Annotated in this window: 96 protein-coding genes (2 of these 96 running past the window's edge); 26 read left to right on the top strand and 70 right to left on the bottom strand. The window is 48.3% G+C overall.

Annotated elements, in window-relative coordinates; genetic code table 11:
* A protein-coding gene (locus tag RBK99_RS07175) for an amidohydrolase family protein (RefSeq protein WP_317503951.1) crosses the window boundary here: on the bottom strand, positions 1-1,246 show its 5' end (the start). 1,931 nt of this gene lie to the left of the window's left edge; the window shows 1,246 of its 3,177 coding nt (coding positions 1-1,246); its start codon is at positions 1,244-1,246; its stop codon lies off the left edge, out of view.
* Positions 1,247-1,365: 119 nt separating this feature from the next.
* Between RBK99_RS07175 and RBK99_RS07170 the strand changes: the two genes are divergently transcribed.
* The 3 genes from RBK99_RS07170 to RBK99_RS07160 are packed head-to-tail and all read left to right on the top strand — an operon-like array spanning position 1,366 to position 3,962.
* Entirely contained in the window at positions 1,366-2,763 is a 1,398-nt protein-coding gene (locus RBK99_RS07170) for a GAF domain-containing sensor histidine kinase (RefSeq protein ID WP_317503950.1), read from the top strand.
* Between the two features lie 8 nt (positions 2,764-2,771).
* Positions 2,772-3,227, top strand: a complete 456-nt coding sequence (locus RBK99_RS07165) for a tellurite resistance TerB family protein (RefSeq protein WP_317503949.1) — start codon at positions 2,772-2,774, stop codon at positions 3,225-3,227.
* Positions 3,228-3,962, top strand: coding sequence for a transporter substrate-binding domain-containing protein (locus tag RBK99_RS07160; protein WP_317503948.1), 735 nt, complete (start codon positions 3,228-3,230; stop codon positions 3,960-3,962). It begins immediately after the preceding gene.
* Between the two features lie 16 nt (positions 3,963-3,978).
* Here RBK99_RS07160 and RBK99_RS07155 read toward each other — a convergent pair whose 3' ends face one another.
* The 3 genes from RBK99_RS07155 to azu form a co-directional block, all read right to left on the bottom strand.
* Entirely contained in the window at positions 3,979-7,083 is a 3,105-nt protein-coding gene (locus tag RBK99_RS07155) for an efflux RND transporter permease subunit (protein WP_317503947.1), read from the bottom strand.
* Positions 7,083-8,126: an efflux RND transporter periplasmic adaptor subunit gene (locus tag RBK99_RS07150; protein WP_317503946.1), complete on the bottom strand. Its 1,044-nt coding sequence runs from the start codon at positions 8,124-8,126 to the stop codon at positions 7,083-7,085. The genes RBK99_RS07155 and RBK99_RS07150 overlap by 1 nt, the downstream gene beginning before the upstream one ends.
* Positions 8,127-8,214: 88 nt before the next feature.
* Entirely contained in the window at positions 8,215-8,664 is a 450-nt protein-coding gene (gene azu, locus RBK99_RS07145) for an azurin (protein ID WP_317503945.1), read from the bottom strand.
* Positions 8,665-8,748: 84 nt separating this feature from the next.
* On the opposite strand from azu, the gene RBK99_RS07140 reads away from it, so the two are divergent.
* A complete protein-coding gene (locus RBK99_RS07140) occupies positions 8,749-9,900 on the top strand; it encodes a trans-sulfuration enzyme family protein (protein WP_317503944.1) in 1,152 nt (383 codons plus the stop codon).
* Here the strand turns inward: RBK99_RS07140 and RBK99_RS07135 are convergent.
* The 4 genes from RBK99_RS07135 to RBK99_RS07120 all read right to left on the bottom strand — a co-directional run bounded on the left by RBK99_RS07135 (position 9,897) and on the right by RBK99_RS07120 (position 15,644).
* Positions 9,897-11,585, bottom strand: coding sequence for an NAD-dependent malic enzyme (locus RBK99_RS07135; protein ID WP_317503943.1), 1,689 nt, complete (start codon positions 11,583-11,585; stop codon positions 9,897-9,899). The two genes, RBK99_RS07140 and RBK99_RS07135, sit on opposite strands and share 4 nt — an antisense overlap.
* 416 nt (positions 11,586-12,001) lie before the next feature.
* Entirely contained in the window at positions 12,002-12,748 is a 747-nt protein-coding gene (gene murI / locus RBK99_RS07130) for a glutamate racemase (protein WP_317503942.1), read from the bottom strand.
* Positions 12,749-12,754: 6 nt separating this feature from the next.
* A complete protein-coding gene (locus RBK99_RS07125) occupies positions 12,755-15,019 on the bottom strand; it encodes a heavy metal translocating P-type ATPase (protein ID WP_317503941.1) in 2,265 nt (754 codons plus the stop codon).
* The gene (locus tag RBK99_RS07120; protein WP_317503940.1) at positions 15,012-15,644 is read right to left on the bottom strand and encodes a DUF998 domain-containing protein; all 633 of its coding nucleotides are present in this window, start codon (positions 15,642-15,644) and stop codon (positions 15,012-15,014) included. Before RBK99_RS07120 ends, RBK99_RS07125 begins: the two co-directional genes overlap by 8 nt.
* Positions 15,645-15,709: 65 nt before the next feature.
* Here RBK99_RS07120 and RBK99_RS07115 point away from each other — a divergent pair, with 65 nt between their 5' ends.
* Positions 15,710-16,462, top strand: a complete 753-nt coding sequence (locus RBK99_RS07115; RefSeq protein WP_317503939.1) for a 3',5'-cyclic-nucleotide phosphodiesterase — start codon at positions 15,710-15,712, stop codon at positions 16,460-16,462.
* A gap of 29 nt (positions 16,463-16,491) precedes the next feature.
* On the opposite strand, the gene purL is transcribed toward RBK99_RS07115, so the two are convergent.
* The 3 genes from purL to RBK99_RS07100 form a co-directional block, all read right to left on the bottom strand.
* On the bottom strand, positions 16,492-20,379 hold the full coding sequence (purL, locus tag RBK99_RS07110) for a phosphoribosylformylglycinamidine synthase (protein WP_317503938.1): 3,888 nt from the start codon (positions 20,377-20,379) through the stop codon (positions 16,492-16,494).
* Positions 20,380-20,477: 98 nt separating this feature from the next.
* On the bottom strand, positions 20,478-20,615 hold the full coding sequence (locus tag RBK99_RS07105; RefSeq protein WP_317503937.1) for a hypothetical protein: 138 nt from the start codon (positions 20,613-20,615) through the stop codon (positions 20,478-20,480).
* 70 nt (positions 20,616-20,685) lie between these two features.
* The gene (locus RBK99_RS07100) at positions 20,686-21,138 is read right to left on the bottom strand and encodes an RDD family protein (RefSeq protein WP_317503936.1); all 453 of its coding nucleotides are present in this window, start codon (positions 21,136-21,138) and stop codon (positions 20,686-20,688) included.
* A gap of 133 nt (positions 21,139-21,271) precedes the next feature.
* Here RBK99_RS07100 and rfaH point away from each other — a divergent pair, with 133 nt between their 5' ends.
* Positions 21,272-21,769, top strand: a complete 498-nt coding sequence (gene rfaH, locus RBK99_RS07095; RefSeq protein WP_317503935.1) for a transcription/translation regulatory transformer protein RfaH — start codon at positions 21,272-21,274, stop codon at positions 21,767-21,769.
* Positions 21,770-21,782: 13 nt separating this feature from the next.
* Here the strand turns inward: rfaH and RBK99_RS07090 are convergent, their stop codons facing one another.
* The 3 genes from RBK99_RS07090 to RBK99_RS07080 are packed head-to-tail and all read right to left on the bottom strand — an operon-like array spanning position 21,783 to position 27,058.
* Complete coding sequence (locus tag RBK99_RS07090; protein ID WP_317503934.1) at positions 21,783-24,359, bottom strand: zinc-dependent metalloprotease family protein; 2,577 nt, start codon at positions 24,357-24,359, stop codon at positions 21,783-21,785.
* A gap of 34 nt (positions 24,360-24,393) precedes the next feature.
* Complete coding sequence (gene mltF / locus RBK99_RS07085; RefSeq protein ID WP_317503933.1) at positions 24,394-25,761, bottom strand: membrane-bound lytic murein transglycosylase MltF; 1,368 nt, start codon at positions 25,759-25,761, stop codon at positions 24,394-24,396.
* Between the two features lies 1 nt (position 25,762).
* Positions 25,763-27,058: an amidohydrolase gene (locus tag RBK99_RS07080; RefSeq protein WP_317503932.1), complete on the bottom strand. Its 1,296-nt coding sequence runs from the start codon at positions 27,056-27,058 to the stop codon at positions 25,763-25,765.
* A gap of 69 nt (positions 27,059-27,127) precedes the next feature.
* Here RBK99_RS07080 and tadA point away from each other — a divergent pair, with 69 nt between their 5' ends.
* Complete coding sequence (gene tadA, locus RBK99_RS07075; RefSeq protein WP_317503931.1) at positions 27,128-27,601, top strand: tRNA adenosine(34) deaminase TadA; 474 nt, start codon at positions 27,128-27,130, stop codon at positions 27,599-27,601.
* Here tadA and RBK99_RS07070 read toward each other — a convergent pair.
* The 3 genes from RBK99_RS07070 to RBK99_RS07060 all read right to left on the bottom strand — a co-directional run bounded on the left by RBK99_RS07070 (position 27,594) and on the right by RBK99_RS07060 (position 35,554).
* Complete coding sequence (locus RBK99_RS07070; RefSeq protein ID WP_317503930.1) at positions 27,594-28,982, bottom strand: Na+/H+ antiporter NhaC family protein; 1,389 nt, start codon at positions 28,980-28,982, stop codon at positions 27,594-27,596. The genes tadA and RBK99_RS07070 overlap by 8 nt on opposite strands.
* A 94-nt stretch (positions 28,983-29,076) precedes the next feature.
* Positions 29,077-32,226 (bottom strand): TonB-dependent receptor, encoded by a 3,150-nt coding sequence (locus RBK99_RS07065; protein WP_317503929.1) that lies wholly within the window; start codon positions 32,224-32,226, stop codon positions 29,077-29,079.
* Positions 32,227-32,350: 124 nt separating this feature from the next.
* On the bottom strand, positions 32,351-35,554 hold the full coding sequence (locus tag RBK99_RS07060; protein WP_317503928.1) for a TonB-dependent receptor: 3,204 nt from the start codon (positions 35,552-35,554) through the stop codon (positions 32,351-32,353).
* A 451-nt stretch (positions 35,555-36,005) separates the two neighbouring features.
* Between RBK99_RS07060 and RBK99_RS07055 the strand changes: the two genes are divergently transcribed.
* Positions 36,006-37,169, top strand: coding sequence for an endonuclease/exonuclease/phosphatase family protein (locus tag RBK99_RS07055; protein WP_317503927.1), 1,164 nt, complete (start codon positions 36,006-36,008; stop codon positions 37,167-37,169).
* Positions 37,170-37,268: 99 nt separating this feature from the next.
* Complete coding sequence (locus RBK99_RS07050) at positions 37,269-37,793, top strand: hypothetical protein (protein ID WP_317503926.1); 525 nt, start codon at positions 37,269-37,271, stop codon at positions 37,791-37,793.
* A gap of 157 nt (positions 37,794-37,950) precedes the next feature.
* On the opposite strand, the gene guaA is transcribed toward RBK99_RS07050, so the two are convergent.
* The 3 genes from guaA to RBK99_RS07035 form a co-directional block, all read right to left on the bottom strand.
* On the bottom strand, positions 37,951-39,528 hold the full coding sequence (guaA, locus tag RBK99_RS07045) for a glutamine-hydrolyzing GMP synthase (RefSeq protein WP_317503925.1): 1,578 nt from the start codon (positions 39,526-39,528) through the stop codon (positions 37,951-37,953).
* 11 nt (positions 39,529-39,539) lie between these two features.
* The gene (gene guaB / locus RBK99_RS07040; RefSeq protein WP_317503924.1) at positions 39,540-41,009 is read right to left on the bottom strand and encodes an IMP dehydrogenase; all 1,470 of its coding nucleotides are present in this window, start codon (positions 41,007-41,009) and stop codon (positions 39,540-39,542) included.
* A 131-nt stretch (positions 41,010-41,140) separates the two neighbouring features.
* Positions 41,141-41,494: a hypothetical protein gene (locus RBK99_RS07035; RefSeq protein ID WP_317503923.1), complete on the bottom strand. Its 354-nt coding sequence runs from the start codon at positions 41,492-41,494 to the stop codon at positions 41,141-41,143.
* Between the two features lie 242 nt (positions 41,495-41,736).
* On the opposite strand from RBK99_RS07035, the gene RBK99_RS07030 reads away from it, so the two are divergent.
* The 3 genes from RBK99_RS07030 (at position 41,737) to RBK99_RS07020 (ending at position 45,209) form a co-directional block, all read left to right on the top strand.
* Entirely contained in the window at positions 41,737-42,006 is a 270-nt protein-coding gene (locus RBK99_RS07030) for a helix-turn-helix domain-containing protein (RefSeq protein ID WP_317503922.1), read from the top strand.
* A complete protein-coding gene (locus RBK99_RS07025; protein WP_317503921.1) occupies positions 42,007-43,317 on the top strand; it encodes a HipA domain-containing protein in 1,311 nt (436 codons plus the stop codon).
* 161 nt (positions 43,318-43,478) lie between these two features.
* Entirely contained in the window at positions 43,479-45,209 is a 1,731-nt protein-coding gene (locus RBK99_RS07020; RefSeq protein ID WP_317503920.1) for a DUF5666 domain-containing protein, read from the top strand.
* A 46-nt stretch (positions 45,210-45,255) separates the two neighbouring features.
* Here RBK99_RS07020 and cysQ read toward each other — a convergent pair whose 3' ends face one another.
* The 32 genes from cysQ to RBK99_RS06860 all read right to left on the bottom strand — a co-directional run bounded on the left by cysQ (position 45,256) and on the right by RBK99_RS06860 (position 85,883).
* Positions 45,256-45,990 (bottom strand): 3'(2'),5'-bisphosphate nucleotidase CysQ, encoded by a 735-nt coding sequence (gene cysQ, locus RBK99_RS07015; RefSeq protein ID WP_317503919.1) that lies wholly within the window; start codon positions 45,988-45,990, stop codon positions 45,256-45,258.
* Positions 45,983-46,582 (bottom strand): adenylyl-sulfate kinase, encoded by a 600-nt coding sequence (gene cysC / locus RBK99_RS07010; protein ID WP_317503918.1) that lies wholly within the window; start codon positions 46,580-46,582, stop codon positions 45,983-45,985. Before cysC ends, cysQ begins: the two co-directional genes overlap by 8 nt.
* Positions 46,583-46,668: 86 nt before the next feature.
* Positions 46,669-48,654 carry a tetratricopeptide repeat-containing sulfotransferase family protein gene (locus RBK99_RS07005; RefSeq protein ID WP_317503917.1) on the bottom strand — a complete coding sequence of 662 codons (1,986 nt, stop codon included), beginning with the start codon at positions 48,652-48,654 and terminating at the stop codon, positions 46,669-46,671.
* Positions 48,655-48,723: 69 nt separating this feature from the next.
* Positions 48,724-51,165, bottom strand: a complete 2,442-nt coding sequence (locus RBK99_RS07000; RefSeq protein WP_317503916.1) for a TonB-dependent receptor — start codon at positions 51,163-51,165, stop codon at positions 48,724-48,726.
* Between the two features lie 177 nt (positions 51,166-51,342).
* Positions 51,343-51,828, bottom strand: coding sequence for a S8 family serine peptidase (locus RBK99_RS06995; protein ID WP_317503915.1), 486 nt, complete (start codon positions 51,826-51,828; stop codon positions 51,343-51,345).
* A gap of 14 nt (positions 51,829-51,842) precedes the next feature.
* Positions 51,843-54,032 carry a S8 family serine peptidase gene (locus RBK99_RS06990; protein WP_317503914.1) on the bottom strand — a complete coding sequence of 730 codons (2,190 nt, stop codon included), beginning with the start codon at positions 54,030-54,032 and terminating at the stop codon, positions 51,843-51,845.
* Positions 54,033-54,185: 153 nt separating this feature from the next.
* Positions 54,186-55,604, bottom strand: coding sequence for a sulfate adenylyltransferase subunit CysN (gene cysN / locus RBK99_RS06985; RefSeq protein WP_317503913.1), 1,419 nt, complete (start codon positions 55,602-55,604; stop codon positions 54,186-54,188).
* Entirely contained in the window at positions 55,604-56,515 is a 912-nt protein-coding gene (gene cysD, locus RBK99_RS06980) for a sulfate adenylyltransferase subunit CysD (protein ID WP_317503993.1), read from the bottom strand. Before cysD ends, cysN begins: the two co-directional genes overlap by 1 nt.
* Complete coding sequence (gene pgi, locus RBK99_RS06975) at positions 56,508-57,986, bottom strand: glucose-6-phosphate isomerase (RefSeq protein ID WP_317503992.1); 1,479 nt, start codon at positions 57,984-57,986, stop codon at positions 56,508-56,510. Before pgi ends, cysD begins: the two co-directional genes overlap by 8 nt.
* A 16-nt stretch (positions 57,987-58,002) precedes the next feature.
* Positions 58,003-59,907: a nucleoside-diphosphate sugar epimerase/dehydratase gene (locus RBK99_RS06970; RefSeq protein ID WP_317503991.1), complete on the bottom strand. Its 1,905-nt coding sequence runs from the start codon at positions 59,905-59,907 to the stop codon at positions 58,003-58,005.
* A 64-nt stretch (positions 59,908-59,971) separates the two neighbouring features.
* Positions 59,972-62,854: a YjbH domain-containing protein gene (locus tag RBK99_RS06965; RefSeq protein ID WP_317503912.1), complete on the bottom strand. Its 2,883-nt coding sequence runs from the start codon at positions 62,852-62,854 to the stop codon at positions 59,972-59,974.
* Positions 62,851-63,570: a YjbF family lipoprotein gene (locus RBK99_RS06960; RefSeq protein ID WP_317503911.1), complete on the bottom strand. Its 720-nt coding sequence runs from the start codon at positions 63,568-63,570 to the stop codon at positions 62,851-62,853. Before RBK99_RS06960 ends, RBK99_RS06965 begins: the two co-directional genes overlap by 4 nt.
* Before the next feature lie 149 nt (positions 63,571-63,719).
* Positions 63,720-64,013, bottom strand: coding sequence for a hypothetical protein (locus RBK99_RS06955; RefSeq protein ID WP_317503910.1), 294 nt, complete (start codon positions 64,011-64,013; stop codon positions 63,720-63,722).
* Positions 64,014-64,140: 127 nt separating this feature from the next.
* Positions 64,141-66,777, bottom strand: a complete 2,637-nt coding sequence (locus RBK99_RS06950; protein WP_317503909.1) for an SLBB domain-containing protein — start codon at positions 66,775-66,777, stop codon at positions 64,141-64,143.
* A 190-nt stretch (positions 66,778-66,967) separates the two neighbouring features.
* Positions 66,968-68,800: a glutamine--fructose-6-phosphate transaminase (isomerizing) gene (gene glmS, locus RBK99_RS06945; protein ID WP_317503908.1), complete on the bottom strand. Its 1,833-nt coding sequence runs from the start codon at positions 68,798-68,800 to the stop codon at positions 66,968-66,970.
* A 38-nt stretch (positions 68,801-68,838) separates the two neighbouring features.
* The gene (locus RBK99_RS06940) at positions 68,839-69,387 is read right to left on the bottom strand and encodes a sugar transferase (RefSeq protein ID WP_317503907.1); all 549 of its coding nucleotides are present in this window, start codon (positions 69,385-69,387) and stop codon (positions 68,839-68,841) included.
* A 42-nt stretch (positions 69,388-69,429) separates the two neighbouring features.
* Positions 69,430-70,371 (bottom strand): UDP-glucose 4-epimerase family protein, encoded by a 942-nt coding sequence (locus tag RBK99_RS06935; protein WP_317503906.1) that lies wholly within the window; start codon positions 70,369-70,371, stop codon positions 69,430-69,432.
* 55 nt (positions 70,372-70,426) lie between these two features.
* Positions 70,427-71,653, bottom strand: coding sequence for a glycosyltransferase family 4 protein (locus tag RBK99_RS06930; RefSeq protein ID WP_317503905.1), 1,227 nt, complete (start codon positions 71,651-71,653; stop codon positions 70,427-70,429).
* On the bottom strand, positions 71,650-72,723 hold the full coding sequence (wecB, locus tag RBK99_RS06925; RefSeq protein ID WP_317503904.1) for a non-hydrolyzing UDP-N-acetylglucosamine 2-epimerase: 1,074 nt from the start codon (positions 72,721-72,723) through the stop codon (positions 71,650-71,652). Before wecB ends, RBK99_RS06930 begins: the two co-directional genes overlap by 4 nt.
* The gene (locus tag RBK99_RS06920) at positions 72,723-73,829 is read right to left on the bottom strand and encodes a glycosyltransferase (protein ID WP_317503903.1); all 1,107 of its coding nucleotides are present in this window, start codon (positions 73,827-73,829) and stop codon (positions 72,723-72,725) included. Before RBK99_RS06920 ends, wecB begins: the two co-directional genes overlap by 1 nt.
* On the bottom strand, positions 73,826-74,920 hold the full coding sequence (locus RBK99_RS06915) for a glycosyltransferase (RefSeq protein ID WP_317503902.1): 1,095 nt from the start codon (positions 74,918-74,920) through the stop codon (positions 73,826-73,828). Before RBK99_RS06915 ends, RBK99_RS06920 begins: the two co-directional genes overlap by 4 nt.
* A complete protein-coding gene (locus tag RBK99_RS06910) occupies positions 74,917-76,155 on the bottom strand; it encodes an O-antigen ligase family protein (protein WP_317503901.1) in 1,239 nt (412 codons plus the stop codon). Before RBK99_RS06910 ends, RBK99_RS06915 begins: the two co-directional genes overlap by 4 nt.
* A gap of 71 nt (positions 76,156-76,226) precedes the next feature.
* The gene (locus RBK99_RS06905; protein ID WP_317503900.1) at positions 76,227-77,525 is read right to left on the bottom strand and encodes a flippase; all 1,299 of its coding nucleotides are present in this window, start codon (positions 77,523-77,525) and stop codon (positions 76,227-76,229) included.
* Positions 77,522-78,709, bottom strand: a complete 1,188-nt coding sequence (locus RBK99_RS06900; RefSeq protein WP_317503899.1) for a glycosyltransferase — start codon at positions 78,707-78,709, stop codon at positions 77,522-77,524. The genes RBK99_RS06905 and RBK99_RS06900 overlap by 4 nt, the downstream gene beginning before the upstream one ends.
* A gap of 5 nt (positions 78,710-78,714) precedes the next feature.
* A complete protein-coding gene (locus RBK99_RS06895) occupies positions 78,715-79,797 on the bottom strand; it encodes a DegT/DnrJ/EryC1/StrS family aminotransferase (protein ID WP_317503898.1) in 1,083 nt (360 codons plus the stop codon).
* A gap of 5 nt (positions 79,798-79,802) precedes the next feature.
* Positions 79,803-80,381, bottom strand: coding sequence for a UDP-2-acetamido-3-amino-2,3-dideoxy-D-glucuronate N-acetyltransferase (gene wbpD, locus RBK99_RS06890; RefSeq protein ID WP_317503897.1), 579 nt, complete (start codon positions 80,379-80,381; stop codon positions 79,803-79,805).
* A gap of 32 nt (positions 80,382-80,413) precedes the next feature.
* Positions 80,414-81,385: a Gfo/Idh/MocA family oxidoreductase gene (locus RBK99_RS06885; RefSeq protein ID WP_317503896.1), complete on the bottom strand. Its 972-nt coding sequence runs from the start codon at positions 81,383-81,385 to the stop codon at positions 80,414-80,416.
* On the bottom strand, positions 81,385-82,698 hold the full coding sequence (locus RBK99_RS06880; RefSeq protein ID WP_317503895.1) for a nucleotide sugar dehydrogenase: 1,314 nt from the start codon (positions 82,696-82,698) through the stop codon (positions 81,385-81,387). Before RBK99_RS06880 ends, RBK99_RS06885 begins: the two co-directional genes overlap by 1 nt.
* A 50-nt stretch (positions 82,699-82,748) precedes the next feature.
* Positions 82,749-83,732, bottom strand: a complete 984-nt coding sequence (locus tag RBK99_RS06875) for a Wzz/FepE/Etk N-terminal domain-containing protein (RefSeq protein WP_317503894.1) — start codon at positions 83,730-83,732, stop codon at positions 82,749-82,751.
* Positions 83,733-84,000: 268 nt separating this feature from the next.
* The gene (locus tag RBK99_RS06870) at positions 84,001-85,266 is read right to left on the bottom strand and encodes a type II toxin-antitoxin system HipA family toxin (protein ID WP_317503893.1); all 1,266 of its coding nucleotides are present in this window, start codon (positions 85,264-85,266) and stop codon (positions 84,001-84,003) included.
* Positions 85,253-85,597 (bottom strand): helix-turn-helix transcriptional regulator, encoded by a 345-nt coding sequence (locus RBK99_RS06865; protein WP_317503892.1) that lies wholly within the window; start codon positions 85,595-85,597, stop codon positions 85,253-85,255. The genes RBK99_RS06870 and RBK99_RS06865 overlap by 14 nt, the downstream gene beginning before the upstream one ends.
* A 79-nt stretch (positions 85,598-85,676) precedes the next feature.
* The gene (locus tag RBK99_RS06860) at positions 85,677-85,883 is read right to left on the bottom strand and encodes a Fic family protein (RefSeq protein ID WP_317503891.1); all 207 of its coding nucleotides are present in this window, start codon (positions 85,881-85,883) and stop codon (positions 85,677-85,679) included.
* Here RBK99_RS06860 and RBK99_RS13525 point away from each other — a divergent pair.
* Positions 85,801-86,106 (top strand): ImmA/IrrE family metallo-endopeptidase, encoded by a 306-nt coding sequence (locus tag RBK99_RS13525; RefSeq protein ID WP_411161972.1) that lies wholly within the window; start codon positions 85,801-85,803, stop codon positions 86,104-86,106. The two genes, RBK99_RS06860 and RBK99_RS13525, sit on opposite strands and share 83 nt — an antisense overlap.
* Before the next feature lie 103 nt (positions 86,107-86,209).
* On the opposite strand, the gene RBK99_RS06855 is transcribed toward RBK99_RS13525, so the two are convergent.
* The 3 genes from RBK99_RS06855 to abiEi all read right to left on the bottom strand — a co-directional run bounded on the left by RBK99_RS06855 (position 86,210) and on the right by abiEi (position 88,841).
* Entirely contained in the window at positions 86,210-87,697 is a 1,488-nt protein-coding gene (locus tag RBK99_RS06855; protein ID WP_317503890.1) for a Fic family protein, read from the bottom strand.
* 203 nt (positions 87,698-87,900) lie between these two features.
* On the bottom strand, positions 87,901-88,260 hold the full coding sequence (locus RBK99_RS06850; RefSeq protein WP_317503889.1) for a nucleotidyl transferase AbiEii/AbiGii toxin family protein: 360 nt from the start codon (positions 88,258-88,260) through the stop codon (positions 87,901-87,903).
* A gap of 5 nt (positions 88,261-88,265) precedes the next feature.
* A complete protein-coding gene (abiEi, locus tag RBK99_RS06845; RefSeq protein WP_317503888.1) occupies positions 88,266-88,841 on the bottom strand; it encodes a type IV toxin-antitoxin system AbiEi family antitoxin in 576 nt (191 codons plus the stop codon).
* Positions 88,842-89,129: 288 nt separating this feature from the next.
* Between abiEi and RBK99_RS06840 the strand changes: the two genes are divergently transcribed.
* Entirely contained in the window at positions 89,130-90,521 is a 1,392-nt protein-coding gene (locus RBK99_RS06840; protein WP_317503887.1) for an MBL fold metallo-hydrolase RNA specificity domain-containing protein, read from the top strand.
* Positions 90,522-90,568: 47 nt separating this feature from the next.
* On the opposite strand, the gene RBK99_RS06835 is transcribed toward RBK99_RS06840, so the two are convergent.
* The 3 genes from RBK99_RS06835 to ung all read right to left on the bottom strand — a co-directional run bounded on the left by RBK99_RS06835 (position 90,569) and on the right by ung (position 93,051).
* Entirely contained in the window at positions 90,569-91,849 is a 1,281-nt protein-coding gene (locus tag RBK99_RS06835; protein ID WP_317503886.1) for a HipA domain-containing protein, read from the bottom strand.
* Positions 91,842-92,111, bottom strand: coding sequence for a helix-turn-helix domain-containing protein (locus RBK99_RS06830; protein ID WP_317503885.1), 270 nt, complete (start codon positions 92,109-92,111; stop codon positions 91,842-91,844). Before RBK99_RS06830 ends, RBK99_RS06835 begins: the two co-directional genes overlap by 8 nt.
* A 289-nt stretch (positions 92,112-92,400) precedes the next feature.
* Positions 92,401-93,051, bottom strand: coding sequence for a uracil-DNA glycosylase (ung, locus tag RBK99_RS06825; RefSeq protein ID WP_317503884.1), 651 nt, complete (start codon positions 93,049-93,051; stop codon positions 92,401-92,403).
* Between the two features lie 80 nt (positions 93,052-93,131).
* Between ung and RBK99_RS06820 the strand changes: the two genes are divergently transcribed.
* Positions 93,132-93,926, top strand: a complete 795-nt coding sequence (locus RBK99_RS06820) for a glycosyltransferase family 2 protein (RefSeq protein WP_317503883.1) — start codon at positions 93,132-93,134, stop codon at positions 93,924-93,926.
* Positions 93,904-94,668 carry a glycosyltransferase family 25 protein gene (locus RBK99_RS06815; RefSeq protein ID WP_317503882.1) on the top strand — a complete coding sequence of 255 codons (765 nt, stop codon included), beginning with the start codon at positions 93,904-93,906 and terminating at the stop codon, positions 94,666-94,668. The genes RBK99_RS06820 and RBK99_RS06815 overlap by 23 nt, the downstream gene beginning before the upstream one ends.
* A gap of 1 nt (position 94,669) precedes the next feature.
* Here RBK99_RS06815 and RBK99_RS06810 read toward each other — a convergent pair whose 3' ends face one another.
* The 4 genes from RBK99_RS06810 to RBK99_RS06795 form a co-directional block, all read right to left on the bottom strand.
* Positions 94,670-96,703 carry a S9 family peptidase gene (locus tag RBK99_RS06810; protein WP_317503881.1) on the bottom strand — a complete coding sequence of 678 codons (2,034 nt, stop codon included), beginning with the start codon at positions 96,701-96,703 and terminating at the stop codon, positions 94,670-94,672.
* Positions 96,704-96,779: 76 nt separating this feature from the next.
* The gene (locus RBK99_RS06805) at positions 96,780-98,624 is read right to left on the bottom strand and encodes a DUF1302 domain-containing protein (RefSeq protein WP_317503880.1); all 1,845 of its coding nucleotides are present in this window, start codon (positions 98,622-98,624) and stop codon (positions 96,780-96,782) included.
* 191 nt (positions 98,625-98,815) lie between these two features.
* Positions 98,816-99,745: an electron transfer flavoprotein subunit alpha/FixB family protein gene (locus RBK99_RS06800; RefSeq protein ID WP_317503879.1), complete on the bottom strand. Its 930-nt coding sequence runs from the start codon at positions 99,743-99,745 to the stop codon at positions 98,816-98,818.
* On the bottom strand, positions 99,742-100,491 hold the full coding sequence (locus RBK99_RS06795; protein WP_317503878.1) for an electron transfer flavoprotein subunit beta/FixA family protein: 750 nt from the start codon (positions 100,489-100,491) through the stop codon (positions 99,742-99,744). The genes RBK99_RS06800 and RBK99_RS06795 overlap by 4 nt, the downstream gene beginning before the upstream one ends.
* Positions 100,492-100,615: 124 nt before the next feature.
* Here RBK99_RS06795 and RBK99_RS06790 point away from each other — a divergent pair, with 124 nt between their 5' ends.
* Positions 100,616-100,984, top strand: a complete 369-nt coding sequence (locus tag RBK99_RS06790) for a SufE family protein (RefSeq protein WP_317503877.1) — start codon at positions 100,616-100,618, stop codon at positions 100,982-100,984.
* Here RBK99_RS06790 and tcdA read toward each other — a convergent pair.
* Genes tcdA through RBK99_RS06775 form a run of 3 tightly spaced genes read right to left on the bottom strand, consistent with a single transcriptional unit; the run spans position 100,961 to position 103,180 of the window.
* Positions 100,961-101,743, bottom strand: a complete 783-nt coding sequence (gene tcdA / locus RBK99_RS06785) for a tRNA cyclic N6-threonylcarbamoyladenosine(37) synthase TcdA (protein ID WP_317503876.1) — start codon at positions 101,741-101,743, stop codon at positions 100,961-100,963. The two genes, RBK99_RS06790 and tcdA, sit on opposite strands and share 24 nt — an antisense overlap.
* On the bottom strand, positions 101,736-102,155 hold the full coding sequence (locus RBK99_RS06780) for a PAS domain-containing protein (protein ID WP_317503875.1): 420 nt from the start codon (positions 102,153-102,155) through the stop codon (positions 101,736-101,738). The genes tcdA and RBK99_RS06780 overlap by 8 nt, the downstream gene beginning before the upstream one ends.
* Entirely contained in the window at positions 102,152-103,180 is a 1,029-nt protein-coding gene (locus tag RBK99_RS06775; RefSeq protein WP_317503874.1) for a response regulator, read from the bottom strand. The genes RBK99_RS06780 and RBK99_RS06775 overlap by 4 nt, the downstream gene beginning before the upstream one ends.
* A 191-nt stretch (positions 103,181-103,371) precedes the next feature.
* On the opposite strand from RBK99_RS06775, the gene RBK99_RS06770 reads away from it, so the two are divergent.
* The 3 genes from RBK99_RS06770 to RBK99_RS06760 all read left to right on the top strand — a co-directional run bounded on the left by RBK99_RS06770 (position 103,372) and on the right by RBK99_RS06760 (position 105,887).
* A complete protein-coding gene (locus RBK99_RS06770; RefSeq protein WP_317503873.1) occupies positions 103,372-104,703 on the top strand; it encodes a HipA domain-containing protein in 1,332 nt (443 codons plus the stop codon).
* The gene (locus RBK99_RS06765) at positions 104,696-104,974 is read left to right on the top strand and encodes a helix-turn-helix transcriptional regulator (RefSeq protein WP_317503872.1); all 279 of its coding nucleotides are present in this window, start codon (positions 104,696-104,698) and stop codon (positions 104,972-104,974) included. The genes RBK99_RS06770 and RBK99_RS06765 overlap by 8 nt, the downstream gene beginning before the upstream one ends.
* 61 nt (positions 104,975-105,035) lie before the next feature.
* A complete protein-coding gene (locus RBK99_RS06760) occupies positions 105,036-105,887 on the top strand; it encodes a thymidylate synthase (RefSeq protein WP_317503871.1) in 852 nt (283 codons plus the stop codon).
* A gap of 216 nt (positions 105,888-106,103) precedes the next feature.
* Here RBK99_RS06760 and lgt read toward each other — a convergent pair whose 3' ends face one another.
* The 4 genes from lgt to rppH are packed head-to-tail and all read right to left on the bottom strand — an operon-like array spanning position 106,104 to position 110,501.
* On the bottom strand, positions 106,104-106,895 hold the full coding sequence (lgt, locus tag RBK99_RS06755; RefSeq protein WP_317503870.1) for a prolipoprotein diacylglyceryl transferase: 792 nt from the start codon (positions 106,893-106,895) through the stop codon (positions 106,104-106,106).
* Between the two features lie 23 nt (positions 106,896-106,918).
* Positions 106,919-107,710 carry a sulfite exporter TauE/SafE family protein gene (locus RBK99_RS06750; protein ID WP_317503869.1) on the bottom strand — a complete coding sequence of 264 codons (792 nt, stop codon included), beginning with the start codon at positions 107,708-107,710 and terminating at the stop codon, positions 106,919-106,921.
* A 2-nt stretch (positions 107,711-107,712) separates the two neighbouring features.
* The gene (ptsP, locus tag RBK99_RS06745; RefSeq protein ID WP_317503990.1) at positions 107,713-109,983 is read right to left on the bottom strand and encodes a phosphoenolpyruvate--protein phosphotransferase; all 2,271 of its coding nucleotides are present in this window, start codon (positions 109,981-109,983) and stop codon (positions 107,713-107,715) included.
* A 5-nt stretch (positions 109,984-109,988) separates the two neighbouring features.
* Positions 109,989-110,501 (bottom strand): RNA pyrophosphohydrolase, encoded by a 513-nt coding sequence (rppH, locus tag RBK99_RS06740; protein WP_317503868.1) that lies wholly within the window; start codon positions 110,499-110,501, stop codon positions 109,989-109,991.
* Between the two features lie 94 nt (positions 110,502-110,595).
* Here rppH and mutH point away from each other — a divergent pair, with 94 nt between their 5' ends.
* The gene (mutH, locus tag RBK99_RS06735; protein WP_317503867.1) at positions 110,596-111,270 is read left to right on the top strand and encodes a DNA mismatch repair endonuclease MutH; all 675 of its coding nucleotides are present in this window, start codon (positions 110,596-110,598) and stop codon (positions 111,268-111,270) included.
* A gap of 20 nt (positions 111,271-111,290) precedes the next feature.
* Positions 111,291-111,962, top strand: a complete 672-nt coding sequence (locus tag RBK99_RS06730; protein WP_317503866.1) for a DUF2982 domain-containing protein — start codon at positions 111,291-111,293, stop codon at positions 111,960-111,962.
* 13 nt (positions 111,963-111,975) lie between these two features.
* Here RBK99_RS06730 and RBK99_RS06725 read toward each other — a convergent pair whose 3' ends face one another.
* On the bottom strand, positions 111,976-112,710 hold the full coding sequence (locus RBK99_RS06725; protein ID WP_317503865.1) for an EAL domain-containing protein: 735 nt from the start codon (positions 112,708-112,710) through the stop codon (positions 111,976-111,978).
* A gap of 169 nt (positions 112,711-112,879) precedes the next feature.
* On the opposite strand from RBK99_RS06725, the gene RBK99_RS06720 reads away from it, so the two are divergent.
* The 4 genes in view from RBK99_RS06720 to RBK99_RS06705 are tightly spaced (at most 1 nt apart) and all read left to right on the top strand, a layout consistent with a single transcriptional unit that may run on beyond the window.
* Positions 112,880-113,302 (top strand): ATP-dependent zinc protease family protein, encoded by a 423-nt coding sequence (locus tag RBK99_RS06720; RefSeq protein WP_317503864.1) that lies wholly within the window; start codon positions 112,880-112,882, stop codon positions 113,300-113,302.
* Positions 113,299-114,204, top strand: a complete 906-nt coding sequence (rimK, locus tag RBK99_RS06715) for a 30S ribosomal protein S6--L-glutamate ligase (RefSeq protein WP_317503863.1) — start codon at positions 113,299-113,301, stop codon at positions 114,202-114,204. Before RBK99_RS06720 ends, rimK begins: the two co-directional genes overlap by 4 nt.
* Before the next feature lies 1 nt (position 114,205).
* Positions 114,206-115,228: a succinylglutamate desuccinylase/aspartoacylase family protein gene (locus RBK99_RS06710; protein ID WP_317503862.1), complete on the top strand. Its 1,023-nt coding sequence runs from the start codon at positions 114,206-114,208 to the stop codon at positions 115,226-115,228.
* Positions 115,218-115,343, top strand: partial view of an Hpt domain-containing protein gene (locus tag RBK99_RS06705; RefSeq protein WP_317503861.1) — the beginning only. Its footprint extends 231 nt past the window's final position; 126 of the gene's 357 nt are visible here — the first part of the coding sequence; its start codon is at positions 115,218-115,220; the stop codon falls past the right edge of the window. Before RBK99_RS06710 ends, RBK99_RS06705 begins: the two co-directional genes overlap by 11 nt.

Below are 115,343 nucleotides of genomic sequence, written 5' to 3'. Positions count from 1 at the left end.
ACACCAGCTTTTCGCCGTCACGGGAGTATTGCGGGTACAGTTCAAAGTCATCGCTTTGGGTTAACCGCTTTGGCTCACCTTCCGGTAACCCGCGCTGGTAAAGGTTCCCCAGGGCTTCATAAATGACCTGGTTGCCTTTAGGCGACACCTGCGCCATACGCAGCATTTTGACGTTGAATTCATCTTTATCCACGTCTTGTTTAAAGCGCAACGCTTCCTGAATTTTTTTCTCGGTTTCCACTTTAAACGGGATAATACGGGCGTTACCGTTTTCAATGTTCAGCTTCTGAATATGACCACCAGCCCAGAACACCAACTGGCTGGAATCCGGTGTCCAGTCCATAGTGGGATACACACCGTGAATCGCCCAGGTTTCCTGCATGTCGCGTTCCATCTGCCCGTAAACTCGCTTGTGTTCACCCGTTTTCAAGTCCAGCAGATAAAGCACGCTGCTAAAGTCTTCTCGTTTAATATACGCCAGGTAACGTCCATCGGGTGACGGAGTTGGCCGAATGGCACCACCGGCACCAGCAATTAAGGTTTCTATTTCTCCGGTTTGACGCTCAAACCGCTTAATTTCATAGATGCCTTCCATCGAATCTTTGCTGTAGTGGAAGGTTTTTCCTTTGGTGTCATCCTGCGAGAAATAAATGTACTTCCCGTCGGGAGAAAATGCCGGCTCGCCCAAATCTTTCTGGTCATTGGGACGCTCAGTCAGCTGGATCCCTGAACCACCTGAACGGTGGTACATCCAGACTTCACCAGCGCCCAGAGAGCGGCTGGCCGTGAAATGTTTCCGGGCCACAAGAAATTCACCGTCCGGGCTCCATGCCGGGCTGTTCAGCAAACGGAAGGTTTCTTCAGTAACGGCCCGGACATTGCTGCCGTCGGCATCCATCACCCAAATGTTGTCGCCACCCCCCTGATCAGACGTAAACGCAATGTAGCGACCATCGGGCGAATACACCGGCTGCATGTGCCAGGCAATACCACCTATTAGTTTTTCGGCTTCGCCACCAGCAAAAGGCATACGATAAATATCACCCAGCAAATCAAACACAATGTATTCGCCATTGGGGCTGACATCCACATTCATCCAGGTACCGGAGTTGACCGAGATATCAACGGTTTTAAATTCGCCGGGCGGGTTCGACACATCCCAGCCGTTGGTTTGTTCTTGTGCCATGCTCAGCGGCGCAAAGCTCAACAGCGATGCCAACGCCAAGGTCAGTGTTGTTTTTTTCATGGTATTGCCTCATTAAAAATGTTCTCTCTTTGTAGGCAGTTAAGATCCAAATGTCCAGTCTCTAACGTTAAATGGAGAGTTATGCTCGGTTAATGGACTTTGGAGGTCAGTAGGTTATAGTGAGCAAATATTCAGATGACGGATTGGGTATGAACGACGCCTTAGAAAATATCCTTCTCGACGTATCACGGTCGCCGGACATTGATGGCGGTGATTTAGAAAAAGCGTCAGAGCTCATTCTTACCTCAGCTCTAAAAGGACTCGATATTACACGAGTCAGTATCTGGTTATTGCAACCCGACAAACTCAGCATGACCGCGGCCAAGCTTATTGATGAAAAAAACCACGAAGCGGAAATTCCCGTGCTGCGTAAATCCGAATTACCCTCCTATTTCAGCTTTTTAGAAACCGAACGCACCATTATTGCCAATGATGCCCGTAACCACCCGGCCACGGTAGAGCTCAGTAATGGCTATTTAGAAGAAACCGGCGTGTATGGAATGCTTGATGTTCCCTTACGCCATAAAGGTGAAATGATAGGCGTTCTGTGCTGTGAAAGCCGAAAGGCCTCACGGCGTTGGACATCGAACGAAGTCGCTTTCGTCGGCATGCTTGCAGACATTTATGGTCGAGCTGTCAGTGCGGCAGAGCGTGAGCGCTTTGAAGTCTTATTGGTCAGGCAAAATGAGCAACTGGAAAGTATGGTCGAGGAGCGCACAGAATCTCTGACCAAAGCGCTGGATAACTTTAAACAAGCGCAGGAACGCCTCATTGAAACAGAGAAAATGGCCGCGCTGGGCAAACTGGTTGCGGGAGTTGCTCACGAAGTGAATACTCCGCTAGGGGTTTCGGTAACCGCCGTGACACATTGCGAACACCGCTTAAAAAAGCTGGATCAAGCTTTTAGTGACGGATCTATTTCTCGCAAGCAGCTGCAAACTTTTATTAGTAACAGTTTCGAAGCTTACCAATTACTGAGCAGCAACCTTGAGCGCGCCGCGACACTCATCCAAAACTTCAAGAAAACCGCCGTGGATCAGTCCAGCTTTGAATTGGTCGTGTGTGAACTCAATAACTATTTGCACGCACTGGTCTTAAGCCTTAAACCTATGGTAAAAAAGAAAAGTGTCTCAATAAAGATAGACTGCGACGACACTATTGTTTTGCGCACTTATCAAGGTGCTCTGGCTCAAATTGTGACCAATCTGGTCAGTAATACTAACGACCACGCCTTTGCAGAAGCGGACGAAAACCATCAAATCCATATTCAAACCGAACAGGAAGATAATGGTGTCCGTTTCTATTTTCGCGACAACGGCAAAGGCATGGCGAGCGATACCATAAAAAATATCTTTGAACCGTTTTTCACTACGTCGCGTCAAACCGGAGGGTCTGGATTGGGCTTATCCATTGTCTATAATTTGGTCACAAGGAAACTCAAAGGAGAAATTTCTGTCCAATCGACGCCAGGTCAAGGCACAGAGTTTTCCTTTTTCTTACCCGATTTACCCAAATAGGATGTTGTATGCTCAAAGCTCTACAGAACTTTTTTCAGCAAAATACAAACACAGAACAAGCCGCGTTACACCAAGTCGAAGGTCTATCAAACGAGGCTTTTCTGTCGCTGGTTCTAATGACCGAAATCAGTTTAGCCGATGGACAATTGTCGCAAGAAGAGCGCGAGCACTTATTGCATGAGCTCGAGCACGAATATTCTCTAACAGGGCCTAAAGCGGATCAGGCAATTGATGAATCGGTTCAGGCAGTAAAAGAAGCGTCTTCCCTGCATGATTTTACCGCACAGTTAAAAGCATTAAGATACGAGCAACGCGTTGAATTATTGGAAACTTTGTGGGTTGTTGCCTACGCTGACAATACACTCGACCCGCATGAGGAAAGTATGCTGAGGAAAATGGCTGATCTACTTTACATTAGTCACGCGGACTACATTCGCGCCAAATTAAGCGTTATGGATTCTTAAATGCGGCTGGGGCCAAGCGTTCTCACTGTCGCATTATTGAGTGCAGCGCTGCCTGCCCACAGCCATGCAGAGGAAGTTGGCATGGCAACGGGCTACCCACCGTTTCAATTCAACCAAGATGGTGAACCGGTTGGCTTCGATCTGGATGTCACACGGGCTATTTTCAACTACTTGCAAAAAGACTTGAGCCTTCATCAGTACGACTGGGACAATGTTGTCAGCCTGCTCCGCTACGGTGAACTCGATGTGGCCATTGGGATGGAATCCACAGCCTTCCGACAGGCCTATTTCGATTTTAGCCAAGCTTACTATCACCGCATTGCGACGTTATTCGTTTTAGATCAAGACAGCAGCCCCAGTGCAGTGCGGCAGCTGGTTGGGAAGCGCATTAGCGGTGACAGACATTCAGTGCTTGAACAGCATCTAAAAGAGCTGGGGTTGAGTAACGCAATACGAATTGAGCAGGCTGACTCGAAAAATGCAGCAATGGCTCAGTTAGCCGCTGGAGAAGTGGAAGCCGTTATCATGCCGGAAACCGTCGGCCGGTATTTAGCGAATGAAATGAATTTACCCATTCGAATTTTATGGCAGCCTGACATTAAGGTCCCCGTCAGTTTTGCCGTAAAGTCGGGCGACTCCGAGCTTATCAGGCAGATAAACGGTGCGTTAGAACATCTTGAAGCAACCGGGCAGCTCGATGAGATACGCCAGCGCTGGAGCATCCAGCACTGGTAATAACCTCGCTCTGACTTTACTGTCCTTTTTCTCTTGCCGCTTCCATTTCATCTTCCAGCCGAGCCGCTTCATCGGCACGAGGCTTGGTAAAGCGCGCCAGCCAAAGGTAAAGCACCGGCGTTAAATACAGCGTAAAGATCGTTGCTAAACCTAAACCACCGAACACCACCCAACCAATAGCATTTCGGGCTTCAGCCCCGGCACCGCTGGATAAAATTAACGGTAAACCGCCTAATATGGTCGAGACCAGCGTCATCATAATAGGACGTAAACGGATCAACGAGGCTTCTTCAATCGCTTTACGTACCCCATAACCTCTGTCGCGTAACTGGTCAGCAAACTCAACCAACAGCACCGAGTTCTTCGCTAGCAACCCTATGAGCATCACCAAACCAATTTGCGAATAAATATTCAATGACGTTCCCGTCAGAAATAACGCATAAATAGCGGCAGCAATACCAAAGGGCACCGTCAACATAACCACAAAGGCACTGTTAACCGACTCGAACTGAGCTGCGAGTACAAGGAAAACAATCAAGAAGGCCAATATGTAGGTCATCGCTATTTCCTGCGATGTATCCTCAAAGGTTGCCGCTTCACCAAGGAACACCAGTCCCATACTGTCAGGGAGATTGTTTTCAGCAATGGTTCTAAGTTGGTTAACGGCCTCAGACATCGGTAAGCCTTCGGGCAAATCAACGTCTATTTCAATGGCCCGGCGCTGAGCGTGGCGTTCCAATTCTGCAGAGACCCCTTCTTCAACAATTTTCGATACACTGGAAATAGGCACCATCTCGCCGTTACTGGAGGGCACATACAAGTTCTGCATGTCTAAAGGTGACTCTATCGCCTTATTTCTGGTTTGCAATATCACCGGAATCTGCTGATCACCCACGTTTAAATCAGCCACGTCGTCACCGTTGACAGCCACCCTCAATGTCGCTGCAATGTCCGACAAAGAAACCCCAAGTTCAGAAGCACGCAGCCGATCAATTTTGACTCTCAGCTGAGGCTGAGTGGGTTGATACGAAATATTCGGATTACCCAGTTGAGGCATTTGTTGCTCAATGGCCGCCGTGAACTTTCTGGCCGCTTCATATATATCAGTGTAACTCTCGCCGGTTACGGCCATCTCAAGGCCGCCACCCTGCCCTCTCAGGTCCAGGCTATTCTCACCAAACGCACGACCCGGGGCGCCGGGCACCTTACTCAGAGGTTCGCGTAGTGAGTTTATAATCTCTTGCTGACTTCTTTCTCGTTCTTCCCAAGGCACTAGCGTCGCACTGATGAAAGCAATATTTAAATCCCATTGCCCCACGACGGTGTATAAGGATTCAATATCGCCTTTTTTCTTTTCTTCCAGCAGAATTTCTTCCAGCTTACGCGCTTGTCGGTCCATGAAGTTTAACCCGACACCATCAGGGCCCCGGGCAAATACCTGGACGCTTCCCCGATCTTCATCCGGTAATAACTCACTGCTGACAGTTTTATAGGTCATAACAGCACCGCCAGCCGCCAGTAGAGAGAAAACGCCAATAACCCAGCTAAAGTTCAATGCCAAATGAAGGGTTTTCGCATACCAGCCTTTAAACGCATGGCCTATGCCGCCGAAAATATTCTTCTTGCCCGCCGATTTTGGCAAACGGGCGGTAAAAGCCGGCACTATCGATAAGGCGACAAACGAAGAGATAATAACGGCTGCGGCCAGCACGCCACCAAATTCGCGGAACAATCGCCCCGCAGTAGAAGGTAAAAACGCAATAGGTACAAACACTGCAGCAAGCACCGCCGTGGTTGCCACCACCGCAAAGAACACTTCACGGGTACCAAGTACCGCAGCAGCCCGACTCCCAAGGCCTAAACTTCGGCGGCGCTGAATGTTTTCGGTCACTACAATAGCATCATCAACAATCAAACCGGTTGCGAGCACTAAGGCTAATAAGGTCAGAATATTGATAGAAAAACCCATCAGCCAAATAGCTGATAAGGCACCGAATAATGCCACCGGTATTGAAAATGCAGGAATAATGGTTGCCCGGAAAGAGCCAATGAAGACCCATAAGGTTGCTATAACCAGAGTAATGGTAATGGCTAACGTCGTGACTACTTCCGCTACCGACTTGCGAATGAACTGGGCGTCGTCGTTGGTCACAACCATGGTCATGTCGGGAAAACGCTGTTTCAGGCGATCCAGTACCGCCAACGCCTGATCCGATATCTCTATCGTATTGGAGCCGGCCTGACGAATCACTCCCAGACCAACCACGGGCTTACCATCCAGCCGCACAAAACTACTGGCATCCGCAGGTGAAAAATACGCCTGCGCAACATCGCCAATGCGAGTTGAGCCCTCAATAATAATGTTTTCAATTTGTTCTTCATTAACGGCCGTTGCATCGGCACGCACGATCAAACGCTGGTCGGTCGAACGCAATGCGCCCGCCGGAACATCAAAGGGCGCCTGCTGCAAGGCCTCTCTTACGTCCGTCACAGACAGACCAAAACTATTCAGTTTCAGCGGGTCTAACGCCACCTTCATAACCCGTTCCCGGGCCCCGTTTAACCTGACGTCGGCAACGCCATTAATCGATAAAAACTCCGGTGCTAAATCGGTTTCTAACCGGCGGGTCAGTTCTGACAAGCCCAAGGTGTCGCTACTAACCGCAATGTCCAGTACCGTACTGGCATCGTCATCTGCTTTAACGACGTTTATCTGTTCAACATCTTCAGGAAGTTCCCGCCTTATTTGGTTAACCGACTCACGAACTTCACTGGCAACCACATCAATATCAACACCCGGTCTGAATTCAACCACAATACGTGCTGAGTTTTCTTCGCTTTGCGAGCGAATGGATTTTACCCCGGAAACCTGGGCAGCAGCCCCTTCCAGAATACTGGTAACTTCTGCATCAACCGTTTCCGGTGCGCCTCCCGGTAATACCGCTCTTATCGTCACCACCGGGCGGTCAACGTCCGGCAACTCACGAACCTCGACGCCCATCAGGGCGGCAATGCCGGAAATAGCAATGAGTATATTAAGAACAACAATCAGTACCGGACGGCGGATAGATAACGACGGCAGGTCGTTTGCTTCAGTGGAAGGAGGCTGATGTTCCGACATTACTCACTCACTCCCTGCGCATCCAGACGACTGCGGTCAAAGGTGACTTTCTGACCATCCCGCAGGCTTTGAACACCTTCGACAATCAACAGGTCATCGCGTTGAATATCACCGGAAACCAAAACGCGCCCGGCCAAACGCTGCTCAATCTGGACACTGACACGCTCCGCAGTGCCCGCCTCCGATAGCCAAATATACGGGGTGTTCGGTCCCCATGAAAGCGCCGATTCCGGCACCGAAACAAACTCTTCGCCTTTCACCTCAAGGGCCGTTCGAAAGCTTGCTCCGGGTAAAAACTCATCATTACTGTTGTCAATTTTTGCCCGCGCACGATACAACCGCGTGGTCGGGTTAATTCTGGAATCCAGTTCCACAATTTCGGCCATCACCGGTGGTCCCGAGTAACGCCAGGGTTCCACAGCAATAGTGGCTCCTTCGTTAGCCAATGACACTGCCGCTTCAGGAATACGGAAGTCGATTAACAGCGATGAGCGGTCATCGAGCGTCGCAATGGCGGTTTGCTCGGTAATACGATCACCGACTTCAACATCAGTGATACCAATAATGCCTTTAAAAGGAGCGCGTACGAAGCGATCTTCCAGATTAATCCGCGCACTTTCCAGCTGCACACGGGCCAAATCTCTTAATAAAATGGCGTTGTCCAGCTGAGACTGTGGTATCGCGCCCTGATCCCGGCTTTCCTTCAGCCGCTCAACGGTGCGCTCCGCGTCTCTTAAATTAATTTTTGCCTGTTCTACCGCCACTCGTTGGCGACGGGCATCCAGTTCAACCAGTACTTCATCTTTTTCCACTAAGTCGCCGGGTTCGAAGTTTATCGACACAACACGGTCACCCACCGCCGGATACAGCGTCACTGAACGGACAGCCTCAGCCGTACCGACCGCTTCAATCCGATTCCGTTCGCGTTCAAAAGTGACCGGTTCGACAATCACTAGTGTTTCCCGCGGTTCAGGTTGCTGCGCATAGCTAATACTGCTGTGCAGGGACAACCCCAGACAAAAAGCGATGAGTAAAGACTTCATAATGGTCAATTAATGCTCCAAAAAAACTGCAGCCAATGAGGCTGCAGTTTCAAACAAATGATGAATCATTTAAGTAGTGGTTAATTACCTACTCTTTGATTACAAAGTTACCTTGCATAATGGCCGAGTGACCTGGAAAGGTGCAGTAGAATTTATAATCTGTATCCGCACTCATGCCCTCTGTAGAGAAGGTCACTGAGGTTTTTTCGCCACCACCAATGACGTCGGTGGCTGCAATCACAGTATCCGTCTCTGGAACATATTCATTTTCCATGCCCGCAGACATTCCCTTTTGCACAATAGATTGCATATCACTGGCTTTACTTAGTACCCAGTTATGCCCCATCACTTTTTCACCCAGCTTACCTGAGTGAGTCAGTGTGACGGTGACTTCCTCACAACTGGCTGGTACTGACATTTCCTTTTTATCAAACCTCATGCTGTCATTACCAGTTATCATCAGCTCGCATTCGTTAGCTTGTGCAGCGTTTGCGACAAACAACATAGAGCCCAACAGGGCTGAAATTACGTAACGCATTGCAATACCTCTTCAGTTAGTATGAAATGACTTCCTTTCTTATACGTGATATCTCGCATTGAGATTACTTTAACGAGAATTTATATGACGAAATCTCCTTTTTCGCCGCAATCACTCCTTGCTCAAGGTGGCAGCCACTCTGACAACGAGAATGGCGTAATTATCCCTCCAGTATACACATCAACTACTTACCTTCGCGATGAAGACAATCAATATCGCAGCGGTCGAGTGTATTCGAGAGCTGACAACCCCACCTACCGACCTGCTGAAAAATTATTGGCGGAACTTGAGAACGCCGTTGATGCGCGCTTATTCGCCTCCGGCATGGCAGCTGCCACAGCGGTGTTTCAGGCGTTGAAGCCCGGTGACTCAGTTATCGCACCCAACATTATGTACTGGGCTTTGCGCAAATGGCTGCAGACGTTTGGCGTCGATAGCGGACTGGATATTCGTTTTGTGGATACCGCCGACTTGGATCAATTGCGCAGCGCAATTGCCGAAAAGCCCCCCACACTTATTTGGCTGGAAACCCCGGGAAATCCTCTGTGGACCGTTACCGACATTGAGGCCGTAGCCCAAATGGCGAAAGACTGTAATGCCCTGCTCGCAGTCGACTCAACGGTAGCCACCCCTTTGCTGACAAAGCCTTTGGATTTGGGTGCCGATATTGTCATGCATTCGGCCACTAAATACCTCAACGGTCATTCCGATGTCATTTCCGGCGCCCTGGCGGCCCGTGAAGACAACGCCTTCTGGCAACGGCTGGTCGCTATTCGCGCGCAGTCGGGTGCTGTGCCGGGGCCGCAAGACGCAGCGCAGCTCCTGCGAGGTATGAGGACCCTGTTCCTGCGTGTAAGAGAAAGCTGTCAAAGCGCACTCTACATTGCTGAACAGTTAGAACAACACCCGCAGATTATTGAAGTGCTGTATCCAGGCCTGAAAAGCTTTGCCGGTCACCCGGTGGCGCAAAAACAAATGCACGGCGGTTTCGGCGGTATGTTGTCAATTCGCTTAGCCGGTGGCGAAAAAGCGGCCATTGCCGTTGCTGCGAAAACACAGCTCTGGCACCGCGCAACATCATTGGGTGGGGTAGAAAGTTTGATTGAGCATCGCGCCAGCATTGAAGGTCCGGATACACCGGTACCACTCGACTTGCTGCGTTTATCGGTAGGCATTGAAAACGCCGATGACCTGCTGGCAGACTTACAGCAAGCCATCGACTTAGCTCACGCTTAAATGCTCACGCGTTTGTAGAAACGGTACTCTGGCTTCCAGAAATTGTTGTCGATGCGCTCGCGTAGCGTGTCGTCATCAATTTCCAGTGCCAGCCCTTCTTGCTGCGCTACTTTACCCACGGCAAAGGCAATGTCTTTGCTCAACTGAGTTAAGTCGTTGAAAGCAGGTAGTAAATCCTCACCTTTACCATTCGCACTAGGCGAAGCCGCCGCCAGCGTTTTACTGGCGACACGCAGCATTTCATCACTCACTCGTTGCGACTTAACCGATAAGACGCCCAAACCAATACCGGGGAAAATATAGCTGTTGTTGCATTGCGCGACTGAGTAAACTTCCCCATTGTATTCAACCTGACCAAAGGGACTTCCGGTAGCCACAATCGCTTGACCTTCACTCCACTTAAGCACATCCGCCGGGTGCGCTTCCACGTGTTTTGAAGGATTACTTAATGGGAAAATAATTGGGCGTTCGACATTTTTCGCCATAGTCGAAATCACCTGTTCCGTGAACAGTCCGGCTTTACCGGACACACCAATGAGAATATCCGGTTCAGCGCAATGCATCACATCCAGCAGCGACGGATAATCACCACTGTATTCCCAGCCAGCTAAATCCGCCGTGTTCTGCGCCAGTGCCTGTTGGAAATCACGCAAGCCATCCATGGTGTCCATTACCAAACCAAAGCGGTCTACCATGAAAATCTGCTTTTTCGCCTGTTCTTCGGTTAAGCCCTCGGCCGTCATCTGAATCATCACCTGCTCGGCAATACCACAACCCGCCGAGCCCGCACCAACAAACACCACTTTTTGCTCGCTGAGCTTTTTACCTTTCTGGCGACACGCTGCCAACAACGTGCCCACCGTTACCGAGGCCGTGCCCTGAATATCATCGTTAAAGCAGCAGACTTCATCACGATAACGGCGTAACAATGGCATCGCATTGGGCTGCGCAAAGTCCTCAAACTGCAGCATCACACCTGGCCAGCGCCGCGTTACCGCTTTAATGAATTTATCCAGAAATTCGTCGTACTCGTCCTGATCAATACGCTTATGCCGCGCGCCCATATACATCGGGTCGTTCAACAGTTTTTCGTTATTCGTACCCACATCCAGCATCACCGGCAACGTATAGGCCGGACTGATACCACCACAGGCGGTGTAAAGAGACAACTTACCAATAGGAATGCCCATACCGCCAATGCCCTGGTCACCTAAGCCCAGAATGCGCTCACCGTCAGTCACCACAATCACTTTGACTTTTTGCTTAGTGGCATTGCGCAGAATATCGTCTATCTGGTCTCGTTCAGAGTAGGAAATAAACAGGCCGCGCGAACTGCGGTAAATGTCAGAGAACTTCTCGCAGGCATCCCCCACCGTCGGGGTGTAAATAATCGGCATCATCTCTTCCAGATGATCCGTTAACAGACGGTAGAACAAGGTTTCGTTGTTGTCCTGAATAGCACGCAGGTAAATGTGCTTATTAATCGGCGTCTCAAAGCTTTTGTACTGCATATACGCCCGCTCCGCCTGCTCTTCAATGCTCTCATAGCGAGGTGGCAACAAACCGGTCAGGTTAAACGCGGCACGCTCTTCCCGACTGAAGGCACTGCCCTTGTTCAGTAGTGGGGTTTCCAACAAATTAGGGCCAGAATACGGAATATAAAGCGGACGCTGCGTCTGCGGCATAAGTACAAACTCCTGAAAGCCAAAGTAGTACCTAGTTTAACGTAGCCTGACATTCATGTCAGGAGAGATATCGAGGAAACGGCTGTTAAGTCGCATGTTTCGCTGGAGCGTTAAGGGGCTTTATGCCAGAGACGCTGCAAGTTCATCCATGAACGCTTGGCGAAGGCCATCCATGGCCTTCGACACTCTGGCATAAAGCCCCTCAACACTCATAACGCTTACATGCAACTTAACAACCGCTTATCGAACTCGGAACCTAAAAGCTAATTTAGCTCGCCGGATGAGTGCACCGACGGTTAATAAGGCTCTTACGGAGGTGTGCAGCGCCATGGATGGCGCTGCTCAAGCCCTACAGGGACGTACTTGCGGGCGGCCTCCGTAAGAGCCTTAGTAACCTCAGCACTCGTTCGGTGACGCTACAATTTCAGGCCCCAGCGGGTGGCGGTGCGTTTGACGGCGTCGACGTTTTCGGTGGCGATGATGTGCAGCGGTGTGGTGTCAAACTGAGCGCTAAGATCCAGGTGTTGTTTTAACCAGGCCAGCATGGCTTCGCCGGAGTGGATAGTTTTTGCACCGTTGAAATAGGCGGAAATGCTCTCGGCAATAAGCGGAAAATGCGTACAACCGAGTAATACCACATCCGGTTTTTCCAGCTGGCTAAAATAATGCTTAAAGGTTTCCTGCAGTATGGGGCCGTCGTAGAGCTCTTCTTCGACAATCGGCACGAACAGTGGCGTTGGCATGGCGTCCACTTTGTTGTAGCCCAGTGCGTGAATCTGCTGCTGGTAGGCACCGGAATTAATAGTGGAACGGGTGGCTATCACCAACACTCGTGCACTGCTATCAATACCCTGCAACTGTTGCAGAGCCATCACACCGGGTTCTAACACGCCGTACACCGGCTTATTGGAGAACTTCTGCATTTGCTCCAGGGCCGTCACGCTCACCGTGTTGCAGGCCACCACCAGACAGTCTACATCGGCGCCGTTAAAAAACTCCACGGCCTCCAGCGCGTAGCGGGTAACCGTGTTGCTGTCCTTGCTGCCGTATGGCACCCGCGCCGTGTCGCCGTAATACAGCAGATCACTAAAGCAACCACTTTGCTGCAACGAGCGCGCTACGGTCAGGCCACCCACGCCACTATCAAAAACTCCGACTTTCATGTCTGTTTAGTCCTTTCCAACTGACGTTTCTAAATTCACGGTTTTCAGGCGGAGCGCGTTGGTTATCACAAACACACTCGACAGGGCCATGGCACCGGCCGCCAACATCGGTGACAACAAAATACCAAAGAACGGATACAACACACCGGCAGCCACCGGTATCAGCGCGGTATTATAGGCAAACGCCCAGAATAGGTTCTGCCGAATGTTACGCATGGTCGCTTCCGACAGCGCAAAGGCCTGCTGCACTACGGTAAGGTTATCGGACATTAACACCACATCGGCCGATTCTATTGCCACATCAGTACCAGTGCCAATCGCAAACCCTACATCGGCGGAGGCTAATGCCGGCGCATCATTAATACCGTCACCCACAAATATCACCTGACCCCATTCTTTTTTCAGGCGTTTCACGGCGTCCACTTTGCCATCAGGTTTGACGTTCGCCACCACTTCATCAATACCCAGCTCTTTGGCAATGCGTTTTGCAGTAGATTCCGCGTCGCCGGTGACCATCGCGGTTTTTAAACCGTCGGCGTGCAAGCGCTTAATCAATTCTTTGGCGCTCGATTTTATCGGATCATCCTGAGTGAATACTGCTGCTAACTTGCCGTCTATAGCGACATAAATGGGCGTGCGCCCGCTTTCCGACCATTCTTTTGCCGCACCGGGTTCGTTCTCAAGACTGACGTCCTGATCCCGCATCAGTTCGCTGGTACCAATATACAGCGTTTTACCGTCAACTTTCCCAGTAGCCCCCAGGCCTGATATAGCTTCAAAAGTATCCGGTTCAGAAACCTTCAAGTCCTGCTCTTTGGCGTAATTGACCAGCGCTTCGGCTGTCGGGTGTTCCGACTTAGCCTCGACCGACGCCGCCAGACCCAGAACCACGCTGTCCTCAAAATCTTCCACGGTTAGCCAGTCAGTAATGGTCGGTTTGCCTTCGGTCAGGGTACCGGTTTTATCAAAGATAACGCCTTTGGATTGCTGTAATGCCTGCAAGGCACTGCCCTGACGGAACAGAACGCCCATTTCTGCACCGCGACCGGTGCCCACCATAATGGAGGTCGGTGTCGCCAGCCCCATAGCGCACGGGCAAGCGATAATAAGCACCGCTACCGCATTTACCAAAGCGAAGGTAAGTGCTGACTCACTGGCCGCAAAGTACCACACCACGAAAGTCAGCAGCGCTACCAGCATCACCGCCGGAACAAACCACAGAGTAATGCGGTTGACGGTATCCTGAATCGGCAACTTACTGCCCTGTGCCTGCTCTACCATGCGAATGATTTGAGCCAGCACCGTGCCTTCGCCGGTTGCCGTTACTTTAAAGCGCAAAGTGCCTTTTTCATTCAGCGTACCGCCAACTACTTTATCTTCTTTTTGCTTATGCACCGGTTCAGGCTCGCCGGTTATCATTGCTTCGTTCACATAGCTGTCGCCAGACGACACTTCGCCATCCAGTGCAATACGCTCACCCGGACGCACCTCAATTTCATCGCCTTTGCCGAGTTCAGAAATATCCACTTCGGTCACTTCGCCGTCACGTACCACTCTCGCCGTTTTACTTTGCAGACTCATTAACCGCTGAATAGCATCTGACGTATGACTTTTTGCCCGTGCTTCCATAAAGCGCCCGGCAAGAATCAGCGTGACAATAACCGCCGACGCTTCGAAGTAAACGTTTACTGACCCGCTAGGCAACCAGGACGGTACCACCGTCGCAACCACTGAGTAGCCCCAGGCGGCAGTTGCACCCAGTGCCACCAATGAATTCATGTCGGGAGCCCCACGGACCAGCGCAGGAATGCCCAACTTATAAAAACGCCAACCGGGTACAGCTAAAACCAGAGTAGTAAGTACTAACTGTATCCACCAGCTGGTTTGTAAGCCTAGTGAGTTATGCACCCAATCGGCAAATGCCGGCACCATGTGGTTGCCCATCGCCAGAATAAACACCGGCAACGTCAGCAAAGCCGAAAGCCACAACTGTCCTTTCAGCATGCGCATTTCTTGTGCTTGTCGCTCGCGCTGTTCGCGCATTTGCTTGTCGCGGTCAGCTACTTCATGCGCGTCGTAACCCGCTTTTTTCACCGCCTGAATCAGGTCATCCACCGAAAGTTTGTCAGAGTAAGTCACTTCGGCACTGTCCGACGCTAGGTTAACTGAGGCATCTTCGACACCATCCAGACCATTAAGCGCTTTATCGACACGCCCAACGCAGGACGCACAGCTCATGCCTTCAATACTTAAACGAACCGATTTACTCATCACTACCTCCGTTGGCCTCTGCGGGCTTCAACCACAACAACAACCAAAATACGACCAGCTGCGCCACTTCAACATAGCGCTGAATTGCCCCGCGCACCTCGGCCAATTCGGGGTTAATCATCAGCACGAACCCTAAGGCAATAACCACCGCCAGCAAAACGAAAGCACAACGCACCGGCCAGGACGTTTTGGGTGTAAAAGCAAGCAATAAAGCGCCCAGCGCAAACCCAAAATAACTCACGACAGCAATAATATTGTGCAGAGCCTGCGAACTTGAGCCGTCAACCGGGCAACCTAAATCGCAGGGTGCCAGCGCGCTACCAAAGTAAGCCACCGGGTAGAAAAACAATAAGGTCCAGCCGAGGTGGCTAATACCCTTTACCCGTAAATGCGGACGAGCGGTTAACAAAACACCGAAAGAAATCAGTGCCAGAGGGATAAAACCCACCCAGCCAAACGCCCCGGCTGCGGTGCTGCCCGTTGCGTTAATCTCGCTAATGTATTGGCTAACATGAGAGAAGTCGTCTTTTACCCACGTCGCAACGAGTTGTAAGCCAACCCAAAATAACGTCAGAATAATTAATTGTGGCATGACAGGAGAGCTTTTCGTCGGTGCGTTTTGCATGTAGCCTCCTCGGCTGTATTAATGTGATAATCTTTCACTACAGTGTAAACCAAGATGGGAACAGAGTGTTGAATATTCAAGTGCTTGGCTGCAGCGGCGGACTCAGCGGCAACAACAATGGCGGCTCAACCTGTATCCAGCTCAATCATAACATTCTGATTGACGCGGGCACCGGTCTGAATCAACTCAGCCTGACGCAAATGCATCAGATTCGGCATATCTTTCTGACCCATTCGCACATGGACCACATTGCTGCGTTGCCCACGTTTCTCAGTAACCAGTACGGAAGTGAACACTTACCCGTCACGGTTTACGCACAGCCCCATACGCTGGAAAAATTAAAGGATAATATTTTCAACGGTGATATCTGGCCCGAACTGAGCAGTATGACCGAAGGGGCTGAAGCAATATTAGCGTTTGAGGAAATTCAACCGGGACACAGCATAACGCTGGACGGTATAGAGATTAACGCCTTTGCCGTAGATCACAGTGTGCCAACGGTCGGCTATAGCGTGAAAAGTCAGGCCAGGCACTTTGTTTTTGGTGCCGATACTATTGCCGGCAGACAGTTGACCGAGCAGCTTAACCGCTTAGGCCATATTGACACTCTCATGCTGGAATGCGCTTTTCCGGATGAGTTACTGCACGTAGCCGAAAAAACCAAACACATGACCCCAAGCTTGCTGCAAAACACCCTGCAGAGCCTGGAACGACAACCGTCCAAGCTTTGGGTAACACATTTGAAGCCCAACTACGAAGCAACTCTACGGGAAACCTTAGCAGCCAACCCTCCACATAATAATACAGTGGTGTTGTAACCTGACGTTTACGTCAGGCTACACGCCCGCTAGCCGAGGTGCTTGCGGGCGTTGCGGAACATGCGCATCCACGGGCTGTCTTCGCCCCATTCATCCGGGTGCCAGCTGTTGGCTACCGTACGGAATACACGCTCAGGGTGTGGCATCATCGCGGTCACGCGCCCGTCTTCATTGGTTACCGCCGTAATGCCCTTAGGTGAACCGTTCGGGTTCGCCGGATACTGCTCAGCCACTTCGCCCCAGTTATCAATGTAACGCAAGGCCACCTGAGCATTTTGCTCTAACTGTGACTGTTGCTGAGGGGTAGCAAACTCCGCACGACCTTCACCATGAGACACCGCAATTGGCATCCGCGAACCGGCTAAATCGCCTAAGAAAACCGACTGAGATTTCTGCACTTCAACCAAACTAAAACGCGCTTCAAAACGTTCGCTCCGGTTGGTCACAAAACGGGGCCAATGTTCGGTACCCGGAATCAATTGTTTTAGCGTAGACAGCATCTGACAGCCGTTACATACGCCCAGCGCCAGTGTATCGTTACGTTTAAAGAAGGCTTCAAACTGATCGCGTGCACGGTCATTAAACAGAATGGATTTTGCCCAGCCTTCACCGGCGCCTAATACGTCACCGTACGAGAAACCACCACAAGCGGCCAGCGCCTGCATGTCATCCAGCGACACACGGCCCGCCAGAATATCACTCATATGAACATCAACCGCTTCAAACCCGGCACGGTCAAACGCCGCCGCCATTTCATAATGCGAGTTCACGCCCTGCTCACGCAGAATAGCCACTTTCGGCGCGGCGCCTTTCGCAATATAAGGAGCAGCCACATCTTCAGCAGGGTCAAAAGTTAAGTCTGCCTGTAACCCCGGGTTATCAGCACGTTGTTTCAGGCGGAACTCTTCGTCAGCACAGACCGGGTTATCACGCAGACGTTGCATGTGGTGGGTGGTTTCCGCCCAAACGGTACGCCAGTGCGTGCGACTCTGCGCCAGCACATCATGCCCATCGCGGGTAAAGACAATAGCGTCTTCGTGCGTGGGCTCACCAATGCGTTTAACACAGTCGCCGAGGCCGGCAGCTTCATAAGCGTCCATCACTTGCTGATACTGCTCATCGCTGACCTGAATAACGGCGCCCAGCTCTTCGCTGAACAAGGTCGCTAAATTGTCCTTGCCTACTTCGTCAAGTGCCACTGTCGCACCACAGTTTCCGGCAAACGCCATTTCCGCTACGGTGGTGAATAACCCGCCGTCGGAGCGATCGTGGTACGCCAGTAAACGGCCTTCGGTGACCAATTGCTGGGTAGTGTTAAAAAAGGCTTTAAAGGCATCGGTGTCATCCAGATCAGGCGTGTGCTGCCCCAACTGTTGGTATACCTGCGCTAGTGCAGAGCCACCTAAACGGTTTTTACCTTTACCTAAATCAATAAGTATAAGGTGCGACTGACCTTTGTCAGTACGCAGCTGCGGCGTCAAAGTAGCGCGAATGTCGTTTACCCGACCAAAGGCGGTGATCACCAGGCTCATTGGCGCCGTCACGGCCTTATCTTCACCCTCTTCCTGCCACTGAGTTTTCATCGACATGGAATCTTTGCCCACCGGAATGGTAATACCCAGTTCAGGGCATAGCTCTTCGCCCACGGCCTTAACCGCTTCGTACAAACCAGCGTCTTCACCCGGGTGACCGGCTGCCGCCATCCAGTTCGCTGACAGCTTAATACGTTTTAAGTCACCAATATCGGCGGCAGCAATGTTGGTCAGCGATTCCGCTACGGCCATACGTGCCGACGCTCCAAAGTTCAGCAATGCCAGCGGCGTGCGCTCGCCCATCGCCATGGCTTCGCCGTGGTAACTGTCATAGCTCGCCGCCGTAACCGCAACGTCAGCAACGGGTATCTGCCAGGGACCGACCATTTGGTCGCGCGCGACCAAGCCCGTGACACTACGATCACCAATGGTAATTAAGAAGGTTTTTTCGGCAATGGCCGGTAACCGCAACAAGCGGTCGGCCGCATCGTTCAGGTCAGCCGCTTCCAAATGCAAAGGCATACCTTCGGCCTGAGCACTGGCAACATCGCGATGCATTTTCGGCGGCTTGCCTAATAAAATGTCCAGCGACAAATCAATAGGCTGGTTCGAGAACTTGGCGTCGTTCAGTAAAATGGTGAGCTCTTCAGTGGCTTCACCAATAACCGCGTACTCCGCCCGCTCACGCTCACACAGGGTTTCAAACCGCGCCATGTTTTCTGGCGCAATCGCCATAACGTAGCGTTCCTGCGACTCGTTACACCAAATTTCCAGCGGGGTCATGCCCGGCTCGTCGTTCGGAATATCGCGCAGTTCAAAGCGGCCACCGCGACCACCATCACTCACCAGCTCTGGCATAGCATTCGACAAGCCACCTGCGCCGACATCATGAATAAAGGCAATAGGATTGTCTGCCCCCAACTGCCAGCAGCGATCGATCACCTCCTGACAGCGGCGCTCCATTTCCGGGTTCTCGCGCTGAACTGACGCAAAATCCAAATCTTCAGTAGACTCGCCCGACGCCATAGAAGAAGCCGCACTGCCGCCCAGGCCAATGTTCATGGCTGGGCCACCGAGTACCACCAACTTAGCGCCGACAGAAATGTCACCTTTTTGTACATGAGCTTCACGAATATTACCCAAACCACCCGCAATCATAATAGGCTTATGGTAACCGCGGGTTTCACGGCCATTGTGGCTGTCGACCGTTTGCTCATAAGTACGGAAGTAACCGGTCAGAGCCGGACGACCAAATTCGTTGTTAAAGGCAGCGCCGCCTAAGGGGCCTTCCAGCATAATATCCAGCGCCGACACAATCCGCGCTGGCTTGCCGTAATTCTCTTCCCAGGGTTGCTTAAAGCCCGGAATGTTCAGGTTAGAAACGCTAAAGCCGACCAGACCCGCTTTTGGTTTAGAACCAACACCTGTAGCGCCCTCATCGCGAATTTCACCACCAGAGCCAGTGGCCGCGCCCGGGTATGGCGAAATAGCGGTTGGGTGGTTATGGGTTTCTACCTTCATTAGAATATGCACAGGCTCGTGGCTGTAGCCGTAGCTCATGCTGTCCGGATGCGGATAGAAGCGCCCGGCTTCGTGCCCTTCCATTACGGCTGCGTTGTCTTTATACGCTGACAGTACGTAATCTGGCGTGGTTTCAAAGGTGTTTTTAATCATTTTGAACAGCGACTTCGGCTGCTCTGCGCCGTCGATAGTCCAGTCGGCGTTAAAAATTTTGTGACGACAATGTTCCGAGTTTGCCTGAGCAAACATATAAAGCTCAATGTCGTTAGGATTACGATCCAGCTTACGGAAGTTCTCTACCAGATAATCCATCTCGTCATCGGCCAGAGCCAGACCCAAACTGATATTGGCCTGTGCTAATGCTTCGCGGCCACCAGCCAGAATATCAACTGAAGACAGCGGCTGTGGCTCGTGTGAGCGAAAAAGCTGCTCTGCGTCATTCATGTCGTACAACACACTTTCGGTCATGCGATCATGCAACAGTAACGCCGCCTGCTTGAGCTCTTCTGCCGACAAGTCGCCCTGCAGATAGAAAGCCACGCCACGCTCAACCCGGTGAATGTTTTCCAATCCACAGTTGTGCGCAATGTCAGTGGCTTTGGAAGCCCAGGGGGAAATCGTACCAATACGGGGTATAACAACCACTAACGCGCCTTGCGGCTCATGCGCCGGCAGCTCAGGGCCATATTTTAGCAGTTGGACTAATACCGAGCGGTGTTCGTCGCTGAGTTCGTCATGCAAATCAACAAAATGTTGATACTCGGCATACAGCTCTTTGACAGGAATACCTGCCTGTTTCAGTTGTTCGAGTTGCTTCGTTGTTTTGAAGGCTGATAAGGCAGGTGCACCGCGGTAGATTTCCACAAGCAAGGTCTCCAAAGCTGGGCGATTTTTGCTGGCAGATTATACAGTAGCCTGACATTCCTGTCAGGTGCAATATCAAACCTGACGTAAACGCCGCGCTACTCGATTTTCGGGGTGCCTTCACGGTTAACTAAGCGGAACCACTTTTCGCGACGCTCTATAATGCGTTGTCTGCGCTTACGAATAACAGCGCGGCGGCGGGAGTTATTTTCACGTCTGAGGCGGTTGGCTCGCATAGACTTAGGCCTTTATTGCATTGAAAGACCTGTTCAGCTTACCTTGCCGCCCCAGTTTTTTGCAATGATTTTATGCAGGCTTATCTTTAATGACTAAGGTTTTAGCAAAAATATCATGCAAACCTTGTTTCTTCTCGGTAAAGGCAATCATGATAAAACCAATGAACAGAATCAGCGCTGAAATAATTTTAGACCAGTAACGGATGTTGGCCTGACCAAAACCAATTTGCTGGCCTTCCATGTCGGTTACTTTTAAGCTCAGTACTTTCTTACCCGGTGTAGCCTGCCAGCCTGAAATTTCGAAGATGGTGAAGTAAAGCCACTGACCGATAATACCAATACCATACCCAATAGACATTGAAACCCACTGGATGTCTTCCGTTGAAGCGCCAGCAACACCCATAAAAATGCCAACGAAGATACCCACAATTAAGCCAACAATGAACAATCCAACCTGAAGGATAATGCCGTCTATAATTGCCGCCACTAAACGCAACCAAAAGCCACCGTGCCTAAATTCCATTTGTTTCTCCCTATTGTTATTTTAACGTTAAGGTGCCTGATAATATCGCAGCTGTCAATTTGCTGTCCGGCCTAATTTGCTTAACCGCAGGGAATGTGGAAAGATCAGCCGCCGACGAACAAAAGGACCTGTTATGAATGAACTCGAATCTGACGTCTGGTACATCGTTCGTACCAAACCCAAACAGGAAGAACGCGCCATACTCAACCTGGAGAATCAGGGCTTTGGTGTGTTTGCCCCTAAACTCACCGTCAAAAAAGTTCGTCGCGGTGTGCGTACTTCGGTAGTGGAGCCTATGTTCCCGGGTTATCTTTTTGTTAAACCCGACGATATCATCGAGCAATTCTACAAACTGCGCAGTACCTACGGCGTCGCCGGGGTCTTACGCTTTGGCGATAACATTCCTAAAGTGCCACAGAGCTGGATTGATCAAATGCGTGGCGTGGATCAATTAACCGATGAGCAAGCACCTAAAATCGGCGACACAGTAGAAATTCAACAAGGTCCATTCCGTGGGTTCTTGGCTAAAATTGTGAAGCTAGACGGAGAGTCCCGCTGTTTTGTTATGCTGGAATGGATGCAAAAAGAAGTCAAAGCCAACTTCAGCTATAAAGAGCTGCAGTTCCAGTAGCCTGACATTTATGTCAGGCTAAGCGTTTGCGTAGCCCCAAAGCCACAAGCCCCAGCACCAAGAGCCAACCGGCGTGCCCGCCACTGCTACCGGACTCCGTCGCCGCCGCGGTTACTCTAAAACGAGCGATTGCAGATTCGCTATTGCCTTCGGTGTCAGCAACGCTTAAGCGATACTGATAGCTTCCGGCCTCAATCCGCCCCAGCGACGCAATGAATACGCCGTCAGCAAAGCTAAACTCGGTGATCTCAGCTTCAGTGCCATCATCTTGTATTTCCACCAATTGCAGGCTATCCGGGTCCAGATTCAAATCAGCATCAATAATGCCAGCCGTTAAACGCGTTGCTTGTTCAGTCGTCGTACCCGATGCTGAAAACTCCGTTATTGTTGGGGCTATCGCTCTGGGGGTCACGGTTATCTGCAAACGGAGACTGTCGCTACCGTCGTCAAAATCAATTCTCAGCTCAGTGGTCTGTGGCGAATCAACAATACCCACGGTTCCGGTTAAAGCGAAGCGCCGCTCGCCATCAACTCCACCGCCCACTTCAGTGAAAGCAAAGTCGCTTATCAGCTCATCGCTAACATTCACTACCGAAACACCAACATCACTGCTCACATTGAACAAACTGATTTGGCTATCCAGTGCTGACAATTCACCTACGCGTTCACCTGAGCTCAAAAACGCTTGCGGTTTTGCCCCAACCAGACTGGAAGGGTCATTCCAGACGCCGCTGGCGACAGAAAAGTCAGTAAAGTTGGTATTAATCACCTGCAAACGCCAGTGGAAGGGATTGAAAATGCTGTTTTTATCCAGACTTGCGGCTACATCATCAATATCGGTGGTTAGCGTAACCGTCATCGTACGGGTATCGCCGGTTCCGCTTACCGCCCAGTCAAACCACTGCGCAGCGGTTTCAATTCCAATAGTCTGGCTCACCTCTGTACCACTCGCGGTGGTTGGAACCGCCAGTTGCAGTGACTCATTGCTGGTTTCCGCATCGGATAATTCAATAGTCAGGCTGGTCTGGTCACCCGCTTTAACCAGCTCCATTACATTGCTATCCAACAGTACGTAATTAGGGTTAGCATCAGAGAAGTTGCCGCTAACGCTCAGGTTACTGACAAAACGCCACCGTACAGCACCATCCGCCAGGTCCTCGGTTGCAATAATACACAAGTCAGTTGCGCCGCTGGGTATGCCGGACAAAGCCACCGAATTCGTATTAAAACCCTGCAAATCCAAAAGCTGTTCACGGCTTACTGCACCGTATTGTTCGCAGCGTCCACCGGCCAGCGCATAATTATCGGCATTTTCCACCGCAGGCCAGCTTAAGGTTAGCTGCCCGTCACCGGTCCGGCTGGCTGCCATCGGACCGAGGTTAGTCCGCGACGCATTATTCGCCCACACAACCGCGCTGCGCTGTGCTGCTTTACTCGCATTGGCCGCGTCGATCTGCGACGCCGCCTTACCCATTGGCAGGCCAAAATTTTCATCAACCAAATTGGGGTTGGAGTACACCGCTTCATCAATGCAACTGCCATCGCTAAATTCACTGCGGCAGACCGAACCGTAAGACATGGTTGTGTAAAAGCGCCCGGCACCTTCAATGTAACCGTATGGAATGTGATAATTTTCCTGGCTTCCGTCACCGCCACTTTCGCTATCCGCTAAAGTATACCGGTCGTGCATTAACCCATAATTATGTCCCACTTCATGCGCAACGGTACCTGAGCCCATGCACGACAGCGCCGTATAACCCGCGCCCGACACACCACTGACAAAGTTAACCAGGTTATCGCTGACATTAAACTCCGTCGCAATAAAAGCAATACCACACACGTCGGGGTTATCCGCACCAATAAAATGCACTACATCAGCCTGATAGCGGTCCACCAAGCGGGCAACACGCTGATCATCAACTAACTCGTCTAAAACAGCATTGGGGTCTTCAGCCGGAAAGCTACTGGTAGAATCAGGCCGGAACACTTCGACTCCGGCAACCGACATCTCAACCGGCAGCAGCGAGCGTTCGAAAATAGCATTGCTGGTGGTCACTGCCGCTTCAATACTCAACGCCAGATCATAGTCGTTGTCTTCGGCGTAACCCAGCAAGCGTTCGTCGTACAAAAACAGCACATCAATGTTTTCATCAAAGTTTGTAACGGTGGCGGTAATTTGTGCGTTGTTGGCTTTGCGTAACGCCGATTTACGCGGTGCCACCTGAAACGCCTGCTCGATACGCAAAGGCTTGACCTGCTGCTTCGGCTTGACAGGCTCTGACGGTTTACGGCTTGTTGACTGAGTGTAAGTTTTGCCATCGACACGTCGTATCGTCACTTTTCCCACCTGGGGATGGGTCAGACTAATAAGCTGGTTTTTACCACGCTGATGTAAGAAACCTAAATGCTGAGTATCGCCAGCGGCATCCTCAAAGGTCAGACGGTAGCTATTATGCGATGGCAAACGCTCGGCTAAGGTCGCTTCAATAACCTCGCCTTTTACAGACAACTCAATTTTATCACCGAGGCTTTGTGCCAACGCAAACATTGGTACAAAAGCCAGTATCACCATAACCGCTATCTTTTTCATATCATCTACCTAATTTTACGTGCCGCATTGTGCATTACAGCCGTCCCTGTTCATCCAAATACTTTAATGTGTCGTAGAAACGACGAATGTTGCCCACATATTTTACCGGTTCGTCGCCGCGGGCAAAGCCATAGCGCGTATGGCGGTAAAACTGTTTCTGTCGCAACAGCGGCAAACGCTTTTTCACATCCACCCAACGGTCGGGGTTGCCCCCTTGCTGCTCAGTAATAATGCGCGCGTCCTCAAGATGCCCAAATCCTATATTGTACGCCGCTAACGCAAACCAGGTTCGGTCGGGTTGAGGAATTCTTGCCGGTACCCGGTCCAACATTCGTTCCAGATACCGTGCACCGCCACGAATACTCTGCTCTGCGTTAAGTCGGCTGTTGACCCCCATTGCTTTCGCCGTTGGCAGGGTCAGCATCATCATACCGCGCACGCCCGTTGGCGATACCGCCCGCGGGTCCCACAAAGACTCCTGATAAGAAATAGCCGCCAGCAAACGCCAGTCCAATGAGCCCGAATGTTCTTTGAACAAGTCGGTATAACGCGGTAAAACGCGGTTAACCGCTTCAATAAACAAGCTGGTCGTCACATAATTAAATTGGTTTACGTGCCCGAAATGCTGTTCTTTAATATGCGCCAGACGACCACTGGCACGAATTTCACCAAAATACTCCACAACAGCGGAGAACAGCGAGTCGTCAGTGCCCTGAGGTAACGCCCAGGCAATATCCTGATCTTCTTTGACCGTAAAGGCTACACTTAAGTCGGGGTGAAAACGGCGCTGCACATCTAACGTCGTGCTGTCAGCAATGGTGTAGTCTATTTCTTCGTTGATCACCATCTGCAAAAGCTCAACTGCGTCGTGATCGCGGGTTGCCCGCCACTCTAACGTCGGAATACTGTTGCCCAGGCTCTGCAAAAACTCATGATGAGAACTGCCCTCAACCACCACAATTTCGCCATCAGTAATCTGCTGTAAATCTCGTGGACGTTGACGTGAGCCTTGCTTGAAAACCACTTTCTGACTGATCACATCGTACGGGGGCCCAAAACGAAAGACCTTAGCCCGACTGGAAGTCCGATCCAGACCCGCCGCCACAATATCGACCTCACCGCGACGTAACATAGTGAATAAATCATTCACATCAAAGCGCGGTACCATTTCCAGTTCCACGCCCAGGCGGTCGGCAAAGCGTTTCGCCAGGTCATATTCAAACCCCTGCTCACGGTCGTGATCAAAATAATAACTGGTCGGGTTCATCAGGGTTCCCACCCGTAATACCTGACGTTCTTGTACTACCGTCATAGCATTGGGGCGGGTTTGTGGGCTACAGGCCGTTATCAGAGTAACGGCAAACAATACGGCAGCAAAAAGCGATACGACAGACTTCGGCATATTAGAGTGATTCCAGCGCCCAATTCACATAAAGTTCGGTGCCGGTTTTTAACGCGTCTTCATCGGCGTAAAAATAAGGCGAATGGTTACTCGGCTCACTCGCCATATCACGCTCTGGAGGAGTTACCCCTAAAAACACAAACATTCCGGGAACTTCCAGCGCGTAATAAGAGAAGTCTTCTGCGCCGGTGACAAGAGGAACTTCCTGCACTTTGTCAGCACCAGCAACCGCTCTCGTTACCGGCAGCATTTGCTCCACCAGTTCAGGATCGTTACTGGTGACCGGATAGCCCAACTCCACATGAACGTCGGCCTCGGCACCATTGGCTTTCGCCACATGTTCAGCCGTGTGCTTTAACTTAGCGTGAATATCCGAGCGAATATCCATATCGAAGTTACGAATGGTGCCAATTAACGTCACTTCGTCCGGAATAATATTATTACGCACACCACCTTCAACAATACCAAAAGACAATACGGCCGGCGCCTTAGTAATATTGGTCTGGCGACTGATAATGGTTTGCGCACTGTTAATGATTTGCGCGGAGGTGACAATAGGATCAACACCGGCCCACGGCGTTGAGCCGTGCGCTTGCTTTCCTTTTACGGTAATTTCAAACTGATCGGAAGACGCCATAAGTGGCCCTTTGCGGTAACCCACATGCCCGGTCGGAAAACCCGCCCAAACATGAATACCGAACACTTTTTCCGGCTTGTTCTCAGCAATTAAGTCAGCAAACAACCCTTCTTTCAGCATTAGCTCTGCGCCACCTTCTTCACCTTTAGGTGCGCCCTCTTCTGCTGGCTGAAAAATAAACATAACATTACCCGCCAGCTCATCCTTCATTTGCGCCAGCTTGGTCGCTGCGCCCATCAGCATCGCCACATGAGTGTCGTGCCCGCAGGCGTGCATCACACCCACTTCTTCGCCCCGATACTCAGAAGTAACCGTCGATTTAAACGGAACATCGGTTTTTTCGACGACCGGCAACGCATCCATATCCGCACGCAACGCAATGGTAGGTCCCGGCTTGCCCCCTTTCAGTAAACCAACCACACCGGTATGCGCGACACCCGTTTCCACTTCCATGCCCAGAGAACGTAAATGCTCAGCCACCATTTTCGCCGTTTCAAACTCGCGGTTACTCAGTTCAGGGTTAGCGTGAAGATGACGGCGCCACTCAATGACCTGCGCTTCTAAGTCACTACTTACTTTTACCGGTGACTGCTGCGCCGCAGCATGAGCACTAAACCCCAGACTACTGGCCAGTATTAAGCTAGTTACAAGCTTTTTCATTGTTCTCTCCTGCATGCGTGCGGATGGTTATTCTGGTACTGGGTAATATCCTGCGCTAAAATCGCCGCCATGACAACCGATGAAATCTATATGCAGCGAGCGTTAGAGCTTGCTGAAAAAGCACAAAGTGCAGACGAAGTGCCGGTTGGCGCGGTGTTGGTTATGGACGATAAAATTGTTGGTGAAGGCTATAACCAAGTCATCTCCTTGTCCGATCCATCCGCTCATGCCGAAGCTCAGGCCATCCGCGCTGCCGGACAGACTATCGATAACTATCGGTTGGTCAACGCCACTTTGTACGTCACCCTGGAGCCCTGTGCTATGTGCGCGGGTTTAATTACTCATGCACGGGTTAAACGGCTGGTGTTTGGTGCCACCGACCCACGCACCGGGGCCACCGGCACCGCTATTGACGTTATCAACCACGCCTCAATGAACCACAAAGTAGACGTGCACAGCGGTGTATTGGCAGATGAGTGCGGCGACATTCTGCGCCGTTTTTTCCGCGCACGCCGCAAATCCGCCAAAGGCAACGCTAAATAAAAACCCCGGTTATCGCGTAAGCAATGGTTGCCCCAAGCCCAGCCAGTAAAGCATAAGGCAGCTGGGTTCTCACATGATCAATATGCTCCACACCCGACGCCATCGAAGCAATAATGGTGGTGTCAGATATGGGCGACGCATGGTCACCAAAAATACCGCCCGATATGGCCGCCGCAATAAAAGGCGCAGCGGGCAAACCAAGAGTCATTGCCAGAGGAATGGCCAACGGCAGCATAATGGCAAAGGTGCCCCAGCTTGAACCAATCGAAAACCCGGTAATAGCCGACAACACAAAAATGAGCGGTAACAGCATCCACAGAGCTACTGAACCGTCCAGTGCCGCCGCCAGAAACTCTCCGGTGCCTAAATCACGAGTCAATCCGCCCAGCGCGATAGACAACCACAAAATGACCGCCAACGGCAGAATGCGCCAGGCACCTTTTAATACATACTGCCCAACATCCAAAAGGTTGACCGGCTGCGTCAATAACGTACCCACCACGGCTATACCCAGCGCAGTATAAATGGCAATGAACACACTTAAGGTGCCGTTACCTTCAACCAACACACCGTTACCGGTAATTAACAGCATAACGGGTACCATGACCACCAGAGAAATCAGACTGGTCATGACCACCGCAGTGCCTTTACCAAATCGCGCTTCCTCATCTGGCCCATCGCCCCAGGTGTTTTGCGAGACTTGATCCGGAACGGCGTTTTTTTCAAAAGCTTTCATGGGCCCAATGTTCCAGTCAAAAATAGCCACGAACAGCGCCAGTAACACGGCAAAAATGGCGTAAAAATTAAACGCAATTGACTGAATAAAGACCAGCAGAGGTTGCTCTACTCCCTGATTCGAAATTAACGTCAGGTTAAACGCGCCCCAGGCATTCAGCGGAATTAAAATACAAACAGCAGCACAGGTCGAGTCCACAATGTAGGCCAGCTTTTCACGGGAAATACCCAGCCGATCATAAATAGGTCGGGAGGTTGTGCCGGAAATCATGATAGTCACGTTAGACTCAATGAACACAATGACGCCAAGAACCCAGGTCATCAGCCGCGCCCGGCGCTTGCTTTCTATCCACTGCTTACGCTCTAGCTTGAGTACAAACTGCTTAAAAGTGCCGCCGTTTTCTAAAACCCCAAATAAAGCGCCAATACCCAGAGTGAAAAACCAGACCAACATATTCCCCGGATCAATTAAGGTGTCCCAGGTGCTGTTCAGCGTTCCATACGCCATACTGGTGGGTGCCGGCCAGAACAGCAGTATATTGGCTAAAATAATGCCACCCACAAGCGCTAACAGAACTTTTCGGGTAATAATGGCGAAGACAATTGCCAGTAAGGAAGGTAAAAGACTGGTCCAGCTCAGTTCCATGGGGTCGGCTAATTAGTGTTTGGTAAGAGGAGATTAAAATAATAAACCGCCGCGGGCAATACCAGCGGCGGTTTATTCACACGTAATTAAACGATTAGAACTTGTATTCTACACCTAAACGAACCGACCACAGTGACGGCGCACCGGCACGTGCCTGAACATTTGAGAAGTCACGGAACGAATTGAACTGATACTGACCTGCGTCGTTAATTTCAACATCGGCAACCGTAACAGCGCGAGGGAAGCTGGCTTCGTAAAGCACACCCCAGTCATCGTTCAGCATGTTGCCTAAGTTTTCAATAACGAAAAACGCAGCCGCTGTGTGGCCTTCCATAAAGCCAGGCAGCTCTTGTTCAACACGTAAATCGACTTTAGTCCACCATTTGCTGTTGAACTCGTTACGAGGTGCAACACCGCCCGCGTATTGGCTCAAACCAGACTCTTCCAGAAAATCGAAAAAGGCGCCGGTTTCAAACGGGTTGCCGTCACCATCAGTACCTACGACAAAGTTTGGATCATCCAGACCGGTCGGCACGTACAATAAGCTACGTCCCTGATACGCCACGTCACCGAAAGCGCCGTCGGTCATAGTGTATGAGAACGGACGACCTTTATTACGAGTTCCGAATAAAGTGACCGTGGTGTCATAACCGTTGAAGAACTCTTTCGTGTAATTGGCTCTGAACGTAAAGCGATGCGGGATCTCATAGTTGGAGGTCGCAACACCCGGGTTCTGAGCATTCGCCGTTGCCAGGTTGGTGTAGTTTGAGAACGATACCGAGCTGGTCATTGGGTTAACGTCTTCCGCTTTGTTGTAAGCGTAAGCAAAGGTCCAGTCTAAGCCAAAGTCATGCGACTTCGCCAGCGCCAGCGATACCGTAGTTTGAGAACCAGAATCACCCTGTACGTTGGTCAGCATGAAATCATCACCCTGGTCACGTCCATCGGTCGACAACTCATCAAAGATTGGACGACCATCGGGAGCAGTACCCACTTGTTCCAGACCCAGGTTATAAATAATGGCCGCGTCTTTCTTGTCGGTGTACAAGAAGTCTGCCATCAAAACATAGTCGTCAGGTAAGGTGTAAGTGGCGCCTAACGCGTACTTCCACTCGTTTGGCAGTTCAAAGTTCGGGTCCATGGTGTTGATAGGACCGGCACCATTCGCATTAGCCACTTCGTCGTACATTCCCTGAGGAATATCGAAGATAGGGTTACCGTCGCCAGTGTGCGGCACATCAAACAATGACTGACCAGAGAAATCACGGAAAGCTTCGTACTGAGTCACACCGTTATTTGAGTAATTATTCGAAATCCAGACGTTCGGGTTACCACCGGAATACAAGCCGACACCACCGCGAACTTCTAAGTCCTGATTAACAAACCAGTTAAACCCAAAACGTGGCTGCAATAAATCCTGGCCATCCATGTTTTGCTGATTTGAGAAACCGTACAGTTCTTCCGTTAGCGGATTATTCACCGGGTAGTCGTTACTGGTATACCAGTCATAACGCAAACCGTAAGTGAAAGTAATATCCATGGGCGCATAGTAGTACTCGTCCTGCACATAAGCGGTGTTCACCGCATACGCAAACTCGGCCGCTGCGTCGCTTGGGTCGTTTGTACCGGCTGCACTCTCGTAAATAGCGGCGTAAGGAGTCCCTGCCTCAAAGTCGTCAATAGACGCAAAGCGATACTCACCCTGAGCTTCCTGAACGAACAAGTTGAAAACATCATACTCTTCGCGCTCAATACCCGCTGAAAGCACGTGGTCACCGAGCAAATAAGTGCCTTTCAGTTTAAAGAACGTGGTGTCGTAACTCAGTTTATTCGCGTGGCGCGAGTCATCAGCACCCAAATAAACGGTCGCGTCATTCACACCAATTTGTACTTCACCAAAATCGGTTCCGCCCAGCGGATTAACGCGAGCATCTAACTCGGAATAGCCTACGCGAACTTCTGTCGAGAAGTTGTTGCTCCAGTCAGAGTAAAGCTGGCCCACGTAAGAAGTAAATTTCGAGCCACGCTCGTAGAAGTGATTCGAGAATTCAAGTTCGTCAGAGTCACCGTCAGATTCCGCAATAGAGAAACCATCGTTATAGTTGTAAGTCAGTGACGCACGGTGGGCATCGCTGATATACCAATCTAATTTCGCCAGGAATTTCTCATCTTCGACCGGCAAACTGGCAGGGAAGCCACCCGGATTATAGCCATAAATGTTCTGAGCAATGTTAGCAATGCGCTCAACGTCTGCCTGAGTTACGCCAACCACTTCGGTTGCCGCACCAGAACCGACCGGACCACGATCAAAGGTGTCCGAGCCTTCCAGCTTTTCATACGCCGTAAAGAAGAACAATTTGTCTTCAATAAACGCGCCGCCTACGTTAAAGCCATAACGTTTTTCGCTGAAGTCGCCCACATTAATGGTATCGCCTTCCAGCTCGTCGCCCTGCAGTGAGTCGTTGGTGTAGTCATAGAAAACGCCACCAAACATCTCGTTGTCACCAGACTTGGTTACCGCGTTAATATTACACGCTGTAAAGCCGCCGTATTGAACATCAAAAGGTGCAAACTCTACCGCTACCTGTTCAATCGCGTCGTAAGAAAAAGGCATACGCTCAGTTGGGTAACCGCTGCTGTTTAAACCAAAGTTATCGTTCATGCGAACGCCGTCAACGGTCAGGCTGTTAAAGCGCGGGTTAGCACCGCCACACTGAATGTCGCCGGCGTTGGTTTCATTAATGTAAATACGCGGGTCTATGCGAACCAGGTCTTTTAAGTCACGGTTTGCGGCAGGCGCATTCTCTAAATCTTCCAAATCAAAGTTTGCTGCCGGGCTATTGCTGCCGTACAACGCGTTACCGGTCATCGACCCTGTTACGCTTAATACTTCCATCTCTTGCTGCTCCAGAAGAACATTCACGTTCTGTGAATCCCCCAGAGTAAGATAAATATCTTCAACCACCTGGTTGCGACCTTCCGGACCTTCAACCACGATAGTGTATGGGCCACCAACCGGCAGACCCCGTGAAGAAAACGTACCTTGCTCGTTTGAACGAAGCGTTTTCACCGTTCCGGTACGCTCATCACGTAATTGAATGGTTGCGCCCGAAACCACTTCTCCAGATTCCGTCGTGACAACACCACGTAAGCTAGATGAGGTTTCCTGCGCCACAGCAGCGCCAGAGAGCCCCAGAGCAATGGCAGCGGCAACCGCTGTGCGCTTAAAAGTCGCGTTAAACATAGTTTGTTCTTCCCAGTTATGGTTTATGTGAGTCAAGTCATTTAAAGGTTATAGCCCATTTATGACAATTCTGTGAACTACGCTCAAAAAAAAGCCCCACAAAATGTGAGGCTCTGTATTTCCGTTAGAAGGTATAACGAATACCTAACTTAGCGCTCCAGGAGGAGCTGTTTAAGTCGACGGTGTTATAGTTATTCGGATAATAACCATTGTATACCGGATCAATCTGGTACTGACCCGTATCGGACAACCCACCTAAGTCATATAGGTTAACTTGCGGATACTGCAGACGACGCTCAACGCCCCAGTCGCTGTTCAGCAAGTTAGCAAAGTTATCGATGGTCAAATACAAGGTTCCTTTATGACCGTCCATAAAGCCAGGAATGTCCTGTTGAATGCTCAGGTCAATATCCGTTACCCACGGTTGATTGTGCGTATTACGGTCTAAGATGTAGCCACCCGGTTCAATGCCTGCGTTTTCCAGCAACATACTCATTTCATCCCAACTGATTGAGTTAGCCCAGTCAACGTTAGGATCGTTCGGGCCAGTTGGAATGTACGGCAAGTAAGCAGACTGTGAGTAAAAGCCTTCAAATGCGGTATCACCAAAGTCACCGTCCTGATACATGCCCATGGCATAACTGAATGGACGACCTGAGCGGCGCTCGAAGAACATATTGAAGCGAGTCGCGTAGTCAGCAAAGAACTCTTTCTCGTAACCCAGAGTAATTTTCAGGCTGTGCTCAATTTCAAAGTTACCCGTTGCAGTAAAGGCCTGGTTACGGCTTTTCGCAACATAGTGCTTATAGTTACTGGCTGCCTGTGACGACGAACCGGCACCATTATCTTCTACGTCCTGATAAGTGTAACTGGCGGTAAAGCTCAGACCATTTGTCCACTTCTTAGCAAGCGCTTGCGAGAATATATAGCTACGGCCATTTTCAGGCGCATTCGTCAGCATAATGTCGTAGTTCTGCGCGCGGTCACCTTCATAACGTGATTCGTAAATAATACGCTCACCGTCAGCAGCAGTGCCGGCAGGGACAATTGCCGTGTTATACCAAACTGGCTCATCTTGCTTACGAACGTAAAGTAATGAAGTGGTTGCACGGAAACCTTCATCAACATAAGGAATGTCCAGTTCATAATCCAACGCTAACTGAGCGCGCCAGTCGTTTGGCAGATCAAAGTTTGGATCCGTATAGTTGGTGCTGCCGTTGCCTTGTTGCAAAGAGTCCTGAATGGCTTGCGGAACTTCACTGATATCAACGTCTGTACGTCCAACATAGTAGTCAGCAATAGCGCTGGCCGGTGCCTGAACCAGGGTAATACCGTCTTTAGTAAACGGGTTGGTATACCAAACATTAGGCACGCCGCCGTAGAAGCGTCCAATACCACCGCGAACCACTAAACTGCTGTCGGTGTAGTATTTGAAGCTAATGCGTGGCAGGAAGATATCCAGGCCGTCCAGGTTTTCCTGGTTGGTGTAACCATAAGTGTCCTGGAAGTTTTCGTTCAGCGTTGGCGTATCGTCCGAGCTCATGCGCTCATAACGAAGACCCGCATTAATTTCCAGGCTTGGTGTCACGTAGAAGGTGTCACCTACATACATGGCTAAGGTGGTGCGCTCAACTTCATACGCCGCATCTTCAGGGTTGTTAGTGTAAGCGTTCTGGTAAGTGAAATCCCAGTTGCCGTTAAAGTTACCCACTTCTCCGGCTTCAAAGCCAGCAAAGTTATCAAATTCCCAAGTACCCAACGAATCAGGAACGAATTTGTTATACAGGCTCAACCGCTCAATTTCGGTACCAAACACAATTTCGTGGTCGCCCATTAAGTAGGTCGCATCAAAATTGAAAGTTAAGTTATCGTTCTTAGCCACGTTGGCATGACGGTAACGGTCGGTTCCGAAAACAAACGATGGACCTTGATAATATTGTTCAACCGTCACTGAACCAATGTCAGAGTTGGTCAATGAATTCGCTTCAACGTCTTTATAAGTTAAGCCAATTTCAGTGATAAAGTTGGCTGACCAGTCACTGTATAAACGCGCACTAATGTTGTTCATACGGGTGTGATACGTGTAACGGTTAGACGCCAGAGCAATATAGTCGCCGCCAGTCGCGTAGTTACGCTCTGCAGCGTTATCCTGCCACTGATACGTCAGGTCAAAACGATGCGCTTCGTTAATGTTCCAGCTCAGTTTTGTCAGCCATTTACGGTCTTTATCTTCCGGATCACCACCCAGTGAGTCGGTCATGCCGTACTGCTCGTCTAAAATACGCATGAATTCGTTATAATCCGCTTCCGGAATAACGAACTCGTTGGTTGCGCCACTGCCGGCAAAGCCGTAGTCCAGGTCTAGCGTGTTAGTCCACTCTTCATAGCTGGTAAAGAAGAACAGCTTATCTTCAATAATTGGACCGCCAAACGCCAAACCAAAGGTTGACATGGTCTGGTTTGGTTCAACCGAATCGGTATCGTAAGTACGATAACCGTTTTCGTCTAAATCACCGTAGTTTTCACGAATAACGTCAACGTCGCCTTTTAACGAAGGGCTTGAGTATTCATAGAAAACTTCACCTTCAAATTCATTGGTACCCGACTTAGTCACCGCATTGATGGTACCACCAGAAAAGTCACCTTTTTTCACAGAGAAAGGCGCTGCAGATACTGAAATTTGTTCAATGGCACTTAAAGAAACCGGAGGCTGTTCCGTTGGGTAACCGCCATAGTTCAGTCCAAAGTCATCATTTTGACCAATGCCGTCTACGGTCACGCTGTTCATGCGCGGATCGCCACCGGCAATCGTCATTTCGCCAGCGCCGTTAATTGTCACTAACGGGTTAATACGCGCAACGTCTTTCAGGTCACGGTCCATGCTTGGCATGTTGTCGATGGTCTCTTCACCGAAACTGCTACTCGCGCCACCGCTTTCCATAAGCAAAGCCGAGCCGGTAACAACTAAACGTTCCATCTCAGTCGATTGAAGCTGACGAGTCAGGCGATACGTATCGCCTAAGCTTAAGTAGACGTTTTCTAATACCGCGTCGCGGTAGTTTTCTGAATCCAGAACAACCTGATAAGGTCCACCAACACGCAAGCCTTTTGCGGTAAACACACCTTCATCATTGGTGGTAAATTCATTCACCGTGCCCGTTGGCTGGTGAATAATAACAACCTTAGTATTTGCAGCAGGGCTACCTTGCGGGCCAGTAATGACACCACGCATGGACGACGAAGTTTCCTGGGCAAAAGCGCTGGTCGATAATCCTACAGCTAAGGCAACAGCTGCGGAAATTCGACTCACCTTGGAGTTCAATTTCATGGGTTATTTCCTAGTTTTTGAGCAACGATAAAAAGACATTTCGTCAATGGACGAGAAGTTATAAAGAAGAAATGTGACAACTTGATGAAAACGTAAGAAACGAAGGAACTTTTTTGCGAAGACGCTTTTTGCGAGAACAGGAGAGAGAAAAAGGTCGTTCGCTTATTATTTGAGGAGTCCCCTCGGCATAGCAATTGATTCATTACCGGAAAGCTCATCACCTGGCAGGCGTCAAGAGTGCGACAAGAGGTCGGAGCTGTAGGGTATGCGGCTGATTTCATTACGCTCTAAGACATTTTTGTGTCAGATATGTGACATATTTTAATCAAAATATTCGCTCTTGCCTAGTCATTCGGGAACCTTTATTCTCTTGTGCTGTCACAGGCATCTCTCAAACGGTTATCCCATGGGCTTTATGCGGTTTTTAGTTTTTTTAACATTCGTTGTTTTTATGATTCCAATCTCTTTTGATGCACACGCCGGTTCCGAAAGCACCCCACCAGAAACCATCCGGGTGGCGACATTTAACGTCAGTATGGATGCATCAAATTATCTGGACGGGAGTCAGTTACCAATACTGGACCGGTCTCCGTTACCTGAGGTCCTACAACAAAACCACCCACAAATTCGCGGCATTGCTGAGATTCTCCAACGTGTTCGGCCGGACATTGTGTTGCTGAACGAGTTTGATTACGTTGACGCAGACGTTGGCGTTGACGTTTTTCAGCAAAAGTACCTGGGCGTTTCGCAAAACGGACAAAAAACCATTGAGTATCCTTATGCCTACACAGCACCGGTCAATACCGGTGTACCCTCGCCGTTTGACTTAAACCGCGACGGAAAAGCAGAAGGTAAAGGTATCGATGCCTGGGGGTTTGGCTGGTATCCGGGTCAGTACGGTATGGTCATTTTATCCAAGTACCCGTTACTGACTAATGACGCTCGTACTTTCCAGCACTTTTTATGGAAAGACATGCCCAATCGTCACATTCCCTACGTGATGAACGAACAAGGCAAAGCCACAGACCAGCCATGGTATTCCGATAAGATCATGGCGCAGTTTCCGTTGAGTTCTAAATCGCACTGGGACGTGCCGGTAAAGGTCGGCGACAGAGTTATTCATTTACTGGCCGCCCATCCGGTACCTCCAGTATTTGATGGCCCCGAAAACAGCAATGGCATGCGCAATTTTGATGAAATCCGCTTGTTTGCAGATTATCTCACCCCCGGCAGCGACAACTACATCTATGATGACAAAGGAAACCGTGGCGGGCTTGAGAAAGACGCGCCTTTTATTGTTATGGGTGACATGAATGCGTCCGCTGGGTCAGGTGGAATCGACGGTGCCATTGAGCAACTGCTGGAACACCCCCGCGTAAATGACGTGAAACCGCAGAGTAAAGGTGGCCAACAGCATTCCCCGGATAAAAGCGGCTCGCAGTTCCACACTGCCGCCTGGCGCAAACGCATCGACTACGTACTGCCATCAGACAACCTGGTAGTAAAAGATGCCGGTGTGTTCTGGCCAGCGGAGGACGCCCCGGGAGCCAGTTTAATGAACAAACGCAGCGCGTCTTCTGACCATCGCTTAGTTTGGATAGATATTATAAAATAAGGCTACAGCCCTTTATTTTACTGAACCTTTACAGTTTAAGGGCTGTTGAAAAACTCCATGGGTGCGATAATACATTCATCGTATCCAAGGAGGTAAATCATGAAAAAGCTTATACTAACAACCGCTTTACTCGCCAGTAGCTCATTAATGTTTTCCGCTGTCAGTCAGGCTGACGAGGTCAACTACATCAGCGGCGGCTTTTCCGACTTCTACGACTCCGACTTCTATGTAGAAGGCTCCAAAACCATCGCCCCTAACTGGGTGGGTGAAATTCAGCTTAAAGACATGGGTGACTATTCACTTCGCGCCGGAGCTAAATACTTTCTGGACTTAGGTGCCGGTGAGCAATTCAATACCTTCCTGAAAGGTGGGGTCAGTCACTACGACTTTGGCAACAGCGACGACACCAGTGCTTACGCAGGTATTGGCGCTATGACCAAGTTAAGCCAGCAAACCACCGCAATTGTGGACGCCGGTTATGACTGGGGCTTAGACGGTTTTGCATCGGTTGGCGCACGTTTACGCTACGCCTTTACCGATCAGTTCTCTGCTGACGCAGGCTTCCGCGGAAACTTCAACAGTATCGACAACGAAGTTCACTTAGGTGTGACTTACCACTTCTAAGTTAATGAGATAAACAATAGGTATTGGCGTTAGGCCGTTGCAGGAAAATCTGGAGAAAGTGTCAGCGCCAAGGATGGCGCTGCACAAGCCTTACAGGGATGTACTTGCTGGCGTCTTTCGGAAGGTTTCCTGCAACGACCAGTCAATATCTACTTGTTTATTCCCACTCAATGGTTGCAGGTGGTTTACCGGAAATATCGTAGGTTACCCGGGAAATACCGTTCACTTCGTTGATGATCCGGTTAGATACCTTCTCCAGCAACTCATACGGCAAGTGTGCCCAGCGCGCAGTCATAAAGTCGATAGTCTCAACCGCACGAATGGCAATCACCCAATCGTACTTACGCTGATCGCCCATAACCCCTACCGAACGTACCGGCAGGAATACCGCAAACGCCTGACTCACTTTGTTGTACCAGTCGGCATTGTGCAGCTCTTCAATGAAAATCGCATCGGCACGACGCAATAAATCACAGTACTCTTTCTTAATTTCACCCAACACGCGAACACCCAGGCCAGGCCCGGGGAAAGGATGGCGGTACAGCATGTTGTACGGCAGACCTAACTCAAGCCCAATTTTACGCACTTCGTCTTTAAACAACTCGCGCAATGGCTCAACCAGGCTCAGCTTCATGTCTTCAGGCAAACCGCCGACATTGTGGTGCGATTTAATCACATGCGCTTTACCGGTTTTAGAACCGGCAGATTCGATTACGTCAGGGTAAATAGTGCCCTGCGCCAGCCAGTCCACTTCAGTCAGCTTACCGGCTTCTTCATCAAAAATTTCAATGAAGGTGTTACCAATAATCTTACGTTTCTTTTCCGGGTCGTTCTCGCCTTTCAATGCATCTAAAAAGCGATCTTCTGCGCGTACCGGTAAAATGTTCAGACCGTAATGGTCACCGAACATTTCCATTACCTGTTCCGCTTCATTCAAGCGCAGCAAGCCGTTATCCACAAATACGCAGGTTAACTGATCACCAATGGCCTGATGCAGCAACATGGCGGTGACTGACGAATCGACACCGCCCGACAAGCCCAAAATGACTTTATCGGTGCCCACTTGTTCACGAATACGCTCAACCGCGTCATCAATGATTTTTGCCGGCGTCCATTGCTTCTCACAACCACAGATATCACTGACAAAGTGCTCCAGCATCCTCAAACCCTGACGTGTATGCGTTACTTCCGGATGGAACTGAACTCCGTAAAACTGGCGCTCTTCGTCCGCCATGGCCGCATAAGGGCAATACGAGGTTTTGGCTACGGTGTGGAAGCCTTCCGGTATCATTTCCACTTTATCACCGTGGCTCATCCACACATCCAGTAACGGCGCACCCGATTCCGACACCGCATCTTCAATGGCTTTAAACAACGGGCTTTGTTCTACCAGCTCAATTTGAGCATAACCAAATTCGCGCTCTAAGGAGCACTGCACCGAACCGCCCAGCTGGTGCGCCATGGTCTGCATGCCGTAGCAAATACCAAACACAGGTACACCCGCGTTAAATACATAATCCGGCGCACGGGGTGAACCCTCTTCAGCCACGCTTTCCGGACCACCGGATAAAATAATGCCTTTAGGCGCAAAATCCCGAATATCGGCTTCATCAACATCCCACGCCCAAAGCTCACAATAAACGCCAATTTCGCGAATACGGCGGGCAATCAGCTGAGTGTACTGCGAGCCAAAGTCTAAAATTAATATTCGGTGATCATGGATATCTCTAGTCATTGGTCATCCTGTTATGAACTACGGTAATTCGGTGCTTCTTTGGTAATGTGCACATCGTGTACGTGTGACTCGCCCATGCCGGCAGCGGTGACTTTCACAAACTGCGGCTTGGTGCGCATGTCTTCAATTGTCGGACAACCGGTTAAGCCCATAGCTGAACGCAGGCCACCCATTTGCTGGTGGATAATCGCGGAGATAGGGCCTTTGTAGGCAATGCGCCCTTCTATTCCTTCCGGCACCAGTTTATCGGCCTCGTTGCTTTTCTGGAAGTAGCGGTCAGACGAACCGTTGCGTTGGTCCATGGCACCTAAGCTGCCCATACCACGGTACGATTTATAATAACGTCCCTGATACAGTTCAACTTCACCCGGCGATTCTTCGGTACCCGCCAGCATACTGCCAACCATGACGCAGTGAGCGCCAGCCGCAAGAGCTTTAGCAATATCGCCCGAGAAGCGAATGCCGCCATCGGCAATAATAGGAACACCGGAGCCTTTCAGCGCATCAACGGCGTCACTAATGGCACTAATTTGGGGAACACCACAACCGGTGACAATACGCGTGGTACAAATAGAACCCGGGCCAATGCCCACTTTCACAGCATCGACGCCTGCTTCCACCAATGCTTTCGCGCCCGCAGCGGTTGCCACGTTACCGGCAATAATTTGTAAGTTCGGGTAGTCTTTACGAGTTTGCTTAACGCGATCCAGTACGCCCTGAGAATGCCCGTGCGAAGTGTCAATCAACAGTACGTCAACGCCGGCATCAACCAGCAGTTGAATACGCTCTTCCGTACCCGCACCAACGCCAACCGCAGCACCCACACGAAGAGAGCCAAGCTCATCTTTACAGGCGTTAGGTTTGTTTTCCGCTTTTTCAAAGTCTTTCAGAGTGATCATGCCCTTCAGCTTGTGCGCGTCATCCACAACCAGAATCTTTTCTATGCGGTGTTTGTGCATAAGCTGCAAAATTTCTTCGCTTTCTGCCGTTTCATGCACAGTAACCAAGCGGTCTTTACCCGTCATTACGTGGGAAATTTCTTTGCTGTCGTCGTCTTCAAAACGCGTGTCACGGCCGGTAACAATACCGACTAAATCGCCATTTTTCTCAATAACAGGGAAACCCTGAAAACCATGCTCGGCAGTCAGTTCTTTAATTTCGCCAATGGTGGTTGTGGGTTGCACAGTGACCGGGTCAGAAACCATACCACTTTCGTATTTTTTCACTTTACGAACGTGCGCAGCCTGCTGCTCTGGGGTCATATTCTTGTGGATAAAGCCAATTCCGCCTTCCTGCGCCAGCGCAATAGCCAGTGCCGATTCAGTAACGGTATCCATCGCGGCCGAAACCAGCGGAATATTCATGGAAATTCCACGCGTTAATTGCGTGCGTAAATCAGCGGTATGGGGGAGAACTTCGGAATGACCGGGAACGAGCAAAACGTCGTCAAAGGTCAAGGCTTCTTGGGCAATTCGCAGCATTTGCAACACTCCGTGACTGGATTCATGTTGCGGGTGGATTTTACCCGTTTAGTGCATGGAATGCAAGCAGCCTGACGTTTACGCCAGGAAAGATATCTCACCTGACATAAATGTAAGGCTACCTCTCTACATTAAGGTATCCAGCAAACACCACCTTTTAACTGAGGTTGTGGCTCTGGTATGTGCTGACAGGTTGAATAACCCGTTTTTGCGTCTTCCTTAGCCTTTTCATTATAGCGGTGAATGGTATCCATCAGTGCCCGTTCATCGGTAATGCTTTCACGGCTGTACACCACATAGCTTTCCGGCCCGCCGCAGGCCTTTTTTCCTACCGGCAGCACTTTGCAACTTTCAATCGTCTGCGCTTTTGGCGTACCAATAAGCGCTTGTATGTCAGCCATAGTCACGGGTTCATTCTGCGCAGACTGTGCGCTGCTACAACCAGCTAACAACAGCATTGTTATAAAAGCTAAAAATAATTTCATTAAGTCGTCTCCCTTCGTACTAAATGATTGTACTCAATATTCGTACTTCACCAGTGTATGCATGAGGCTAGTATTTATCCACTAAAGAGATTTCTTTTACATTAATATAATCACTTAAATCGGTGACTATATAAACTCAAGCACACATGAATACATTTAATACCCGATACCAGTTAATTTATATTGAAAAACACTAAAAAGCACCTATAATCACTTAAGTCGGTGAATAAAAGGAAGATGGTATGCCCAAACGCGTTAAAGCAACAGAAACACCCAATGTATCTGCCATTACAACCCCAGAGATACTAGGGCAACTTATCAAAGCTAAGCGTACCGGTATGAACCTAAAGCTTCGTGACTGCGCAGCGCTTTGCGGTGTGGGCGTAAATACCTTGTCCCGCCTTGAGCGTGGCAACCCCAATACGACTCTCACCGCGGCCTTTTCTGTACTACAAGGCCTGGGCATTCAATTAACAGTAAAGTCGGACGCCTCAACCGAGGAGTGGGTGTAAATGCTGCATTCGGTTAATATCCGCTACGGCGAGAGTGTTATCGGTCATATCGGTCTTAGTGAAGCAACCAAACTTCCTATCATAGAATACCAACAAAACTGGAAGGATAACGGCTTCCCCATAACGCCTTCACTGTCTTTCCAGGGCGCTAATTCACCGGCCAGTGTGTATAACTATTTAGATAACTTACTGCCCGAAGGCAAAGCCAGAGAGCTTTTGGCACAGGACTTAGGGGTCAGTGAAAGAAACGTTTTTGCGCAGATCCTGACTCTGGGCCATGACGTATCCGGCGCCTTTGTATTCAGTAATGAAGCAGCTTCCGCTCACCCAATTTTCCGGGTGATTCCGCAACAGGAAATGATAAAACGCCTTGAGCAAAAAGAAGATTTTGGACTGCTGCACTGGGACGACAAACCCCGTCTGAGTGTTGCCGGTGTGCAAGACAAACTGAATGTTTATATAAAACCTGACGGCCAAATTGGGTTTGGCGATGGTTCGTTATCCTCTACACACATTCTAAAATTTGAGCGTGCCAACTTACCCAATCTGGTATTAAACGAATATATTTGCATGCAGCTGGCAAAACTGTCTGGATTACCTGTTGCATATACTGAATTTAAACGCTTTGGACCATTCCCAGCCCTTTTAGTGACACGTTTTGACCGCCATTATGATGCACAAAAGCAAAGGGTTCTGCGTCGTCACGTTATAGACGGATGCCAGGCATTAGACTTGCCCCGTGACTATAAGTACGAACGCAATTTTGGTGACGGCCGCGACGTTAAACATATTCGTGATGGTGCCAGCCTGGCTAAGCTGTTTAATTTTTGTCAAACCTCAGTCAACCCAGCGCAAAATACCATGAGGCTTTTAAAATGGCAGTTATTTAACCTAATGATCAGTAACTACGACAGTCACGCTAAAAACGTCTCGTTTTTTTGGGGCCGTGACCGTTGCGACTTCACACGAAGTTATGACTTAGTTAACGTTGCCATGTTTCCCCAATTTAAACAGGTGTTGGCGATGGCTGTGGGGGATGAGTTTGAACCCAGAGATATAAACGCTTACCAACTTGCTGACTTTGCCGAAAACTGCGGCTTAAAACGCCAGCTTGTCATTGAGTCACTGCGTGAATTATCAACTCGCGTTCTGCAAGTAATCGGTACACACAGCTTTGCAGAAGAGCTTGAGCAAAAGCGGCTTATATCTCAGGAAGAGATAAGCTATGTGGGCGAGTTAATAGAAAACATCAAGCTTCGCACAATGCAGTTACAAGCCTGTGCAGATGATATCGCTGATGTGAGTCTGTGACCTGGCAATGCAACGCAAAAAAATAAAATCACTAATTACGCTTTGAAACATTTTGTAACATCTACATAACGTAACGGTTACTCAAATTTATCAGTGACAAAGCCAACGAACCTCCTATACATTGGGTAAAAGCTAACCAAACGTAAACATGAGGTACCATTATGCGTTTTAAACATTCCCTTTTAGTCGCGGCTATAGCAGGTACTCTGTCTGCGTGCGGTGGCTCCAGTGAATCATCCACCGACACTAGCAGCGGCAATACCAGCGACAACAACACAGCAACCACCACAACGGTTGTTACCGAAGGGGTTATTACTGGTTTTGGTAGTGTATACGTTAACGGTCAACGTTACCGCTCTGAAAACGCAACCATCGCGGTCGGTAATTCTCCGGCCGCTGAAGAAGCCCAACTGAAAGTGGGCATGGTTGTCAGGGTAGCAGCCTCAGCTTCAAGCAACGGCGAAGACCCGGAAGCGGAACAAATTACCTACGAAGAGAGCCTGCAAGGCCCTGTCAGTTTTATCGACACCGCTGCTGAGCAAATTGAAGTGTTAGGTCAAACAGTTATTTACGACGACTTAACCGAATTCGAAGGCACTGATATTGACACATTAACCGTCGGTGAATTTGTTGAAATTAGTGGCTATATTAATGAAAACGGTGAGTTTTACGCCACTTTGGTTGAGTTAGAAACTGACGAAACAGAAATTAAACTAACCGGCAATATTGCTAACTTAGACGCCGATGCAACCACCTTTACTCTCGGTGGCTTAACCATTAATTACTCTGAAGCGCAGTTTGAGGACATGGTCGCTGCCGACCTCGCCAACGAGCTTTTCGTAAAGGTCGAGGGTGAAACCTATGACAGCGAAACCTTGACCTTAACCGCCACAACTATCGAAAATAAAGAAGACACTGAGCTTGCAGAAGACACCGACGAAGTCACTATTGCCGGTATCGTTAAAAATTACGACGCTGATGCGGGTACTTTTACCGTGAATCGCTACGACTTTGTTCTGGGTGACAATACAGAATTTGAAGATGGTACCGTCGACACCCTTGCCAATGGCATTATTGTCAAAGTTGAAGCCGCTTTAGACGGCGACCAATTAGTGGCAGGGGAAGTTGAATTTAAAGCCAAAAAAGCCCGCAGCAAAGTGGAAGGCAGCGTCACCGACCTTAACACAGAGGCTATGACATTTGTGTTAAATGGCACCACCTATGCGGTCACACCAGAAACACAATACGAAGATGAGTCAGACCTTGAAGAACGTCAATTCACATTCGATAACATTGCTGTCAACAACTGGCTTAAAGTGTTTTCGCGTCAGGATGACGAAGGTAATGCCATCGCACTTAAAGTAAAACGCATTAACGAAGAGGCACGTGAAGGCGAAGTGAAAGGCCGTGCAACCGATGTCACTACCGAAGGTATGACCGTAGCCAATGTCGCTGTTACTTTTGATTCAGATACTGAGTTTAAAAACGAAGACGGTAACTTGGCTATTGAGCGCCTGGTTGAATTAGCGGGAACTCAGAATGCAGTTATTGTAGAAGTGGAAGGCTCATACGTTGACAATTCACTGGTCGCAACTGAAGTTGAAGTTGAAGCTATCAGTGGTGACGGAGATGATGACCGCCCTGACAAAACAGGACGCGCCGAGTTCAAGGGTGATATTGAATCCATCGAAGGCGACCTTGTATTTGTTAACGGAAAGGAACTTCGCCTAACGGGCAGCACAGAGTTCAAACTGAACGATGAGGAGGTTGATCTTCAAACCTTCTATAACGCGCTTGAAGTAGGAACCGTCATTGAAATAGAAGGCATTTGGGTCGACCAGACTTACATTGACGTCAAAGAAGCCGAAATCGAAACAGAAGAAGACGAATAGTCTTAGGTAGTTTGCGGCCTGAAGCTAGTGCGTCAGGCCGCTGTCCTTATTTCGCAATAAAATAAGGGTTAAGGTAGTCTTCTTTTTGGTTATACAGCAGTGGTTCGCCGTTGACCCTCGCCACCTCCCCACCGGCAGCACTCAGCACGGCATGCGCGGCAGCAGTATCCCACTCGCAGGTGGGGCCTAAGCGTGGATAGATGTCGGCTTTACCTTCGCCCACCAGGCAAATTTTCAGCGAACTGCCCATCGGCACCATTTCGTAAGGCTTACCTAAAGCATTCAGCCAGTCGATAGTTTCCTGTGAAGGGTGCGAACGCGACCCCACTACACGCAACGCCTCCGGCTCGCGTTTTGTTACCGAAATAGCCTCATCGTTTAAAAATGCGCCGCGGTCACGCTCGCCAGTATACATGGCATCCAGTACCGGGGCGTAAACCACGCCCATAATTGGCACGCCTTTTTCTATCAACGCAATGTTAACGGTAAATTCACCGTTACGCTTAATAAACTCTTTAGTGCCATCTAACGGGTCAACCAACCAATAACGACACCAATGCTTACGCTGTTCCCAGCTTATGTCTGACGACTCTTCCGAAATAACCGGGTATTGAGTTTCCAAAGCCCGCAGGCCGTCACAAATGATATTATGTGCCGCCAGATCGGCCTTGGTTAACGGGCTGTCATCGCCTTTTTTCTGCACATCAAAGTCATCACTTTGGTAAATATCCATAATGGCCGCGCCAGCGTCGCGGGCAATCTTTTTTACTTCTTCAAGCATGGTGAATAGTTCCTTTATCCATTAAATATTGCACCACTTGTTCAGCGGCCTGCTCAATGTCCATTTCAGCGGTTTTTAAATGTACTTCGGGTCGCTTAGGCGCCTCGTAGGGTGAGGAAATACCGGTGAAATGCGGAATATCGCCTGCACGCGCCTTTTTATACAAACCTTTAGGGTCACGCTGTTCACAAATTTCCAAAGGCGTGTCCACAAATACTTCAATAAACCCGCTTCCCGCCAGTTCGCGTGCCTGCGCCCTGTCTGCAATAAAGGGTGAAATAAACGCAGTACCCACTATCAACCCGGCATCCAGGAACAAGCGGCTGACTTCAGTAATGCGCCGAATGTTCTCTACCCGGTCGGTATCGTTAAAGCCTAAGTCTCTGTTTAAACCGTGGCGCACGTTGTCGCCGTCCAGCAAGTAGGTGTGGCAGCCCAACTCAAACAGCTTACGATCAACCGCATTAGCAATGGTCGACTTACCCGAGCCACTTAAACCGGTGTACCACAGCAAGGCCGGTTGGTGCTTCTTTTGCGCTACGCGGTCATCATGTGACACTGCAGCATCGTGCCAGACAATGTTATCGGTCATGTAATTTTTCATTCAAAAAGTGATGCTCAAATTGTACCGTAAATGTGACGCATTGCGTAGCCTAAGGTTCACGTCAGGAGCAGTACCTACCGTTTGTCCCACTGCTCAATAAGCTCTGCACCCAAGGCCTCTTGCAGCGGCTTTAACTCAGCTTCAAACTTCCGCCACTGGCCAACACCTTTGGCATTAATCGGTTGTCTTACCTGCTCAGAACTGGCGGTTTTCACCCGCCGTTCAGCCTTATGCGACTGCAGGCACTGAGGCTCTAGCGGCAACTCCAGATACTCAAACAGCGCTTTAATTTCGGCTTCCGGGTCGTCCACCAACTGCTCATGAATGACCGTATGAATGCTGCCCGGGTACACCTGTTTCCAATGAGCCATCAGTGTCACATAGTCGCGATAGTAGCTGGCCAACATATCGAGGCCGTAACTGAACTCCTGCCCCTCAGCAAACAACTGCTTATACGCACTGAAACAGCAATCCATAGGATTACGTCTGGCGTCGATGATCTTCGCGTGCGGAAGTAACGTCTTAATCAGTCCAATATGACGAAAGTTGTTGGGCATCTTATCGGTGAAGAACGGCGCGCCCGTTCGGTACGCTTCGGTTTCAGTTAAGTAACGTTCGCCCAACTGGGTCAGCTTCTCGGTCGATAACTCATCCAGTACATAAGGGTATTTTGGCTTCTCTGCCTGCACCTGACGACCGTTAAGTGAATGCGCTATGGCCGGAATATTCGGCAACTCCAGCGTCCCTTCAATTTTAGAGTGCGCCGCCAGTATTTGCTCTAACAACGTAGAGCCTGCGCGGGGCAGCCCCACAATAAATATCGGGGTGGCCTCGGAATTAAGCAACACACTGGGTAGCTGGCTCACCCTTTCCCCGGTAAAGTAGTCTCTTTGCGCTTCAATGCGCTGGGTCAGCACTTCGGGTTTAAACTGACTGGTCTCGCGTTTTAACTCATTGCCCTGCCGATAAAACTCAAAACTTTTAGAGGGCTCACCTTGTTGCTCATAGGCTTTCCCCAGGGCAAAGCAAAAATGAATTCTGTCGTTTAAATGCGTACGCGAGTCTCCTGCGGCTGTCTCCATGCTCACAATTTCGCTGTCACTGAATTGATACGTTTTTAGGTTGGCAAGACTCCAGTAAGCATCGCCGAAATCGGGCCGTTCCCGGTACGCGTTCTGATAGCTCTGTATGGCGTCCTGTTGTCGACCAATGGCTTTTAATAAATGCCCCTTAGCCACGTAAGTTCCCGCAACGTCTTCAATAGCCTGCTCGGTGATCAGTTCTTCGTATAGCGCCAATGCCTGTTCATCGTAGTCTAAAGACGCGGCTAAATTAGCAAACAGTGCTTTATACAGTGGGTTATTGGGCTCCTTTTCAAGCAGGGCTTGTGCGTGCTTATAAGCCTCACCGTGTTTTTGCCTGCGCTGCAATACCTTAATGTAATCAAATTTGGCCAAGTCGTAATCTGGCTCTAATACCAGCACGCTCTCCAGTAGAAACTCAGCGTCGTTTAATATATCGAGCTGAGAGCCGATATTCGCCAGGGTACGCATCGCTTCAATATGGTGCGGATTGCTCTGCAAGAAAGCACGACACAGCTTCTCTGCTTTGTAATATTTGCCTTCATGATACAGGTTCAAGGCGGCCAGAACCGGTTTCGGCTGACGCAGCAAAAAGTTCGCTTGTTGCTGGTTACGCTCTGCCTGCCCGGCATTATTGTTACTGGCTTCCAGCTTTGCGGCAGAAGCCCAGCTTGCATGTAGCGCCGGGTTTAACCGAATCGCCTGGTAATAATTATCTAATGCGTCTGCGGTTTTTCCCTGCGCTTTTTGGGTATGAGCCAGTTCCTGAAACGCGCGTCCGTATTCAGGCCACTCGGCAAGCAACGTCTGCAAAGTGGTTGCCGCGTTCTCTAACTGGCCTAAATAACGATAAGCAACCGCCTCATAATACAGCGACTCTTTATAAGCCTCGCCTGACAATTCATAACGCTCTTGCTTTAAGACTGTCAGCCCCTGCTCAAATTGGTTCTGCGCAAACAGCTTTTTTATATGCTCCATAACGACAATTATTTCCTTTCATGAAAAAAGGGGCCAATACAGGCCCCTTATCCAGACTACCTTACCTTATCAATAGAATGAGTAAGATACTGACAAGCCGATTGACCGAGGACGGTTGGTTGTCGTTCTCAAGATATCGTCTTGTGTGTTGGTATACAACTCAGCACGCTCATCGGTGATGTTTTTGATGTAAAGCTTAGCGCTCCACTGGTCTTTCATCACACCAATTGAGGCATTACCAATGTTGTACGACTCTTGCTTACCACCCGCTTGTTCCACTTCAGCGGCCACCAGTGATGGGTAAGTCTCGCCAGCGTAAATCCAGCCGACTTGAGCGAAAGCATCCCACTTGTTCTGCAGCGTCCAGGTATAACGACCGCGAAGGTTACCCTGCACTTTCGGCGTTAATGGCAGCTCAGAGCCAATCGGTAGTGTCCGGACAATGCCCTGACCCGTGCTAACCAGCTCCGTGTCGTTGTAAGACAACGCACCGCTAAACGTAAAGTTGTCGGTCATACGCCAAGTAAAGTCGGTTTCCAGACCGCGAATTTCTGAGCTCGCTGCGTTATCAACAAAGGTCAGAATAGAAATGTCGGTATCCAAACGCGTAATCTGCATGTCGTTCCACTCGACATAATACGCACTACCATTCCAACGCAACGAGTTGTCCAGCATTAGCGATTTCCAGCCAAACTCATAGTTTACGACTTCATCTGACTCGTAAACGGTATTGACCGATTCACCTGCGTCATTAGTCGCCCCACCAGCGCGGTTAAACCCGCCCGGACGGAAACCTTCCGAGTAAGTTGCGAAGAACAACGTTTCCGGTGTGTACTGATAGCTGACCGTGAACTTCGGGATCACGTCGTCTTGTTCAAGCGGCTGGTCGGTATGACCGGCGGTTGAATTGTAATCGCGCCCGGCATCGCCATCGGTGCCTTTTGAGGCAAAGCTCGACTGACCATAGAAGTCAGACTCCATGTCATACCAGCGCAAACCGACCGTACCAGACCATTTTTCAGTGAAGTCATAAGTGAATTCCCCGAAAAGCGCTATTTGCTCTTCTGTACGGGTAATGTCATTGAAGAAGCCAACACGAGGTGGGCGAGTATTCGGATTATTTGCGTACACACCTTCTATTGGTGCATTGGGTACAAAACCGAGTTCTTCAGGGTTAGAAAAGTAGACGTAGTCGTCTTGAGTGTTAATTTCGAAGTCGTCATAAAACACACCCGCAGTAATGCGCGCATTATCAGTAAAGTCATAATTTATGCGAGCTTCCTGCGTGAACCGTTCGTGTTCCTGATAGCCTTTAAACCCTTTGGTTGGATCGACACAGTTTTCCGCCATGCCATCATCGCCATAATTACAGGTGTAATAAACGATGTAAGTACCGGAGGTGTTGTAACCGGTATAATCCACTGACTGTTCAATTTCACGGTTTAAGTAGCCACCGGTATAAAGCACTTCCAGCGCACCTAAACGCCCTTCGAGAGTCCAGGTGGTTAAATCAAAGCTGTCTTCTAGCTCATCAGGGTAATAGCGCTCAACGTCTAAGTCGCCAACCGAGGGGTCGTAGTCAAACACACCATCAGCGCCTAAGTCCTGCGCCTGATGTTGCAACAACAGCTCCCAGTTGGTGTTGATCATGTACTTAGCACTCAGACGGAAGCCTTTGTAATAGCTGTCGTTAAAGTCTTCTTCCGCCAGGTGAGTATTAAACGCACTGGTGAACTCGGTACCGCTATCCACTAACGCTTCCATGGACGGATCCATTGGGCGGTAGTTCGGATTGTTCGGATCAATCGAGAATTCGCCTGCCACGTTGTCGATATAACCACCGCGGTTCACATTATAAAATGCGCCGCGAACGGCTAAATCACTGGTCACCGGGATATTAATATACCCTTCGGCAGAGCTGCTCATTTCCCCTTCAGCCATGGTTTCGAAACCGGTCGTGAAACCTGCTTCAAACGCTCCTAAAACGGGCTTTTTAGTAATGTAGCGAATAGTACCTGCTTGAGAGCTTGCACCAAACAAGGTGCCCTGCGGCCCGGGTAAGACTTCAATGCGCTGCAAGTCAGTTGCGTACACATCGAGGTTACGTCCGGGTGCCGTTACCGGCTGCTCGTCAACATACAGAGCAACGTTTGGCATAGTGCCCTGCGCGCCTGACAGCATAACGGTGATAGGCTGAATGGCCATGCCACGAATAAAGATGTCATTCTGTCCGGGGCCCCGGCCACTCGAAGTAACATTCGGTACATATTGTGCGTAGTCGCCAAAGTTCCCGATATTCAGTTTTTTTAAATCGCGGGAGCTCATCGCCTGCACAGCGGTTGGGGTTTTTTGAATATTCGTCGTGCGCTTAGTTGCGGTGACGTTGATGGTTTCAATCTTTTTAGAATTTTCTGCCTCTTCTTGCTGCACGTCCTGTTCCTGTGCAACTACTGACGAAGAAGCAGTTAAGGCTATAAAGATAGCTGAACTCACTTTACTGTATTTAAACATGGGTTCTCCCAGTTTGGATGTGAAAATCTCCTTTAAAAAGACGGATACGTCTGTTTCAAACTTTACGAATTTTTACGATTATATAGGTTATGGGTGAAAAACCCAAAAAAGGGGAAAGAGAGAACAAAAAAACCGCACCCGACTTGACGTCGGATGCGGCTCTATCAACTTTAGCAATTAAAGTACGTGAGGCTTACGAATGTTTGAAACAATCTCAACTTTAATGCTGTTAACACCGCTTACGCCGCGCAGTTCATCACGCAGTTTCAACATATCGGTGCCTTCAGGCGCTTTCAGCATGGCCAGGTTCAAACGTGAATAAACACGCTCAACCGTTAAACCAAACTGAGATGCCAGAGCGTCCGCATCAACATTTTCGGTTAATACAGTCACAACGCCCGATACATAGGCTTCTTCACCAGTAATACGGTCGACCATTTCTGTGCCTGCCAGCAGCACATCGCCCTGCGTAGCTGATGGTTCAGCAGATTCCGGCAACTTGGTAAAGCTATAGCGTTGATAATCACGCTTAGCATCCATTTGTGGCAACTGTTTAACTGCCGGTTGCTGTTTTTTCATAGGCGCAGGAACTTCCTGTGCTGTAGCAGAAGCCGCAATTACGCCGCTTACTGCCACTGCTAATAGTGCTTTCATTAAACTCATTTTCATTGCTCCTATTAATGACCGAATGCACGAACGCTAACGGCTTCAAAAACCGAAGGTACAGAGTTATTTGTTACCGGTAGGCCACTAAGAGTATAGTCAGAGCCATTGGTATCGACTAAACGCACCGTCCATTCACCGGCCAGGCTTTCACCATAAAAGGCATTAGCCAAAAATACCGTGTTTTCAAGAATGTAAGGACTGCAGAATCCTTCTGCACCCACAATAATATCCTGACGGCCAGACAGCAACTGAGTGGTGGTACCCGCAGGTGAAGTTACTTCAACCGCTAAGTCAGAACCCGCTGTGCTGTAGAAAGAACAGCCAGAACCATTAAAGTCAGCATTGCTAACAGTCAGTCGGAACTGTAAACCTTCCAGTGTCATGTCGTCTTCAACCGTAAAGCTGTAGCTTGCACCTTCTGCATTGTTATCAGGTACGTTTACAGCAGTTTCAGGGGACACATCCATCCACGCGGTTTCAATTAACTCACCTAAAGCGCCAGCTTCCATGTCTTTCGCCATGGTCACTGCGGCACCTGCGTTAACACGACCAAAACCGTATTTCAGGTTAAAGGCATAACCGGCTGCGTTTTCAATCCAGCCCGGGTCAGCAACGAACTCGCCGCCGTTAACCGGCAAAACAACGCCTTCGTCTTCAGCATCAACCTGATCCGCCGTATTTGCCATAATATGGCGAATTTCGCGCGCGCTCAGTGCCGGGTTAGCAGAACCAATCAGAGCAACTACACCACTGGTATTTGGCGCCGCAGACGAGGTGCCATTAAAGGTGCTGGTAAAGTGGCAGCCTGGGTTTTCATCGTGACCCGGTGCATTGAATCCTCTAAAGGCTTCATAATAGCCCGGTACGCCCGCTAAACCATCCAGGTAATCCTGGTAAGGGAAGCCACTGTAACCCTGCAAACAGGTTGACTGGTCCGTTGTTATCATTGCTGGTGCAAACTCACCATATTCACCGGCTGGGGCTGCAACAAAGGTATTAGACCCTGCCGTTGAGTAGCTAGTATGTTTACCGTCGGAGTTGACCGCAGCAATTGTTGTGGTGTAGAAGTTTGCGTTAGACGGGTCCATGTTACCGTTCATACAAGTAACACCCGCACTAACTGCTCCGTTCACCTGGCACAAACCTGTAGAGCCACTGTCAAATGAGTTACCTGCCGATTTTACGTTTATCGCACCTAAGCCGTTACGTAAATCTGTCGCAACATATTTCTCAAAAGCTTCGTCCGTTGGGTAGGTGTACAACGCTGCAGGATACGAAATACCGTAACTGCGGTTGTACGCGATAAGCGGATCGCTTTCAGTAATACCACTGCCTGGTAAGCCGTGGCTTAGCCCAGAGTTCAGTGTGGTTTGCGCCGCTAAATAGTTTGCGCCAAACACTTGTGCCTGTGGTGCAACACCCCGGCCACCTAATTCATTACCTGCTACGGCAGCGATTAAGCCCGCTACTGAGGTACCGTGGTCACCCCGTACAGCGCCTCTGTTGGTCGGATCCATTTTATCGATAGCGTCCGCAGCAAAGTTCAATGATTTGTTAGGTGCAATATTCGCCTGCAGATCCGGATGCCCAATTTCCAGCCCACTATCCACAACACCCACTATCATACCCTGACCGAATGCGCCTTGAGCATGTGCTTCAATCACGTTCATGTCTTCGCCCGGTACGTAAATGCTTTCGTCAAAGAACGCTTCACGAGCAGCTTCCTCGGTCCAACCGTAATTGTTTACCAAAAAGTCAATCTGCGCTTGAGTCTGGGTAAAGGTTTTTTGTCCGGTATTGTTCAGGTGCCATTGTTGATAGGCAAGTGGGTCACCGCTAATTGCAGTGCCGTCAATAGTGACCGTCTCCGTTGTGCTTAACTCACCGTCACTGACCGTAATTTCAATAGTTGCTGTTTCAGCACGCAGTGGCGTATAGGTGAATTCGCCACTTTCATTAATTTCAACTGTACCCGGAGCAGTGCCACCCTCAGGTGTTACAACCGATGCAGAGTACGTCATTGGGTCGCCGTTAGGGTCGGTAGCTGAAACGCTTCCCGACATTGGTTGCCATTGAGTTCCTTCAGCCGCTACTTCCGCCGAAACGGTTGGCTCATAATTATCATCACTACCGCCACAGGCTGCTAAACCCATTACAACGGCAGCTGATAATGCCGTTAATTTGAATTGTTTAATTGGCATTTTTACCTCGTTTTTATAATATTCCCCTGAATAAGGAACGTCACTATAACGAAGCTGTTAAGTTTATGTAAACGGAAAATGTAACAAGATGTTAATATTTAGCCGCCTGACATTGATGCCAGCGGAACTACTTTACCTGACGCAAACGTCAGCCTACTTCAGCAGATCTTTCGCTTCCCAATGCGGGAAGTGTTTGCGAACTAACGCGTTGAACTCCAGTTCAAACTCACTGTATTCGTGTTTTGCGTTTTCACTCTCACCGGAATCTGACAACGCCTGATCAATCATGCCGGCGCCAACCGTCATATTGGTCATTCGGTCAATGACAATAAAAGCACCGGTTTTCCGGTTGCTTTGGTAGTCGTCGAACATCACTTTTTCCGTCACACGAACATCCACTTCGCCAATTTCGTTCAAATCCAGCTTGCCGGCTTTGTGCTCAGCAAAAGTATTCACGTCAATGCGGTGCCGAACTTCTTCAAATTCACCGGTGGTCAGTTTGCTGTTGAACTTGAGGTAGTACTCACGGTGCGTCTGCAGCGCGTCTTCGTTCATCCACACCAGTTTGGCGCGAAAGCGACTGGAAACATTAGGCAGCGAGTCCTTCTTAACAATCATGTCGCCGCGGCTAATATCAATTTCATCGTTCAGCGTTAGCGTCACGGCAGCAGGCGCCTGCATTTTTTGGTGTTCGCCCTCAAAGGTTACAATTGACTTAATGGTCGAAATTTTACCGGAAGGCAGTGCCCGAACCGTGTCACACACTTCAATTTCACCCGAGGTAATGGTGCCGGCGAATCCACGGAAATCGGAGCTTGGACGGTTCACATACTGCACCGGGAAGCGGAACTCAGCACTGCTAGCTTCTCGCTCAATTGACATACTTTCCAGGTATTCCATTAATGGCGAGCCACGGAACCAGCTGAGCTTGTCACTGAAATTAACCACGTTATCGCCTTTTAAAGCCGACACCGGCGCAAAGCGAACGTTAGGAATGTTCAGCAACCCCACCATTTCCAGGTAATCCGCCTGAATTTTCTTGTAGGTGTCCTGAGAGTAATCCACCAAGTCCATTTTATTCACAGCAACAATCACATTCTTTATGCCAAGCAATGAACAGATAAAGCTGTGTCGACGTGTTTGCGTTTGCACACCTTTGCTGGCGTCCAACAAAATAACAGCAACATCACAGGTAGAGGCTCCTGTTGCCATATTGCGCGTGTACTGCTCGTGGCCCGGTGTATCGGCAATAATAAACTTACGCTTGTCTGTGGAGAAGTAACGGTAGGCAACATCGATGGTAATGCCCTGCTCACGCTCAGACTGCAGACCATCCACTAACAAGGCTAAATCCACTTCATCGCCTTGCGTACCGGACTTTTTAGAGTCCTCAGTAATGGCGGCTAACTGATCTTCAAAAATCATTTTACTGTCGTGCAGCAAACGGCCAATGAGCGTACTTTTACCGTCGTCGACACTGCCGCACGTAATAAAACGCAGCAGCTCTTTGTTCTCATGCTGCTTAAGGTACGCCGAAATATCCTGTTCAATTAAAGGGCTTGAGTGTGACACTAAAAGTAGCCTTCCATTTTCTTCTTTTCCATAGAGCCGGCACTGTCACGATCAATCACCCGGCCCTGACGTTCAGAAGTGGTGGTCAGTAGCATTTCCTGAATAATTTCCGGCAGGGTTGCCGCTTCAGACTCAATAGCCCCCGTTAAGGGGTAGCAACCCAGAGTGCGGAAACGCACCATTTTCATTTCCGGTGTTTCGCCGTCTTCTAATGGCATGCGGTCATCGTCTACCATAATTAAGGTGCCATCACGCTTAACCACCGGGCGCTCTTTCGCAAAATACAGCTCAGGAATGTCGATGTTCTCTAAGTAAATGTACTGCCAAATATCGAGCTCCGTCCAGTTAGACAAAGGAAACACACGAATGCTCTCGCCTTTGCTGACCTTACCATTAAAAATATTCCACAGCTCGGGGCGCTGGTTTTTCGGGTCCCAACGGTGATTTTTATCGCGGAAGGAATACACACGTTCTTTTGCGCGGGACTTTTCTTCGTCTCGACGGGCGCCACCGAACGCCGCATCAAACTGGTATTTATTTAACGCTTGCTTCAATGCCTGGGTTTTCATTACGTCGGTATGCAAAGCGCTGCCGTGGCTGAACGGGCCAATACCTTTTTCTACGCCTTCGGGGTTAATGTGCTCGAGTAATTCAAAGCCATGCTTTTCGGCCATGCGGTCACGAAACGTTATCATTTCCTGGAACTTCCAGGTGGTATTTACGTGCATGAGCGGGAACGGAATTTTTCCTGGCGCAAAGGCCTTGCGCGCGAGGTGTAGCAATACCGACGAGTCTTTCCCCACCGAATACAGCATCACAGGGTTATCAAATTCCGCCGCCACTTCGCGAAAAATATGAATCGACTCGTATTCCAGTGCTTTTAAGTGCGTTAATTTCTCTTCGCTAATCATTGATTCCCATTCGCTTAATGACCGCATCGGTGCTGTCATCAAAGGCTTCATCGCTTTCACCCTCTAAAACGCGCAATACGTCCATGGCTATTTTCTTGCCTTTTTCCACACCCGGCTGGTCAAAGCTGTTCAAATTCCAGATAACGCCCTGAGTAAAGACTTTGTGTTCGTAAGCTGCTATTAACGCACCAAAGCTTTCGGGGGTCAGCTCATCCATTATTAACAAGTTGGATGGATGTCCGCCCGGGTAATGGTCGCGGGGTGAGTCTTCACTCTCGCTGCCTTCCCACATTAAGCGGCGGTGGGCCAGACAATTTGCCACCGCCAGCCGTTGCTGTCCGGCTAAGCCTTCCTGAACGGGCTTATCAAAGCCCGGGGCTTCGCGCTTAAGTACAGCAACAAAGTCGGCAGCGAACTCATCGTAGCCCTGATGCAAGTGCTGAAAAAACGCATGTTGTCCGTTTGGACCAAAGCCACCCCAAATAATGGGACCGGTGGGGTAGTCAACCGCTTTATTGTCAGCGCTGGACTGCTTACCGTTGCTTTCCATATCCAGCTGCTGCAGGTAATTTGGCAGCATCCGCAAACGACCGTCGTACGGCAGAATAGCCAGATTATTGATGCCCAGCTGTTCGCGGTTATACACGCCATAAAGCGCCAGCAACACGGGTAAATTATCGGCTAAAGGCGCTTCTAAAAAGTGCTCGTCCATAGCTTTTGCACCTTCCAGCATTTGCTCAAAAGGCCGGATGCCGGTGGTTAAGGCGATGCTCAAGCCTATGGCAGACCACAGCGAAAAACGCCCGCCTACCCCTTCACCAAAGGTAAACTGCTGCGCCGGAGGTATACCGTAATCGGTCATGGCCTGCGCATTAGCCGACACACCAATTACGTGTTTCTCCAGCCACTGCGCCTGCGTTAACGCCGGCTCTATCCACTTGCACACCGTGTCCACATTGGCAAAGGTATCCACCGTACCAAAAGACTTAGAGGAAACGATGAACAAGGTCGTTTCCGGGTCGACAATAGGCAATACGGCGTACAGCTGACCACCATCCATAGACGACACAAAGTGCACTTGTAGGTTATGCAATGCAGAGTCGTTGGCAAATTCGCGTAAGGCAAAGGCCCCCATTTGCGGGCCTAAATCGGAGCCGCCCACACCAATGTTAACCACATCGGTAATGGGTTTGCCGGTAGAGCCTAACCAACGGCCGGAACGCAGCTTTTGTACGGTATCCACAAAGCGGGTTTTGCGATTGCTTTGTCTGGCGACGGCGTGTACGGAACGGCTCAGTACGTGGGTTACCGGGCGATCTTCACTCAAGTTGCGGTACTCGCCACGGCACAGTTGTGCGCGGTATCCATCAAAGTTTTTAGGTAAGCGCTTGCCAACAGCGTCAATAAGCTCATTGACTGACAGTTTCTGATAACTGGTATCTAAGGCTAAATAAGGTCCGTTTTTTATCATTTTCATCCATTTCCCATCATGCAACATCCGTTTCATCGTCGCTACACGTCCTGTGTTTATTCCAAATAACGTCACAAATATGGTCATCTTTTGGAGCGTACCCCGTTGGCGCATCTAACAGCAATTGCCTGAGCTCGTCAATCGCGAAACGCTGACAGGCGTCATCCAGTAAGTTCAGCAACTTTTCCATCTCATCCCAGCTTAATGACTGCTCATTAGCTCGCAAAATACGCGGGTGATCACTGGCTTCAACGTTATCGCCTATTAGCAGCTCTTCGTACAGCTTCTCGCCAGGGCGTAAGCCTGTAAACTCAATCGCAATATCGCCATGGGGGTTCTCGTCGGTTTTTTCTTCAAGACCCGACAAGCGGATCATCTTACGGGCCAAATCAACAATTTTTACCGAATCGCCCATATCCAGTACAAACACCGAGCCGGAATGGCCCATGGTACCGGCCTGTATCACTAACTGAGCGGCCTCAGGTATGGTCATAAAAAAGCGGGTAATGTCGGGGTGCGTTACCGTTACCGGCCCGCCATGCTCAATTTGTTCTTTAAACAGCGGCACAACCGACCCCGAAGAGCCCAGTACATTGCCAAAGCGCACCATGGAAAAGCGGGTTGAGGGTTCACGCAACGCTAACCCCTGCAAAACCAGCTCGGACAAACGCTTGGTGGTGCCCATAACGTTCGTCGGCCGCACGGCTTTGTCGGTCGAAATTAAAACAAACTGCTTCACCCCGGCGGTAATCGCCGCCTCTGCCGTATGCCAGGTACCAAATACGTTATTGCGCACACCTTCAACCATGTTGTATTCAACCAAGGGCACATGCTTGTAGGCCGCGGCATGGTAAACGGTATCCACCGCAAAGGTTTTTAATACCGTCTCTATGCGGTTGCGACGCTGCACCGTACCAATAACTGGAATAATCTCAGCCCCTATTCCTTTGTGTCGGCAAAGTTGCGTCAGTTCTCGCTCAATGGCGTACAAGGCAAACTCAGACAATTCATACAGCACCAGTGATTTCGGACGTTGTTTCAGTATTTGCCGGCATAGTTCAGAGCCAATGGATCCCCCGGCACCGGTGACCAACACGGTTTGCCCGGTAATGTGCTTTTCCATTAACTGCGGTGCCGGGTTAACCGGGTCGCGGCCTAATAGGTCCTCAACACGAACGTCCTGAAGTTGGTCAATAGACAAATCACCGTTCACCATATCCGCCATCCCGGGTACGGTTTGTACTTTTACCGGCAGGCTTTCCAGTGCGTCAAGAATTTGCCGACGACGGGAACGCAAGGTGCTGGGCAGTGCCAGTAAAATACGCTGAATATCCAACTCACGCACAGCACGCTCAATATTTTTCGGGGAAATCACTTTTAAGCCCAGCACCGAGGTCTGCTGCAGCCCGCTGTCGTCATCCACGAACAACACCGGATGAAACTCATCGCCGTTGGTCAATGCCTGAGCTAATTGCCGCCCGGCAGAGCCTGCACCGTATATCATCACCCGGTCTTTTTGCCGGCTCATTACCCGCTGATACGCCTCACGCACAATAAGACGACTACCACCGGTCAGTAAAAAGGCAATTAATACGTAATTGACCACCATCGATATCGGTAAGGCAATGCCCATCCAAAGTGCGCCTAGTGTCAGCAAGGCACCGCTGAATATGACCGTAAAAAACACCAAGCTTAACACTTTAAAACCAACGTAGCGCACCACGGCCCGATACAATCCAAAGCGAATAAAAGCTAATAATGTCATGGCCAGGACAATGCCGCCCAGAATAACCCATTGCGACCACCGCAACGGCATAATGGCGTCAAAGCTGAGTAAATAGGCCACCATCATGGCCAGAGTAATTGACCCAATATCAATCACCAGACCAATACCGCGTTTTACGTTACGCGGCAATTGCATTAACACTTTTAACGCTTTCAAAAAGTTCTCCCTGCTTTTAAAAGCCCGAAAAAATCATAGCACACTAGCGGTTATAAAACGGTGCTCTGTCATCGGTATAATCGTACAACCGCGCCCGGCGATTCAACTGCTGGCCGCCATTGCGCGATAAGGGCACCCAGGTAAAGCCGACCCGTTCACGGGTATTTCGTATACTCATTAAGTCAAACGGAATGCTAATGAAAAAGCCTTTAGTAAAACTGCCTTCTCCATATTCCTCTGACGACACATTGGTAAAGGCGGCGTACGCACCGGCTATCACGCCGCTGTCGAAGCGTTTTTGCATCATCACATTCACGCCCCTGTCACCCGCCAAAAACTGGCCGAAATCTAACTGCAGTAAAGAATCTGACAGCCAGGGCATTTGATAATACACACTGGCGAAACCGGTGGTCACTTCGTAATCTAAGAAGCCACTACCGCCAGTAAAGTCGCGCTTTTTCACCCGGTTGGCTCGCAAACCAAAAGCCCAGTGACTGTCTATGGGCTTATAGATTACCTCAGCCCCGACACCGCCAAACATGCGCTCCAGATAACCGGCATAGGCCATGGCAAACCAGTTTTGCGACAAGCGTTTATGATAAGTAATTTGAGCCGAGTCTAACCACACATCGTTTTGCACATAACGACGAATGTCGGTTCGTACGTTAGGCAAGGCATCGGGCCCGCCTCCTAAAAACTTAAACTCATCATAGTTGGTGGCAATATTAATACCCAGTTCGCCGAACAATTCTACGTTATCAGTTAACCAGCGGCGGCCAAAAGCGAACACACCTAACTGATAAGTATAGAAGGTTTCTGGATTACCAAAACTTTGATCCAAAAACGGCTTCAGGCCAAAGGCACTGCTAAACTGGTTCCGCGGGTTGAGCCTCCAGCTGTCATCGCCCCGGGGCGGCATATCAGGCGACTCAAGCCGCACAAATAACTCTTCGGTCCCCTCAACTGACTTTCCCGGGTCCTTATTCAGAACCCGGTCTTTAAACTTGTCGGCGTTTACCCGGGTGTTCACGTTGGGGTCAAACAGCGCCATGTCCACCAGGTTATAAGTATCGACGCTGTCGGGTAACTCCGCAGCCATAATGCGCGCCGCGCGATCATAAGCCTCACTGCTGTCACGGTAACGCAAATGGTACGCATACATGGTTACTTCGTCGTCTTCTGCCGCAAACCGGGCACCGCTAAAGGCGCCTTGCTCGCGCATGGCCAGGTTCATCTCGGCCCAGTTTACGTCGGCCAGTGTTTTATTGCGCTTATCTTCTGTGGGTATGGTTTTATCCGGCGTTACCTTTATCTGGTTCAGGGTGCCGAAGTTGGTGCGCAAACTAAAACTAAACATAAAGATGTTGCCCCGCTCATAACTGAGCTGCACATCAAAGTAATCGGACACTCTGTAATTAGCGCCAAAGTTCCAGCGGCTGTCCGGTTTAATGGGTACACCAGCGCGGTCTTTTGAATAATCATTGCTTTCGTATTCGGCTTTTAAGCTCAAGGGTTGCCAGGGGGTCTGGTATTCCACACCACCGAATAATGCCATTGGGCCGGTAAACCAACGGTCGTATTCTAACTCTCCGCCTTTACCTCCATATCCACCTTCCCGTTCACAGTACTCTGTGGACAACTCACAAAACGGATTAGTTACGTCGTTATGAGTACCTAAACGACCAAAACCTAAACCTACACTAAAGTCCAACGGACCAAAACGCTTATTGGCTACCACGTACTCGGCATCAAACAACCCAGTGCCGGCAATATCGCGAAAGCCTACACTCACTTCCGGCAGCCAGTAACTTTCTTTCCATAGGCGGGCTTTTATATCAAAGCCTTTGTCAGCCAGGATATTGTCGCCGCTGAAATCGGGCACGTCGCTGTACAAGCGGTTGGGAAACTCGGTATAAAACGCGGTGGTTTCTAACCAGGGCAATAGCTGCAAATTAACCGTATAACGCCGGTATTCCTGCATATCACTGTAGGTAATGGCAAAAGCGCCCTCTTCCGCCATACGCGCGGTCGGGGTCTGCAATAAGCCAACAGAGCCATAGTCACCATAACTGGGCGATAAATCGCGCCGCGACCAGTGCCATTTCGAGGTTGGCTGATCATCAGCCAGCTTGTAAGTCGGCAGGTTCAAGTCTTTGCGCACTGAACCGCTAGCCACAAAGTGGGTGAGTAGCTCACGAATGTCAGAGTTTAAGGTTTTAAACTTAGGGGGTAACTGATTGGGCTCAAACCCCAACCATAGAATGTCACCGGGCAGCAGTTCAGCATCGCTCTGCTGGTAATAAGCCCAGGCGGCTTCTTGTGTTTGGTCGTGCCGAATGCGGACAGCCGATTCTTTGTTGTAAGCCGCACCCAGACCTTTGCTGTCTTCAATGCTGTGCAACCAGCCAGCCATGGTTTTACCACTCACGTATTGGTACTCGCCCGGGGTACTAACCACTCCAAAAACATGCACAACGTTTGGCCGTTGTGGCGCATACAATGCGTAATCGCCTTTGGGCAACAAGGGGTTATCCGAAACGGTTAAACGTGCGTTTTCAATGCTCAGTTGTCCCCATAGCTGCTGTCCAAGATGCCATTCTTTAATCTGGCTTTTCAGTAATGCTGCGCTGTCGGCTTTGTCGCTCTCGCGGCGCGACTGCCAATAATGCTCCAGCTCAGTTAACTGCGCTATTATGCGTCGGCGTTTTTGTTCTATTTCCGCCTGAGCGTCGGCTTTTACTAACCGCACCGCAGGCCAGTAGGCATTGGCCAACAAGCCCTGATTTTCAGCGTTATTCAGTACTTCCTGGAGCCGCACGGGCCCCTCAAACTCGTAAACGGGCTGCTGGGCTAACACGCCCCACGAACAAACGGCACTGGCTAACAAGGCACTACGGATAAGTCGCTTAATGGGTTGTGTCATCATTGTACTGCTTTCCCTTGTTGTTCTTGTTTTCCTTTGCGTGCGCGCCTGCTTTCAGAATAGTCACGGCCTATCCAGGTGACTTGTGTGAGTGTTAATGCTTTCCCGCTCGGGAACAACGTCTGTGTGCTTTTTACCACATGCCCGTCGTCTTCTAACCAAAACTCATTAATGAAGTGGTCACCGCTTAAAGTGAACTGCCCCGTTTCCACTACATGCGTGGTTTTAACCGGGCCTATGGGCAAGTCTAAGGTGGTTTTATTCTTTACAGAGAAGCTCGATGTTGCCTCGCGGCTGACCACAGCCTGCTTACTTTCAATATCGTATTGTCGTTGCCACTGTGTGTTGCAGCTTGTCGGGTGAGTTACTAAACAGCGCAGCGGGTCATTCTGTAAGTTAGATACTGCCAATAAGTTTTCATTCAGCCCCTGGGTTCTAATGACACGCCCATTGCGCAGTACCAGCGTTTCTTTTTCGGCGGTCACAAAGTGCCAGTCATCCGGTTTATTAACAAACCCTAGTACAATAAGGCTTCTGGGGCTGTCACCCCAGCGGGCATACAGTGAAGTATAAGGAAAAGAGTCAATTTTTTCTTGCGACAGTTCCGCGTTTTCAGCGTCTTTAAGAGCGTATTCTATGGTCTCACGGACTTCACTCGTCACCGCAGTACAAGCGCTTAGGCTCAGCAATAACATGGGTATTAACAACAAACGATACATGGTTTTCTCTCATCCCTTACAGAGGCTTTATGCAAAAAAATACCGCCATTTCGGCGGTATTTTATCACAGCGAGCTAAAGCGGGAGAAAGAAGCGCTTCTTTGCCCTTAGCTAAGCTCACTTGTCACTTACTCTTACACCAGTAACGAATTACTGAGCAGGAATAGTGATGGTATACGTGTTAGTACCTGTACCCGTAACAGTTACGATAGGGTCTGGGTCAACAGGACCAGGACCAGGCACTTCAACTTCCGGGTTTGACGAGCTGTCAGTAACAACCGCTAAGGTTGCAGCTGCCGCAACACCAGAGAATACTAAAGCGCCGGTAGACAAGCCACCAAAGCCACTTCCTGCTGCCGCTTCACCCGCAGCACCTTCTTGTGCCATTGCTGGTGCGGCCGCTAAGCCTGCTGCAGCAATAATCGATAATGCTAAAGTTTTCATAAAATTCACCTCACTCCAGAGATATAGATACATGTATCGCTGTGACTGAAAACACTCCAGTTAACAGCAACTTCCATAGTATGCCGCTAACGGGTAAATTGCAAACCACATTTACATCAATTTTCACTTACAAACCGTTAATAGCGGCTAAAGCAATAGCGGAATTATAAATAATGCCGGTAACCTGAGACCACAACTCTAAATTTTCTGTATAGGTGGTATCCATAGGCACAATAATGGTATCGCCCGGGCCTAACTGAGAATTGCCGCTAAAGCTGAACCAACTGCTGCCATCCTCGTAAAGCTCAATGGCACCGTTAGCCTTAACAATGTAAATACGTTCTTCGTCGGCCTTTTGTTTGATACCACCACTACGCTCAATATACGCTTCTACGCTTAAGTCAGGGTCAAAGCGGTAGGACGTTGTCATTTGAACTTCGCCCATTATACTTATCGAGTCGCTCTTCGTTGGCACATACAGCGCATCGCCATCTTTCAGCTGAAGGTCTCTGGCGGCTCTGTCACTCAATACCTTAGGTAAATCCATTATCAGCCGCCCGACGGCCTCAGTAGCTAATAAATCGGACAATAATTGACTCATCTGTGCGTAGGACACCTGACTGTCTCCGGTACCCGTCATCATATTGCCCGCAATTTCTTGTTTAAGTTGCTGAGCTAAAATGCGTTTTCGTTCTTGCTCTCGTTCACGAATTTCTTCACGAGTGAATACCGCCCCTTCTATAAACGCATGCTCGGTAAAGCCTCCGGCGCGCGCTATCAACTGCGTGAGAGTTTCCCCGCGCTTTATGGCATAAGTGCCCGGAAATTTGACTTCGCCACGCAACCTAACTTCATAGGTATTCTGCCATTCAGGAATACTAAGAACATTCAGGCGATCGCGCCCCTGAATGGGCACATCCACCTGACCACTCAATACCTCGTCTAACGCTACCGTCAAATACTTTGTGCTAGCGGCATCTTTTCCGTATTTAAACCGAGTGACTTCTGCCCGTTTTAAATACGCAGAATCTTTTACGCCACCGGCCGCGTCTAACAACCGACTAACGGTTGCATTTTCCACCAGCGGATACACGCCGGGGTGGTTAACCTCGCCCGCCACATACACTAAGGGGGCGGTACTGGTTTTAGAACGCTGATGACTTATGCGCAGCATAATAGGTTCTAGCAGATTTTGGCGCGAATACCGGGCCAATTCGTCTGCTGCTATCGGTTTGTCGTCTTTATCCGGTGTACCAAATAATGCTGTTGCTTCTTGCAATTCACGGGTCGATAACTTCGCTACATCGCCCCCTTTTTCTTTAACTAAGTCGTACAAAAAGGCTTGTCGATATTCCTCAAGCAGCTCCTGACGCTCTTCTGATTCACGCTCTTGTTTTGTCAGCGTATAACGCGACAGTTGCTGCTGTTCTGCTGCCTTTGTTGCGTAGCGACTAAAAATAACAATTTGATCGCGTTCTTCCAGTACCAGATTTTCACCGACTTTGCCGTTTATGGCTTCCGCCACATTAAACTGATACAAGCTTAAATCTCGTTGTGGCCCCGTTTCGCGCACCACCAGGCCGTAAGCTAAGTCGGCTTGTTCTAACAGATCGTGACGGCTGCTTTGCAATACGTCATTAATGCGCATGCCCTTATTCCACTCATAATGGCCTGGCCGTGTTACCGCACCGACCAATAACAAGCTGTCATCTAGGGTATTAGAAACTGGCCGCAATGTCAGAACGTCACCGCCTTTAAGTTCTTTGCTTAACTGCTTCTCGGAGGTTAAGTCAACGGTACTGATTATCCGTTTACCATTAACAATGCGCTGCAATTGCGCCGCGGCTAAATAGGCTTCATCTTCACTGCCACCAGCAAAACGTAACGCGTCCTTTAAGGTTTCTTCACCTTTTAGTTCGTACAGTGCCGGGCGTTTTACCTCACCTTTTACGGTCACCATATCACCACGGGGTGGAATAAAGACGACATCACCACTTTGCAGCATTTTATCGTCCGAGGTATCGCCTTCCAGCAATAAGTCGTACAAGTCAAACTCGGTAATGACTTTGCCGGCACGCATCAACCGAATAGAGCGTAGAGAGGCAATGTCAGACACTCCGCCCGCCACATAAAGCGCCTGGCTAATAGTAGATAAAGAGCTAACAGCGTAAGAACCCGGCTTATAAGCCTCACCGGCAATAAAGACCTGAATAGAGCGCAATTCCCCCATAGAAACCGCCGCGTTAAAGCCAATTAAACGCTGCTTGACCTGGTTCTGAATCATGTCCTGCATTAAGGTATAGGTTAAACCTGCTACAGTTAACTCACCTAAATCGGGAATAAACACTTTGCCTTCGCGGTCTATGGTTAAATCATAACTGCGGTTTTCCTTACCAAACAGTTGCACTTTAATGGTGTCACCCACACCCATAATGTAGTTAGAAGGCACGGGCGCGTACGAGGTTGGCGCAAAAGACTGAGGCTCACCGGCAAACAACCCATAACCAAAAGGCTCCAGTTTGTCTTTTTCTTTTGAAAACTGCGCTTCTAAATCTTCGGGTATAACCGGATTGCCACTTTCGTCAAAGGTAGTACCACGAGGGAAAACCACTGCGTTCTGTTGCTGCTGTTGGCTTGGCGAACTTGACGTCTGCCCACCTATGCCATTTAAGATGCCAGGGTCTATACCGTATTGTCTCGCTAATGCTTCTTGCTGCGCCCTTGGTAAATTTTTAAACATTTCTATTTGGGCTTGCGTAGGCATAGACTGCGCATTAGCAAAGTTCACAGCCCCCAAGCTTGAAACAACGATTAAAAGCAAAGCGCTATATAGCACTAAGCTAGACAAGGACGATTTCAACGAGAACAAAGCATTTCCCCTTTACAAGTATGAGTATTCAAATAACGACCACATTCTAAAAATAAAAAAACTAAAAAGTACACTAGCTCTATTCCTATTCCACCGTGACCGATTTTGCGAGGTTACGAGGCTGATCAACATCGGTTCCCTTAACCAAGGCAACGTAATAAGACAATAATTGGAGTGGCACAGTGTAAACAATAGGGGCAATAATTTCATCACAATGGCAAACGTTCAATACATTCAAGGTATCGTCATTTTTAAATTGCGCGTTTTTATCCGCAAATACATACATTAAGCTGCCGCGTGCGCGCACTTCTTCCACATTAGACTTCAATTTCTCTAATAACTCGTTATTTGGAGCAACGACAATCACCGGCATATCATCATCGATTAATGCCAGCGGCCCGTGCTTTAACTCACCCGAAGCATAGGCTTCTGCATGAATGTACGAAATCTCTTTCAGCTTAAGAGCCCCTTCCATTGCAATTGGATACTGGTTGCCTCGGCCTAAGAAAATACTGTGTTCTTTATTTGCAAATTCATGAGCCAACTTCTCAAGCTCATCGGCTAACGACACCGACTCTTCTAGCTTCGTAGGCAGTGTTTGTAACGCGCTGACTATAGCGCTTTGTTGCTGCTTCGACATACCCTGGTATTTACCTAAGGCCACCGTTAGCATCAATAAACCGGTTAATTGCGTGGTAAAAGCTTTTGTCGATGCAACGCCTATTTCTGTACCCGCTCGCGTCATAAAGGCTAAGTCTGACTCTCTTACCATTGAAGAGGTAGCAACATTACAAATAGTAAGGCTGCCGTTGTAACCTAACTCTTTTGATAAACGCAGTGCCGCCAGCGTGTCAGCGGTTTCACCACTTTGAGAAATAGTCACTAACAGACTGCTCGGTCGCACATAGGACTTTCGGTAGCGAAACTCAGACGCAATTTCTACGCTACAAGAAACATTCGCTAACGACTCAAGCCAATAGCTTGCTACCATGCCAGCGTGGTAGCTAGTGCCACAGGCAATAATTTTCACGTGCTTAATGGTTTTTAACAACTCACTCGCGCCTTTACCGAAAGCATCATCCAGCACCGTGTCATTAGCGATACGGCCTTCCAGGGTGTTGCGTACGGCAATGGGCTGTTCATAAATCTCTTTCAACATATAGTGACGATACTGACCTTTACCACCAGCATCGTAACTACTTTCAGACTCGACAACCTGGCGCTCTACTGGCTGGTCGTTTTGGTCAAAAATACTGATATTGGTTCGGTTTATGTCAGCAACATCACCTTCTTCTAAATAGATAAACTTACGCGTAATTGGAAGCAGTGCTAGCTGGTCAGATGCAACAAAGTTCTCACCAATACCGACACCTATCACTAGCGGGCTACCTGAACGAGCAACCACAAGACGCTCTGGATTTCGCGTATCCATAACAACAGCACCATAAGCCCCTTCTAATTGGCGTGCAGTTGCTTTAACAGCAGTTAATAGATCACCGTGTGTTTTACGCTCATGATGAATTAAATGAGCGATGACTTCAGTATCGGTCTGGCTATTAAAAACATAGCCCAGGGCTTGTAATTGTTCACGCAATGTTTCATGGTTTTCAATAATACCGTTGTGAACAACAGCAATTTCATTATCTGACAGGTGAGGATGGGCGTTAGCCTCAGTAACCCCACCATGTGTTGCCCAGCGCGTATGAGCAATACCAGTCGTGCCGTCTAGCGGGCTAGCTTCAATGGCATTCGCCAGCTCCTGAACCTTGCCGATACGCCGAGTGATTTGCAATTTTTGGTTTTTATCAATAATTGCAAGGCCCGCCGAATCATAGCCACGATATTCCAGCCGTTTTAAGCCTTCCAGTAAAATGTCACTAACGCGACGTTCTGAAGTCGCGCCTACAATACCGCACATAATTTAAAATCCTTTTCTTTTTCTATTTTAGTGAGAGTCTATTTCACGCGATCACCGGAGCCTTTACCGGTTACTGTCAGAAAGATGTACCGGAAGTAAGCCGTTAAATTTAACGAGTTAATCATCTTAGCATCCGTTTGCGCCAACAGTTCAGGAGTCGACATATCTATTTCATTAACTTGAGCCAAACCTGTAATACCCGGACGAACATCAAATACATTATATTTTTCCCGAGCTTCAGTTAACTCTTCTTGGTTGAAGAGCCCGGGCCTAGGCCCTACCAAACTCATTTCGCCTTTTAGGACATTCCAGAGCTGAGGCAATTCGTCGAGCTTTGTTCGGCGTAGAAAGTGACCAAACTTCGTAATAGATGAGGCACTGGCTAAATGGCTAGCAACAGAGGCTGTGTCTTTGCGCATAGTGCGAAATTTTACAAGAGTAAACGCCTTTTTATTACGACCAACCCTTTCCTGGAAAAAGAGAGGAGAACCGGTATCAAAAAAGCCGATAATCACCAACAACAGCAGTACAGGGAAACCTATTACTAACCCAAAGAACGCAAAGACAAGATCAAACAGTCGAATCACAAATACCATCCAGAGTTAAAGTTTTATTTTTTACGGAGCACACTACTCACACCTGTAGCTTCCTACAGCTTTGGTAAGTCCTTCGGTTACTGTAACGGGAGGCTTCCAGCCTAAAAGTTGGCGAGCTTTGGAAATATCTACCTGCAAAGAACCCAACAAACGTTGCGCAACGCCCTTCTTTCCAAGCAAAGTAGCTCCGAACATAAGCGCTCCTTCGGGCACAGGAATCAATCTAGACGGCCGCCCCATGGCTTGAGCTACTCTCTTCAACAGTTCTGTCGTGGAAAGATCCTCTCCATCCCCCGCCAAGAAGACCTGATTAGCAGCATTAGGGTGCTCGACACAAGTCACAATCAAGTCAACTAAGTTATCGATTGCCACTAGTGACCGTTGATTTCGAATTGCCCCAAGAGGAAGCGGAATCCCTTTTTCAACCCAGCGAGTCAAGGCTCCGAAGTTACCGGGCGCTCCTGAACCATATACCAGAGGCGGACGAATGATAACAATTTCCATGCCAGTTTCTTTACCGATTTCCCATAAGCCTTGTTCGGCTTCCCACTTTGACTGGGCATAGAATTCTGAGGGGTTGGGTCGGTCTTCCTCTGTAAATGGGCGTTGGTTTATATTACCATTTACGCCAATAGAGCTGATAAAAATGAACCTTCGAACGCCTGCACTCGCCGCTTCCCTTGCTAAGTTAAGTGTGCCATCCACATTAATTTTGCGATATTCCGAAAGCGGATCGGGTAAGTCGTCCTTCACTATGTGAGCTCGAGCAGCAGCGTGAATTACTACCAATTTTTTTGTTAAAGCTTCCGACCAATCTGTATCAGAATCCAGCCCATTTACTACCACCTCGCGGTCGCAATTAGATGAACCAGCGCGTCTAACTGCACAAGTCAATTTAACGTCAGTCAAGTTATCGAGCGACTTTGCCAAGTGACGACCAATAAACCCAGTCGCGCCAGTTAAAATAACTTCCAAAAGGCCCCCTTATTCAAAAACCATAACTGATAAATTCGAAGGGAAGATAAATAACTCAATCGAATAACACTTTCGCAAGATTTTCTGCAAGTTGTCCATACTCATATTGCTCTAACGCTACCTTACGCCCATTCGCACCCATCTGAGCTCTCTCGCTATCTTCCATACGATAAAGCTTCAACACAGCATCCTCGAGCTGCTTAGCGTCTTCCGAAGGTATTTGAAATCCCGCACCAGCATCTTCGACAGGCTTATAATTACCTGACTCAATACCGTAGATAATCGGTTTACCTGAATACAAATAGTCAAACAATTTATTAGGTGAAACACCGAAACGAAACAGTGGATCTTTCGAAAGCCCTATATAACATCCATCAAACTGAGAGAGCATGGCCTGTATTTCAACTTTAGGAATCGGATTGATGAAATGCACATTGACCAGCCCTTTCTCTAGAACCCGCTTTTGCAAAGTGGCTTTCTCTTTTCCATCTCCCACCAGAATAAAAGCAATTTCCGGAAAATCTCTCAGGCGCTCAGCAGCATCAATCAATGTGTACAATGAGTTAGCAACACCTAATGTTCCAGTGTAGCCAATGAGGAACTTATCCTGAGGAATTTTCTTTTTAGCTGAGTTATTCAATGGAGCATTCTGACTGACTTCTTCCAAAGAAAATCCATTGGGTATCCAAGAGAATTTCTCTTTTTCCATACCTCGTTCAACCATATGTTCCACTGCATTTTTCAAATTGGAAACAACACGATCAGAGTCGCGGTAAGCCCTGTCCTCTACCCACTGCAAAAACCGAATGAACGGATGACGAGGCGAATAGCCACCAATATCCATCAATGTCATCGGCCAAATGTCTCGAACCTCAAAGACTAATCTTGCGCTAAATCGTCGAGCCAAGCTCTTAGCCCCAAAAAAAGAAAGCAGAGACGGAGAGGAACAAACTATGACATCCGGAGAATCTGGAACTATCTTGGCCAATTTTCTAATACGTCTTGAAAAAAGAAACCACCCGATAATTCTGCTTTTGCTATGAGCCTGCTCATAATGAGGCATTCTCACCCAAACAACATTAAACCTATTGTCTTCCTCTTGAAATTCGAACTCCGACCGCATGTCTGGCTTTTCACGCAATAGATGGTGCGCAGAAGAAGCAATCAAGTAAACGTTATAGCCCAGTTTAGCCAGCTCTTTTCCCAAATAATAATGCCGACCAGCAAAACCAGAGTCAGGCGTAGACGCATACTGATTAATTATCCAAACCGTTTTGCTCATGAGCTTGATGTCACCAATTCATTCACAATCCTCTGTACGGCTTCACCGCCTCCATACAACTTTTCGGTATCCTTAACTTTACGCCCTAAGTTCCGGATTGCAGCATCCATGATTTTCTGTTGATTGGCACCAACCAACTCATTTGCACCCGCCTCAATCAGTTCCACCCATTCAGTCTGGTCACGCATGGTTACGCACGTTTTTCCAAAAAAGAACGCTTCTTTCTGAACACCACCACTGTCTGTCAACACTAACTGACAATGATCGAGCAACCACACCATCTCAAAGTATCCTACAGGGTCAATCAGATGGACGTTTAATTCTAGATTTTGTTGGGCAATTAGTTTTCGGGTGCGGGGATGGAGAGGGAGAACAACAGGCGCATGGTTTTTATGTATTTCGTTGAGTGCCTTCACTATACTCGCGAGTCGCAAAGGGTCATCTGTATTTTCCGCCCGATGAAGAGTTACTAAAATAAACTCCTCCGGAACTTCACCATCAGCAGGGGCAATAGCTTTCTCCGCAAACAAAATAGCCGCGTCCTGCATTACATCTCCTACCTGCATCACCTTCACTGGTTTGTTAAGATACCCCTCACTTTCCAAATTCTTAACAGCCGTAGTTGTAGGGCAAAAGAGAATATCGCTAACTTGATCAGTTAAAATACGATTAATCTCTTCTGGCATTCGCATATTAAAGCTACGCAGGCCAGCCTCAACATGAGCAACTGGAATATGTAATTTAGCGGCTGCAAGAGCTCCAGCCAAAGTAGAATTAGTGTCGCCATAAACCAGAACACGGTCAGGCTTATGTTCAAGCAAAGCCTGCTCAATTTCCGCCAACATTCTGCCTGTCATCTCACCATGACTTCCACCGTGAATATCCAGCTGAATATCGGGCCTGGGAATTCCTAGTTGATTAAAAAAAACATCCGACATATTTGCGTCAAAGTGTTGGCCTGTATGCAACAGAATCTCGTCTATGCCCTCCATTTCTTTAATAGCGCGAGAAACAACGCTAGCTTTAATAAACTGAGGGCGTGCGCCAATGATTGTCAGAATACGTTGCATTACTGTCCCTTTCTAAATTCGTTAATAGTTTTGTCATACACTGTCAGCATGTTATGCACACAGGCTTCCCAAGAATAATTTTCTTTTACATGTTTTTGAGCTTCTAAGCCCATCTGTTGACGGAGCTTTCCGTCTAAAACCATTTTTTCTAAAGCATCTGCTGCCGCTTTAGGATCTTCACTCGGAACCACAGAACCAGTTATGCCATCAATTGTGACCTCTGGTAACCCACCGACATTGGAGACAACAACTGGTCGGCCTGCGGCTCCGGCTTCAAGAATTGCAACTCCAAAACTTTCGCTCCGGCTCAAAGCAGCAAAAATATCTAACTTCTCAAGCTCAAAAGGAACCTGAGAATGCGGAACTCGACCAATAAAATGAACACTGTCAGACACGCCCAAACTCTCACCCAAAGCTTTCAGCTCGGACATTTTCTCCCCCTCTCCGACTAAGCGTAACTCTAGCTGTAGAAAGCTAAGGTCTGTCCGAGATTGAAACCTTTTGACCAAATTTGCGTAAGCCTCAATTAAAATATCAATGCCATAGACGTCTTTCATTGATTTAATTGTGCCAATCACCAGTCTATTTTTAGCGTCGTTCGAAATAGGTTGTATGTCCTCGAAAGCCTCGAGACTAACTCCAAAGGGAGTAATCTCGATATTAGTTAGCTCAGGAGCCAATTTACGGGTTTGCTCTGCCATACAACGGCTAGTAGACGCGACTTGATCTGCTGCCAAGAGGTTTTTTCGCACTAGCCATTTATGTAAGAAGGACTTATGAGGAAAGTCGTAAACATCACTACCCCACACTGATAACACCCAAGGACTATAGTTCACTAAACGAGCGGTTGTTCCATAGCCACTAGCGTAATGCGCATTGACGATATCGGGTCGAATTTTTTCTAGTAAGTTTCGTACGGAAGAGGACATTGTGAAATAACCTAAAGTCCCTCTTACCGGTAAGAGATGCATAGCTACAGAATTAGCAAAAAGTTCTTTTACAGGGTGCTGACTAATGACATGCACCTCATGCCCCTGATCGCTCAATCCATTAGCCCACCGGGCAGTATGAATAGACGACGCTGCTGCTAACAGTGCTATTCTCAAGACCTTAGCTCCTCAGCCACTTTATTTGCTCTGGCGAGCCAAGAATGCTTTGGTGCTAATTCTACCAAATTATGTCGAACCGAATCAGCCTCTTGAGGATTCAACAGTAATTGATTCAACAGTACTTTTAACGCCTCTTCTTCATAAGGAATGGTCCATCCTAGTCCGTTGTCTTCAACGAAACGACCCGCTAATGTTTTTTCGCTTGCAATAATCGGCTTACGGTGACCTATATATTCATAAAGCTTTACTGGCGCAGCAAACTCTCGATATTCTTGTGGTTTGATGAAAAGAATTGCGATATCGGCTGCACTTAGAAGTTTCTCCATATCGCCCGCGGACTTATGAACAATTTTAATGTTATCAGTTAATGATGGGTAGCTCCCCCTCACATTGACCCACTCATCTAATCTTGTACAAATAGTCAGCTCGATATTAGGCAATTGCCTTACAACCTCAAACAACTTATGCAACTGGTAATGCTCAGACATGCCTCCAACATAAAAAAGCTTAAAAGGAGGAGCCGTTAACCCTGAGTTTTTCATTTGATAAGTATCGGGATATGAATGGCCGGGTGGCAACGCCTGGATAATATCAAAGTTAACTTCGGGAATATAATCTGCCATCTTAACGGACGGTAAATACAATTTGGTTAATGTGCTTTTATATACCCATATATCAAATTGGTAAGCTAACTTAGCTGCAATCTTTTTTAATCGGTTTAGACCCCCGCCGTAATTATCGAACTTCCAGTATATATCACGATAAAACAAGCCAATGGGGATGCCTTTCTTATTACAAAACCGAAAGAAAAACCAATCAAGAAAAGGGTGTAATGGTAAGTGATGCCGTTCTGTTAAGGTTGTAGGCATTGTAGATGACTCTGAATAAACAAAATCATATTTTTCCCCTTGGCGTATTTTTTCTTTAATCTTAGCGATGCAGTCTTTCCGATCATTAGAGTAACCAGTAACTAAATCAACCTTGTATCCTAAAGATTCAAAAGCAGCGATCATACGTAAAGGTCGAATACCGCTAGCTGATTTAGCGTCGCTATCCAAAGGAAGGGGGAAGTGAAAGATCATATTCATACATTTAAAACTCGGTTTCTAGAGCTAAGTAAATTCAATAATAAAAACAAGCCAAAAAATAGTATAAAATTATTAATAACAGAAGAACTTATAGCCGAAACAAATAAAAACATAAAGATTAAAAAAAATAAATCTAAAGTTTTTGACTTTCTTTTAAAAAAGGAAACAAAAAATAAGAAAATCGATATAATTCCCGGCCACCCCATCCAATAACCTATTTCAACAAAAAAAGAGTGAGGGTTTACAGACATTAAATTCATTCCTTCCGTCATAGGTTTGACAAACTCTCTATAATTTCTAAGCTCCATAGAACCAAAACCTAATTCATCTAAATTCCCTAGAAACCTTAAATAAGAATCAGCTCTTAAACCTACCGAACCGTCTGAAGAAATTCCATTCTCAAAGATTTCAGCTAAAGACTGTATTCTTATGAAGATCCTGTCTACAAAACCATAAACCCCGAGATTATTGGAAATGTAAAAATAGAAAGAAAACATTAATAAAATAGATAATATAAAAAATAAACTTCGTTTAAAAGATAAAGGCTTTTTACTTATAAAAAATAGGCCCAACAAAAAACACAAGACAGCCATTCTAGAAAGTGTCAATAATAATATCAGCGTAACTATCAAGAGACCTATTGTTACTTTATAATCCAAATACTTTTTAATAAATAATAAAAAAAAACCTAACAAAACAGCTACAGAAGCTAGATCATTAGAGTTAGAAAATGATCCTGACAACATGTGCAAAGTATGAGAGCTAACTTCACCATCTTCGCTGGAAGGCAAACTCAAACCAAAGCCGGTAGCTATCTTTGATATCTGCCCTAAAATTATTAATAATTGACCAAAGCAAAATATAACAATACATTTAAATAAAAAGCTTATTTTCTCATAGTTAATTAAGCGATAAGAAGATATGAACATCAAAGGGAGCGATATAAAGAAAAAGAACTCCATTTCTTTAATCACATAGATTCCTTTCTCGAAAAACAAATACAATAAAGAAATAGAGCTAAATAGTATTATAGCGATTAGTGAACTTAACTTCTCTTCGTTGATCTTCAAACCATCATAAAACAGGAAAAATAAAAAAAAGCCAAAACCAAAAATCAATGGAATAACGGATGTCAAATAGTTATTAGGGAATAAGGCAACTAAAAAATAAAATAGAATAAAAGATAAAAAATAAACTTTGTCAATAGTTATTTTTTTAAGTTTAATCAAATTCAATTTTCATTTACCTTTTGGCATAAAAATGATGGTCGATTTAATAATTTTCACCATAATACTTAGTTGGTAATTTAAACTTCTATGTTAGAGGTCTTATTAACGAAATAATATTTAACTAATGAATCAAATGCGTAAGCAATACTAGTCGCGATAGCCGCTCCTAAGATTCCGTAACGAGGTATTAGCATCAAATTTCCACTAATATTAATAGCTAAAACGGCGATTGAAATATACATATTCCATTCTGGTCTTCCCGCAGCAGCAATACAGCTAGCTTGAACTCTTGCACCGGCCCACAGAATCACTCCTGGCACTAGACATAGAAAAGCAGGTAGAACACTTTTATATTCATGTCCGAATAGAGGACCTACAAACCAAACTAAAATCAAAGCAGAAATCAAGCTTATAGCTGCTGTAATTAGTGCAACTAGATAGAAAGCTTTTTTGGTAAGTTTTAATCGTCCTATTGGATCATTAGTCATTGTAGATAGACGAGGATAGGTAACTGTACTTACTGCTTGAGAAGGCATCCAGAGTTTCTCGGATATTTTTATAGCAATTATGTATATACCAGCGGCTGCAGGAGAAATGAAAAAATTAACGAGAAATAAATCAGCTCTATAATTTATAAATGTAATTATATTCGATAAATGGGCCTTCCAACCAAATTTCAAAATCTTTCGATTATATGATGTAGATCTCTTGACCATTACACTAGGTTCATTCTCCTTAGAGTTTAGCTTACTTCTTTTTAATAATACTAAAGTAGCAATAAGAGCTGATAGTTGACTAGCGATAAATACATATATAAGGCTCAAGATTTTTAAATCAAAAACATAAAGTGCAAGGCTTGTACCTACTAGCATTATTACAGGGGGAAGCATTACAGTTAAATTAAATGCTTTGAAGTCTTCTAAACCTTGAAAGATAGCATTTAGAAATGATAAAAGTAAAGTTATTGGAAAAGATAATAAACCTAGAAATAATAAATTTGATGGAATCCCTGGAAAAATTTTATTTCCCCAGTAAGTAATTATTAAATAAGCAACTATAATCCCGACAAAGGATATATATAAGCCTAATTTCAAGTTTCCATTTATAATCTGGGAAACTGAAAAGTCTCCTTTACTAAGATGATATACCGTGGCTGAACCAATCCCTAAGCTCAAAAAGTTACTCATTAGAGTTGGAACTAAAATAGTCATTGCATAAATCCCATTGCCTTCGGGTCCAAGCTCCCTAGCAATTATGACCACAACAATAAGCTGCAATATCGCTGAAATAACCTGACGTCCAAAAGTCATTCCTATATTACGACGTAAAATAGTTCCTGAAGTAAAATGCCTAAACTTTAAAAGAAAAGCACTCATGCACAGTCTGTCTTTTGGTTATTTCTAGTTATTAGTTTTTCATACTCATTTGTAAGCCTGCTAGCAATCGCCTTCCCGGAAAACCGCGCGAAGGCACGTTCAGCTATCGCTTCTGAATCAAAGAATTCCAAATTTTCTAGTAGTTCATACATTGCATCACCAAGTGCATCAGGGTCTCTGACTGGGACTAGAAGCCCGTCATATTCTTGAATTATAGATTCAGGACCTCCACAACGAGTTGCAATAGCTGGCAGACCTGCCATTAAAGCTTCAGCTATTACCACTCCAAAGGTTTCGTAGTGACTTGATACGACCATTACGTCAACTTTTTTGAATAATTCCGGTACTAACTCCGGCGTTATGACACCAAGAAATCGGACTCTATTATTTAATCCTAAATTGATTGCTTCCTTTTCTAGATCAGTTCGAGTAGGACCATCTCCTGCAAGCCAAAGCTCAGCCTTAGCAGATTTAGTGGCAACTCTTTTAAACGCTCTAAGGAGATCCCTTTGCCCTTTATTCTCGTTCATAAATGCGAGATTTAGAAATACTATAGCGTCATCATTCTTAGATATTCTTTTTGGGGAGTTAAAGCGATCAGCAACGACATTAGGAATCCATTGCCAACGCTCTTTCGTTAACGGAAATAAGTTCCCAAGGAGCTGACCAAGCGATGGGCTAACTGAAATAACTAAATCAGCTTTAACACTAGCCCTTTCTGCCAATTTTAACTGCCAGTTCTTGAACGTACCTCTAGCAAACCCACTACTATGTTCCGTCAGTACTATCGGAATACCATGCTCGCTAGCGAGGTCGGTAGCAATGATACCACCAAATATAGATGAGTGAGCATGAATTATATCGGGTCTTCCATGAAGTTTAATATAATTTTTGAACATGTTCTTTGCTGTACGTTTCAAAAGCCAAAAGCTTCCATAAGGTACCCGCGGTAAGAGCGAAATTACCTTTTCTCGATAGGTTGCTATACCTTCATCTAGTTCAAAATCATTAGATTTATCTATTTCAACACGGCCTAATAAGGACCGCAACGAACGTAAGTTTGGAGCAATTACTCCTATCTGGTGACCAAACTCTTTAAGAGCTAACGCTTGATCACGGAAGAAAACGCCTTTGACATCTCCTGGATGGTCTGGGTACCAAGAAGGTATCAGCAAAATATGCATGGGCTTCACTGCTCACCAATAATGTTTACAATTTTTTTCTGTTCTTCCAGAGTGAGATACGGATGCATCGGTAATGACATAACAATATTCGCGGCATCATTACCAATAGCAAGCGACGAAACCCTATCTTCAACAGCGGGTTGTTTATTTAATGGCATAGGATAATGTACTGCAGTTGGAATGCCATTTTCTTTAAGTTTTTGTTGAAGCTCATCGCGATTTTTTACCTTTAAGGTATATTGTGCCCAGACTGACGAATTATATTCTTCAACGAACGGCGTGGCTTCTATACCTTTTTCATTTAGCCATAATGTGTAATTACTAGCAATCGTATTACGCAGCTGTATTTCTTCATTAAGAATTTCTAATTTAGGCTTCAAAATCGCCGCTTGAATAGTGTCTAATCGACTATTTACACCCACTCTAATATGGTGATACCGGCGATCCTGTCCATGCCGGGCTATTTGTCGCATTATGGTAGCTAGCTCGTCATCATTAGTAAAAATAGCACCGCCATCGCCATAACACCCCAAAGGTTTACTAGGAAAAAAGCTAGTACAAGCAATTTTACTTAAGTTACAAGATTTTCTGCCTTTGTAAGTTGCACCAAAGCTTTGTGCACCATCTTCAATAACCGGAATGTTGTGCTTTCTTGCGATCTCATTAATTCGGTCGAAATCTGCACACTGGCCATAAAGTGACACGGGAATAATTGCTTTTGTTTTAGGCGTAATAGCAGCTTCAATGAGCTCAGGGTCAATGTTGTAAGTTTTAGGGTCAATATCAACATAAACCGGCTTTGCGCCTAATAAGGCTACTGTTTCTGCCGTCGCAATATAAGTAAAGCCCGGCGTAATAACTTCATCTCCCGGGCCAATACCTAACGCCATTTGCGCAATTTGAAGTGCGTCGGTTCCGTTTGCCACGGTAATACAGTACTTTGCACCTGTATAATCGGCTAATTTTTCTTCTAACTCTTGAACTTCCGGGCCTAGAATATACTTGCCGTGGGCAAGAACGCGCGCAATGCCTGCATCAATTTTATCTTTAATTCTTGCCTGCTGAGCGGCTAAATCAATAAACTGCATGTTAATTAACCTTCTTTAATCACGGTTTGTCCATTTAACGTATAGGTTGCGCCTGAGTGAGAACATTCAGCTTTAGCATCACCAGTCAACGGTAAATCTAATTGTTCGCCATGTTCACTCATCCAGCCAATTTGTTTAGCCGGTACGCCCACCATAAGTGCATAAGCAGGCACATCTTTATTCACAACGGCTCCAGCACCAATAAAAGCGTACTCACCGATAGTAATACCGCAAACAATAGTGCAATTAGCCCCTAAAGAAGCACCTTTTTTAACTAGGGTGTCCTTATATTCGTCTTTGCGCTCTATCAGCGAACGAGGGTTATACACATTGGTGAAAACCATACTAGGCCCACAAAATACGCCTTCTTCCAAATACACGTTGTCGTAGACTGAAACATTGTTTTGTATTTTACAGTTATCGCCAATTTTCACTCGGTTACCGACGAAAACGTTTTGCCCTAATGAAACGCCTTTGCCAATTTGGGCTTCACCGCAAACATGCACGAAGTGCCAGACACGGCTACCTTCGCCAATTTGAGCTCCGTCATCTACAATTGCCGATTCATGTTGGTAATAACTCATAGTGTGCACCTGTTCGCTTTGAATACTGCGTATTATTTTTTAAGAAGTGATGCCAGAAAAGGATGTGCTTCATTGGCTTCTGCAGATTGCGGCTGCTGAGTACGAATTTGCTCTACGGTTTCCACGCAATGCCGGGCATCTTTAATGCCATAACCACGACCAGCTAATATCTCTTGATAACTAACGGTGTGAAGGTCGGTAAAACCACCTGAAAACTCTAACTCATCACCATCGCAATTAATGGTTCTGTAGGTTGTTTTTTCACCTTTAACTTCGTCCGGTAAATCATTGGCGTCAATGGAAAGTAACCATTTTACTCGTGCTTTTTCATATTCTAAGTAACCAGATGCCTTCAGGTCATCAGCGTAATGAAGCACATTCTTCTGTAACTTCCCAAAAATAAAATGAAGCATATCGAAAAAATGCACACCAATGTTGGTTGCCACACCAAACGATTTTCGCGGGTCACCCTTCCAGCTCTCGAGATACCATTTACCACGAGACGTGATGTAAGTAAGCTCAACTTCGTGCTTCTCATCTTTCTTTGAATTAGCCACCTTATCCCGTAATTCAATAATTGCCGGGTGATGCCGTAACTGAAGGATGTTGTAAACTTTCTTGCCCGTCTCTTGCTCAACCCGTTCTAGTTCATCTAAATCGTTACTCGTTGGAACCAAAGGCTTTTCACAAATAACATCACAACCTAAACGTAAACCAGCGGCTATATGCGAGGCATGCATGTGGTTGGGAGAGCATATCGAAATATAATCTAACTTTGTGCTGTTATTACGTTTTAACTGCCAAGCGTGCTCATAGAAACGTTCAAAATCAGTGAAGAATTCGCTTTGTGGCGAAATGCTGTCAATAATACCAACAGAGTCGTTAATGTCATAAGCGGCACTTAAAGTATTGTTAGTTTCTTTAACTGCTTTCATATGGCGGGGTGCTATATAGCCCGCAGCACCTACAAGAGCAAAGTTCTTATTAGTGTTTGAATCAGTCATTACGCTTTAATCACCTTTCCGTTCTTTTCTCTATACTTGCCACGCGAGTCAATGATTATCCGCGAGTTTTCGTATATAACGTCATAATCAAATTTCTCATGATCAGTTGCCAAAATGACAGCATCAAAACTGTTCAAGTTTTCTGGCGTTAATTCAGTGCTGTGTAAATCAAAACTGTGTTCACGCATTTTAGGGAAGGTTGGTACATGAGGGTCGCTGTAAGCAACTTCAGCGCCCTTATCACGAATAAGCTCCATGATTTCAACGGACGGAGATTCACGCATATCGTCGACATTCTTTTTATAAGCAATACCTAACACCAAAATTCGACTGCCATTTACTGACTTTTGATGCTTGTTTAAACCATCCATGAGTTTGTTTACGACATACTCGGGCATAGCGCGGTTTACTTCACCAGACAGTTCGATAAAGCGTGTATTAAGACCGTACTCTCTAGCTTTCCAGGTTAAATAAAATGGGTCAATGGGAATACAATGTCCACCGAGTCCGGGGCCTGGATAGTAAGGGGTAAAGCCAAAAGGTTTAGTTGCAGCCGCATCCACGACTTCGAAGATATCAATGCCCATGCTGTCTGCAACAATCTTCATTTCGTTAACTAAACCAATATTCACAGCGCGATGAATATTTTCTAATAACTTAGTCAGTTCCGCCGCTTTAGTTGAGCTTACAGGAACAACCTTATCAATAGCGTGCTTATATAAAGCAACGCCAACATCTCGACATGAAGCAGTATGACCACCTACAACTTTTGGAATGGTTTGAGTATTAAAATTGGGGTTACCCGGATCTTCTCTTTCTGGAGAGTACACCAGGAAGATATCATCTCCGACTTTTAAGCCATTCGTTTCCAGTCGAGGAAGCAGTTCTTCTTCAGTAGTACCGGGATACGTTGTGCTCTCAAGAGAGACGACCTGCCCTTTTCTAAGGTAAGGCACCATCATATCGGTGGTGTTTGTAACATAACTAATATCAGGCTCACGGTACTTATTCAATGGCGTAGGAACACAGAGAATAAGTGCATCACATTCTAAAATTCGCTGAAAATCAGCCGTTGCTTCAAAACCATTCTCTAAAGCCGTTTCTATAGCGGCATCGCTAATATGCTCTATACCACTTTTTCCGCTATTTAACTCCGACACCTTACTTTCATCAATATCAAAACCAATGGTTTTATAGTTTAATGAGCTGTAACGCAAGGCTAAAGGTTGGCCAACATACCCTAACCCTAAAATTCCGATCACCGCTTTTTTAGAGTTAAAAAGCTCTACTAAATTTTCTTTTAGTTGTTCCACAAGAATCCCACTTTATTTTTTAACACTTAGTATCTCACCTGACGTAAACGTCAGGCTACGTCCTTACTTTTTCTGAATAAATTCCTGAGTAGTACGAAGCCCACACTTAGAAAGCCGCCTAAAAAGGTACCAATAATGCAGATTAAAGCGCGTGATGGCTTGGCTTTTTGTTCAGGAGCAACCGGAGGATCAATTACCTGGAAAATATATTCTGGCCGCACGTTCGCCAGCATAATGGTTTGGGTTTGCTTCTCTATTAGTTGATAAAACACTTGCTGCATGTTGCTTAATGCGGTTTCCTGAAGCTCTTCATTTAAGTACTCTAAACTGCGCCGCGCCTCTTGAATATCGCGTTCTCGCATATGGTTGTTAATTTCGTCAATTAACCAGGTAGTCAACTGCTCAGCAATTTTTGGCGACTTATGGTTAACCGCAATAGTAACTAAACCAGTTTCATCATCGCGAGCGACGCTAAGCACTTCATTCTTAAAAACTTGTACATACTCCCAACTGCTTGGCCTAGGTTGTTTGGGCGGCTCAACGTCTCTCACCCACTCATCAGTAGCTGGATCATAAATTTCTTTATTATAAACCAGTCCGCTTTGACGGCTCCACTCTTCTACTGCCATAATCTCCGGCAATATATTGTACTTTTCAACAAAACTTTTTATAAACGCTCGGGACTTCAGTATTTCTATAGCAATGGTGGTTTTATCAACCGTGTTACCACCTAAATTAACACCGGCCAGGCTAGCTAAACCGCCTAGCTGACCCGCCATTTGCGATAGGCCGCCACCGCTAGCCTCTTCCGTAGGCGCCAACGTGGCTTCTGACTTATAAATATTCGGCAGGCTTAAAGAGTAAATAACGGACCCCACCGCAAATACAAAGGTAATGGCGATAATCCACCATTTACCTTGCCAGATGATGCCAAAGAGCTCTCGCAGATCGATTTCATCGTCCTGGTAATCCGGATGGCGGTTTGGTTCGTAGTTAAGGGGAGTTAATGGTGCTTTCGGATTGTTATCATTCATTCTGAGGCCTTATTGTTTGCCTGCTTTATAATTTTTACTGTGTTAGGCACGCTACCGCCCATAGGAGGCGGCTCCTATAAACCGATAATGCTGTTAATTTGTTATAATTCGTGTTTCATTGAATTTTGATCAAGCGCGTATCATACCGTATGCAGCCCTTGGCCTACAAAGGCTTTATCACATCTTTTCGTTTGAATTTTGAGCAGTTGGTTCCGTTGGTGGGGTGTGACTCGACGGTGTGCGCTATCCACATATGGGTCAACCAAATTTACATTCGTAATGAAAACGGATTAAGAAATTGGCGGCCCCAGAATAACTTCCGGTCAACTTCGCTGAGTTCAGCTTCATCGCATACGCTTTGCCAGTTTTCCTCTACTACCAATTTTTGATGTTCAAAAATGGTCAGTGCTTCGTCCTCACTCAACAAAAAGTTCGAAGCAGCTTCTAAACAAGTCGCTACTTGGCTGGCATTCTTATTACCCAGAATAAGCATCGCCTGGCCCTGCTCATTACCCGTACGGCCTTGTGGGCAAATATCATAGGCCGGAGTCAGTTGTAGGCTATTACCATCCCAAAACGCGGCATGGTTTCTGGCGTGATCATCCGTATTGCCACACAAAATATTAAATACTAACCGGGAAAACAGTTCCTTAAGCGTCTCTTTAGGATTGATGAAGCGACGGCGGATAATTTCGGCAAGTGTTTCATAACTTGCGTAACGCGCCATCATATCATCAAGCTCAAAAAGCGTTAAAGCAGATACCATTGATTTTCGCGTCCAGCCACTGTCACCTCGCGCCCTGTCAAAACGCTCAATTAAAATCACATCTTTGCCAGCCGCTCTGGTCAGTTTGACCGGTGCGACATGTAGTCCAGCCAACCAAGCCAGGCGCATAGCGATAAATTCAGCCTTTACAACGCTATAGAGATCATTAGAAGCCGAAAACTTGGCGATGTACTTTGTGCCGCCTTGTTCAATAAGTGCTTTCGGACGAGCCCCCCCAATTGAACTACCATGATAAAGAGCCTGATCCAATTCAGGTGTCAGGGTAATGCCTTTTTCCACACGCTCAGCCGACTCTATCAGTTCTTCCATAGTCGCATTCTTCGCCGAGCGAGGAACGTATTCGGTCGGCGATAACTGAAAGTCGAGAGCCCCAATTCTATCTGAGCCAGACTCTAAAAGGTAAGTCAGCTCGCTCAGTACGGTAGTATCAACATCTCTATCGCGTTTTCCTTGTAGTTTATTAATAACCACGCGACGCCCCCAGGCATCAGGTGCCGCGTCGCGAATGCATCCCGGCATACTTAAGCCGTCCAAATTTCTAAGCACTCCCTGTTTTAAAGGGAGCTCGGGTTCATAGATTGGTATCGCGGCAGGCTTTTCGTTAACACTCGCTAAATAGTTCTTACCGTAGTTAAAAAGCAGGTTATCGCCATCAGCTTCAAGCTTTCCGGCCACTACCGGGCTTGTTTCACCAGGTAGCCAAATCCAGACATAAGCTTCCTTATAAGCACGCTCAGAAATCATCATCAACAACCTTTTTCGGTTTACGCGCTCGCTGTGGAAGCAATGTGAGCTTTTCCTCGTTTCGTTTTATATTATTTGCAAGTTTGGAGGAAGTCAGATCAGCGTTGAATAAATGCACGCCGACAATACTGGCTGCCTCAAATACAGCGCCTATTTCACACTTAGGATCACCCTTTTCAATACGCTGGAGCATACTTCTTGAAATACCGACACGCTCAGCAACGTTCTGTGCACTGAGCTTGCGCTCAATACGGGCAGCACGGATCAGCCCTGCCAGTAAAGTCAATGCTTCTTTTGTATAGCGTGAGTAGGTGCGTGTTATAGATTTAGGCATATAAATTGGTTTATATATAAACCCTTAAGCTAGTTAATGAGTTACTTATAAATCAATCTAGTTGATGTCAGGTTAGATGTCAAATGCGCCGCTCAACGGGAACCACCGTCCAGGGGTAGCCCCCCGACGCCAGCATTAAATTCATAATGAAGCGACCTATTCTGCCATTACCGTCGAAGTAAGGGTGAATGTAGACAGGCTCTATCCCGTTATGCTTTCTTGAGAAGTGCGCGGGCAAACCTGTTGCCGATCTGGAACTTCCTATTGATGTCGATTCCTTAGTCAAATCAATTGCAGGTGTTCGCTTTAGCAACGAGCTCGATTTTGAGAACTTAACAAAGTCTGGCTTTGTTAAAGTTGAAAGGGATAACGTCGGGCAGGTTCATTCTATTCATATTTGGGTAAACCCGACTGAGCCACCAGTAAGACAACGTTTTACTCTTGCTCATGAGCTTGGACACCTTGTGTACGATGTATACCCACACATTGATGACAGTAATTACAACTGAACAACTACTCGATCTGTTCAGTAGTAAGTTTGATGTATCTCGCGATGCTATGCGCTACCGCCTGCAAAACCTTGAGTATTTGAAGTAACCCAATAGCATTAGGCTACGAGGCTGGCGGGGTAAACCGGTATTGACGAATCTGCCGGTTAAAGTCAGCAATGCCTTCATCCGGTAACAAGTGGGCTTTATGAGCTTCCAGCGTATCTCTTGCTTCACCATAGTCCGCCCAGTCTATAGATGCGGTATAGCGTTGCAGTTGGTAAAACACTTTAACCAGGGTTTTAAAGTTTCCATCGCGAGTGGCTTTTCTAAGCCCATTCAAATAACTGTCTCTATGCACTGTCGGTACTATCAGTTTGTATTCGCCTGCTGCGTGCAGCTCGGCATTCATCATTATACGTGACAGCCGGCCGTTACCGTCGTCAAACGGATGACATTCTGACACTAAAAATTGCAAGAATATGGCTCTGGAGAGCCCCTCAGGCACCGACTGATAAATGGCAAATGCCTGCGTTAGTGTGCCTACGACATCATCTGGGCTTACAAAAGTACTGCTACCAGCTTTGTTTACTTTCGATTTAAATCGCCCGGGGTTTTTGTCTGGGCGCTCAAACAAAAATTCGAAGTGACGGCGCTGCAGGCTTTCGATAAGTTCGTCAGGCGTTTCAGGCGTAATGCTCATGCCTTGGTAGTCGACCACCTGGTCGTAGATAGAAAGAACATCATGACTGTCTGCATGTCGGTTATTAATTTCACTGCGTTGGAAGACGATTTGTTCCGCCTCGTCAATCTCAAACTCTGTGCCCTCTATGTAATTTGAAAAATAACTTTCGAAAAAAGCTAAGTGATTCCAACCCGACTTATTGTATTCATAAGGTAATTTGGGTAACTGACAGCGCTTAAGGTAATTGGCCAGGTCTTTAAACAGTGCAATGCGATGCACGTCAAACGGTTCTTGCTTAGCACTAGCCAGGCCCACTTCGGTTTTTAATATTGATTCACCTGAATGGGTTGTTAACAAAGCGCTTATAATAGCATTTAATTTTTCAAACTCAGTTTCAAAGCCCTGTTTATTGGCAAACACTCGTGCTTGGTCGCGTATCTGATTCAAACTGTCTTCATTATTGGTTCGTTTAAGTTCAATACACAGGCGCTCCTCCACCCAACTTTGGCCCAGGCTCTTTTTTACTTTAGAGCGACTCACCGTTAAATTTTCTAAATACTGACGAGCTGGTGCGGAGCGCTTCATCTCGGGCAAAAACGGTTCGACAAGGTCGCTGGTTGAACCCGGCCAAATATAAATAGTTAAAATGGACGCAATATCGATGGTTCTGCGCGCCGCCACGGCATCAGCGACAAACACGGTGCCTTCTACTGGACGTAGCTCATGAGCCGTTCTATAAGCCGCTATAGCGTTAGGTAGCAAATAATTAACTATTTTGGCCCAGTCTCTTAGAACAAGATTCGTTAATTCTTCGTAACTAGCGTCAGTATAAATTCCCCGATACAGGCGCTTTAGCTCGCCCTTTTTCTCCCGGCGAGTCAATTCGCGACTTTGTTCTGTTGTTGTTGAGAAATACAATTCAGCCATAAAGCACTCGCTGCTTTTTAGTAGTAGACATAACTATAGCGCAAAATGATAAAACTTACATAACTATCACGTTAAACTGTATTTTTCACATAACTATAACGCTATTATTAAATTCATAATAAAGCGACCCATTCAGCACGGCTCGTTTGGCGGTGGTTGAACTGGGTATATCGCACCTGACACAAGTGTCAGGCTACGCTTACTCACATATTAAATCTCGACGAATCACTACTTTGTGCACGTAATAGCTGGTCGCCCATTCGGATCACGGTATCGGTAAGATAGTCGATAAAACCGTCCTGCTCGATACTGTTAGCGACCGTTGATGAGTGTAGAAAGCGCCGCATTTCCTGCTCAAAATCACCTGAAGCCATATAAGATGGTAATTCTTTTAACCGCCCGGAAAGCGCTTCAAAACCGGTAGTTTGATGATAGTCCTGAAACTTGGTTCGGACTAACTCCGCATCTACCTGTACATTACGCTGATTTAGCCAGGCAATATCCCAAACATCTCGTGCTTTAATCGAACGGCGCAGGGCTAGAGCAACAAATTTTTTGCGCAAGAGATTTAATGTTCATAGTTATCACTTCTTTGTCTTGTAATCGCTTCACTTAAAGCATCCTGGTCAACCAATTCGAGATTTCGTCCGACGTTTTTCAAATCTAAGTAGGCCCTCTTTATTGTCGCTTCTCTCAATGGGTAATCATCTAATGGATACGTCTCATTAGTAATTTTTATTGGGTCACGCTTAGTGTGTGTAAGCTCAAGCGTCCCAAGTGGAGTTTTAAATGTCCCACTCCGCCCAGTTGTCATTACCGTGACATAGTCAAACATCTGCTGACTAATAACGTTATATTTACTGAGTACAGATTCCAAACTGAGGTAATTAAGGCTTGATGGCCGCACCAAATGCGGTAGGTGCAAAATACTCGTCGAGTGGTAATAGTGGCTTTCAGGAAAAGCCCATACTCCTCGACAAACCTTTTGAAGAACGCCTTTTTTTACCAGGTAATTTAGACGGACTTTTAGTGCATCGTCTGAATATTCTGGCATTAACATCTTAAATTGTGGCATAGATACAAGCGCATGATGTGTATATTTTTGCAACGCATGTAACTTACTTTTCAATTGACGTGTACTCATAGGTATGCATTAGGTTAATAAAATTAATAACCTACCGTACACCAAGAAACCAATTAGGTCTACAATTAGTTATTAAAAAAGATAACCTACTGTAGACTTAAAGACCTCAGTTATTTGGAATGATCCAATATCACCCTTTTGTCCGATAGCGCTTTTCCGTTGTTTTTTGTAGTCTTACCTCCTAAATGTAGCCGGACGTTATTACGTCAGGATAGATCTCACCTGATGCAATAGCATCAGGCTACTAGGGTGTTGCATAAAGTGATCAACGATAAAAGGAACCAGCACATGGATGTTATTCATCACGGCGCATTTGAAGGCGTTACGGGCTCGTGCCACGAGCTTTTATTAGACAGTAACCACTCACTACTTATTGACTGCGGGTTGTTTCAGGGCGCTGAAACCTCGGGTTCAGGTGCCGACGAGAGCGCCCAGGAAATTGACTTCGATATTAGCAAGGTGCAAGCTCTGGTCGTAACCCATTGCCACATTGACCACGTTGGCCGACTACCCTGGTTGCTTATTGCGGGCTTCAATGGCCCTATTTACTGCACCAAAGCCACCGCGCTGTTGCTGCCGCTGGTTATAGAAGACGCCTTAAAAATTGGCTTAACCCGTAATGCCGAAATTATTGATGCCGTAATTGCCCGGCTGCGACGTCAGCTAAACCCTGTGGCTTATGATGAATGGTTTGAGCTGCCTGCAACATTTGCGAATGAGACTTTTAAACTGCGCTTTCGCCAAGCTGGTCATATTCTGGGTTCTTCTTATGTTGAAATTGAAAATGTGAAGACTCACTACCGCATTGTGTTCTCTGGTGACCTAGGCTGTAAAAACACACCACTACTGCCCGACCCAACACCGCTGGAACGCGCCGACTTTCTGTTGCTGGAAAGCACCTACGGCGACAAGAACCACGAGTCGCGTGCTGACCGTGCGCAGCGGTTAAAGTCAGTAGTGGAACGCTGCGTTGAAAACAAGGGCACCATTTTAATTCCGGCTTTTAGTATCGGCCGCACGCAGGAGCTTTTGTACGAACTGGAAGATATTATTCATAACGCCCGTGAGCAAGAGGTTAAAACCGGTACGAAAGATCCTGTCTGGCATAAAATGACGGTAATTCTGGACTCCCCACTGGCGGCGCAGTTTACCAGGCAATACCGGACAATGAAGGACTTATGGGACGAGGAAGCCCATAAGCGTTTGGATGAAGACCGCAACCCGCTTAATTTTGACCGCCTGCTAACAGTAGACGAACACAGCGAGCACGAACGTATTCTGAATTACCTGCAAAGCAGCGGTGACCCTTGTATTGTAATAGCCGCCAGCGGTATGTGTACCGGCGGGCGTATGCTCAATTATTTAAAGGCCTTACTGCCCGACCCGCGCACCGATGTGCTCTTTGTAGGGTATCAGGCAACGGGTACGCCGGGGCGGGATATTCAGCAGTATGGCCCGGCAGGCGGCTATGTCGACTTAGACCACGAACGCGTTTACATAAAGGCCGGTGTTTATACCTTAGGCGGCTACTCTGCTCATGCCGACCAGCAAGAGCTGCTAGACTTTATTGACGCCACCGAAGAGCCGGTTAAGCGTATACGGTTGATTCATGGTGAGCCGGATGCGCGTGCTGCACTGACGGTTAAGATCAAAGCTCGTTACGGAGTAGACGTAGCCTGATGCTATTGCATCAGGTGAGATCTAGACCTGACGTAAATAACGCCAGGCTACATTAACTGACTGACAAATTCACCAATACAGCGGTATCGGATATTGCGCAGCAGCTGCAACTCGCCGGCTCTTGACTCAAAATTGGGCTGTTGCTCAAGCTCGGTGATGAGTTTGTCGGCTTCTTGTTGAATGCTTTTGCACAGCCGCTCTATTTCTCGCTCTGCGACGGGCTTATTAAGCCCTAAGTCCTCTGCGAACGCTAAAACAGATTTGCGCGAAACCTGCCCAAAATATTTGGCACCTCCAATGGGTTGCGACAACTCTTCGTTGACATGGTCTCTTGCATCAGTGTATACCGCTGTAGAGAGCAGATCATAATGAGGCATTAACTGACAGTCATTTACGCTGTAGCGAAACGTTAAATTTTTAAGATGCGCATCGCCATTGCCCACCAGGAAATTAAACAGCGCCCAACGAAACAGTCGAAAAGCGGTTTGCGCTGGAGCCCGAGTTATATCAACCAAGCGCTTTAACGCTGCTACGTTACTTGCACGATATTTCGCAGACGCTGAAATATCCAGCATTTGGCAGCCATCGAGAACGTGCACGCGCTGAGTATTTGGGTAAGTGCCTGCGCGATCAAAACGCTCAACGATGTATATGGGTTCTGGCACGTAATCTATGTCAACTTTAGGTACAATTAGCTGGCACCGCTGTGCCAGCGTCATCACGAAATATTCGTTACGAACGGTAAACCAGTAAAATTCCGGTTGGGTATGCTCTGGTTTTAAAATGTGGGTAGAGGGTGTTTGTCCGCTGGGTTCGAACCGGCCCTCTTCGTTAATAACCAACAACATTTTGTGCTGAGCACCAGCCAGCGACATACGCTTGCGCTGTTTGCTATTCATTTGTCCTTTCGGAAGCGTATGAATGCGACGGCTAATGTCACTGTCGGTTAACGCGAACAGGCCACCCGGTGGCAATGTCTCGCCGGGGTTTAATAATGTAATAGCTCCGGCAGACTCTGCACCTATCGCTTCTAACAGTGCAAATGCGTCTTCTTTGTCTAAGTCGTAGTCTTTTGCCAGAACCTCCCGAGCTTTCTCTTCTGGCAGAAGGTTATCAAAAAACCACTGTACCGGACGTTGCGTTCCGGTATCTATGTGCTCTTTTTTTGTCAGGTTTAGCGAGGGCGTCAAAGCAAAACTTATTGAGCCTTCTAGCCAGTTTTGCGTGTATTCGAAAACCCAAAGCCCGTTGTGCTCTTTTAACTGCCCAACAGGCTTGTCGTTAATGTAAACGCTGAGTTGGCGCTCTTCGACAAGTGAGCTACTCATGACTGAGGCGTCCGGTTAATTTGGTGAGCTTGTCACTTGAAGCACTGTCAGGAATGTCTAAGTAGACTCTTATGCCAAGCGCATTCAGTACATTTAGGGCTTTTTCCAGTTGCACTGTTGGCTTGCCATTTTCGAATTGACTCACAAAATTAATGCCACAGCCTGCAAAAGCGCCAGCTGTTGTCTGATCCAGCTCTTGTTGCTGCCGCACAACTTTTGCAATACGCCCGATGGTTTTTGTGTCTTTCGCTTCCAGCAGCATGGGAAGTCTCACTTAAGATTAAATTCACTTGATTGAGTGAATATAGAAGAAAAAAATAATAATATCAATATATTTCACACGATAGAGTGAATATCAGAAAAAAACCAGTTTTTAAAAGGTAATTTCACTTGAACGAATGAATATTTGAACCTGACGTAAATAAGGTCAGCTATCAATGGCTTTATGGGTCGCTATTTCGTGTAATTCCAGAATAAGTAGCTTAATTAATAAGAAAACACAAATTTTTAAATTTTAGTTTTTAAGAGAGTAGCCTGATAGTCATGTCAAGTTATACCCACCGAATAGGCTGTCGCCCGTGCTCCTGCAAATAGTCATTGGTTTTGCGAAAGTGGTTGGCGTCGAAAAAGCCGCGATGAGCCGATAAGGGCGACGGATGTGGTGCGGTCAGGATATAGTGTTTGTCACCGTCGATAAGCGGTATCTTCTTTTGCGCGTGTGAGCCCCACAGCAAAAATACGACATACTCAGTGGCTTCCGACACTTTACTAATGACCGTGTCGGTAAAGGTTTCCCAGCCCCAGCTGGCGTGACTGTGTGCATTGCCCTGCTCTACGGTGAGCACGGTATTGAGCAGTAACACACCCTGCTCTGCCCAACGGGTCAGGTCGCCGTGTTTTGGCAATACGGTGTCGGGGTAGTCTATAGCGATGGCTTTGAACATGTTGCGCAGCGACGGCGGAAATTTTACGCCTTCGGGTACTGAAAAACTGAGGCCGTGCGCCTGACCCGGGCCATGGTATGGGTCCTGACCTAAAATAACCACTTTAATGTTTTCGGGGTCGGTCAGTTTAAGGGCGTTAAATACGTCTTCCTTGGGTGGATACACCACCCTTTTCTGGCGGGCTTGTTCAACGCGCTGCCACAGCTGCTGAAAATACGGCTTTTGCTTTTCCTCGGCTAAAAGAGTGCTCCAGGGCATATTGATATTTCCGTTGTTATTGTTTTTGTATCATAAAACGATATGATCGCGGTTCTCAACTAAAGATGCATAGGTTTCCCATGTCTGAGCAAAGCAATTTACCTAAAATCAGTGTGTATCTGATTACGTTAAACGAAGGTCGTTATCTGGATGAGGTATTGGCTAGCGTTAAAAAGGCGGACGAAATTGTGCTGGTGGATTCCGGTTCCACCGATGACACGCTCAGCATTGCCGAAAAACACGGGGCGCGCATTATTCACCAGGACTGGCTGGGCTACGCCAGACAAAAGGCTTTTGCACTGGAGCAGTGTCGTAACGACTGGGTGATCAACCTGGATGGCGACGAAGTGATGCCTGAGGGCGCTTTCGAGCAAATTCAGCAGCGGATAGCCAAAGACGACATCAACGGCATCTATCTGGCGCACGACGACATTTTTATGGGGCATTCGCTGCCTTACCACCGTCATCATCGTTTTCGCCGAGTGTATCGTAAGTCAAAGTCTAAGTGGAATACATCGACCAAAGTGCATGAGCACATAGAAGTGGAACCGCCGCTGGCTCATTTGCCTATTGACGTGAAACACTACGGTTACGATTCCGCTCATGGTTACATGGACAAGCTGAACAAATACTCCCTGCTAAAAGCCAAACAACGGGAAGAGCGCGGTCGCCATTGCAGCCTGGCGCGGGTGCTGCTGATATTTCCGCTCATGTTCATTAAATTTTATTTTATCCGCCGTATGTTTTTAGCCGGATGGCGCGGTTTTATTAAGGCCAACATTGACGCCTTTCACTTTTTCCTGACCGAGGCTAAATTGTACGAGCGCGCTTACCGCCGGAAGCGCGGTGACGATGTCGAAAAATCAGAGCGCTAATATGCCGTGTTTACCTATTTATTTAATTAATCTGGACCGCTCCGGCCACCGTCTTGACGATGTAAAAAAAGCCATGGCGGAACTGAACCTGGACTTTGAACGGGTATCGGCGGTGGATGGCCGCGCGGTTTCTAACAGCGAAGTGAACGCGGTGTACAGCCACCAGTTGAACACCGAGCGCTACAATTACGACCTGACCATGGGTGAAATTGCCTGTTACATGAGCCACCGCAAAGCCTGGAAAACCTTTCTGGAAAGCGAACACGACGCCGCGATTATTCTGGAAGATGACATTGTGCTGGACCCGCTGTTTGCTCAGTTGCAAAAGCCGGTGGCAGCGTTGGCTGACAGCCGTTTTGCCCACTGGGATTTAATTAAACTGGCGCAGCCGTTCAGGCCAAAGGAGTCGCAGCCGCTGGAAACCTATGGTGAGTTTCAACTGGTGGATTACGAGAAACCGCCGATGGGTGCCTGTGCCTACCTGGTAAGTCGCCAGGGAGCTAAGAAATTGCTGTCACGGGTGCCGTTTTTCCGCCCGGTGGATGTGGATATGCAATGGCAATGGGAAACCGGTGCTCATGTTTTGGGCTTACTGCCTTACAACGTGGACAACAGCCACACCCATGAAAGCGATATTTTTAGTGTGGCCAACCGCCACGCCTCAAAGCGCCGCGGCTGGGTTCGTCTGAAGGAACAATGGCGGTTCTTTTGGCAAAACCGCCGGTATCATAAAAACCGGTAGGCTACTTATCCCCGCGGTATTTTTCGAACCAATGCAGGATGTAGGCGACTTTGTTCATCAGGTTGCTGGGCCGCGCGTAAATGCCGTGGCCTGAGTCCTGAATGCGCACCATGGCGGTCTCCACCCCTTTGAGCTTCAGTGCCTGATAATACTGCTCGGTTTCTGAAATGGGCGTACGGTAATCGTTCTCGCCGGTCAGCAGCATGGTGGGCGTGGTCACATTACCCACGTAGCTGATAGGCGAACGCTCCATGTAGTGCTCGGTGTGGTTCCACGGCAGACCCGGGAACCAATACTGGTAGAAGAAATTGTACATATCGGCGGTTAGTACAAAGCTGTACCAGTTAATGACCGGCTTAGCCACCACCGCGGCTTTGAACCGGTCAGTATGGCCGACGATCCACGCAGTTAACACGCCACCGCCGCTGCCGCCGGTAACGAACAGTTCGTCTTCTTTAATAAAGCCTTTGTCGATAACCGCATCCACACCATCCATTAAGTCGTCGTAGTCGTTGCCCGGGTAGTTGTGGTGAATTTCATTGGCAAAATCGGCGCCGTAGCTGGTGCTGCCGCGCGGGTTGGTATACAGCACCACATAGCCTGCGGCGGCAAATAGCTGAATTTCGGCGGCAAAGCGCGGACCATAGTTGGTGTGCGGACCACCGTGAATTTCCAGCATTAACGGGTAGTCTTTGTTTTTATCAAAGCCCGGCGGATAGGCTATCCAGCCCTGCAGCTGTTTACCGTCCACGCTGGATTGGTAGCGAATTTCTTCAATTTTCGCTAGTTGCTTATGCGCCAGGGCGTCTTCGTTCAGGTGCGTGAGCTGCACGACTTTCGCGTTATTCTCACTTTGCGCTTTAAATAACGCCAGTTCAGCCGGACGCTGCGGATTGGACAAGGTAAAAGCAATGTTGTCGTTATTGGCCACACTGAAATCGCCACCGCCATAAGGCCGGCTGTAAGATAACCCGCCAACGCGCTGGACAAGTTGGGTGTGATCACCTTCCAAATCGGTACGGGCCAGTTGACCAATGCCTTCGTTGTCGTAGGTAAAATACAGGCCGTCGCTGTCCGGGTCCCACTGAAAACCAGACACGCTGCGATCAAGATCCGGTGTCAGCACCTCGACGTTGGAGCCATCTAAGTCCATAACGTACAGCTTACTGATCTGATAGCTCATTTTCTCGTCGGTGTACCCGGTAAAAGCAATTTTTTTGCCGTTAGGTGAGACTTTCGGTGCGTTGTCCGGGCCATTACGCTCAGTTATCGCGGTAATTTGCTGCGTCTTTAAGTCCAGACGATAAATTTCGCTGTTAACCGGTTGCAAAAACGAATTCTCACGGCGGTTGGCCGAAAAGAAAAGCTGTTCGCCGTTGGGTGACCAGGCTAACTGCCCGGTATGGTGGTAAGCGTCTTCGGTCAGTTGACGCGGTGAGCCGCCGGTGGCTGGTATCACGTAAATTTGCTGATGCCCGTCTTTGGCGTAGCCACCGCCGTCGTATCGATAATTGCCTTTATCGATGTACTGCGGCGGTGCTGTCCAGTCCGCGCCTTCGGGCTTGCCCGGTAAACTGACCGGTGCCGGAGTGGGCTTGGGGGCAAACATGGAAAACGCAATTTGGGTGCCGTCGGGCGACCAGCTTAAACCGGCCGGGGCCTGGGTTAATTGGGTAATGGCGGCGGTTTCACCAGAGTCGGCCCAGTAAATGTGAATTTGCGGGCTGCCGGTTTTGGTTGAGACATAGGCTAACCGATCACCACTGGGTGACCACACCGGCTGGCTTTCATCACCTTGCTCTCCGGTTAGCGGACGAAGATCACCGTCGGGCAGGCTGGCCCATAAACGTCCGACTTTGCGGTCGTTCTGAATGTCCATGGACTGGCGTACAAACACGGTCCAGTCGCCACTGGGGTGAATGGTGGGTGCCGACGCGTACTCCAGCGTAAACACATCTTCCAGTTCGAGTTTTTCCTGGGCTGCTGCTGTAGCCGATAAAGCCAGCGCCGCCGCCGTCATTAACCATTTTTTCATGTTTTATTCCCCCGGAAAATAAAAAACCGCCTCAATAGAGACGGTTTTATCGTGATTCACGGTGTGAATCAATGCATTAGAACGCGTAGGAGAAGCTAACTGACGCATAATCGCGATCGGACAGCGGATCCAGCTTCTCGTCAGAGTACATGGTGTAGCCTAAGCTAATTTTGTACGTTGACAGATAATCAGCCACTAAATCCAGACCTAAAGACTTCCGGCCTTCAATGAAGTTGCTGTTGGTTGAGTAGCCACTGACGTCATGGTTAAACTGGATGGTTGGGTTTAAACCCCAGCCCTGCCATACGTTTGAGTACTCAAACTGGAAGCGCGTACGATAGCCCCATGAGGTCGATGTAGCAAAACCTTCACAGTTCATATCTGACGAAGCGCCTGTATCCTGTGCCGTTAAGCATTTACCATAAAGCGGTAAACGACCGTAACGTTGCTCGTTCAGACCTGGCATGTCGTGTACGCTGTTCATGGCCACTTCACCCACGAAGGTCATGCGGTCTGAGCCCCATAAGCGGTCAACAAAGCGCACGAAGCTCACCTGAGCCTGACTCACGTCTAAACGGTCGTAGCCGTGTGCTAAACCACCCAACTCGGTGTTCTGAACGCGGTCAGCAAAGGTACTTGGCACGTTTGGACGCAAACCAGCGGTTAAAATTTCTGTGGTATTGATTTGCACTGGCACGCCATCGCGGAAGCTATACTCACCACCGACAGACCAAAGACCTAAGTTGGTACTAAAGCTAAAGCCGTAGACTTTGGTGTCTTCCGGGTATTCCAGTACCAGTCGCGGACCGTCAATAGGATAACCGTTTGGTGTTGACCAGGTATAACCCGGTTGCTGACCGGCTGCGCCCGCTGCTTGCTGGAATGGAACCGGGTCCACAGTCCAGTTATAGGCGGAAATAATCGGCGTGTTATTGTGCAGGTTCAGGTAATAAAGACCGAACTCAGTACCTAAATCCAGCGAGTAGTAACGCAGGTTCATACCCCACTGACCACTGTCAGAGGCTTCTAAGGTTGGGTTACTGCCAATGTACGCGCCCGCCTGAATTGACTCGCGGTCGCTTAAGTAGCTGTTCGGGTCGCCGGGAACCAGTTGCGGGTTCAGCGTGACCAGACCGCAGCCCGGACCACCAATAATATCAACGCTGGAGAAGTAAGTGCCACAACCGTCCAGTTTGGTGTTGTCCCACTCGTACTGATAAAACGCTTCAAAGTTTACTGAGCGGGTAAGGCCAATGCTGGTACTCAGCATACCAACTGGCAATAGCGCTTCTTTAATTTGCGCGCCCGGACGACGTGCAGCGTTAACGTCCAGCGGGTTAATGTCGTTAATACCGTTGAAAACAAAGGTGCTTTCACCCCAACTTAATACCTGACGCCCTAAACGTACGCTGGTAGGCATATCGCCCAAGTCAAAGTTGGCATAAACGAAAGCATCGAGTAGCTCAACGCCCTGGCCTTGTGAATAACTGTCGAAAGCATCATCGTTTAACGTGGTATTTGGGTAGTACAAGTTCGCGGTGTGACCGTGTGACATTTCTTGTTCCGACACCACATAGTCGTACCAGTAGTTAAAACGAACAAAGGCGCCGTGACTGCCGCCGTCAATACTTAAATCGTGAACGCCTTTGAATACCGACGAGACTAAGTCGCCTTTATCAAAGTTCAGGTTACCGTCATCGCCCACACTGGAACCGGCGGTACCGCTGGCACGATTGCCCGGATGAATCAGATGGTTGGCCTGATCTTCCATACGCCATGCCGCGCCGTAGGTCAGAATAGAATCGAATTTAATTTTGTAGTCACCGACTTCAAAATCGGCTGCCTGGCCTGTTGCCGCAAAGCTCAGTGCAATAGCCGTAGCCAGAGGAAGTTTTTTTAGCATAGTTGTTCTTCTTTTCATTGTGAGCCACCTAATCCTTTAAACTTGTTTGGCGGTTATGTCTGAATCATGTCCGATGAGTTAAAAATATGCAAGTGTATGAACACGAAAATATAACAAGTTGTTGGAAAAAGTGCGGGGAAATGTCGCTACTGACGCAGAAAATGGCGCGCCAGCAGCGATTTTTGAATATTACAAAGGTGCAGCAAAAATTAAAGTTTGCTGTTAAGTTCCGGCAGTACGTCGAACAAGTCGGCAACTAAACCGTAGTCGGCCACCTGGAAAATAGGCGCTTCTTCGTCTTTGTTAATAGCAACAATGACTTTAGAGTCTTTCATGCCGGCCAAATGCTGGATAGCACCGCTAATGCCGACCGCGATATAAAGCTGCGGCGCAACGATTTTACCGGTTTGACCGACCTGCATGTCGTTTGGCACAAAGCCAGCGTCGACTGCGGCACGAGAAGCACCCACTGCCGCACCCAGTTTGTCAGCAATGTCTTCCAACATATGGAAGTTTTCACCGTTTTGCATACCGCGACCACCAGAAATAACGATTTCTGCTGAGGTCAGGTCCGGACGTTCAGACTCTGCCAGCTGCTCGCCGACAAATTCAGATTTGTCGTTGCTGAACACTGAATCGATGCTTTCAACGTCGCCACTACCGCCTTCTTCTGCCACAGCGTCAAATGCCGTTGCGCGCACAGTAATAACTTTAATGTTGTCTTCTGACTGCACCGTGGCAATGGCATTACCCGCGTAGATAGGACGCTTAAAGGTGTCGTCACTTTCTACCGAGATAATGTCAGAAACCTGTGCCACGTCTAACAAAGCGGCTACACGCGGCATAAAGTTTTTGCCGGTGGTGGTGGCTGGCGCCAGAATGTGGCTGTAATTTTTGCCTAAGTCTGCAACCAGCTCTGCGATGTTTTCTGCTAACAGATGCTCGTAAGCGTCGTTGTCTGCCAGCATGACTTTTTTCACGCCGTCGGCTTTTGCGACGTTTTCAGCAACGGTTGAGCACCCTTTACCGGCAACCAGTACCTCGATGTCACCACCGATTTCCTGTGCAGCGGCTAACGTTTTCAGGGTTGAAGGATCAACCGCGTTATTGTCGTGTTCTGCTACCACTAAGATGCTCATAATACTTTCGCCTCGTTTTTCAGTTTGTCGACCAGCTCATCTACATCGGCTACTTTCACGCCGGCGCTTCGTTCGGCTGGCGTTTCCACTTTCAGCAGCTTAATTGTGCGCTTAACTTCCACACCCAGTTCGTCCGGGGTTGTAGTGTCCAGCGGCTTGCGCTTGGCTTTCATGATATTCGGCAGCGACGCGTAGCGTGGTTCGTTCAAACGCAAATCGGTGGTAACAACCGCAGGCAGGGTCAATTTAACCGTTTGCAGGCCGCCGTCAATTTCACGAGTGACGTTCACAAAACCGTCGCCCATTTCGACTTTCGACGCGAACGTGCCTTGTGGCATGCCGGTTAAAGCACCCAGCATCTGGCCGGTCTGGTTGTTGTCTGAATCGATAGACTGTTTACCCAGAATGACCATGTCAGGGCCTTCTTTCTCAACCACACCTTTGAGGATTTTAGCGGCCGATAAAGAGTCTGGCATGTCGTCGGTTTCAACTTGAATAGCACGGTCAGCACCCAGCGCCAGGGCAGTACGCAACTGTTCCTGTACCGCTTTCGGGCCAATAGAAACCACTACAACTTCGTCTGCGGTACCCGCTTCTTTCAAGCGTACGGCTTCTTCCACAGCAATTTCGCAGAATGGATTCAGTGCCATTTTGACGTTAGCCAAATCGACATCGGACTGATCTGGTTTCACACGCACCTTGACGTTGTAGTCAATGACGCGCTTAACCGCGACAAGTATTTTCATGTTGTCTTCCTTTTTCTGGAATGTTCTGAATGTTGGTGTTCATTATGTTGTCATTATCCTAGACTGGCGTCGATCTCACAAGTTATGGGAGAATAAAACTCTATTGCCGTAAGGGAGAGTTTACATGGCCAGCTGGGAACAGCTTTTTCGTCACTTAGTTCAACAGGCTAAAAGTCTACCAGAATATCCGACAGAATGTCGTGATGACGATCACCTGGTGGGTGGCTGCGAGGCGAAGGTCTGGTTATGGCTGGATACGTCTGACCCTGAGGCTGTTGTCATTCGTTTTGATTCTGAGTCACGCATAGTGCGCGGTTTGCTGGCGTTACTGCAGCAGCGGCTGGATGGCTGTTCTGTTACTGAAATTTCTACTTTCGATATTGATAAATTTTACCGTGAAGAAGGCTTAGATAACGCTCTGAGCCCGTCCCGCAGCAACGGCCTGTACCAGGTCGCCAAAACCCTGAAGTTACGGGCTCAATCGCTTCAATAACGTAGCGGTAGCTTGCATGGCGAAGCTGCAGGTGACCACCATGGCGGCACCAAAGCCGGAGCTGCAGTCCATGCGCATGGAGCCGGAGCCGGGTTTTTGCAGTGTCACTTCGCCTTGCTGCTCACCGGAAATTATTGGATAGCGCAGTTGCTCTTCAGAGTAAACACAATCGACGCCCCATTTGCGCTTGGGGTTCTTGGAAAAGCCGTAGTCGCGGCGCAGTTGAGATCGCACTTTAGCCAGGAGCGGATCTTGTTTTGCTTTGGCAAGGTCGCCGACGCGGATCATGCCTGGGTCGATTTGCCCGCCGGCACCGCCGCACACCACTAAGCGTAACTTGCGGCGTTTGCACCAAGCCACCAGAGCGGCTTTGGTGTTCACGCTGTCTATCGCGTCGAGCACGGCATCCGCGCCGGTTAAGTATTTTTCGAAGTTTTCCGGCAGCAAAAAGTCGTCAATGATCTTTACCTCGCAGCTCGGGTTAATACTTTTCACCCGCTGCGCCAGCACCTCAGTTTTCAGCTGACCGATGGTGTCATCGGTGGCCGGTAGCTGACGGTTGATATTGGTGGTGCAGACGTCGTCTAAATCGATAAGGGTCAACTTGCCAATGCCAGTACGCGCCAGCGCTTCCACCGCCCAGGAACCCACGCCGCCAAGCCCGGCGACCACAATGTGTAACTGTTGAAAATGGTTGAGCGCCTGCTGTCCGTAAACACGGCTGACACCGCCAAAGCGTTGATCGGGGACTTCACTCATGACTCGGTTGTTCACTCACATCGTAGATAATAATGCCCACTTGGTGCACTTCACCACGTGGATTCTTCAGCGGAATAAGCGTGACGTTTTGATACATCCACTCGCTCTGGCCGCTTATAGGCCGGCTATGACGAAAACGAAACACATAAGGTCGCTGTTGCCAGGTAATAAACACCCGTGAATTCAATTGCCGCACGCGGTCTATTTTGCGCTGGAACCAGGACTGATCGACACCGGGGCAGCAACGAAATAAATTTTTGTCGCGCACTTCGCTCGGTCGCAGGCCGCTGTGGTTTTGCATAAACTCATTCCACATTTGAATGTTGTTATCGTTATCCACCACCACAATACCCACATCAATGGCGCCCAGAATGCTCAACTTGCTGTGCAGCTCGTCCATATCGTCTATCATTGGTCATCCTCTTCGCTTTGCAGCCAGTGCGCCAACTGCTGGTCGAGAATTTTCACGGCATCGGCCGGAAACAGCAATAAAAGATCGAACGCCAGTTTGTGTTCCGGCAACTGATAGCCAATTTCTATTGCGAGAATTTTCTGCCAGCGTTTTTCACCGTGCTTTAACAGTTCCTGCATGGGCTGATGCTCGCCCAACAGCACCGGCTGCGACGCCGCAAACTCCACATGCAATTGCTGACCTAAACCGTTTAAACAGGCAGAGGACAAGATAGAAGCGACATCCATTAGCGACTCAATGCGCTGCTGTTTGACCGAGCCACTTTCACCCAGTTTTGCGCCCAACAGATGACCTATGTCGTCAATAGCCGCTTCATTAAACAGCGTTAATGCCTCACCCAATATACCGCTACCGGAAAAGCCCTGACTCACCGCCGCCACTTGCTGTTTGGCATCGATAGATTCTATGGCCATGTGCAGTTCAGACGGCGCTATAAAATTGACGTTAGGCACCGGCAGTTCAATGAACGTATCCAGCACCCGGGCTAAGTGATCACCCGCCTGACCCATGGCAACGTTTGATACCTCACGGTACACATCCAACGGGTTCGCCGGAGCCTGAGTTTGCTGGTCTGCTATTTTCAGTTGACCACCGGCGGGTTGGTAGAGGCCAAATTGCTGCAACAGGGTTTGCACGTCTTCGGCTTTCATTGGCTTTTTCACAAAGGCCATGGCGCCTAATGCCTGTACGCGTTTTTGCGCCTCGGGCTGTATGTCACCGGAGACCACAATAACCAGGGTTTCTAACTGCTCGTCTTTTATTGCCTGCAGGGTTTCGTAGCCGTCTTTTACCGGCATATTCAAATCCAGGAACAGAATTTCAGCCCGGCCTTCACGCACACAAGTCAGCGCTTGCTCACCGTGCTCCGCCTGGTGCACTTCGGCATCCCAGTCGTCCGGCAGCGTACGCAACAGCTGTTTCCGCGCCATTTTCGAGTCATCGCACAGGGTGACTTTTAGCGTCATAGATTGAAGTTCCCGGCCAGTAAAAGCATGCCACTAGTTTAACCTATGGTGCAGTCTGATGCCATGTATGTGAACCTCAGGCTACAGCAGTTTAATTCCGGAAAAGATCGATAAACAATGAAATAACGGTAGATTGATTCCGATTTATAAGCTAGTCTTACCAAATTACAGCAACAAACTGCCGGGTGCTAATGAAAAATATAACACTTCAGCTATTTAACGAGGGAAAATGGTGGGACGCTGCCGATATCAGTTTTGCCGGTGAACAGATGGCAAGTGGTGTTACTTTAGCTTATCTTCCACAATACATTAAGGACGTGCACAGCTACGGCATGACAGACTGCTGGGCTTGTAGTGTTAACGCCCCCGTCACGATGACACCTATCGATTACGCAAGCTGGCCTGCATTACTCGACGATTTGTTGCCGGTAGGGAAGTCTCGGGACTGGTGGCTTAATTACCTCAATGTCAGTAGACGTAGCGAGTTTGAGCAGAATTATGCGTTACTGACCCACGCCTGCATGTCCCCCATTGGTAACCTCCGTATTAAAGAAGCCACTTCGCAACTGAACGCTCATAACACGCAGCGCTTTTCCATTAATGATGTTGCACAGTTACAACACGGTTTTCTGGAGTATGCAAATGAACAAGGGGCCGCTGTGGGTGGTGCTACGGGAGCCGGTGGTGTTGCTCCCAAGCTGCTGCTTATGGTTGAAAATAAAGAGGTTTATATTGATGGTGACTTTGCCGGTAAACGGCTTTCTGCAACACCCTACCTGACCAAATTTGCCCGGAATACTCGCTCTGCCAGAGACAATAATATTCTTCGTGCGGAAGGTGTCTTTTATCAGGTGCTGAGCAAGATACTGGAAGGTACCAGCATTGAGACCATTAACGTGTCTGGCATGATGACGCTGGAGCATGAATCTCAAGTAAGCCTTTGGCTTCCACGGTTTGACGTTCAAGTTAATAACTCAATAGCGACCAGGATTGGCGTTGAAAGTATCTATTCGATGGTTAATGCGGGCCCCGGCAGTTACCAGGATCACTTTTTTGTCATGGAGAACGTCTGGAATAAGATCAAAAACACCACCCAGATGTCGAGCCAAGAGTTTGCTAAACAGTATCTGGCAAGAGATTTATTGAATTTGGCTTTCGGAAATTCGGACAATCATGGGCGTAATATCTCATTTTTAAAATTAGAGGGTGATATTCAATTTGCCCCTATTTACGACTTTGCGCCGATGAAAGCCGACCCTGAAATGGTAACCCGTTTATTTAAATGGGGAAAAAGTTGTGAAGAAGGCGGCATAGTTCGCTTTGATAACGTGGTTAAACAGCTTGCAGAGTATTGCGAACCTGACGAGTTGATGGCGTTCCTGAACAGCTTAGCGGAGAAGTTAATTGGTGTTCCTGTTTTATTAGAACAGCATGGTTGTCCTCGCGAAATACTGGAATTCCCTGCCATTGGCTTTAACAACCTTGAAAGTAAATTAGCAAATTTCGGTGTACACAATGGATAATTTATCAATAGAAGAGCGCAGAGCGATAATAAAAGATATAGAAGAGGCATTGGCTAGTGGCGATATCTCTCTCGGGACTGCAATTAAGAGAATCAGAACGGACTTATATGGGATGAATCAGGCTCATTACGCGAAATTTCTTGGGGTGGCCGATAGAACATTGCGCGACATTGAAAAAGGCAAGACCGATCCGCGTTTATCTATCGTCGAAAAATTGCTTGCTCCCGCTGGACTTCGACTCAGTGCCAAGGCTGTTAACCATAAGCTGTAGCCTGATGCCATTGCATCAGGTACGATATAAAACATTACGCACCACACAATCTATATAAAAAATGAAACAATACTTAGAACTGTGCCAACGCATTGTCGACGAAGGTGTCTGGGTTAAAAACGAACGCACGGGCATTAACTGTCTAACGGTCATAAACGCCGATTTAGAGTACGATGTAGCGAACAATCAATTCCCGCTGATTACCACCCGAAAAAGCTATTACAAGTCAGCCATTGCTGAGCTTTTAGGTTATTTGCGTGGCTACCACAGCGCGGCTCAGTTTCGCGATATTGGCTGTAAAACCTGGGATGCCAACGCCAATGAAAACCGGGCCTGGCTGAATAACCCCAACCGCAAAGGCGAAGACGACATGGGCCGGGTTTATGGGGTACAGGGCCGCTCGTGGCAAAAGCCGGACGGCAGCCACTTAGATCAGTTGAAAAAAGTGATTAATCACCTGTCAAAAGGCATTGATGACCGCGGCGAAATAGTCACCTTCTATAACCCGGGTGAATTTGAACTGGGTTGTTTGCGCCCCTGCATGCATACCCATAACTTCTCGCTGTTAGGCGACACCCTTTACTTAACGTCTTACCAACGCAGCTGCGATGTACCGCTGGGGCTTAATTTTAATCAAATTCAGTGCTTCGTTCTTTTAGCTCTGGTAGCAAAAATTACCGGGCACAAGCCGGGCAAGGCCTATCACAAGATAGTAAACGCTCACATTTATGAAAATCAGTTGGAACTTATGCGCGATGTGCAGCTGAAACGCGAGCCTTTCCCGTCTCCGCAACTGCATATTAACCCGGAAATTAAGTCTCTTGAAGACATTGAAACCTGGGTCAGTAAAGACGATTTCACCGTCAGCGGCTACGAATGCCACGAGCCAATAAAGTACCCTTTTGCTGTATAATCCAATTAAGAGATTAGAACAGAGCTGGGGCTGATAAACGGCTGTTGGGGCGCATGTAAGCGTTACGAGTGTTGAGGGGCTCTATGCCAGAGTGTCGAAGGCCATGGATGGCCTTCGTCAAGCGTTCATGGATGAACTTGCAGCGTCTCTGGCATAGCGCCCCTTAACGCTCAAGCGAAACATGTGACCCAACAGCCGTTTCCCCCAAGCCCCGGTTTAAACGCGGGACTTTGCACGGACCATCAGGAAAATACCCAGAACGATCATTGGCAGGGTCAGCCATTGGCCCATGGACATGCCCAGAGAGAGCAGGCCTAAATGTGCGTCGGGTTCGCGGAAGAATTCAACGATAAATCGGGCCACCCCGTAGCCAAGCAGGAACAAGCCACTGACGGCGCCGACACCGCGGGGCTTTTTCTGATACCAATACAGCAAAGCAAATAACAGCAAGCCTTCCAGTAAGGCTTCGTACAGCTGCGATGGGTGCCTTGGCACCGGCCCGCCACTGGGGAAATACATGGCCCAGGGTACCTCGGCTGCGCGACCCCAGAGCTCGCCATTAATAAAGTTACCAATACGTCCGAAGAACAGCCCCATCGGCACTAAAGGCGCCACGAAGTCGCCCACTTGCAGGAAGGAGCGGCCTTTTTTAAGTGCGTACAGATACATAGCTGCAATAACGCCCAGCAAGCCGCCGTGGAAGGACATGCCGCCTTCGTGTATGTAGAACAAGTACAAAGGGTTATCCGCAAAACGTTCAAACTGGTAAAACAGGGTGTATCCCACGCGTCCGCCAACAATGACCCCGATAAAACACCAGAACAGCAGGTCGCTGAATTGATCTTTGTTCCAGTTAGGGTCGTGTTTGGTCTGGCGCATGCCCCAAAAATAAGCAAACGCAAAACCGGCCAGATAGGCTAATCCGTACCAGCGTATGTCGAAGGGTCCGATAATGTTAACAATAACCGGATCGATGGCGGGGAACTGCCAATAGTCATTAGACGGCACTGCGTGTACTCCCTGTTTTGTCTCTAATTAAAAATGAGTTGTATAGCAACCAGAATTAAAAATGCGGCAAACACCCGTTGCAGCTGTTTTACCGGTAATTTGTGCGCCAGTTTAGCACCCAGTGGAGCGAATAACACCGAGGCTATGGATATGCCCAGCCAGGCTGGCACATTGATTAAGCCGAACGCACCGGTTTCGCGGCCCGATAACCAGCCGTTTAAAATAAACATGACCACCGAACTGCAACCAATAATAAAACTGCCCAGCGAGGAAATGGCAATGGCCTGACGCACCGGTAGCCGCATACGACTTAAAAACGGCACGGTGAGCGCTCCACCGCCAATACCGACCAACCCCGAAATGGTGCCGATAATATAGCTGCCCAGCGCAACTAACCGCTTCGACACCGAGGTTAAAGGCTCGCCATGCTTTTGCGGCAAGACCATACGGATAGCCAGAGCTATGAGCACTACCGAGAAAATGCGTTTTAACCAGTCCGGGTCAATCACCGTAACCAGAAAAGCGCCGGTCATGGCCCCCACCGACAGCCCCGGCAACACTCTGATAAGCCAAAACTTTTCCATTAACCCGTGCTTGGCATGAGCGCGGGAGGCACTGGCCGTGGTCATGCAAATAGTGGCCAGGCTGGTGGCTATGGCGCTGGGGACCACCAACTCGGGCGGCACACCAATAATAGGCAGCAAATAAATGAGCAGCGGTACAATGATTAAGCCGCCGCCAATACCCAGCATACCCGCCAGTAAACCCGCGACGGCCCCACCGCCAATGCACCAAAGCCAGGTCGTTAACAGCATGGTTATTTCCCCGCCCTGACAAAACCGCCAAGCCCAATGCTTTCCAGTTTGTCAGCTATCATTTTACGGATCTGGTCGGGATTACGCGCCTGTAACGCTTTTGCCAGCATCACGTTTAAGGTACTGGAGCGAACATTACGCAGTATCCAGCGCACCCGGTCGACGTTGTAACTGTTCATGCTTAACTGTCGATAGCCCATGGCAACCAGCAGCAGCGCGCCGCCGGGGTCGCCGGCTAGTTCTCCACACACGCTCACGGGCTTGCCTATTTCTTCACAACGGCGGGCTATTTCGTCCAGGCTGGCCAATACCGCCGGGTGGTAGGCGTCGTAGAGGCTGGCAACGCGACGGTTATTACGGTCTACAGCCAATAGATACTGGGTGAGGTCGTTACTGCCCACCGAGAAAAAGTCGACTTTGCTGGCCATGGCCGGTAACTGATAAATAGCCGCGGGCACTTCTATCATGACGCCCAACTGCGGTTGAAACAGGTTCACGCCCACTTCGCAGCCCTGCTCTTCGGCCACTTCAAAGTACGCCTGCTTGATAAGCCGCGACGCTTCGTCCACCTCGCTGGTACTGGTTATCATGGGCAGCAAAATACGTAAATTGCTTTTGCCAATGCTGGCCCGCAGCATGGCACGAATTTGAATTAAGAAGATTTCCGGATGGTCCAGCGTTAATCGTATTCCGCGCCAGCCCAGAAAGGGGTTGTCTTCCTTTAACGGGAAATACGGCAGTGGTTTGTCACCACCCACGTCCAGCGTTCGCATGACCACTGGCTGGTCAGGAAACTGTTCCAGCACTTCCTGATACATTTCGGTTTGTTCGTCTTCGGTGGGCAACTGGTCGCGCATCATAAACGGAATTTCAGACCGGTACAGGCCCACACCGTCTATGCTCAGTGTTTTGAGGTAGTCGTGGGTAACATCGAGCCCTAAATTAAGGTGCAGGCTAACGCGTACGCCGTCCTGAGTTTCGGCCGGTAGATGACTGTTTTCAGCAACAATGTCGCGCAGCTCTTGCTCTTCTTCCGCCAATTGATGAAACTGCGTTAGCACCTGCGCGGGCGGATCAACGTAAATTTCGCCGGTGTAACCGTCTACCGCCAGCAACCGGTCAGAGAAGAAATGCAGCTCAATGTCGTCGACACCCAGTACGGCCGGAATGTTCATGCTGCGCGCCATAATGGCGGCGTGCGAGTTGCTGGAGCCGTTTAAGGAAATAATACCGGCAATTTGTTCACGCGGCAGTTCTGCCAGCATGGAGGCGGTCACTTCGTCCGCCACCAGAATGAAGTTATCCGGCAACGGCTTACGACGGCGCTGCCGGTTTTGCAAATGAAGCAACACGCGCTGACCTATGTCGCGCACGTCGGTCGCACGTTCCTGTAAATAAGAGTCTTCCAGTGCCTCAAACTGCGCCACAAACTGCTCGACCACATATTTTAATGCGGTTTGCGCGCGCCAGCCTTCTTTGATCATGTTCTCAACGGCATCGCCCATACTGGCGGCGTCGAGCATCCCATGGTACACATCAAAAATAGCCAGAGTGTCGTCGGGCACCTGCCCTGCCATGCGTCGCGACAACTCTTTTAAGTCGGCGCGGGTACGGGCGACCGCCTGGCGGAATTTCCGAATTTCGTGAATGGGTTTGTCAGAGCGCCGCGGGGTGACTTCATCTAAACGCGCTTCCGGGCGTGAGACATACGCCTCACCGACAGCGACCCCCGGTGAGCCGGGCAACCCTCTTAAACTGTGGATCCAGGGTGAGTGCTCACTTGCCAGCAAACCTTTGGCATCGGCGTGCGCAATGACGGCCGCCAGCTGCGCCGCCAACGTGACAATAAAGGCTTCTTCTTCGCGACTGAAGTGACGCGCAACGCTTTGGTGCACCACCACAATGCCAAGCACTTTACGGCGGTGAATAATGGGCGCAGCCAGCAAACCACGGTAAATGCTTTCGTTGGTGTCACTGAGCTTTTTATTGGAGGGGTGCATGCTGGCATCGGCAATATTCAGCGGCTCTTCACGCTGCGCCGCCAAACTGATAATGCCTTCACCAAAATCCACCCGGACGGGTTTGCCGTCTTCGGCGCGGAGACCGTCACTGGCGGCCATGACGAACTGGCGTTGTTCATTGTCGGCTAAAAACACACTGCAACTGTCGGTTTCTAAGGCTTCGCGCACCTGACCCACCATGGTGCTTAACGCCATGTTGAAATCGGGTGCCTTGTTCACGCCCTGGACGATCCGTTGCAGTGTCACCAGCATCATAATTAACGTTTGCGCCTGTGCTGACGCCCTCCCGCCGCTCGAAATGGCATAGCATGTGAAGCAAACTCTTTCATCACCCGACGATAAACGTCGCGCTTGAAGGATACGACTTGCCGCACCGGATACCAGAAGCTGACCCAGCGCCAGCCATCAAATTCAGGGTGACCTGAATGTAATACATCTACGTCTTCTTCACGACATTTTAGTCGCAACAAAAACCACTTTTGCTTTTGTCCAACACACATGGGCCGTTGTTCGCGTCGAATTAAGCGCTTTGGCAAGCGATAACGCAACCACTGACGACTGGTGTACAGAATTTCAACCTGCTCTGGCTTTAACCCGACCTCTTCATAGAGTTCGCGGTACATTGCCTGTTCAGGGGTCTCGCCTTCGTGAATTCCGCCTTGCGGAAACTGCCAGCTTTGCTGGTTAATTCGACGAGCCCAAAATACCTGCCCATGCCCGTTACAGATGACGATTCCTACGTTTGCCCGGAACCCTTCTGCATCTATCACGCGAGCATCCTCAATTATTCTCTGTTACAGTGGATTCTTCCATAAAGCCCGGTTGCGGGCAAATGCTGATTCACTATTTACGAAGATTTAAGTCATGACCGACAAGCCACAACGTCCTCAGTCTATTGATGAATTGTTTCAACGCGCAGCCGCTTTAGCCGGTCATTCTTTTGCAGAACTGGCTGCTGAGAGTGGGCTGAAGGTGCCAAAAGATTTGCGTCGCGACAAGGGCTGGGTAGGCCAGCTGCTAGAGCGGCAACTGGGCGCTACCGCAGGCTCTAAGCCTACACAGGACTTCCCGGAGTTAGGCGTGGAACTGAAAACTCTGCCGGTAACCCCCGACGGTGAGCCGCTGGAAACCACTTTCGTTTGTACCGCGCCATTGGTAAATATTCAGGGCGTCCAATGGGCCACTTCTAACGTACGAAATAAATTACAACAAGTATTGTGGCTGCCCATTGACGGTCGCCGCAACGTGCCGTTGCCCGAACGCGTGGTTGGCAGTGCCTTTTTGTGGCGGCCCAATGCCGAGGAAGAAGCCTTACTGCGTGCCGACTGGGAGGAGCATATGGATCGCATTGCTTTAGGTCAGGTGGAGAGCATTACCGCGCGTCAGGGCGAAGCCATGCAGATTCGGCCTAAGGCGGCAGACGGCTCAGCGCTGACCGAGGCCATTGGCCCGGAAGGTACTATAATTGAAGTACGTCCGCGGGGCTTTTATCTGAAAAAAGAATTCACCCGCAGTGTATTGCAGCGGATGTTTGCGTAACCCGACACACAGGAGAAAGTATGCAATTTAATGTCAGCCCGCACGCTAAACGCAACGCCCTCACGTTTTGTGGGTTAGCGCTATTGTTGTTTGCGGTACTGGTCTTCATGCATCTGGTTCGTGACGATATCCCCGTTGGCTTGTCTGTGGTGCTAGGGGCAACGTCGGGTATTTTTATGCTGCTGGGTATTGGTAAGCTCATTGAGCCGCCCGTGTCGTTAGTGATAACGCCCGAAGGTATTCGTTATTTACACCGCCGGGGTCAGTGGCATATTCGCTGGGACAATATTATTCGTTACGATGTGCCGCGGGTGAATCGGGTGATGGAACTCGAAGATGCCCCCTTTCTGGGCTTTCGGCTTTACCATATTGAGGAAGTTCTGGATGATATTTCGCCACGTCTGGCTTCGGCTCTGATGTTTGAGCAACGTCAGTTACTGACCATGGCGCTGAGACACCAGGCTCCGGATCGCGAAGACTATACGCCCTACTTTGATATTCCCGACAGCTACATCAGCCCCAACGGTACCGTCTACAAAGGCTTAATTGGTGTGTTTGGAAAGCGTATGGAGCAGATGCGGGAGCTGCTCGGTTACGATATCTACGTGAGTGCTAACGCCTTAGACCGCGATATTTACGATTTTAAAGCCCATTTACAAAAATTACAGGCCTCGCGTGGCGATGTATCATGACATCGCCGCCTAATTACGGGAAATTAACGTCCTGAATGGCTTCTAACAGCGGCTTTTGAAAGTAGTAGCCCTGCATTAAGTGAATACCGCTGTCACGCAGGTACTTGTACTCATCTTCGGTTTCAATGCCTTCGGCTATCAGCTGAATACCCAGCTCTTCCCCTATCTGCTGAATAGAGCGAACCAGCGTTTGCTTCACTTTGCTCTGCTGAACGTCACGTATCAATTTCATATCAATCTTCAGAATATCGGGCTGAAAATCAGCCAGCAGGTTGAGCCCGGCGTACCCGGCTCCAAAGTCATCGATGGCGGTTTTGAACCCTTCTTTACGATACGCCTCAAACACTTCCACCAAAAACTGCTGGCTGACCACCTGCTCTTGCTCGGTCACTTCGAAAATAATATTGTTGCGATCGAAATTGGTTCTTTGCGCCGTTTCTAGTGTTTTTGCCAGACACGTTTCCGGCTCGTAAATTGCGTTAGGCATGAAGTTAATGCTGACTCTGCCCGGCAACCCAATACGGGACGCTGTTTCTATCGCTTTAACCCGGCAACTCTGATCAAAGGTGTACTTGTTATCTTCGGTCACTTGCCCCAGTATCCGTCCAGCGCCTTCACCGTTTTCTCCGCGCACTAAGGCCTCGTAGGCAAAGACGGTTTTATTCGAAATGTCGACGATTGGCTGAAACGCCATTTTTATACCAAAGCCCAGAGGTTGGCGGCAGTTACAGGTTGGGCATGCAGACATAGGCTATCCTTAGTAGAGTTGTATAACTTGATACCTAAGCTAAGGTACCAGTTTTAAAAAAAACGTAAAAGCAATTAAAGCTGACATGACGGTCAGGCCCGACAAATAAAAATTGCCTTTTTACTAAAATACTGTATTAAGCATTCAAGATTTATAACAAGGTAGCACAATGACAACAATTGGCTGGCAAGAGTGGGGAGCACTTCCTGAACTCAATATTAACCCAATTCATATGAAAGTCGATACTGGCGCTAAAACCTCGTGTCTGCACGCGTTTAAACTGGAACCGTTTGAGCGTGACGGAGAGGAATGGTTACGCATTTTTATGCACCCTGAGCAGGAATCGCTGCGCGAGCAGATTTGCGAAGCCCCGGTATTTGATAAGCGCGATGTAACCGATTCCGGCGGGCATACTGAAACCCGTTATGTGATCCGAACCCGACTGCAATTGGGTAAGTTTGACCATCCCGTCGAACTGACGTTAACTAACAGAGACACTATGAAATTCCGGATGTTATTGGGTCGGCAAGCCATGCGTGGTCATTTTGTTGTCGACCCCGAAGCCTCTCACTTATTAGGAGAAGAGCAATGAGAATTGCGATTTTATCGCGTAACGCGTCGCTGTATTCAACACGTCGTTTAGTCGAAGCGGCAGAGCAGAAAGGCCACGAAGTTGATGTGCTGAACCCATTAAGATGTTACATGGACATTAATGCTCGCGAGTCGTCAATTCACAAGCACGGTAAAGAGTTACCGGTTTACGATTGCGTTATTCCTCGTATTGGCGCCTCAGTCACCTTTTACGGCACTGCTGTTTTGCGCCAGTTTGAAATGATTGGTAGCTACCCGCTGAATGAGTCAGTCGCTATTTCCCGTAGCCGTGACAAACTACGGTCACTGCAACTGCTGTCACGCAAAGGCATAGGCCTGCCAACCACCGGTTTTGCCAGCCAACCGCAGGACATTCCCGACTTAATTGATATGGTCGGTGGTGCACCGCTGGTAATTAAATTACTGGAAGGCACTCAGGGTATTGGTGTGGTGTTAGCCGAAACGCGTCAGGCGGCCGAAAGTGTGATTGAAGCCTTTATGGGTTTGCAGTCGCACTTTATGGTGCAGGAATACATTAAAGAAGCCGGCGGTGCAGACATTCGTTGCCTGGTGATTGGTGACAAGGTTATTGCGGCCATGAAACGCCAGGCCAAAGCCGGAGAGTTTCGCTCCAACCTTCACCGTGGCGGCAGCGCGTCGCTGGTGAAGCTGACACCCGCTGAGCGTGCAACGGCCGTGAAAGCCGCTAAGACTATGGGCCTTAATGTTGCCGGTGTCGATATTTTACGTTCAAACCACGGACCCTTAGTGATGGAAGTCAATTCGTCGCCGGGGCTGGAAGGCATTGAGCAGGCAACGGAAAAAGACGTGGCCTCACAAATTATCAGCTTCCTTGAGAAAAATGCCAAAGCACACAAAACTCGTACCAAAGGACGCGGTTAGAATGACTCATTTTGAACTGGCCGGGCAACAGGTAGAAACCGGTTCACATGAACATATTACGCTTCCAGCTTTGCGTTTATACAACGACGCACCGCTGGATTTACGGATTGATGTGTTTCATGGCACCAAGCCGGGTCCGGTTTTATTAGTCAGTGCCGCTATTCACGGCGACGAACTGAATGGTATTGAGGTTTGCCGACGTTTAATTAATACCATTGATGCCCGCACGCTGCACGGCACCTTGATAGTGGTTCCTATTGTTAACCTGTTCGGCTTTATTCAGCAGTCGCGCTATTTGCCCGACCGACGCGATTTGAACCGCTGCTTTCCGGGGTCGGAACGCGGTGCTATGGGCAGTCGTATGGCGTATTTGTTTAATGAAGAGCTGGTGAAGAAGTCGACGCATATTGTCGATTTGCACACCGGCGCTATTCATCGCAGCAACTTGCCACAAATTCGTGTTGATATTGAAAATGAAAAAGCGCTGGCAATGGCTAAAGCCTTTAGCACCCCGGTTATTCTGCACTCTAAAGAACGGGACGGCTCACTGCGCGCATTGGCCAACGAGCTGGGTATTCCGCTTATTTTATATGAAGCCGGTGAAGCACTGCGGTTTGATGAAGCCTCAATAAGCGCGGGCGTTATTGGTGTTCAGAATGTCATGAAACACCTTAAAATGATGAAAGGCCGTCGGCGCGGACGCCGCATTACACCGGTTATTGCCCGACGCTCTACCTGGATAAGAGCCGAGCGCGATGGCCTTATCATTCCACAAGTTGAGCTGGGTCAAACCATTCAAAAGCAACAAGTATTAGCGTTAAGCGTGAGTCCTCACGGTGGTGATGGTGATGAGGTTGAATCACCGGTGCGAGGTATTATCATAGGCTGCAGTAACATCCCGGTGGCGAATGAAGGCGAAGCCCTGTTTAATGTCGCACAGTTTGATAAAGAGGCGATGTCGGACGCGACCGAGAGTGTTGGTTCCTTTACTGAGGTGTATGAGAACAAACCGTATGAGCAGTGATTTTACACAGATTGATTTTAACCGCGGCTTGCGTCACTGCGATGGGCAGCATGAACTTTACCGGGAGGTTCTTGCCTGCTATCTGGATCAGTTCCGGCCGCTACTCAGTGCAGAA

It is taken from the genome of Idiomarina solivarensis (assembly GCF_033052755.1).
Taxonomy (GTDB): domain Bacteria; phylum Pseudomonadota; class Gammaproteobacteria; order Enterobacterales; family Alteromonadaceae; genus Idiomarina.
This window is presented reverse-complemented; position numbering and strand designations above follow the sequence as displayed.

Excerpts from the sequence above, each read along its gene's own strand:
- RBK99_RS07070 (WP_317503930.1), bottom strand. The coding sequence starts at position 28,982 with ATGGAACTGAGCTGGACCAGTCTTTTACCTTCCTTACTGGCAATTGTC.
- mltF (WP_317503933.1), bottom strand. The coding sequence starts at position 25,761 with ATGCCGAAGTCTGTCGTATCGCTTTTTGCTGCCGTATTGTTTGCCGTT.
- RBK99_RS06765 (WP_317503872.1), top strand. The coding sequence starts at position 104,696 with ATGGATAATTTATCAATAGAAGAGCGCAGAGCGATAATAAAAGATATA.
- RBK99_RS07160 (WP_317503948.1), top strand. The coding sequence starts at position 3,228 with ATGCGGCTGGGGCCAAGCGTTCTCACTGTCGCATTATTGAGTGCAGCG.
- pgi (WP_317503992.1), bottom strand. The coding sequence starts at position 57,986 with ATGATAAAAAACGGACCTTATTTAGCCTTAGATACCAGTTATCAGAAA.
- RBK99_RS07020 (WP_317503920.1), top strand. The coding sequence starts at position 43,479 with ATGCGTTTTAAACATTCCCTTTTAGTCGCGGCTATAGCAGGTACTCTG.
- RBK99_RS06795 (WP_317503878.1), bottom strand. The coding sequence starts at position 100,491 with ATGAAAATACTTGTCGCGGTTAAGCGCGTCATTGACTACAACGTCAAG.
- RBK99_RS07035 (WP_317503923.1), bottom strand. The coding sequence starts at position 41,494 with ATGAAATTATTTTTAGCTTTTATAACAATGCTGTTGTTAGCTGGTTGT.
- RBK99_RS06725 (WP_317503865.1), bottom strand. The coding sequence starts at position 112,710 with ATGTCTGCATGCCCAACCTGTAACTGCCGCCAACCTCTGGGCTTTGGT.
- ptsP (WP_317503990.1), bottom strand. The coding sequence starts at position 109,983 with ATGCTGGTGACACTGCAACGGATCGTCCAGGGCGTGAACAAGGCACCC.
- RBK99_RS06720 (WP_317503864.1), top strand. The coding sequence starts at position 112,880 with ATGACAACAATTGGCTGGCAAGAGTGGGGAGCACTTCCTGAACTCAAT.
- RBK99_RS06955 (WP_317503910.1), bottom strand. The coding sequence starts at position 64,013 with ATGAAAACTTTAGCATTATCGATTATTGCTGCAGCAGGCTTAGCGGCC.
- RBK99_RS06900 (WP_317503899.1), bottom strand. The coding sequence starts at position 78,709 with ATGCATATTTTGCTGATACCTTCTTGGTACCCAGACCATCCAGGAGAT.
- cysC (WP_317503918.1), bottom strand. The coding sequence starts at position 46,582 with ATGACCGATAACATTGTCTGGCACGATGCTGCAGTGTCACATGATGAC.
- RBK99_RS07055 (WP_317503927.1), top strand. The coding sequence starts at position 36,006 with ATGATTCCAATCTCTTTTGATGCACACGCCGGTTCCGAAAGCACCCCA.
- RBK99_RS07155 (WP_317503947.1), bottom strand. The coding sequence starts at position 7,083 with ATGTCGGAACATCAGCCTCCTTCCACTGAAGCAAACGACCTGCCGTCG.
- RBK99_RS06840 (WP_317503887.1), top strand. The coding sequence starts at position 89,130 with ATGGATGTTATTCATCACGGCGCATTTGAAGGCGTTACGGGCTCGTGC.
- RBK99_RS07165 (WP_317503949.1), top strand. The coding sequence starts at position 2,772 with ATGCTCAAAGCTCTACAGAACTTTTTTCAGCAAAATACAAACACAGAA.
- RBK99_RS07005 (WP_317503917.1), bottom strand. The coding sequence starts at position 48,654 with ATGGAGCATATAAAAAAGCTGTTTGCGCAGAACCAATTTGAGCAGGGG.
- wecB (WP_317503904.1), bottom strand. The coding sequence starts at position 72,723 with ATGCAACGTATTCTGACAATCATTGGCGCACGCCCTCAGTTTATTAAA.
- RBK99_RS07080 (WP_317503932.1), bottom strand. The coding sequence starts at position 27,058 with ATGAAAAAGCTTGTAACTAGCTTAATACTGGCCAGTAGTCTGGGGTTT.
- RBK99_RS06965 (WP_317503912.1), bottom strand. The coding sequence starts at position 62,854 with ATGATGACACAACCCATTAAGCGACTTATCCGTAGTGCCTTGTTAGCC.
- cysD (WP_317503993.1), bottom strand. The coding sequence starts at position 56,515 with ATGATTAGCGAAGAGAAATTAACGCACTTAAAAGCACTGGAATACGAG.
- RBK99_RS06865 (WP_317503892.1), bottom strand. The coding sequence starts at position 85,597 with ATGCCTAAATCTATAACACGCACCTACTCACGCTATACAAAAGAAGCA.
- RBK99_RS06895 (WP_317503898.1), bottom strand. The coding sequence starts at position 79,797 with ATGCAGTTTATTGATTTAGCCGCTCAGCAGGCAAGAATTAAAGATAAA.
- guaB (WP_317503924.1), bottom strand. The coding sequence starts at position 41,009 with ATGCTGCGAATTGCCCAAGAAGCCTTGACCTTTGACGACGTTTTGCTC.
- ung (WP_317503884.1), bottom strand. The coding sequence starts at position 93,051 with ATGCCCTGGAGCACTCTTTTAGCCGAGGAAAAGCAAAAGCCGTATTTT.
- murI (WP_317503942.1), bottom strand. The coding sequence starts at position 12,748 with ATGAAAGTCGGAGTTTTTGATAGTGGCGTGGGTGGCCTGACCGTAGCG.
- RBK99_RS06770 (WP_317503873.1), top strand. The coding sequence starts at position 103,372 with ATGAAAAATATAACACTTCAGCTATTTAACGAGGGAAAATGGTGGGAC.
- RBK99_RS06885 (WP_317503896.1), bottom strand. The coding sequence starts at position 81,385 with ATGACTGATTCAAACACTAATAAGAACTTTGCTCTTGTAGGTGCTGCG.
- RBK99_RS06800 (WP_317503879.1), bottom strand. The coding sequence starts at position 99,745 with ATGAGCATCTTAGTGGTAGCAGAACACGACAATAACGCGGTTGATCCT.
- RBK99_RS06990 (WP_317503914.1), bottom strand. The coding sequence starts at position 54,032 with ATGCCAATTAAACAATTCAAATTAACGGCATTATCAGCTGCCGTTGTA.
- RBK99_RS07065 (WP_317503929.1), bottom strand. The coding sequence starts at position 32,226 with ATGTTTAACGCGACTTTTAAGCGCACAGCGGTTGCCGCTGCCATTGCT.
- RBK99_RS06870 (WP_317503893.1), bottom strand. The coding sequence starts at position 85,266 with ATGATGATTTCTGAGCGTGCTTATAAGGAAGCTTATGTCTGGATTTGG.
- tcdA (WP_317503876.1), bottom strand. The coding sequence starts at position 101,743 with ATGAGTGAAGTCCCCGATCAACGCTTTGGCGGTGTCAGCCGTGTTTAC.
- RBK99_RS06805 (WP_317503880.1), bottom strand. The coding sequence starts at position 98,624 with ATGAAAAGAAGAACAACTATGCTAAAAAAACTTCCTCTGGCTACGGCT.
- RBK99_RS06875 (WP_317503894.1), bottom strand. The coding sequence starts at position 83,732 with ATGAATGATAACAATCCGAAAGCACCATTAACTCCCCTTAACTACGAA.
- RBK99_RS07060 (WP_317503928.1), bottom strand. The coding sequence starts at position 35,554 with ATGAAATTGAACTCCAAGGTGAGTCGAATTTCCGCAGCTGTTGCCTTA.
- RBK99_RS06780 (WP_317503875.1), bottom strand. The coding sequence starts at position 102,155 with ATGATAGACGATATGGACGAGCTGCACAGCAAGTTGAGCATTCTGGGC.
- RBK99_RS06815 (WP_317503882.1), top strand. The coding sequence starts at position 93,904 with ATGTCGAAAAATCAGAGCGCTAATATGCCGTGTTTACCTATTTATTTA.
- RBK99_RS07135 (WP_317503943.1), bottom strand. The coding sequence starts at position 11,585 with ATGCCGCAGACGCAGCGTCCGCTTTATATTCCGTATTCTGGCCCTAAT.
- glmS (WP_317503908.1), bottom strand. The coding sequence starts at position 68,800 with ATGTGCGGTATTGTAGGCGCGACTTCAGAACGTCGCGTTAGTGACATT.
- RBK99_RS07105 (WP_317503937.1), bottom strand. The coding sequence starts at position 20,615 with ATGCGAGCCAACCGCCTCAGACGTGAAAATAACTCCCGCCGCCGCGCT.
- RBK99_RS06760 (WP_317503871.1), top strand. The coding sequence starts at position 105,036 with ATGAAACAATACTTAGAACTGTGCCAACGCATTGTCGACGAAGGTGTC.
- wbpD (WP_317503897.1), bottom strand. The coding sequence starts at position 80,381 with ATGAGTTATTACCAACATGAATCGGCAATTGTAGATGACGGAGCTCAA.
- RBK99_RS06820 (WP_317503883.1), top strand. The coding sequence starts at position 93,132 with ATGTCTGAGCAAAGCAATTTACCTAAAATCAGTGTGTATCTGATTACG.
- mutH (WP_317503867.1), top strand. The coding sequence starts at position 110,596 with ATGACCGACAAGCCACAACGTCCTCAGTCTATTGATGAATTGTTTCAA.
- RBK99_RS06915 (WP_317503902.1), bottom strand. The coding sequence starts at position 74,920 with ATGAATATGATCTTTCACTTCCCCCTTCCTTTGGATAGCGACGCTAAA.
- RBK99_RS07100 (WP_317503936.1), bottom strand. The coding sequence starts at position 21,138 with ATGGAATTTAGGCACGGTGGCTTTTGGTTGCGTTTAGTGGCGGCAATT.
- guaA (WP_317503925.1), bottom strand. The coding sequence starts at position 39,528 with ATGACTAGAGATATCCATGATCACCGAATATTAATTTTAGACTTTGGC.
- RBK99_RS07140 (WP_317503944.1), top strand. The coding sequence starts at position 8,749 with ATGACGAAATCTCCTTTTTCGCCGCAATCACTCCTTGCTCAAGGTGGC.
- RBK99_RS06905 (WP_317503900.1), bottom strand. The coding sequence starts at position 77,525 with ATGAGTGCTTTTCTTTTAAAGTTTAGGCATTTTACTTCAGGAACTATT.
- RBK99_RS06750 (WP_317503869.1), bottom strand. The coding sequence starts at position 107,710 with ATGCTGTTAACGACCTGGCTTTGGTGCATTGGCGGTGGGGCCGTCGCG.
- rimK (WP_317503863.1), top strand. The coding sequence starts at position 113,299 with ATGAGAATTGCGATTTTATCGCGTAACGCGTCGCTGTATTCAACACGT.
- RBK99_RS06930 (WP_317503905.1), bottom strand. The coding sequence starts at position 71,653 with ATGAGCAAAACGGTTTGGATAATTAATCAGTATGCGTCTACGCCTGAC.
- RBK99_RS07125 (WP_317503941.1), bottom strand. The coding sequence starts at position 15,019 with ATGAGTAAATCGGTTCGTTTAAGTATTGAAGGCATGAGCTGTGCGTCC.
- RBK99_RS06775 (WP_317503874.1), bottom strand. The coding sequence starts at position 103,180 with ATGACGCTAAAAGTCACCCTGTGCGATGACTCGAAAATGGCGCGGAAA.
- RBK99_RS07150 (WP_317503946.1), bottom strand. The coding sequence starts at position 8,126 with ATGAAGTCTTTACTCATCGCTTTTTGTCTGGGGTTGTCCCTGCACAGC.
- tadA (WP_317503931.1), top strand. The coding sequence starts at position 27,128 with ATGACAACCGATGAAATCTATATGCAGCGAGCGTTAGAGCTTGCTGAA.
- rfaH (WP_317503935.1), top strand. The coding sequence starts at position 21,272 with ATGAATGAACTCGAATCTGACGTCTGGTACATCGTTCGTACCAAACCC.
- RBK99_RS07000 (WP_317503916.1), bottom strand. The coding sequence starts at position 51,165 with ATGTTTAAATACAGTAAAGTGAGTTCAGCTATCTTTATAGCCTTAACT.
- RBK99_RS07030 (WP_317503922.1), top strand. The coding sequence starts at position 41,737 with ATGCCCAAACGCGTTAAAGCAACAGAAACACCCAATGTATCTGCCATT.
- RBK99_RS06855 (WP_317503890.1), bottom strand. The coding sequence starts at position 87,697 with ATGGCTGAATTGTATTTCTCAACAACAACAGAACAAAGTCGCGAATTG.
- RBK99_RS07025 (WP_317503921.1), top strand. The coding sequence starts at position 42,007 with ATGCTGCATTCGGTTAATATCCGCTACGGCGAGAGTGTTATCGGTCAT.
- cysQ (WP_317503919.1), bottom strand. The coding sequence starts at position 45,990 with ATGCTTGAAGAAGTAAAAAAGATTGCCCGCGACGCTGGCGCGGCCATT.
- RBK99_RS06810 (WP_317503881.1), bottom strand. The coding sequence starts at position 96,703 with ATGAAAAAATGGTTAATGACGGCGGCGGCGCTGGCTTTATCGGCTACA.
- RBK99_RS06970 (WP_317503991.1), bottom strand. The coding sequence starts at position 59,907 with ATGCAATTGCCGCGTAACGTAAAACGCGGTATTGGTCTGGTGATTGAT.
- RBK99_RS06835 (WP_317503886.1), bottom strand. The coding sequence starts at position 91,849 with ATGAGTAGCTCACTTGTCGAAGAGCGCCAACTCAGCGTTTACATTAAC.
- RBK99_RS06830 (WP_317503885.1), bottom strand. The coding sequence starts at position 92,111 with ATGCTGCTGGAAGCGAAAGACACAAAAACCATCGGGCGTATTGCAAAA.
- abiEi (WP_317503888.1), bottom strand. The coding sequence starts at position 88,841 with ATGAGTACACGTCAATTGAAAAGTAAGTTACATGCGTTGCAAAAATAT.
- RBK99_RS07090 (WP_317503934.1), bottom strand. The coding sequence starts at position 24,359 with ATGAAAAAGATAGCGGTTATGGTGATACTGGCTTTTGTACCAATGTTT.
- RBK99_RS06730 (WP_317503866.1), top strand. The coding sequence starts at position 111,291 with ATGCAATTTAATGTCAGCCCGCACGCTAAACGCAACGCCCTCACGTTT.
- RBK99_RS07050 (WP_317503926.1), top strand. The coding sequence starts at position 37,269 with ATGAAAAAGCTTATACTAACAACCGCTTTACTCGCCAGTAGCTCATTA.
- RBK99_RS06950 (WP_317503909.1), bottom strand. The coding sequence starts at position 66,777 with ATGCCTACGCAAGCCCAAATAGAAATGTTTAAAAATTTACCAAGGGCG.
- RBK99_RS06960 (WP_317503911.1), bottom strand. The coding sequence starts at position 63,570 with ATGTATCGTTTGTTGTTAATACCCATGTTATTGCTGAGCCTAAGCGCT.
- azu (WP_317503945.1), bottom strand. The coding sequence starts at position 8,664 with ATGCGTTACGTAATTTCAGCCCTGTTGGGCTCTATGTTGTTTGTCGCA.
- RBK99_RS06710 (WP_317503862.1), top strand. The coding sequence starts at position 114,206 with ATGACTCATTTTGAACTGGCCGGGCAACAGGTAGAAACCGGTTCACAT.
- RBK99_RS06790 (WP_317503877.1), top strand. The coding sequence starts at position 100,616 with ATGGCCAGCTGGGAACAGCTTTTTCGTCACTTAGTTCAACAGGCTAAA.
- RBK99_RS07120 (WP_317503940.1), bottom strand. The coding sequence starts at position 15,644 with ATGCAAAACGCACCGACGAAAAGCTCTCCTGTCATGCCACAATTAATT.
- RBK99_RS06995 (WP_317503915.1), bottom strand. The coding sequence starts at position 51,828 with ATGAGTTTAATGAAAGCACTATTAGCAGTGGCAGTAAGCGGCGTAATT.